The sequence below is a fragment of the Paraburkholderia lebeckiae genome (assembly GCF_050436225.1).
Classification (GTDB): domain Bacteria; phylum Pseudomonadota; class Gammaproteobacteria; order Burkholderiales; family Burkholderiaceae; genus Paraburkholderia; species Paraburkholderia tuberum.
The window spans coordinates 57,672-170,861 of record NZ_JBNDLU010000002.1; the positions used below are offsets into that span (position 1 = coordinate 57,672).

107 protein-coding genes, 1 other RNA gene and 3 pseudogenes (1 of these 111 cut by a window edge) are annotated in these 113,190 nt (G+C 65.1%); 67 read left to right on the plus strand and 44 right to left on the minus strand.

The features are described from left to right. On the plus strand, positions 1–364 hold the final stretch of the coding sequence (proB, locus tag OKW45_RS15005; RefSeq protein ID WP_026226045.1) for a glutamate 5-kinase. It extends 755 nt beyond the left edge of the window; only the last 364 of its 1,119 coding nucleotides appear in the window; its start codon lies beyond the left edge, outside the window; its stop codon occupies positions 362–364. A gap of 132 nt (positions 365–496) precedes the next feature. Here proB and OKW45_RS15010 read toward each other — a convergent pair whose 3' ends face one another. After that, positions 497–1,054 carry a CNP1-like family protein gene (locus tag OKW45_RS15010; RefSeq protein WP_429469514.1) on the minus strand — a complete coding sequence of 186 codons (558 nt, stop codon included), beginning with the start codon at positions 1,052–1,054 and terminating at the stop codon, positions 497–499. A 76-nt stretch (positions 1,055–1,130) separates the two neighbouring features. Beyond that, the gene (locus OKW45_RS15015; protein WP_018421864.1) at positions 1,131–1,880 is read right to left on the minus strand and encodes an RNA pyrophosphohydrolase; all 750 of its coding nucleotides are present in this window, start codon (positions 1,878–1,880) and stop codon (positions 1,131–1,133) included. Between the two features lie 299 nt (positions 1,881–2,179). Here OKW45_RS15015 and OKW45_RS15020 point away from each other — a divergent pair, with 299 nt between their 5' ends. Together OKW45_RS15020 and OKW45_RS15025 are read left to right on the plus strand one after the other, a co-directional pair. Further along, positions 2,180–3,916 (plus strand): proline--tRNA ligase, encoded by a 1,737-nt coding sequence (locus OKW45_RS15020; protein ID WP_429469516.1) that lies wholly within the window; start codon positions 2,180–2,182, stop codon positions 3,914–3,916. Between the two features lie 12 nt (positions 3,917–3,928). Next, complete coding sequence (locus tag OKW45_RS15025) at positions 3,929–4,528, plus strand: MarC family protein (RefSeq protein ID WP_018421862.1); 600 nt, start codon at positions 3,929–3,931, stop codon at positions 4,526–4,528. 102 nt (positions 4,529–4,630) lie between these two features. Here OKW45_RS15025 and OKW45_RS15030 read toward each other — a convergent pair whose 3' ends face one another. Beyond that, positions 4,631–5,182, minus strand: a complete 552-nt coding sequence (locus OKW45_RS15030) for a hypoxanthine-guanine phosphoribosyltransferase (protein WP_026226044.1) — start codon at positions 5,180–5,182, stop codon at positions 4,631–4,633. Positions 5,183–5,339: 157 nt separating this feature from the next. Further along, the gene (ffh, locus tag OKW45_RS15035; protein WP_429469519.1) at positions 5,340–6,707 is read right to left on the minus strand and encodes a signal recognition particle protein; all 1,368 of its coding nucleotides are present in this window, start codon (positions 6,705–6,707) and stop codon (positions 5,340–5,342) included. An 81-nt stretch (positions 6,708–6,788) separates the two neighbouring features. Between ffh and OKW45_RS15040 the strand changes: the two genes are divergently transcribed. The 7 genes from OKW45_RS15040 (at position 6,789) to OKW45_RS15070 (ending at position 15,065) form a co-directional block, all read left to right on the plus strand. Further along, positions 6,789–7,712: a cytochrome C assembly family protein gene (locus tag OKW45_RS15040; RefSeq protein ID WP_429469522.1), complete on the plus strand. Its 924-nt coding sequence runs from the start codon at positions 6,789–6,791 to the stop codon at positions 7,710–7,712. 8 nt (positions 7,713–7,720) lie between these two features. Continuing rightward, positions 7,721–8,032: a PP0621 family protein gene (locus tag OKW45_RS15045; protein ID WP_429469525.1), complete on the plus strand. Its 312-nt coding sequence runs from the start codon at positions 7,721–7,723 to the stop codon at positions 8,030–8,032. Further along, positions 8,029–8,625 (plus strand): 1,6-anhydro-N-acetylmuramyl-L-alanine amidase AmpD, encoded by a 597-nt coding sequence (gene ampD / locus OKW45_RS15050; protein ID WP_018421857.1) that lies wholly within the window; start codon positions 8,029–8,031, stop codon positions 8,623–8,625. The genes OKW45_RS15045 and ampD overlap by 4 nt, the downstream gene beginning before the upstream one ends. 533 nt (positions 8,626–9,158) lie before the next feature. Further along, positions 9,159–12,179, plus strand: a complete 3,021-nt coding sequence (locus tag OKW45_RS15055) for a ribonucleoside-diphosphate reductase subunit alpha (protein WP_429469528.1) — start codon at positions 9,159–9,161, stop codon at positions 12,177–12,179. 571 nt (positions 12,180–12,750) lie between these two features. Then, positions 12,751–13,986 carry a ribonucleotide-diphosphate reductase subunit beta gene (locus OKW45_RS15060; protein WP_018421854.1) on the plus strand — a complete coding sequence of 412 codons (1,236 nt, stop codon included), beginning with the start codon at positions 12,751–12,753 and terminating at the stop codon, positions 13,984–13,986. An 87-nt stretch (positions 13,987–14,073) separates the two neighbouring features. Further along, complete coding sequence (locus tag OKW45_RS15065) at positions 14,074–14,391, plus strand: hypothetical protein (RefSeq protein WP_084754174.1); 318 nt, start codon at positions 14,074–14,076, stop codon at positions 14,389–14,391. Positions 14,392–14,420: 29 nt separating this feature from the next. Further along, positions 14,421–15,065: a histone H1-like DNA-binding protein gene (locus tag OKW45_RS15070; RefSeq protein ID WP_429469531.1), complete on the plus strand. Its 645-nt coding sequence runs from the start codon at positions 14,421–14,423 to the stop codon at positions 15,063–15,065. Between the two features lie 224 nt (positions 15,066–15,289). Here the strand turns inward: OKW45_RS15070 and OKW45_RS15075 are convergent. From OKW45_RS15075 to OKW45_RS15120, 10 genes and pseudogenes are all read right to left on the minus strand, one after another. Beyond that, positions 15,290–15,768 (minus strand): annotated as a pseudogene (locus OKW45_RS15075) (outer membrane lipoprotein). Between the two features lie 25 nt (positions 15,769–15,793). Continuing rightward, positions 15,794–16,733: pseudogene (locus OKW45_RS15080) on the minus strand (carbohydrate kinase family protein). 93 nt (positions 16,734–16,826) lie between these two features. Then, a complete protein-coding gene (gene tpx, locus OKW45_RS15085; protein WP_018421850.1) occupies positions 16,827–17,327 on the minus strand; it encodes a thiol peroxidase in 501 nt (166 codons plus the stop codon). A gap of 72 nt (positions 17,328–17,399) precedes the next feature. After that, the gene (locus tag OKW45_RS15090; protein WP_429469534.1) at positions 17,400–18,782 is read right to left on the minus strand and encodes a zinc-ribbon and DUF3426 domain-containing protein; all 1,383 of its coding nucleotides are present in this window, start codon (positions 18,780–18,782) and stop codon (positions 17,400–17,402) included. Between the two features lie 47 nt (positions 18,783–18,829). Further along, the gene (prmA, locus tag OKW45_RS15095; RefSeq protein ID WP_429469537.1) at positions 18,830–19,732 is read right to left on the minus strand and encodes a 50S ribosomal protein L11 methyltransferase; all 903 of its coding nucleotides are present in this window, start codon (positions 19,730–19,732) and stop codon (positions 18,830–18,832) included. A 3-nt stretch (positions 19,733–19,735) separates the two neighbouring features. Continuing rightward, positions 19,736–21,100, minus strand: a complete 1,365-nt coding sequence (gene accC / locus OKW45_RS15100; protein WP_018421847.1) for an acetyl-CoA carboxylase biotin carboxylase subunit — start codon at positions 21,098–21,100, stop codon at positions 19,736–19,738. A 116-nt stretch (positions 21,101–21,216) separates the two neighbouring features. Continuing rightward, a complete protein-coding gene (accB, locus tag OKW45_RS15105) occupies positions 21,217–21,690 on the minus strand; it encodes an acetyl-CoA carboxylase biotin carboxyl carrier protein (RefSeq protein ID WP_018421846.1) in 474 nt (157 codons plus the stop codon). Between the two features lie 78 nt (positions 21,691–21,768). After that, positions 21,769–22,224: a type II 3-dehydroquinate dehydratase gene (gene aroQ / locus OKW45_RS15110; protein ID WP_018421845.1), complete on the minus strand. Its 456-nt coding sequence runs from the start codon at positions 22,222–22,224 to the stop codon at positions 21,769–21,771. 207 nt (positions 22,225–22,431) lie between these two features. Continuing rightward, positions 22,432–22,992 (minus strand): TlpA family protein disulfide reductase, encoded by a 561-nt coding sequence (locus OKW45_RS15115; protein WP_429469540.1) that lies wholly within the window; start codon positions 22,990–22,992, stop codon positions 22,432–22,434. Positions 22,993–23,011: 19 nt separating this feature from the next. Beyond that, the gene (locus OKW45_RS15120; RefSeq protein ID WP_429469543.1) at positions 23,012–23,662 is read right to left on the minus strand and encodes a UDP-N-acetylmuramate--alanine ligase; all 651 of its coding nucleotides are present in this window, start codon (positions 23,660–23,662) and stop codon (positions 23,012–23,014) included. A gap of 137 nt (positions 23,663–23,799) precedes the next feature. Here OKW45_RS15120 and mpl point away from each other — a divergent pair. From mpl to pyrF, 16 genes and pseudogenes are all read left to right on the plus strand, one after another. Beyond that, positions 23,800–25,246: pseudogene (mpl, locus tag OKW45_RS15125) on the plus strand (UDP-N-acetylmuramate:L-alanyl-gamma-D-glutamyl-meso-diaminopimelate ligase). Further along, positions 25,243–25,857 carry a YqiA/YcfP family alpha/beta fold hydrolase gene (locus OKW45_RS15130; RefSeq protein WP_018421841.1) on the plus strand — a complete coding sequence of 205 codons (615 nt, stop codon included), beginning with the start codon at positions 25,243–25,245 and terminating at the stop codon, positions 25,855–25,857. The pseudogene mpl and the gene OKW45_RS15130 overlap by 4 nt, the downstream one beginning before the upstream one ends. Positions 25,858–26,072: 215 nt before the next feature. Next, positions 26,073–28,211 carry a ribonuclease catalytic domain-containing protein gene (locus tag OKW45_RS15135; RefSeq protein ID WP_429469546.1) on the plus strand — a complete coding sequence of 713 codons (2,139 nt, stop codon included), beginning with the start codon at positions 26,073–26,075 and terminating at the stop codon, positions 28,209–28,211. Beyond that, complete coding sequence (gene aroE, locus OKW45_RS15140; protein ID WP_429469549.1) at positions 28,208–29,071, plus strand: shikimate dehydrogenase; 864 nt, start codon at positions 28,208–28,210, stop codon at positions 29,069–29,071. The genes OKW45_RS15135 and aroE overlap by 4 nt, the downstream gene beginning before the upstream one ends. Positions 29,072–29,096: 25 nt before the next feature. Continuing rightward, complete coding sequence (gene mtgA, locus OKW45_RS15145; RefSeq protein ID WP_429469552.1) at positions 29,097–29,831, plus strand: monofunctional biosynthetic peptidoglycan transglycosylase; 735 nt, start codon at positions 29,097–29,099, stop codon at positions 29,829–29,831. 363 nt (positions 29,832–30,194) lie between these two features. Continuing rightward, positions 30,195–31,223 carry an IclR family transcriptional regulator gene (locus OKW45_RS15150; RefSeq protein ID WP_018421837.1) on the plus strand — a complete coding sequence of 343 codons (1,029 nt, stop codon included), beginning with the start codon at positions 30,195–30,197 and terminating at the stop codon, positions 31,221–31,223. Then, complete coding sequence (locus tag OKW45_RS15155; RefSeq protein WP_429469555.1) at positions 31,220–32,320, plus strand: 2-dehydro-3-deoxygalactonokinase; 1,101 nt, start codon at positions 31,220–31,222, stop codon at positions 32,318–32,320. The genes OKW45_RS15150 and OKW45_RS15155 overlap by 4 nt, the downstream gene beginning before the upstream one ends. Before the next feature lie 45 nt (positions 32,321–32,365). After that, positions 32,366–33,046: a 2-dehydro-3-deoxy-6-phosphogalactonate aldolase gene (locus tag OKW45_RS15160; RefSeq protein WP_018421835.1), complete on the plus strand. Its 681-nt coding sequence runs from the start codon at positions 32,366–32,368 to the stop codon at positions 33,044–33,046. Beyond that, the gene (locus OKW45_RS15165; protein WP_429469557.1) at positions 33,043–33,825 is read left to right on the plus strand and encodes an SDR family oxidoreductase; all 783 of its coding nucleotides are present in this window, start codon (positions 33,043–33,045) and stop codon (positions 33,823–33,825) included. Before OKW45_RS15160 ends, OKW45_RS15165 begins: the two co-directional genes overlap by 4 nt. Positions 33,826–33,945: 120 nt before the next feature. Next, positions 33,946–34,944, plus strand: a complete 999-nt coding sequence (locus tag OKW45_RS15170) for an arabinose ABC transporter substrate-binding protein (RefSeq protein ID WP_018421833.1) — start codon at positions 33,946–33,948, stop codon at positions 34,942–34,944. A gap of 207 nt (positions 34,945–35,151) precedes the next feature. Further along, on the plus strand, positions 35,152–36,708 hold the full coding sequence (gene araG / locus OKW45_RS15175) for an L-arabinose ABC transporter ATP-binding protein AraG (protein WP_018421832.1): 1,557 nt from the start codon (positions 35,152–35,154) through the stop codon (positions 36,706–36,708). Positions 36,709–36,762: 54 nt separating this feature from the next. Next, the gene (gene araH / locus OKW45_RS15180) at positions 36,763–37,779 is read left to right on the plus strand and encodes an L-arabinose ABC transporter permease AraH (protein WP_429469560.1); all 1,017 of its coding nucleotides are present in this window, start codon (positions 36,763–36,765) and stop codon (positions 37,777–37,779) included. A gap of 51 nt (positions 37,780–37,830) precedes the next feature. Then, positions 37,831–38,631, plus strand: coding sequence for an SDR family NAD(P)-dependent oxidoreductase (locus OKW45_RS15185; protein ID WP_018421830.1), 801 nt, complete (start codon positions 37,831–37,833; stop codon positions 38,629–38,631). Continuing rightward, positions 38,628–39,569 carry an SMP-30/gluconolactonase/LRE family protein gene (locus tag OKW45_RS15190; protein ID WP_429469563.1) on the plus strand — a complete coding sequence of 314 codons (942 nt, stop codon included), beginning with the start codon at positions 38,628–38,630 and terminating at the stop codon, positions 39,567–39,569. The genes OKW45_RS15185 and OKW45_RS15190 overlap by 4 nt, the downstream gene beginning before the upstream one ends. Positions 39,570–39,789: 220 nt before the next feature. Next, positions 39,790–40,851 (plus strand): aldose 1-epimerase, encoded by a 1,062-nt coding sequence (locus OKW45_RS15195; protein WP_429469566.1) that lies wholly within the window; start codon positions 39,790–39,792, stop codon positions 40,849–40,851. Between the two features lie 168 nt (positions 40,852–41,019). Next, positions 41,020–41,835 carry an orotidine-5'-phosphate decarboxylase gene (pyrF, locus tag OKW45_RS15200; RefSeq protein WP_429469569.1) on the plus strand — a complete coding sequence of 272 codons (816 nt, stop codon included), beginning with the start codon at positions 41,020–41,022 and terminating at the stop codon, positions 41,833–41,835. Positions 41,836–41,901: 66 nt separating this feature from the next. On the opposite strand, the gene OKW45_RS15205 is transcribed toward pyrF, so the two are convergent. The 4 genes from OKW45_RS15205 to thiL form a co-directional block, all read right to left on the minus strand. After that, positions 41,902–42,432, minus strand: coding sequence for a cupin domain-containing protein (locus OKW45_RS15205; RefSeq protein ID WP_429469572.1), 531 nt, complete (start codon positions 42,430–42,432; stop codon positions 41,902–41,904). A gap of 32 nt (positions 42,433–42,464) precedes the next feature. Next, on the minus strand, positions 42,465–42,965 hold the full coding sequence (locus OKW45_RS15210; protein WP_429469575.1) for a CinA family protein: 501 nt from the start codon (positions 42,963–42,965) through the stop codon (positions 42,465–42,467). Positions 42,966–43,073: 108 nt separating this feature from the next. After that, the gene (locus OKW45_RS15215; RefSeq protein ID WP_429469578.1) at positions 43,074–43,649 is read right to left on the minus strand and encodes a phosphatidylglycerophosphatase A family protein; all 576 of its coding nucleotides are present in this window, start codon (positions 43,647–43,649) and stop codon (positions 43,074–43,076) included. After that, entirely contained in the window at positions 43,639–44,640 is a 1,002-nt protein-coding gene (thiL, locus tag OKW45_RS15220) for a thiamine-phosphate kinase (protein ID WP_429469581.1), read from the minus strand. The genes OKW45_RS15215 and thiL overlap by 11 nt, the downstream gene beginning before the upstream one ends. 179 nt (positions 44,641–44,819) lie before the next feature. On the opposite strand from thiL, the gene OKW45_RS15225 reads away from it, so the two are divergent. The 3 genes from OKW45_RS15225 to OKW45_RS15235 all read left to right on the plus strand — a co-directional run bounded on the left by OKW45_RS15225 (position 44,820) and on the right by OKW45_RS15235 (position 48,570). Continuing rightward, positions 44,820–47,159 (plus strand): NADP-dependent malic enzyme, encoded by a 2,340-nt coding sequence (locus tag OKW45_RS15225; RefSeq protein WP_018421821.1) that lies wholly within the window; start codon positions 44,820–44,822, stop codon positions 47,157–47,159. A 420-nt stretch (positions 47,160–47,579) separates the two neighbouring features. Continuing rightward, positions 47,580–47,993, plus strand: coding sequence for a ribonuclease (locus tag OKW45_RS15230; protein ID WP_018421820.1), 414 nt, complete (start codon positions 47,580–47,582; stop codon positions 47,991–47,993). Between the two features lie 16 nt (positions 47,994–48,009). Continuing rightward, on the plus strand, positions 48,010–48,570 hold the full coding sequence (locus OKW45_RS15235) for a barstar family protein (RefSeq protein WP_035471162.1): 561 nt from the start codon (positions 48,010–48,012) through the stop codon (positions 48,568–48,570). 129 nt (positions 48,571–48,699) lie between these two features. Here OKW45_RS15235 and OKW45_RS15240 read toward each other — a convergent pair whose 3' ends face one another. From OKW45_RS15240 to speE, 3 genes are all read right to left on the minus strand, one after another. Then, entirely contained in the window at positions 48,700–49,440 is a 741-nt protein-coding gene (locus tag OKW45_RS15240; RefSeq protein ID WP_429469584.1) for a 16S rRNA (uracil(1498)-N(3))-methyltransferase, read from the minus strand. 19 nt (positions 49,441–49,459) lie between these two features. After that, positions 49,460–49,873: a VOC family protein gene (locus OKW45_RS15245; RefSeq protein WP_018421817.1), complete on the minus strand. Its 414-nt coding sequence runs from the start codon at positions 49,871–49,873 to the stop codon at positions 49,460–49,462. Positions 49,874–49,977: 104 nt separating this feature from the next. Continuing rightward, on the minus strand, positions 49,978–50,880 hold the full coding sequence (gene speE / locus OKW45_RS15250) for a polyamine aminopropyltransferase (RefSeq protein WP_429469587.1): 903 nt from the start codon (positions 50,878–50,880) through the stop codon (positions 49,978–49,980). Positions 50,881–51,146: 266 nt separating this feature from the next. On the opposite strand from speE, the gene tkt reads away from it, so the two are divergent. Together tkt and gap are read left to right on the plus strand one after the other, a co-directional pair. After that, positions 51,147–53,168, plus strand: a complete 2,022-nt coding sequence (gene tkt / locus OKW45_RS15255) for a transketolase (protein WP_429469590.1) — start codon at positions 51,147–51,149, stop codon at positions 53,166–53,168. Between the two features lie 112 nt (positions 53,169–53,280). After that, on the plus strand, positions 53,281–54,291 hold the full coding sequence (gap, locus tag OKW45_RS15260) for a type I glyceraldehyde-3-phosphate dehydrogenase (RefSeq protein WP_008923882.1): 1,011 nt from the start codon (positions 53,281–53,283) through the stop codon (positions 54,289–54,291). Positions 54,292–54,361: 70 nt separating this feature from the next. Here the strand turns inward: gap and OKW45_RS15265 are convergent, their stop codons facing one another. Beyond that, a complete protein-coding gene (locus tag OKW45_RS15265; RefSeq protein ID WP_018421812.1) occupies positions 54,362–55,048 on the minus strand; it encodes a FadR/GntR family transcriptional regulator in 687 nt (228 codons plus the stop codon). A 234-nt stretch (positions 55,049–55,282) separates the two neighbouring features. Between OKW45_RS15265 and OKW45_RS15270 the strand changes: the two genes are divergently transcribed. The 3 genes from OKW45_RS15270 to OKW45_RS15280 all read left to right on the plus strand — a co-directional run bounded on the left by OKW45_RS15270 (position 55,283) and on the right by OKW45_RS15280 (position 58,295). Further along, positions 55,283–56,611, plus strand: coding sequence for a C4-dicarboxylate transporter DctA (locus tag OKW45_RS15270; protein ID WP_429469593.1), 1,329 nt, complete (start codon positions 55,283–55,285; stop codon positions 56,609–56,611). Positions 56,612–56,744: 133 nt separating this feature from the next. Beyond that, entirely contained in the window at positions 56,745–57,755 is a 1,011-nt protein-coding gene (gene alc / locus OKW45_RS15275; protein WP_429469596.1) for an allantoicase, read from the plus strand. 27 nt (positions 57,756–57,782) lie between these two features. Next, positions 57,783–58,295, plus strand: a complete 513-nt coding sequence (locus tag OKW45_RS15280; protein ID WP_184006537.1) for an ureidoglycolate lyase — start codon at positions 57,783–57,785, stop codon at positions 58,293–58,295. 101 nt (positions 58,296–58,396) lie between these two features. Here OKW45_RS15280 and fur read toward each other — a convergent pair whose 3' ends face one another. Next, positions 58,397–58,825 (minus strand): ferric iron uptake transcriptional regulator, encoded by a 429-nt coding sequence (gene fur, locus OKW45_RS15285; protein WP_013090534.1) that lies wholly within the window; start codon positions 58,823–58,825, stop codon positions 58,397–58,399. A 152-nt stretch (positions 58,826–58,977) separates the two neighbouring features. On the opposite strand from fur, the gene OKW45_RS15290 reads away from it, so the two are divergent. The 9 genes from OKW45_RS15290 (at position 58,978) to OKW45_RS15330 (ending at position 68,918) form a co-directional block, all read left to right on the plus strand. Continuing rightward, entirely contained in the window at positions 58,978–59,811 is an 834-nt protein-coding gene (locus OKW45_RS15290; protein ID WP_429469599.1) for an outer membrane protein assembly factor BamE, read from the plus strand. Between the two features lie 352 nt (positions 59,812–60,163). Then, positions 60,164–60,961: a 4-hydroxy-tetrahydrodipicolinate reductase gene (gene dapB / locus OKW45_RS15295; protein ID WP_026226037.1), complete on the plus strand. Its 798-nt coding sequence runs from the start codon at positions 60,164–60,166 to the stop codon at positions 60,959–60,961. A 78-nt stretch (positions 60,962–61,039) separates the two neighbouring features. Then, positions 61,040–61,759: a MotA/TolQ/ExbB proton channel family protein gene (locus tag OKW45_RS15300; protein WP_429469602.1), complete on the plus strand. Its 720-nt coding sequence runs from the start codon at positions 61,040–61,042 to the stop codon at positions 61,757–61,759. Between the two features lie 91 nt (positions 61,760–61,850). Further along, complete coding sequence (locus tag OKW45_RS15305) at positions 61,851–62,282, plus strand: ExbD/TolR family protein (RefSeq protein ID WP_429469605.1); 432 nt, start codon at positions 61,851–61,853, stop codon at positions 62,280–62,282. 184 nt (positions 62,283–62,466) lie between these two features. Then, complete coding sequence (gene leuS, locus OKW45_RS15310) at positions 62,467–65,058, plus strand: leucine--tRNA ligase (protein WP_429469608.1); 2,592 nt, start codon at positions 62,467–62,469, stop codon at positions 65,056–65,058. An 89-nt stretch (positions 65,059–65,147) separates the two neighbouring features. Beyond that, complete coding sequence (locus OKW45_RS15315; RefSeq protein WP_184006532.1) at positions 65,148–65,699, plus strand: LPS-assembly lipoprotein LptE; 552 nt, start codon at positions 65,148–65,150, stop codon at positions 65,697–65,699. 54 nt (positions 65,700–65,753) lie between these two features. After that, a complete protein-coding gene (gene holA, locus OKW45_RS15320; protein WP_429469612.1) occupies positions 65,754–66,881 on the plus strand; it encodes a DNA polymerase III subunit delta in 1,128 nt (375 codons plus the stop codon). Between the two features lie 285 nt (positions 66,882–67,166). Then, the gene (locus OKW45_RS15325; RefSeq protein WP_429469615.1) at positions 67,167–68,438 is read left to right on the plus strand and encodes a glutamate-5-semialdehyde dehydrogenase; all 1,272 of its coding nucleotides are present in this window, start codon (positions 67,167–67,169) and stop codon (positions 68,436–68,438) included. Between the two features lie 63 nt (positions 68,439–68,501). Continuing rightward, a complete protein-coding gene (locus OKW45_RS15330) occupies positions 68,502–68,918 on the plus strand; it encodes a CopD family protein (protein ID WP_018421800.1) in 417 nt (138 codons plus the stop codon). Between the two features lie 114 nt (positions 68,919–69,032). Here the strand turns inward: OKW45_RS15330 and OKW45_RS15335 are convergent, their stop codons facing one another. Then, positions 69,033–69,878 carry a MurR/RpiR family transcriptional regulator gene (locus tag OKW45_RS15335; RefSeq protein WP_018421799.1) on the minus strand — a complete coding sequence of 282 codons (846 nt, stop codon included), beginning with the start codon at positions 69,876–69,878 and terminating at the stop codon, positions 69,033–69,035. 298 nt (positions 69,879–70,176) lie between these two features. On the opposite strand from OKW45_RS15335, the gene edd reads away from it, so the two are divergent. The 4 genes from edd (at position 70,177) to OKW45_RS15355 (ending at position 74,953) form a co-directional block, all read left to right on the plus strand. Further along, positions 70,177–72,144, plus strand: coding sequence for a phosphogluconate dehydratase (gene edd, locus OKW45_RS15340; RefSeq protein ID WP_429469618.1), 1,968 nt, complete (start codon positions 70,177–70,179; stop codon positions 72,142–72,144). 2 nt (positions 72,145–72,146) lie between these two features. Further along, positions 72,147–72,788 (plus strand): bifunctional 4-hydroxy-2-oxoglutarate aldolase/2-dehydro-3-deoxy-phosphogluconate aldolase, encoded by a 642-nt coding sequence (gene eda, locus OKW45_RS15345; protein ID WP_018421796.1) that lies wholly within the window; start codon positions 72,147–72,149, stop codon positions 72,786–72,788. Positions 72,789–73,044: 256 nt separating this feature from the next. Beyond that, positions 73,045–74,448 (plus strand): GntP family permease, encoded by a 1,404-nt coding sequence (locus tag OKW45_RS15350; RefSeq protein ID WP_429469621.1) that lies wholly within the window; start codon positions 73,045–73,047, stop codon positions 74,446–74,448. 10 nt (positions 74,449–74,458) lie between these two features. Further along, positions 74,459–74,953, plus strand: coding sequence for a gluconokinase (locus OKW45_RS15355; protein ID WP_184006527.1), 495 nt, complete (start codon positions 74,459–74,461; stop codon positions 74,951–74,953). A 98-nt stretch (positions 74,954–75,051) separates the two neighbouring features. Here the strand turns inward: OKW45_RS15355 and purB are convergent, their stop codons facing one another. Further along, on the minus strand, positions 75,052–76,440 hold the full coding sequence (gene purB / locus OKW45_RS15360; protein WP_018421793.1) for an adenylosuccinate lyase: 1,389 nt from the start codon (positions 76,438–76,440) through the stop codon (positions 75,052–75,054). Between the two features lie 164 nt (positions 76,441–76,604). Here purB and OKW45_RS15365 point away from each other — a divergent pair, with 164 nt between their 5' ends. From OKW45_RS15365 to OKW45_RS15390, 6 genes are all read left to right on the plus strand, one after another. Next, positions 76,605–77,561: a LysR family transcriptional regulator gene (locus OKW45_RS15365; RefSeq protein ID WP_018421792.1), complete on the plus strand. Its 957-nt coding sequence runs from the start codon at positions 76,605–76,607 to the stop codon at positions 77,559–77,561. 162 nt (positions 77,562–77,723) lie between these two features. After that, complete coding sequence (locus tag OKW45_RS15370) at positions 77,724–79,046, plus strand: Glu/Leu/Phe/Val family dehydrogenase (protein ID WP_429469625.1); 1,323 nt, start codon at positions 77,724–77,726, stop codon at positions 79,044–79,046. A 282-nt stretch (positions 79,047–79,328) separates the two neighbouring features. Further along, positions 79,329–80,222 carry a glutamate/aspartate ABC transporter substrate-binding protein gene (locus tag OKW45_RS15375; protein WP_018421790.1) on the plus strand — a complete coding sequence of 298 codons (894 nt, stop codon included), beginning with the start codon at positions 79,329–79,331 and terminating at the stop codon, positions 80,220–80,222. Between the two features lie 91 nt (positions 80,223–80,313). After that, a complete protein-coding gene (locus OKW45_RS15380) occupies positions 80,314–81,054 on the plus strand; it encodes an amino acid ABC transporter permease (RefSeq protein ID WP_018421789.1) in 741 nt (246 codons plus the stop codon). After that, positions 81,054–81,731 (plus strand): glutamate/aspartate ABC transporter permease GltK, encoded by a 678-nt coding sequence (gltK, locus tag OKW45_RS15385; RefSeq protein WP_429469628.1) that lies wholly within the window; start codon positions 81,054–81,056, stop codon positions 81,729–81,731. The genes OKW45_RS15380 and gltK overlap by 1 nt, the downstream gene beginning before the upstream one ends. Continuing rightward, positions 81,728–82,453, plus strand: a complete 726-nt coding sequence (locus OKW45_RS15390) for an amino acid ABC transporter ATP-binding protein (RefSeq protein WP_018421787.1) — start codon at positions 81,728–81,730, stop codon at positions 82,451–82,453. Before gltK ends, OKW45_RS15390 begins: the two co-directional genes overlap by 4 nt. A gap of 100 nt (positions 82,454–82,553) precedes the next feature. On the opposite strand, the gene OKW45_RS15395 is transcribed toward OKW45_RS15390, so the two are convergent. Further along, positions 82,554–83,513 carry a class II glutamine amidotransferase gene (locus tag OKW45_RS15395; RefSeq protein ID WP_429469631.1) on the minus strand — a complete coding sequence of 320 codons (960 nt, stop codon included), beginning with the start codon at positions 83,511–83,513 and terminating at the stop codon, positions 82,554–82,556. Between the two features lie 163 nt (positions 83,514–83,676). Between OKW45_RS15395 and pyrC the strand changes: the two genes are divergently transcribed. From pyrC to rnpB, 3 genes are all read left to right on the plus strand, one after another. Further along, positions 83,677–84,738: a dihydroorotase gene (pyrC, locus tag OKW45_RS15400; RefSeq protein WP_429469634.1), complete on the plus strand. Its 1,062-nt coding sequence runs from the start codon at positions 83,677–83,679 to the stop codon at positions 84,736–84,738. 10 nt (positions 84,739–84,748) lie between these two features. Then, positions 84,749–85,678, plus strand: coding sequence for a DUF3025 domain-containing protein (locus tag OKW45_RS15405; RefSeq protein WP_429469637.1), 930 nt, complete (start codon positions 84,749–84,751; stop codon positions 85,676–85,678). 35 nt (positions 85,679–85,713) lie between these two features. Beyond that, positions 85,714–86,127, plus strand: an RNA gene (gene rnpB / locus OKW45_RS15410) — RNase P RNA component class A. A gap of 92 nt (positions 86,128–86,219) precedes the next feature. Here rnpB and OKW45_RS15415 read toward each other — a convergent pair. Beyond that, entirely contained in the window at positions 86,220–86,642 is a 423-nt protein-coding gene (locus tag OKW45_RS15415) for an OsmC family protein (RefSeq protein WP_026226035.1), read from the minus strand. Between the two features lie 632 nt (positions 86,643–87,274). Here OKW45_RS15415 and rplM point away from each other — a divergent pair. The 3 genes from rplM to erpA all read left to right on the plus strand — a co-directional run bounded on the left by rplM (position 87,275) and on the right by erpA (position 88,708). Beyond that, positions 87,275–87,703, plus strand: a complete 429-nt coding sequence (rplM, locus tag OKW45_RS15420) for a 50S ribosomal protein L13 (RefSeq protein ID WP_013090508.1) — start codon at positions 87,275–87,277, stop codon at positions 87,701–87,703. An 11-nt stretch (positions 87,704–87,714) separates the two neighbouring features. Then, entirely contained in the window at positions 87,715–88,107 is a 393-nt protein-coding gene (rpsI, locus tag OKW45_RS15425) for a 30S ribosomal protein S9 (protein ID WP_011489810.1), read from the plus strand. Between the two features lie 235 nt (positions 88,108–88,342). Continuing rightward, on the plus strand, positions 88,343–88,708 hold the full coding sequence (gene erpA, locus OKW45_RS15430; protein ID WP_013090506.1) for an iron-sulfur cluster insertion protein ErpA: 366 nt from the start codon (positions 88,343–88,345) through the stop codon (positions 88,706–88,708). Between the two features lie 121 nt (positions 88,709–88,829). Here erpA and OKW45_RS15435 read toward each other — a convergent pair whose 3' ends face one another. Then, positions 88,830–89,960 carry an anhydro-N-acetylmuramic acid kinase gene (locus tag OKW45_RS15435; RefSeq protein ID WP_429473291.1) on the minus strand — a complete coding sequence of 377 codons (1,131 nt, stop codon included), beginning with the start codon at positions 89,958–89,960 and terminating at the stop codon, positions 88,830–88,832. A gap of 179 nt (positions 89,961–90,139) precedes the next feature. Between OKW45_RS15435 and tyrS the strand changes: the two genes are divergently transcribed. The 3 genes from tyrS (at position 90,140) to OKW45_RS15450 (ending at position 92,616) form a co-directional block, all read left to right on the plus strand. Next, entirely contained in the window at positions 90,140–91,390 is a 1,251-nt protein-coding gene (gene tyrS / locus OKW45_RS15440; RefSeq protein ID WP_018421781.1) for a tyrosine--tRNA ligase, read from the plus strand. Further along, positions 91,387–91,845, plus strand: a complete 459-nt coding sequence (gene dtd, locus OKW45_RS15445; RefSeq protein ID WP_184022941.1) for a D-aminoacyl-tRNA deacylase — start codon at positions 91,387–91,389, stop codon at positions 91,843–91,845. The genes tyrS and dtd overlap by 4 nt, the downstream gene beginning before the upstream one ends. A gap of 102 nt (positions 91,846–91,947) precedes the next feature. Continuing rightward, positions 91,948–92,616 carry a histidine phosphatase family protein gene (locus OKW45_RS15450; protein WP_429469640.1) on the plus strand — a complete coding sequence of 223 codons (669 nt, stop codon included), beginning with the start codon at positions 91,948–91,950 and terminating at the stop codon, positions 92,614–92,616. A gap of 36 nt (positions 92,617–92,652) precedes the next feature. Here OKW45_RS15450 and OKW45_RS15455 read toward each other — a convergent pair whose 3' ends face one another. The 4 genes from OKW45_RS15455 to ruvC all read right to left on the minus strand — a co-directional run bounded on the left by OKW45_RS15455 (position 92,653) and on the right by ruvC (position 95,956). Next, positions 92,653–93,627 (minus strand): oxygenase MpaB family protein, encoded by a 975-nt coding sequence (locus tag OKW45_RS15455; protein WP_429469643.1) that lies wholly within the window; start codon positions 93,625–93,627, stop codon positions 92,653–92,655. 23 nt (positions 93,628–93,650) lie between these two features. Next, positions 93,651–94,712 carry a Holliday junction branch migration DNA helicase RuvB gene (ruvB, locus tag OKW45_RS15460; RefSeq protein ID WP_184022944.1) on the minus strand — a complete coding sequence of 354 codons (1,062 nt, stop codon included), beginning with the start codon at positions 94,710–94,712 and terminating at the stop codon, positions 93,651–93,653. A gap of 30 nt (positions 94,713–94,742) precedes the next feature. Beyond that, positions 94,743–95,324: a Holliday junction branch migration protein RuvA gene (gene ruvA, locus OKW45_RS15465; protein ID WP_018421776.1), complete on the minus strand. Its 582-nt coding sequence runs from the start codon at positions 95,322–95,324 to the stop codon at positions 94,743–94,745. Positions 95,325–95,413: 89 nt separating this feature from the next. Beyond that, on the minus strand, positions 95,414–95,956 hold the full coding sequence (ruvC, locus tag OKW45_RS15470; protein ID WP_018421775.1) for a crossover junction endodeoxyribonuclease RuvC: 543 nt from the start codon (positions 95,954–95,956) through the stop codon (positions 95,414–95,416). Between the two features lie 131 nt (positions 95,957–96,087). On the opposite strand from ruvC, the gene OKW45_RS15475 reads away from it, so the two are divergent. Then, complete coding sequence (locus tag OKW45_RS15475; protein WP_018421774.1) at positions 96,088–96,327, plus strand: hypothetical protein; 240 nt, start codon at positions 96,088–96,090, stop codon at positions 96,325–96,327. A 75-nt stretch (positions 96,328–96,402) separates the two neighbouring features. On the opposite strand, the gene purH is transcribed toward OKW45_RS15475, so the two are convergent. The 5 genes from purH to OKW45_RS15500 form a co-directional block, all read right to left on the minus strand. Next, complete coding sequence (gene purH / locus OKW45_RS15480; RefSeq protein ID WP_429469646.1) at positions 96,403–97,968, minus strand: bifunctional phosphoribosylaminoimidazolecarboxamide formyltransferase/IMP cyclohydrolase; 1,566 nt, start codon at positions 97,966–97,968, stop codon at positions 96,403–96,405. Positions 97,969–98,023: 55 nt separating this feature from the next. Next, complete coding sequence (locus tag OKW45_RS15485; protein ID WP_429469649.1) at positions 98,024–98,257, minus strand: Fis family transcriptional regulator; 234 nt, start codon at positions 98,255–98,257, stop codon at positions 98,024–98,026. Further along, positions 98,254–99,330 (minus strand): tRNA dihydrouridine synthase DusB, encoded by a 1,077-nt coding sequence (gene dusB / locus OKW45_RS15490; protein WP_429469652.1) that lies wholly within the window; start codon positions 99,328–99,330, stop codon positions 98,254–98,256. Before dusB ends, OKW45_RS15485 begins: the two co-directional genes overlap by 4 nt. 188 nt (positions 99,331–99,518) lie before the next feature. Then, positions 99,519–100,790, minus strand: coding sequence for a UbiH/UbiF/VisC/COQ6 family ubiquinone biosynthesis hydroxylase (locus OKW45_RS15495; protein ID WP_429469655.1), 1,272 nt, complete (start codon positions 100,788–100,790; stop codon positions 99,519–99,521). 6 nt (positions 100,791–100,796) lie between these two features. Then, a complete protein-coding gene (locus tag OKW45_RS15500) occupies positions 100,797–102,215 on the minus strand; it encodes an aminopeptidase P N-terminal domain-containing protein (protein WP_429469657.1) in 1,419 nt (472 codons plus the stop codon). Positions 102,216–102,426: 211 nt separating this feature from the next. On the opposite strand from OKW45_RS15500, the gene OKW45_RS15505 reads away from it, so the two are divergent. Then, a complete protein-coding gene (locus OKW45_RS15505; RefSeq protein WP_018421769.1) occupies positions 102,427–103,041 on the plus strand; it encodes a glutathione S-transferase C-terminal domain-containing protein in 615 nt (204 codons plus the stop codon). Between the two features lie 81 nt (positions 103,042–103,122). Here OKW45_RS15505 and lnt read toward each other — a convergent pair whose 3' ends face one another. The 7 genes from lnt to OKW45_RS15540 form a co-directional block, all read right to left on the minus strand. Next, the gene (gene lnt, locus OKW45_RS15510; protein ID WP_429469660.1) at positions 103,123–104,880 is read right to left on the minus strand and encodes an apolipoprotein N-acyltransferase; all 1,758 of its coding nucleotides are present in this window, start codon (positions 104,878–104,880) and stop codon (positions 103,123–103,125) included. 118 nt (positions 104,881–104,998) lie between these two features. Next, the gene (locus OKW45_RS15515) at positions 104,999–105,904 is read right to left on the minus strand and encodes a CorC family transporter (protein WP_018421767.1); all 906 of its coding nucleotides are present in this window, start codon (positions 105,902–105,904) and stop codon (positions 104,999–105,001) included. Positions 105,905–106,123: 219 nt separating this feature from the next. Beyond that, complete coding sequence (locus OKW45_RS15520; protein ID WP_429469663.1) at positions 106,124–106,783, minus strand: gamma-glutamylcyclotransferase; 660 nt, start codon at positions 106,781–106,783, stop codon at positions 106,124–106,126. Between the two features lie 41 nt (positions 106,784–106,824). Further along, complete coding sequence (gene ybeY, locus OKW45_RS15525; protein ID WP_429469665.1) at positions 106,825–107,286, minus strand: rRNA maturation RNase YbeY; 462 nt, start codon at positions 107,284–107,286, stop codon at positions 106,825–106,827. Positions 107,287–107,377: 91 nt separating this feature from the next. Then, the gene (locus OKW45_RS15530; RefSeq protein ID WP_018421764.1) at positions 107,378–108,454 is read right to left on the minus strand and encodes a PhoH family protein; all 1,077 of its coding nucleotides are present in this window, start codon (positions 108,452–108,454) and stop codon (positions 107,378–107,380) included. A gap of 43 nt (positions 108,455–108,497) precedes the next feature. Next, positions 108,498–109,871 carry a tRNA (N6-isopentenyl adenosine(37)-C2)-methylthiotransferase MiaB gene (miaB, locus tag OKW45_RS15535; protein WP_429469667.1) on the minus strand — a complete coding sequence of 458 codons (1,374 nt, stop codon included), beginning with the start codon at positions 109,869–109,871 and terminating at the stop codon, positions 108,498–108,500. A gap of 132 nt (positions 109,872–110,003) precedes the next feature. Continuing rightward, positions 110,004–110,969 (minus strand): LysR family transcriptional regulator, encoded by a 966-nt coding sequence (locus OKW45_RS15540; RefSeq protein ID WP_184058406.1) that lies wholly within the window; start codon positions 110,967–110,969, stop codon positions 110,004–110,006. Between OKW45_RS15540 and OKW45_RS15545 the strand changes: the two genes are divergently transcribed. From OKW45_RS15545 to OKW45_RS15555, 3 genes are all read left to right on the plus strand, one after another. Next, positions 110,950–111,192 (plus strand): hypothetical protein, encoded by a 243-nt coding sequence (locus tag OKW45_RS15545; RefSeq protein WP_429469669.1) that lies wholly within the window; start codon positions 110,950–110,952, stop codon positions 111,190–111,192. The two genes, OKW45_RS15540 and OKW45_RS15545, sit on opposite strands and share 20 nt — an antisense overlap. After that, entirely contained in the window at positions 111,161–112,327 is a 1,167-nt protein-coding gene (locus OKW45_RS15550) for an MFS transporter (protein ID WP_429469671.1), read from the plus strand. Before OKW45_RS15545 ends, OKW45_RS15550 begins: the two co-directional genes overlap by 32 nt. A gap of 130 nt (positions 112,328–112,457) precedes the next feature. Next, positions 112,458–113,165: a helix-turn-helix domain-containing protein gene (locus OKW45_RS15555; RefSeq protein ID WP_429469673.1), complete on the plus strand. Its 708-nt coding sequence runs from the start codon at positions 112,458–112,460 to the stop codon at positions 113,163–113,165. Positions 113,166–113,190 lie beyond the last annotated feature (25 nt).

Sequence of the window (113,190 nt, forward strand, 5' to 3'; positions counted from 1 at the left end):
CGAGGCGATCGGCACCGAACTGATGGCGCGCACCGCGCGCATGGCGGCGCGCAAGCAATGGATGGCCGATCACCTGCAGGTGCGCGGCCACGTCGTGATCGATGACGGCGCGGTTGAAAAACTGACCGCCGGCGGCAAGAGCTTGCTGCCGATCGGCATCGTCGGTGTGCAGGGTGCATTCGCGCGCGGCGAGGTGATCGCGTGTCTGAGCGCGTCAGGCCGCGAGGTCGCACGTGGTTTGACGAACTACAGCAGCGCGGAAACCAAACTGATCCAGCGGCGTCCGAGCGGCGAAATTGAGTCAGTGCTCGGCTATATGCTCGAGCCCGAACTGATTCATCGCGACAATCTCGTGGTGCTTTGACCTGCGAGGCGGCGCGCATATCGCGCGTATGAAGAGCCAACAATAAAGCCGTTCCAGCGCAGGCTGGAACGGCTTTTTAATCGTCACGTATAAGCAACGGCGCCTGAGCCGGGCGCGCGCCGCGCAACGGCGTCAATGAATCTGCGACGTCTGCGTGCGCTTGTAACGAATGTTCTCGACGATTTGCTGCGCGCTGCCGGTCGGAATCTTGTTTGCGCACATATAGTCCTGATACAACGCGGCCTGATACGCATTCAGCGCGCCGTTTTCGATCCGCGAAAACGGGTTCGCGACCGTCGTGTCCCAGCCGTCGTGATCGGCGTTCAGGCCCGCATACTGACGCCATTCATACGTGTCGCAGCGGATGCCCTCATAATTGACGTTGCGCGCACCGCCCGGGCTCGTGACGACCACCGTGTAACGCACGACGCCGTCGTCGCCGACGCTGACCGACTTCGGGTCGATCGCAAATTGCAGCGGCGTATTGCCGGAGACTTCGAACGGCAGCAGGTTCGCATCGGAGGGCAGCGGCGGCAATGTGTCGACCTTGTTTTCAACCCAGTTGCTCTTGCGGTCAAGCAGATAGGTGAACTCGCTGTCGTCTTTGTTGGTCGGTTTGCCGGCGCTCGAACAGCCTGCCAGCAGGGCGCCGGTGGCGACGCACGCCACGGCGAATGCAAATGCTTTCAATCTGATTCCCTCGAGAGACAGACGCGGCTCGAAAGCCGCGCCAGAGAGAGGCGGCGCGAGCCGCCGCCTGGAATGGTTAATTGCGCACGCCTCGTCGGACTAACGGGGCGACGGCCTCGTCGGCTTCGGCCGTTTCGCACTCGTGCTCCGATCTCATGTTCGCATCCGGTGAGCCGGGACCGCAATCCGGCGCGACCAGCACGTGCGTCGAAGTTTCGACGCTGACCGAAGTTACGGTAGTGACGGTGGTGACCGCCATGCTTACCGTGGAATCCGGCGGGCTTTGCATCGACGACGCTATCCGGGGATAACGCGACCCGTGATGCCCGCCTGGTTTTTCCGCACGCGGCGCAGGCCGGCGCATGAAACGGGACAGCTCCGTCAGCGCCAGCTGATACACATCCCGCTTGAACTCGATCACACAGTCGAGCGGCACCCAATACTCGTTCCAACGCCACGCATCGAACTCAGGGTGGTCGGTGGCGCGCAAACAGATGTCGCAGTCGCGTCCTACCATCCGGAGCAAAAACCAGATTTGTTTCTGGCCGCGGTAATGACCGCGTACTTCGCGCTTGATGAACTTGTCAGGCACCTCATAACGCAACCAGTCGCGCGTGCGACCGATCACCTTGACGTGCTCAGGAAGCAGCCCGGTCTCTTCGTGTAACTCCCGATACATCGCTTGCACGGGGGTCTCACCATATTTGATGCCCCCTTGCGGAAACTGCCAGGAATGTTCACGGAGCCGTTTGCCCCAAAACACCTCGTTGTGCGCGTTCAAGAGGATGATGCCGACGTTCGGGCGAAAGCCTTCACGATCCAGCATACAACCACCTTCGAATCCTTTAAAATTGCTTTGATTATAAACAGATAACGGACCCTACGCACCGAATCGCATAAGAATGGAGCGATTCGCCGCAACAGGCCCGGGTTTGCGGTAGCCTGTCAGTTTTCCGTGCCTATCCCTTATGAGAGAGGCTTTGCGCGGCGGTTTCGGCGCCGCATAGGGGCAGGGCGCCGCCAGTCGGGCGAACCCTACCGGCTTCGCCGCGGATCTGTGTCGATTTTCCCCATTTCCCCTTTTCTGGCGGTCCTACCGGAAGCCGCCGCTTTTGGACACCTTGAATGAAAGCTTCCCGTTTCTTTATCGGCACTCTCAAAGAAGCGCCCGCCGACGCCGAAATCATCAGCCACAAGCTCATGGTGCGCGCGGGTATGATCCGTCGCGTCGCGGGCGGTATCTATAACTACCTGCCGGTCGGCCTGCGTTCGATCCGCAAGGTGGAAGCGATCGTGCGTGAGGAAATGAACCGGGCAGGCGCCATCGAGCTGTTGATGCCGGCCGTGCAGCCGGCCGAACTGTGGCAGGAATCGGGGCGCTGGGAGAAGTACGGTCCCGAACTGCTGCGCTTCAAGGACCGCAAGCAGGCCGATTTCGTGATGGGCCCGACGCACGAGGAAGTGGTCACCGACATCGCGCGCAACCAGATCAAGAGCTATCGCCAACTGCCGGTCAACTTCTATCAGATCCAGACGAAGTTCCGCGACGAGATCCGTCCGCGTTTCGGCGTGATGCGTGGCCGCGAGTTCATCATGAAAGACGCGTACTCGTTCGACAAGGACGCGGAGGGTCTGCGCGAGTCGTATCGCAAGATGTACGACGCGTACGTGCGCATCTTCACGCGCCTCGGTCTGGACTTCCGCGCGGTGGCGGCCGACAACGGCTCGATTGGCGGCAGCGGCTCGCATGAGTTCCATGTGATCGCCGACACCGGCGAAGACGACATCGCGTATTGCCCGACCTCCGATTTCGCCGCGAACGTCGAGGCAGCCGAAGCGCTACCGCTGATCGCAGAGCGCGCGGCGCCGGAAGAAGAGATGAACAAGACCGCGACGCCCGGCAAGGCGAAGTGCGAGGCGGTTGCCGAACTGCTGAACATTCCGCTCGAACGCACGATCAAGTCGGTCGTGCTCGCCACCGAGAACGAAGGCGCCGAGCCGACGATCTGGCTGCTGATGCTGCGTGGCGACCATGATCTGAACGAGATCAAGGCGGCCAAGCTCCCGGGCCTCGGTAATTTCCGCATGGCGACCGAAGCCGAGATCGTCGAGACGTTCGGCACGCCGCCGGGCTATCTCGGTCCGATCAACACGAAGAAGCCGGTCAAAGTGATCGCGGACCGCACGGTCGCGAACATGAGCGACTTCGTGGTCGGCTCGAACGACGTCGACTATCACACCACCGGCGTGAACTGGGGCCGCGACCTGCCGGAGCCGCTCGTCGCCGACATCCGCAATGTGAAGAAGGGCGATCCGTCGCCGGACGGCAGGGGCGTGCTCGACATCTGCCGCGGCATCGAAGTGGGCCACGTGTTCCAGCTCGGCACCAAGTATTCCGAAGCGATGAACGCGACCTGTCTCGACGAAACCGGAAAGCCTCGGCCGATGCAAATGGGCTGCTACGGCATCGGCGTCACGCGGATTCTCGGCGCCGCGATCGAGCAGAATTTCGACGACAAGGGCATCGTCTGGCCGGAGTCGATTGCGCCGTTCGAAGTCGTGCTGTGCCCGATGGGCTATGACCGCAGCGACGCGGTGCGTGAGCAGGCCGACAAGCTGTACGCGGAACTCGTCGCGGCCGGTATCGACGTGATCCTCGACGATCGCGGCGAGCGGCCGGGCGTGATGTTCGCCGACTGGGAACTGATCGGCGTGCCGCATCGACTGGTGATCGGCGACCGTGGTCTGAAGGACGGCAAGATCGAGTATCAGGGCCGTCGCGAGGCCGAAGCGACGCTGCTGCCGGTCGCGGATGCCGCGCAGACCGTGATCGGCAAAGTGCGCGCGGCGCTGGCGAACTAAGCGGAGCGGGCAGTGGAGTACACCTTCCTGTCCGCGACGGTGCTGCTGATCCTGATCACCGATCCGCTCGGCAACATCCCGATCTTCGTCAGCTGTCTGCGCGGTGTGTCGCCGGAGCGTCGCACGGTCGTGATCCTGCGCGAGGTGGCGATCGCGTTTGCGATCCTGCTGGTGTTCATGATGCTCGGGCAGAGCTTTCTGCGCATGATGAGCCTCAGCGACCAGTCGTTGCGGATCGGCGGCGGCATCGTGCTGTTTCTGATTGCGCTTCGCATGGTGTTTCCGCATCCGGACGGTCCGTTCGGCGGCGACGCGCGCGGCGGCGAGCCGCTGATCGTGCCGCTCGCGATTCCGGCGCTAGCGGGTCCGTCGGCGTTGGCGACGGTTATGCTGCTGACCTCGCAGGCGCCGGGCAAGACGTTCGAGTGGGTCGGCGCGCTGACCGTCACGATGATCATCTGTGCGATCGTGCTGATGCTCGCCGAGCGCATTCAGGCGTGGCTCGGTGAACGGGTGATGGCGGCGTTCGAGCGGCTGATGGGGCTCGTGCTCGTCGCGATTTCAGTCGAGATGATGCTCGGTGGAATCCGCTCTTTCGTGCACAAGCTATGAAGCGCGAGCCGGTGCGCGCATTGCCACCGTCGCAGCCATAAAAAAGCAGCCAGGCAGGCTGCTTTTTTTCGCCGGTAGGGCAGGGCAGGGCGGATGCCCCGCTCACGCTCCCTCGGTCAACGCCCGAATGGTCGGCAGGTTGCGCCAGTAGCCCTTCGCATCCATCCCGCAGCCGAACACGTACCGGTCCGGCACTTCGAAGCCGCAGTAATCGGGGCGCAGCGGTTTCGCCTTCGGAATGATTTTCTCGCACAGCACCGCGGACAGGAAGCGCTTCGCGCCCATCGCGAGGATGCGGTCGCGGATTGCGGCCATCGTCTCGCCTTCGTCGAGGATGTCGTCGAGCACGAGCACCTCGCGATCCTTGACCGACTCGGCCGGCGCGACGCGCCATTGCATCTCGTTGCTGCCCTTCGTCGTATTGCGGTAGCGCGTCAGGTGGATGTAGTCGAACTCGAGCGGGAAATCTAGGTGCGGCAGCAGCATGCCTGTGAATACCGCGGCGCCGCCCATCACCGACAGCACGAGCGGGAAGTCCTCGCTCATCTCGTCGCGGATGGCAGCCGCCATGCGGGCGATCGACGCAGTGACGTCCGAGGCCGAAACTATCTCTTCGGAGTGTCGAAAAATATGGAGGGCTTCTTCGCGGTTCATGACGTCTGACGGACGGTAACTGTATACATAGTGTAGGAGGCAACATCCCGGGGGACATTCCAGCGAGGGACGGCGCAATGCGCTACAGAATAAACCCGCACGATGCCGAAGTCAGCCGCGCCGCACTCGGCGCGAGCGCGCGCCGGTCCCATCAAGCTTAGCGCATGCCGGGCATCATGCCCTTCATGCCACGCATCATCTTCTGCAGGTTGCCGCCCTTGAGCTTCTTCATCATCGAGCGCATCTGTTCGTACTGGTTAAGCATGCGGTTGACCTCCTGCACCTGCACGCCCGCGCCCGCGGCGATGCGGCGCTTGCGGGTCGCCTTGATCAGTTCGGGTTTGGCGCGCTCGGCCGGCGTCATCGAGTTGATGATGCCTTCCATGCGGCGCATCTGCTTCTCGGCCAGACTCATGTCGGCGCCGGCCGCGGCTTGCTGGAACTGCGCGGGCAGCTTGTCCATCAGCGACGACAGGCCGCCCATGCCCTTCATTTGCGTGAGCTGAGCGCGGAAATCGTTGAGGTCGAAGTCGCCGCCTTTCTTGACCTTGTCGGCGAGCTTCTGCGCGGCCTGCACGTCGACGCCGCGCTGCGCTTCCTCCACCAGCGCGAGAATGTCGCCCATGCCGAGAATCCGGCTGGCCATGCGGTCCGGGTGGAACACTTCGAGGCCGTCGAGTTTTTCGGCGACACCCACGAACTTGACCGGTTTGCCCGTCACGTGACGCACCGAAAGCGCCGCGCCACCGCGCGAATCACCGTCGAGCTTGGTCAGCACGACGCCGGTGAGCGGCAGCGCGTCGCTGAACGCCTTTGCGGTGTTGACCGCGTCCTGGCCGAGCATCGCGTCGACGACGAACAGCGTTTCCGCCGGCTTCAGCTCGGCGTGCAGCGCGGTGATTTCGTTCATCATCGCCTCGTCGATACCGAGACGGCCGGCCGTGTCGACGAGCAGCACGTCGTGATAGTGGCGCTTGGCCCAGTCGAGCGCGGCGCGGCCAATATCGACGGGCTTCTGGTTCGGCTCCGACGGGAAGAAGTCCGCGCCGACCTGCTCGGTCACCGTTTTCAACTGCGCGATGGCGGCGGGACGATAGACGTCGCACGAAACGGTCAGCACCTTCTTCTTGTACTTCTCGCGCAGCAGCTTGGCGAGCTTGCCGACCGTGGTCGTTTTACCGGCACCCTGCAGACCCGCCATCAGGATGATCGCGGGCGGCGCGACGGCGAGATTGAGCTCGGAGGCCTTGCCTTCGTAATCGCCGCCGATCACCGCGGTCAGTTCGCGCTGCACGACGCCGACGAGCGCCTGACCTGGCGACAGGCTGGAGATCACTTCCTCGCCGAGCGCCTTCTCCTTGACCTTCGCGATGAACTCGCGCACGACGGGCAGCGCCACGTCGGCCTCGAGCAGTGCGAGACGCACCTCGCGCAGCATTTCCTGGGTGTTCGCCTCGGTGAGCCGGGCTTCGCCGCGCAGCGTCTTGACGACGCGCGCCATCCGTTGAGTCAGATTGTCGAGCATGGGGAGCGATGAACGGTGGGGCCCGCGCAGCGCGCGAAGCGCAAGACGTCGCGGAGCAGGGCCCTAGTGTAAACTTCGAATATGGATATTGTACTGTATGCCCTCACCGCGCTTCTCTACGGCGGTCTTGCCGTGGCCGGCTGGCGCTCGCACCGGCACGTGGCCGTGCGTCCACTGCTCGAGAGCGTGCCGCCGCTGCCCGGTCATGCCGCCAACGCGGGCGCTCTGGTGGCCTCCGGCATGAGCGCACCCGGGCGCGCGCTGCTGTTCGTCGCGCTGCTCGCTCACGGCGTGCTGCTGCATACCACGATCTTCCCGCAGAACGCGATGGTGTTCGGCTTCGCGTTCGCGCTGTCGGCGATGTTCTGGCTCGGCGCCGGCATCTACTGGATCGAGAGTTTCTTTTTCCCGCTCGACGGACTGCGCCTGCTGGTGTTGCCACTCGCGTGCGTCGCGTCGCTGCTGCCGCTCGCGTTCGGCGGCGTGCGCGTGCTGCCGTATGCAGCCGCGCCGATGTTCAAGCTGCACTTCCTGATTGCGAATATCGCGTACGGTCTGTTCGCGATCGCGGCGCTGCACGCGGTGCTGATGCTGGCGGTCGAGCGGCGTCTGCATTCGATGCGCGGTGGTCTCGCGCAAAGGCACGCGGCGGCGGACAATGGCTGGTGGTCGAGTTGGCTCGACGCGCTGCCGCCGCTGCTGACGCTCGAGAAGCTGCTGTTCCGTCTGATCGGCGCCGGCTTCGTGCTGCTCACGCTGACGCTGCTATCGGGCATCCTGTTCAGCGAGCAACTGATCGACCGCGCGTTGCGGCTCGATCACAAGACCGTGTTCGCGATTCTTTCGTGGGTGATGTTCGGCGCGCTGCTGACCGCGCGCAAGGTGTCCGGCTGGCGCGGCCGTGCGGCATTGCGCTGGGTGCTGGCCTCGTTCGTCGCGCTGTTGCTCGCGTACGTCGGCAGCCGTTTTGTTTTCGAGGTGCTGTTGCACCGGCCCGTGGTGTGAGTGTCCCCATGCGACAAATCTTTTTGCTGATTCTGCTGTTCATCGTCGGTCAATGGCTCGTGAAGGCGCTGCGCCGCCACGACGCGCAATCCGCGCAACGCACCGGTGCCGGCGGCGCCAACGCTGCCGGCACTGCGAATGGCGGCGCGCGTTCTTCGAATGGGCAACAGCCGCAGCTTGCCGAGCCGATGATCCGCTGCGTCGAGTGCGGCGTGCACGCACCGCAGAGCGACTCGGTCAGCGTCGCGGGGCAGGCGTTCTGCTGCGCCGCGCACGCGCAGCGCCACGGCGCGCGTCCGAGCGGCCGCGACGCCCGATGAGCGGCGCGTACACCGTCGATGCCGACGGTTGGGTTCCTGCCGCACGCAAGCTCCCCTCGCCAAACTTCGAAGCGCGGCCGCAAGGCGCGCTGCCGACGCTGATCGTCGTTCACAACATCAGCCTGCCGCCGAACGAGTTCGGCGGCACCGCGATTGCCGAGCTGTTCCAGAACGCGCTCGACTGCAACACTCACCCGTACTACGACACGCATCTGCGCGGCGTGCGCGTGTCCGCGCATTTCGTGATTCATCGCGATGGCGCACTCGAGCAGTTCGTGTCTTGCAACGAGCGCGCGTGGCACGCGGGGCCGTCGAATTTTTTCGGCCGCGAGCGCTGCAATGATTTCTCGATCGGCATCGAGCTCGAAGGCAGCGACACCGCCGCCTTCGAAGCGGCGCAATACCGCACGCTCGCCGCGCTCGTCAGAGCACTGAAGGCACGCTATCCGATCGACGCGCTTGCCGGCCACTCCGACATCGCACCCGGTCGCAAGACCGATCCCGGTCCGTATTTCGAGTGGCCGCGACTGCAGCGCGACACGTTGCTCGACGGTCGGTATTTCCCCTATCTCAAGTTTTCCGAAACGCGGTAACCCTCTTCGCACGATCTTGCGTGATCCACCGAGAACGAGGCGCAGCCTGCTTCTCCGGGGAGCTTCTGCGCGCCGCGTGAAGCAAAAGTCAAGACTGCGAGCGCAAATAAAACCTTTTGACCTCTCTCGAAACTCCACTATACTTGGTGCCGACAACTGAGTTTCGCACTATATCTTGTGTTGTGCTGTGAATAACCATGTGCATAACCGAGTGAATGGGAGTGGATAAGTCTGCGGCGTCCCGCTCCCCGAGCATGGCATCGCAAGCATTCCAGACAGCGAAAAAATTCCTGGGGGCGCAGCCGGTAGGGGATCTCCGGCCGCATCCAGAAGCATTCGGAAAGGACCAGCCAGTGATCGCGACCGACCCGATGAAGACCGTCATCAAATCGAACCAGGCTTCCTCGCAGTTGCATCCCGCCAACCGGCGTAGCCGGCCTTCCTGCACCTCATCGCACGCGCACGCGGCGGCGCGGCGTTCGATTTAATCCGCGGCACTCGCCGCAATATTTCCAAGACCAGGAGCTTTGCACATGCAAACCACCGACAACGTGACGACCCGTTACGAGGGCTCACCGACTGGCCAGGCCTTCGGCCAGACCCAAGGCGCGCAGGCGCTCGCGCCGCAAGCGAATTACGCCGACTACAAGGTGATCCGCCGCAACGGCAGCGTGGTGTCGTTCGAGCCGTCGAAAATCGCGATCGCCGTGACAAAGGCGTTCCTCGCCGTCAACGGTGGTCAGGGCGCGGCGTCGGCACGGGTGCGCGAACTGGTCGAGCAACTCACGCAGAACGTGGTGCGCGCGCTGGTGCGCAGCCGTCCGAATGGCGGCACGTTCCATATCGAAGACATTCAGGACCAGGTCGAACTCGCGCTGATGCGCGGCGGCGAACACAACGTCGCGCGTGCTTACGTGCTGTATCGCGAGAAGCGCAACCAGGCGCGCGCGCATGACGCTCATGAAGGTCAGACAGCGGAAGGCGCCAGCACCCCGGGCCTGAACGTGACCGACAACGGCATCACGCGTCCGCTGGACATGGCTGCGCTGCGCGGCATCATCGAGTCCGCGTGCGCGAACCTCGGCGACGCGGTAAGCGCCGAGCCGATCGTCGCGGAAACGGTGAAGAACCTGTACGACGGCGTGCCGATGAGCCAGGTGTACGACTCGGCGATCCTCGCTGCCCGTACGATGATCGAAAAGGACCCGGCCTACAGCCAGGTCACCGCGCGCATCCTCCTGCATACGATCCGCCGCGAGATTCTCGAAGACGAAGTCACGCAAGCCGAGATGGGCGAGCGCTACGCCGAGTACTTCCCGCAGTTCATCAAGCGCGGCGTGCAAGCCGAGCTGCTCGACGACAAGCTGCTGCAGTTCGACCTGAAGCGCCTCGGGGCCGCGCTCGACGCGAACCGCGACCTGCAGTTCGGCTACCTCGGTCTGCAGACGCTGTACGACCGCTACTTCCTGCATCACGACAACGTGCGTATCGAAATGCCCCAGGCATTCTTTATGCGTGTCGCGATGGGTCTGTCGCTGAACGAGATCGACCGCGAAGCGCGCGCGATCGAGTTCTACAACGTGCTGTCGAGTTTCGACTTCATGAGTTCGACGCCGACGCTGTTCAACTCCGGCACGCGCCGCTCGCAGCTGTCGTCTTGCTACCTGACCACGGTCGACGACGACCTCGACGGCATCTACGAAGCGCTGAAGGAAAACGCGCTGCTGTCGAAGTTCGCCGGCGGCCTCGGCAACGACTGGACGCGTGTGCGCGCGCTCGGCTCGCACATCAAGGGCACCAACGGCAAGTCGCAGGGCGTGGTGCCCTTCCTGAAGGTCGTCAACGACACGGCGGTCGCCGTGAACCAGGGCGGCAAGCGCAAGGGCGCGGTGTGCGCGTACCTCGAATCGTGGCACCTCGACATCGAGGAATTCCTCGAGCTGCGCAAGAACACCGGCGACGACCGTCGTCGCACGCACGACATGAACACCGCGAACTGGATTCCCGACCTGTTCATGAAGCGCGTGATGGAAGGCGGCGACTGGACGCTGTTCTCGCCGTCCACCTGCCCGGACCTGCACGACAAGTTCGGCGCCGAGTTCGAAGCGGCTTACACGGCTTACGAAGGCAAGGTCGCGCGCGGCGAGATCAAGCTGTTCAAGAAGATCCCGGCGGCGCAACTGTGGCGCAAGATGCTGGGCATGTTGTTCGAAACCGGCCATCCATGGATCACGTTCAAGGATCCGTGCAACGTGCGCTCGCCGCAGCAGCACGTCGGCGTCGTCCACTCGTCGAACCTGTGCACGGAAATCACGCTGAACACGAGCGACGCCGAAATCGCCGTCTGTAACCTCGGCTCGGTGAACCTCGTCGCGCACCTGAAGGAACAGGCCGACGGCACGCTCGCGCTCGACCACGACAAGCTGAAGCGCACGATCAGCGTCGCGATGCGCATGCTCGACAACGTGATCGACATCAACTACTACGCGGTCGCCAAGGCGCGTAACTCGAACCTGAAGCACCGTCCGGTCGGTCTCGGCATCATGGGCTTCCAGGACTGCCTGCACGTGCTGCGCACGCCGTACGCGTCGCAGGAAGCGGTCGAATTCGCCGATCGCTCGATGGAAGCGGTTTGCTACTACGCGTACTACGCGTCGACGGAACTCGCCGAAGAGCGCGGCCGCTACTCGAGCTACCGCGGTTCGCTGTGGGATCGCGGCATCCTCCCGCAGGATTCGGTGGCGCTGCTCGCCGAAGCGCGCGGCGGTTATGTCGAGGTCGATTCGAGCGAGTCGATGGACTGGCCCGCGCTGCGCTCGCGCATCTCGACCTACGGCATGCGCAACTCGAACTGCGTGGCGATCGCGCCGACCGCGACGATCTCGAACATCATCGGCGTGTCGGCGTGCATCGAGCCGACCTATCAGAACCTGTACGTGAAGTCGAACCTGTCGGGCGAGTTCACGGTGGTCAACGACTACCTGGTGCGCGACCTGAAGGCGCGCGGCCTGTGGGACGAAGTGATGGTCGCCGACCTGAAGTACTTCGACGGCACGCTGTCGCGCATCGACCGCATCCCGGCCGACCTGCGCGCGATCTACGCGACCGCGTTCGAAGTCGATCCGGTGTGGCTCGTCGAGTCGGCCTCGCGGCGTCAGAAGTGGATCGACCAGGCGCAGTCGCTGAACATCTACATGGCGGGCGCATCGGGCAAGAAGCTCGACGAGATCTACAAGCTCGCATGGCTGCGCGGTCTGAAGACGACCTACTACCTGCGCACGATGGCGGCGACGCACGTCGAGAAGTCGACGGTCGCGCACGGCGCGCTGAACGCGGTGAGCTCGGGTCATGACGGCTCGGGTGGTGCAGGCGGCGCGGCAGGCGGCTTCGGCGTGGGCGGTGGCGCGGCTGGCGTGAGCGGTGGCTTCCAGGCAGCGGCGGCGGTTGCAGCGACTGCCGCTGTCGCCGTCGAGGCGGCACCCGAAGCAGATGGTCCGGTCTGCATGATGCGTCCGGGCGATCCTGGCTTCGACGAGTGCGAGGCTTGCCAGTAAAGATTGGCAAGCAGCGGGAGCGATGCTTGCTAACTGCACGCGAGGGTCGTAGATGGTGATCCGCAGGCGGTGAGCGACGCGCCCCGTCGATGAAGTAGAAAGCAAATCGACGAGCGGTGAGCAGTATCGGAGTCTCACCGCTCGTCGATGCAGTGAAGCAACCCAGCCGTTGGCGACACCAGACGATCGCTCGACACGGCATCGCAGCTCGACCGCCAACGCTGACGCAACATGCTCAGCGCGGCTCGTGCGGCATCGATCAATCCATCGATCAGTCCATTGATCAGTCGGCGGATGCCGTGAACGCACTGCGCAATACATATAGATAGAGCAACGAAACGTCGTGTCGAAACGTTGCTCTTCGAGTTCGCGAAGGACCTCGGCAACACATGTTCAACACGCGTTCATCGCGCGTCACTCGATGCGTCACTGGATGGGTCACACGCATCATGTCGAACAAAGTGTTGTATGAACGTAGCAACGCGAATCGAAAACAGGAATTTTCGCGAGTGAGCTCTTTTATCGCTCGTGAAAAGATGGTACAAACCGTTCTAAATTGATGGTGACATTTATGCTCAACTGGGATGACGAGATCACTGCCGTAACTCCCTCGAGCGCGACGCAACCGAACGTGTTGCGCAACGCTGCGGGGTCGGCTGTGGGTTCGCAAATCGGAACGCGTTCCGCTTCGCATGCTCCCTTCGCTCAAGAAGTCTTCGCGAACGACATCGCTGTCGCTCCCGTCGCTCATGTTGGCAATGCGGCTGGCAACGCGGCGGCCGCTTCCGAAGCGCGCGTCAATGTTGCCGACAAGCGCATCATCAACGGCCAGACCGACGTCAATCAGCTGGTGCCGTTCAAGTACAAGTGGGCCTGGGAAAAGTATCTGGCGGGTTGCGCCAACCACTGGATGCCGCAGGAAGTGAACATGTCGCGCGACATCGCCCTGTGGAAAGACCCGAACGGGCTGACCGAAGACGAGCGCCGCGTCGTCAAGCGCAACCTCGGCTTCTTCGTGACGGCAGATTCCCTCGCCGCCAACAACATCGTGCTGGGCACCTACCGCCACATCACGGCGCCCGAATGCCGCCAGTTCCTGCTGCGCCAGGCGTTCGAAGAGGCGATCCACACGCACGCTTACCAGTACATCGTCGAGTCGCTCGGTCTCGACGAGGGCGAAATCTTCAACGCGTATCACGAGGTTCCGTCGATCCGCGCGAAAGACGAATTCCTGATTCCGTACATCCACGTGCTAACCGACCCGGCCTTCAAGACCGGTACGCTCGAAGCAGACCAGACGCTGCTGCGCTCGCTGATCGTGTTCGCCTGTGTGATGGAAGGCCTGTTCTTCTACGTCGGCTTTACGCAAATCCTGGCGCTCGGCCGCCAGAACAAGATGACCGGCGCGGCGGAACAGTACCAGTACATCCTGCGCGACGAGTCGATGCACTGCAACTTCGGCATCGATCTGATCAACCAGATCAAACTGGAAAACCCGCACCTGTGGACAGCTGAGTTCCGCGCCGAAATTCGCGCGATCTTCCAGCAGGCGGTCGAGCTCGAATACCGCTACGCCGAAGATACGATGCCGCGTGGCGTGCTCGGCCTCAACGCGTCGATGTTCAAGAGCTATCTGCGCTTCATCTGCAACCGCCGTTGCCAGCAGATCGGTCTCGATCCGCTCTACCCGAACGAGGAAAACCCGTTCCCGTGGATGAGCGAGATGATCGATCTGAAGAAGGAACGCAATTTCTTCGAGACGCGAGTGATCGAATATCAGACTGGCGGTGCGCTTTCCTGGGAGTAAGCCGGGATTCGTATCGCGGATGTATTCATTGATGGGGATGCCGCCGCCTGTGGCCGCGGCGCCCCGGGTTAGGAGCAGAACGGCCTGATGCAAAGCGTGCCCGGTGCCTTGACGGCCCACAAACATGACAGGCACTTTGCGGACCCTTCAGTGGGATGGGCAAACTTCCCCCCGGAAAAAGCCGCTGGCGTCGTCGCCGGCGGCCCGATCAAGCAATTGCCGGCGTCGCCTTGCGACGCCGACCAGATTTGGCGCGCGGTGCCTTCGGGCACGGCGCGCCTTACCGCATTCATTAGCGTAAGCGCGCCGCATCTGCGTACGCCGATGAATAGCCCGCTTCGTAGCGCGCGCCCTGAGAAGCGTCCGCGGGAAGCGGGTTTTGACGAAGGGTGTAGTTTGAACTGACCTCATCTGAAAACCTGAAGGAGAAAATGATGGCAACTGCAAAGAAAGCCGCGGCCAAGAAGCCCGCAGCAAAGAAGACCGCAGCCAAGAAGGCTGCTGCTCCGGCTAAGAAGGCTGCTCCGGCCAAGAAGGTCGCCGCGAAGAAGGTCGCAGTGAAGAAGGTCGCCGCGAAGAAGGTTGCAGCGAAGAAGGTTGCGGCGAAGAAGGCCGCACCGGCGAAGAAAGCCGCAGTGAAGAAGGTCGCGGCGAAGAAGGTTGCAGCCAAGAAGGTCGCGGCGAAGAAGGCAGCACCGGCGAAGAAAGCCGCGGTGAAGAAGGTCGCAGCGAAGAAGGTCGCAGCGAAGAAGGCCGCAGCGAAGAAGGCCGCACCGGCGAAGAAGGCCGCAGCGAAGAAGGCAGCACCGGCGAAGAAGGTCGCGGCGAAGAAGGCCGCTGCCAAGAAGGCGGCGCCTGCCAAAAAGGCTGCAGCCAAGAAAGCTGCACCTGCCAAGAAGGCTGCCGCGAAGAAGGCCGCTGCGCCTGCGAAGAAGGCTGCCCCTGCGAAGAAGGCTGTCGCCAAGAAGGCCGCGCCTGCTCCCGCTGCGCCTGCTGTCTCAAGCGCACCGGCGGCGACGGTGAAGACCGCGCTGAACCCGGCAGCGGCATGGCCGTTCCCGACGGGCAGCCGTCCGTAAGCGGTAGCATTAGGTCGACACATCGTACGATGTGTCGGATGACCGGGTCGTGCTCGATGTCTTGCGAGCGCCGCCCGGTCAATGACCCGTTACCGGTGTGCCGGTGGCGGGTTTTTTTTGCCCGTCGTCCCGAAAAGAAAAAACACGCATGGACCCGTGAGGACCCATGCGTGTGAAGTCGTCGTCGCGGCGCTGAACTACGCGCCGCCGCGCGGGAGGTGCGCTTAGTGTGTGATGCGCGTCACGCCGCCGCTCGACAGCAGCCCCTCACGCGATCGCCGGCGCGGAAGATTTCGCCGGTAGCAGTTTGGGTGACGGCGCGCATGTCGCCGTTGTCGAGACGCACGGTGATTTCGATACCGTCGCGCATGGCGACGCGGTTTTCGATTGCATTGCCGGCGACCGCACCGCCGATGCCGCCGACGATACCCGTCGCGACCGAGCCACGTCCGCCGCCGATCGTGCTGCCGGCGAGCGCGCCGAGCGCCGCGCCACCGAGTGCGCCGATGCCGATCGGCTGACCGTCGTTCGTGCTGATCCGCACCGCGCGCACGCTCTCCACCGTGGCCATGCGAACCGTCTGTTCACGCTGCGCCTGCGAGGCGGTGAAAACGTCGGGAGAGCTGCTGTTGACCGCACACCCCGACATGGCCAGCGAACCGGCGATCAAGGTGACGACGATCAGGCGACTCGATGTTCTCATTCCCAAACTCCCATAGCACGCGATATCAGTGCAGGTCGTATCCGAAGGCCTGCTTGAACCGCTCGTTGATTTCCGCCCGGCTGGGCGCGTAGTTTTGCGGGCCTTGATGCTCGATCTTCAGTGCGCCCATCAGGCTGGCGAGACGGCCGGTCGTGGCCCAGCCGAGACCCTTCTCGATACCGTAGAGCAAGCCGCCGCGAAACGCGTCGCCGCAGCCGGTGGGATCGAGCACCTGCCTGGCCGTGACCGCCGGAATCTCTTCGATACCGCCGCCGTGATGGATCTGCGCACCCTTCTCGCCGAGCGTGATGATCAGCGCGTCGACCTTGCCGGCGATCTGTTCGATCGACCAGCCGGTCTTGTTGCTCACCAGCGCGGCTTCGTAGTCGTTGACCGCTACATAGGTAGCAAGTTCAATGATGCGCCGCAGCGTCTCGCCGTCGAACAGCGGCAAGCCCTGGCCCGGATCGAAGATGAACGGCACGCCTGCGGCGGCAAGCTGTTCGGAGTGCTGGACCATGCCGTCATAGCCGTCCGGCGCGACGATGCCGAGCGTCAGGCCCCTCCACTTCGTCGGCGCGGTTCTGATGCGACTGCATCATCGCGCCCGGATGGAAAGCGGTGATCTGGTTGTTCTCGAGGTCGGTCGTGATCATCGCCTGAGCCGAGTAGGTGCCGGGCACGACGAGCACGTTTTCCGTCGACAGGCCGAGCTGCGCGAGCCGGTCCAGATAGAGCTGCGCGTCGACGGCGCCGATCGCGCCCATGATGCGCGCGTCGCCGCCGAGCAGATTCAGCGCATAGGCGATGTTGCCCGCGCAGCCGCCGAACTCGCGACGCATGGTCGGCACGAGAAAGCTTATGTTCAGGATGTGGACCTGCTCCGGCAGGATGTGCTCCCGAAAGCGGCCTTCGAAGGTCATGATGTTGTCGTACGCGAGCGAGCCGCAGATGAGCGTAGCCAAGGCGAGCGTTCCTGTATGAAAGCGTTGGGAAGAGACGCGCCGCGCCGAGGGCGCCGCGCGAGGCGCGGCGCCGTCGTTCGCGCGCGAGAGGGCTTACTTCAGCGCGGCGAGCGCTGCGTCGTAGTTCGGCTCGTTCTTGATCTCGCCGACCAGCTCGGCGTGCACGACCTTGTCGTTTTCGTCGAGCACGACGACCGCGCGCGCGGTCAGGCCTGCCAGCGGACCGCTCGTCACGTCGACGCCGTACGCTTGCGCGAACTCATGGCCGCGGAACGTCGACGCGGTCACCACGTTCTCGATGCCCTCGGTCGTGCAGAAGCGCGACGCCGCGAACGGCAGGTCGCCCGACACGACGATGACGGCCGTGTTGCTGAGCTTCGCGGCGGCTTCGTTGAACTTGCGCGTCGACGTCGCGCAAGTCGGCGTGTCGAGACTCGGGACGATGTTGAGCACCTTGCGCTTGCCGGCGAAGTCGGCGAGCGTCAGCGGCTTCAGGTCTCGGCCGATCAGCGAGAATGCGGCGGCCTGCTGGCCGACCGACGGGAACGTGCCGCTTACTTCGATCGGGTTGCCACCCAGCGTGACTTGACTCATGTGTTGTGCTCCGAAAAGGGCGTCAGTGATGACAATGATGCGCCCGCTCGGGAGCGGGCGCGCGAGGGTGCGTTACGGATAAAAAATCTGTACGCGGAAATTGGAGGCGATCGCGGTGCCGGTGTCGAGGTGCACGATCATCGTCTGCGTCGCGTGCGCGGGCAGGCCGGACGCGATCACGGTGCCGGGCGGCACGTAATCCTGCGGCCACAGCACGCGCCGCACGGCGACGTTGTTCTGATCGTCGAGCAGCGTGAGTTCGATCGCGGGGTAGGCGAGCGCGATGTTCAGGCGGTTGTGCAGCGGCATCTTAAGCTCGAGCTTGTGCGGGCCGTCGATCTGCCGCAGATCGGAGGGCTCGACCAGCAGGCCTTCGAGGTCGTGCGGCGGCGTCAGCTGACAGCCGAGATGCGCGCAGGCCTGCGCGTACAGGATCTGCGAGCGCGGCAGGTTGACCATCACGGTCTCGCGTTGCCACCACGCGAGTTGCGCGAGCAGCGCAATGACGAGCAGCGCGGCAAGCACCACACCGGCGACGATCCAGCCGACGCGTCCGGCGTCCACTGGGCGGGTTTCGCGCACGACCGGGAACGGATCGTCGCCATCGCCGACGGGAGGATTGACCGAGAACGGCTCGCCGTTCGATGGGGCGGCCGACGGACCGCCCGGCGGGCGCGGGCCGCCGGGACCGCCGGCGCCCGAGGCACCTGCGGCACCCATGCCTGCGGCGGCGCCGAAGCCGGCCACGCCCCCACCGACCGGGCCGAAGCGCGGCTCGTTGTCGGGCATGCCATGCAGACTTGCTGGTTCGCGCAGCGCCGGTTCATCGAGCGTGGACGGCTCGGGGCGTTCGATCTTGTGCCAGACGCGCGGCGCTTCGTCTTCGACTCGCGGTGGTGGAGCAGGCGCGGTGGGCGGGACGATAGGCGGTTCATCGACCGCGTTGTCGGCAGGATAGGCGAAGGGTTCGAGCGGCGCGTCGGCCAGCGTCGGCTCATCGTTCGCGGGTAGCGGTGCCGTGAAAGCGCCGGCGCGCAATTCCGGTTCGGTCGCCTGGCGAGGAGTGCCCGATGTGACGGGTGCGTGCTCGTTGCCGCCAGGCGGCAGCGGCGCGAGCGGCACGCTGCTTGCGCGGTCGCGCAAACGGCTATCGAGCGTGCTGCGTGAAATGCTGGTGGAGTCTTGTTCCGAAGCCGGCGCCCATGGGTCCCACGCGTCGCCGCTGAAGTCCGGGTTGGGTTGCCGCACACCCGACAGCGCTTCGATTGCCGCCGCGGCGGCAACCGGTTTGGCCGTGGAAAAATCGCCGCCTTCGGAGACGTCGAACAGACTGCTCGACGCGTCGAAGACTTCCTGGCAATGCCCGCACCGCACGAGGCCGCGGCGCTGCGCAAGCTGCGCCGGTTGCAGACGGAAGACAGTTTCGCAGAAGGGGCAACGCGTCGCCAGGTGCATATCGAGCCGTGGAGCCTGAGGCCGTTAGGTTGACAATACGCCTTATTCTAATGGCTTTCGCGGCGCGTTCCGGCGAGGCACACCCAACCTTCATGTTCGCGCCACACGCTGATATCGATCCAGCGCGCGTAGACCTGCGCGACTTCCTCGGCCTGGCGCGCGAGAATGCCCGACAGCGCGATGTGGCCACCCGGCTTCACCTTCAACGACAGCATCGACGCCATCAGCTTGAGCGGATTGGAGAGAATGTTCGCGACTATGACGTCGAACTCGCCGGCCGGACAGGCATCGGGCAGGCCATAGGTGACTTCGGCGTGATTGCGTTCGCTATTGTGACGCGCCGATTCGACCGCCTGCGGATCGATATCGATGCCGATCACCGGATCGGCGCCGCACTTCTTCGCGAGAATCGCGAGGATGCCCGAGCCGCAGCCGTAGTCGAGCACGGACTGGCCGGGCTTGATCGACTGCTCGATCCACTCCATGCACAGACGCGTGGTGGGGTGGCTGCCGGTGCCGAAGGCGAGGCCCGGATCGAGTTCGAGCACGAGCGCGTCGGGATCCGGCGCATCGTGCCACGACGGCACGACCCAGATGCGCTCGCCGATCTGGATCGGATCGAACTGCGACTGCGTGAGCCGCACCCAGTCCTGCTCCTCGACCTCGCGCACGCTATATGCCGGCGCGGCATCGAGTCCGATCTCGTTGGCCGCGGCGGTTAGCAGCACGGCCGGATCGTGTTCCGGCGCGAGCAGCGCGATCACACGCGAATGCTGCCATGCCGTGCGATCCGGCGTGAGACCGGGCTCGCCGAACAGCGGCTGCTCGTCGGGCGTGTCGGCGTCGGCGTCTTCGACCGACACCGACAGCGCGCCCAGCTCGAGCAGCGCGTCGGACAACTCCTCCGCGTGCTCGCGCGCCAGTTCGGCAACCAGTTCCCGATAGCTCATGACTTACGCTTCTTCCGCGACCTGCTGACGCGCGGCCAGCCGGTTTTCGAGGTAGTGGATGCTGGTGCCGCCTTCGACGAACTTCGCATCGAGCATCAGCTCACGGTGCAGCGGGATGTTGGTCTGAATACCTTCGACCACCATTTCCGACAGCGCGATGCGCATCCGCATGATCGCCTGTTCGCGCGTGGCGCCGTAAGCGATCAGCTTGCCGATCATCGAGTCGTAGTTCGGCGGCACGAAATAACCATTGTAGGCGTGCGAATCGACGCGGATGCCGGGACCGCCCGGCATATGCCACGAGGTCAGGCGTCCCGGTGACGGCGTGAACTTGAACGGATCTTCGGCATTGATCCGGCATTCGATCGCATGGCCGCGGAACTGGATGTCGCGCTGACGGAACGTGAGCTTCTCGCCGGCCGCGATGCGGATCTGTTCCTGCACGATGTCGACACCGGTGATCAGTTCGGTCACCGGATGCTCGACCTGCACGCGTGTGTTCATCTCGATGAAGTAGAACTCGCCGTTTTCATACAGGAACTCGAAGGTGCCCGCGCCGAGATAGCCCATCTTCTTGCACGCGTCCGCGCAACGATCGCCGATGCGGTCGATCAGACGACGCGCGATGCCCGGCGCCGGCGCTTCCTCGATCACCTTCTGGTGACGGCGCTGCATCGAGCAGTCCCGCTCGCCGAGCCACACGGCGTTCTTGAACGAGTCGGCCAGCACCTGGATTTCGATGTGCCGCGGGTTCTCGAGGAATTTCTCCATGTAGACCTGCGGGTTGCCGAACGCGCGGCCGGCTTCCTCGCGGGTCATGTTGACCGCGTTCACGAGCGCCGCTTCCGTGTGGACTACGCGCATGCCACGGCCACCGCCGCCGCCCGCCGCCTTGATGATGACCGGATAGCCGACCTGGCGGGCGATCTTCACGATTTCTTTCGGATCGTCCGGCAACGCGCCTTCCGAACCCGGCACGCAAGGCACGCCGGCCTTGATCATGGTCTGCTTGGCCGTGACCTTGTCACCCATCATGCGGATCGTTTCCGGACGCGGGCCGATGAAGGTAAAGCCGGACTGCTCGACGCGCTCGGCGAAGTCGGCGTTCTCCGACAGGAAGCCGTAGCCGGGGTGGATCGCTTCGGCGTCGGTGACTTCGGCCGCGCTGATCAGCGCGGGCATGTTCAGATAGCTCAGATTCGACGGTGCCGGGCCGATGCAGACCGCCTCGTCGGCGAGCTTCACGTACTTGGCTTCCTTGTCGGCTTCCGAATAGACGACGACCGTCTTGACGCCGAGCTCGCGGCAGGCGCGCTGGATTCGAAGCGCGATCTCGCCACGATTGGCAATGAGGATTTTTTCAAACATAGCGGGTTTTCGACTCATCAATGGGCGCCGGGTCGGTCACGACGCCGGCTGCCGCAGAGGATCGGTCGCGCGCCTGGGGATGAGCGGCGCGCGGGCGGCGGATAGCGCGTGCCGCGTTAGCCGACCACGAAAAGCGGTTGGCCGTACTCGACCGCCTGGCCGTTTTCGACGAGGATTTCCTTGACCACGCCGGACTTGTCCGACTCGATCTCGTTGAGCAGCTTCATCGCTTCGATGATGCAGATGGTCTGGCCTTCCTTGACTGTGTCGCCGACCTGCACGAACGGATCGGCGCCCGGCGACGGCGCGCGGTAGAACGTGCCAACCATCGGCGAGGTGACAACGTGACCCTGCGGTGCTGCGGCGGCCGGCGTGGCCGGAGCGCCCGCGGGGGCTGCCGGTGCTTCGACAGCGCCGAACGGTGCCGGCTGTGCGAATTGCGGCGCGGCGTATGAGGCGGACGGCTGGACGTAAACAGGCGGCGCATTCTTGACGATGCGGACCTTGCCTTCGCCCTCGGTCACTTCGAGTTCGGAAATACCGGACTCCGAGACGAGGTCGATCAGAGTTTTGAGTTTACGTAGATCCATCAGGTTGCCCCTTTCAATGCGTAGTGTGCCGGCGTGTGCAAAGTCGCAGTAGCCGGCTCAAATTGGACGTGTTTGGATTCAGCCGCGCGACGACCCGGCCGCGAGCCGGTCGAGCGCGAATTCGAGCGCGTACAGATAGCCCTTCCAGCCGAGGCCGCAGATGACGCCCTCAGCCTGGTCGGAGAAATACGAGTGATGCCGGAACGGTTCGCGGCGATGCACGTTCGACAGATGAATCTCGACGAACGGGATGCCGACCCCCGCCAGTGCGTCGCGAATGGCCACGCTCGTGTGCGTGTACGCGGCGGGATTGATCAGGATGAAATCGGTGTTCTCGGTGCGGGCGGCCTGAATGCGGTCGACCAGCGCGCCTTCGTGATTGCTCTGGAATGACGCGAGCTCGACGCCTGTGTCGGCTGCGCGGTCCGCGAGCGCCTGATCGATCTGCGGCAGGGTCACGCGACCGTAGACCTCGGGTTCCCGGGTGCCGAGAAGATTGAGGTTGGGCCCGTGCAGTACCAGCAGTCGCGTCATGGTCGCTTCTTTTTCCGTGGAATTGCGCGCACTTTAGCGCTGATTAGAGAAACTTGTCTAGTTTCGCGCGCGTACGCGGCGACGGCCGGCGCGGGCCGCGGCGCAGCGTTGGGTCCAACTTCACTCAAATTCGGGGATTATCCGCGCATTTTTGCTCGTTCTGCACGGAATCGCATGCCAAAAAGCGCAGCGTGGGAAATGGGAGATTTACAGCGCGTCGAGCGTCTGGCGCAGCGCTGTCGGGTCGATCTGGCCCAATTTTGTCGAGCGGATGTTGCCTTTTGCGTCGATCACGACGGTAAACGGCAAACCGCCCGCATTGTTGCCGAACGCGCGCGCGAGGTCGGCGCCGCCGAAGCCGGTCACGTAGATGGGGTACGCGACCTTGACCTTCTGCAGGAAGGACTGGATGTTCTTTTCCGAGTCGACGCCGAGGCCGACGAACTGGATGCCTTTCTTCGCGTACTCGCGCTGGATCTGCGACAGCGCCGGCATTTCCTCGACGCACGGAGCGCACCACGACGCCCAGAAGTTAACGACGATCGGGTGGCCCTTGAGCAGGCTCAGCGACTGCGGCTTGCCGTCGACGTTCGTGACCGGCGCAGTCCACAGTTGCTGCACAGGACTCGCATGGGCGTCAGGCTGTGAGCCGGCCTGCGCCGCGTACGCGACGTCGGTATCGCGATTGAGCCAGTGATTGGCCACCACGCCGCCGCCCGCGGCAATCAGCGCGACGACCGCGCCCGCCAGCATACGTCTCGTGTTCATCGTGCTCCGGTCTGTCTGATCAATTGGTGAAGGACGGCACTTCGTCGCCGTCGAGCAGCGCCTGCACCGCCGGCAAATTGGCCCGCGCCGTGCGGCCGCGCGCGTCGGCGCGTACCGCTCCACGCAGGTCGTCGGTTTCGTACAGCGCGACGTGGATGCCGACCGGCTCGGCGTTGCGCTCGTTGGCGGGGCGCCACAGAAAGCTCAGCGTTTCAACGTAGCCACGGCCCGCGAAATGGCGCGTTTCCGACACGTCGTACTGGATGTTCGCGTTGAGCATGTAGATCGCGACTTCCTTCGGGTTGTCGCAAAACACCTGCAGATGCACATCCGAATGCTCGCCGGCCGTGCCGCCAAGCACCGCGCCCGTTAGGTACGGATTGAAGGGCGCGAGCCGCTCCATCCAGTCGACCGCGATCATACGCAGCCGCCGCAGCAGCGCCGGCTGGCTGTCGCCCTGGAACAGCGACTGATATTCGCGGATTTCTTCTTCGATCTGATCGTTATCCGGCAGCCATTCGCCGGCAACACGGGTTTCGCCGACGACCTGCCGGGCCGCCTTGCGCTTCGCGCTGGCGTAGTCCAGACCGTCTTCGGCAATCAGGCGTGCAGCCGCGATCGCGATTTCCTCGCGCACGCGCTGTGGATCGAAATGTGATTTGCGGACCATGCTTGCATGATACTCGATCGGGCCTGGCGACGCGGTTCGGCGGCCGGGACGGGCCGCCGCCAGGCGTGGCCCCCAGGGGCAGCGCGCGTCGCGTCGGTTACAATAGGCGTCCTTTACAGACGGTCGTTCCGACCGTCCTGTGGCTCTCTCATCCCTCGCAAGAAACGCCCCCGCGGCACGACAGGCTTATGCATATCCACATCCTCGGCATCTGCGGCACCTTCATGGGCGGACTCGCGGTGCTCGCGCGCAATGCGGGCCACACGGTGACCGGCTGCGACGCCGGCGTCTATCCGCCGATGAGCTCGCAGCTCGAGGCGCAAGGCATCGGTCTGATCGAGGGTTATGACGCGGACCAACTGAACGGCCTGAACGCGGATCTATTCGTGATCGGCAACGTGGTCACGCGCGGCAACCCGCTGATGGAAGCGATTCTGGACCGCGGCCTGCCATACGTGTCCGGTCCGCAGTGGCTCGGCGAGCACGTGCTGAACGGCAAATGGGTGCTGGCCGTGGCCGGCACGCACGGCAAGACCACCACGAGCTCGATGCTGACCTGGCTGCTCGAAGACGCGGGCCTGAACCCCGGCTTCCTGATCGGCGGTGTGCCGCTCAATTTCGGCGTGTCGGCGCGGCTCACCGATTCGAGCTTCTTCGTGATCGAAGCCGACGAATACGACACCGCATTCTTCGATAAACGCTCGAAGTTCGTCCATTACCGCCCGAAAACGGCGGTGCTGAACAATCTCGAATTCGATCACGCCGACATCTTCCCTGATCTTGCCGCGATCGAAACGCAGTTCCATCATCTGATCCGCACGGTGCCGCGCTTGGGCCGCGTCGTCACGAACGGCCGCGAGGACGCGCTCGAGCGCGTACTGACGCGCGGCTGCTGGAGCGAGGTCGAGCGCTTCGGCGTCCAGGGCGGCTGGGAGATCCAGGCGGCGGAGCAAGGCGTGCCCGTCGACGAACGCTTCGCCGTCTATCACAGCGGCGAGCGCGTCGGCGTGGTCGACTGGCAGGTGCAGGGCGAGCATAACCGCATGAACGCGCTCGCCGCGATCGCCGCCGCGCGCCATGTCGGCGTGCCGCCCGCGCAGGCCGCGAAGTCGCTGTCCGGCTTTCGCAACGTGAAGCGCCGCATGGAAGTGCGTGGCAGCGTCGACGTGTGTGACCGTGTACGACGACTTCGCGCATCACCCCACCGCGATCGAGACGACGGTGGCCGGCCTGCGCGCGCGGGTCGGCCGCGACAACACGCGAATCCTTGCGGTGCTGGAACCGCGCTCGAATACGATGAAGCTCGGCGTGATGAAAGCGCAACTGCCGGCGAGCCTCGCCGACGCCGACCTCGTGTTCGGCTACGGCGCGCCGAGCGGGCGCGACGCGCTCGGCTGGAACCTCGGCGAAGCGCTCGCGCCGCTCGACGGCAAGGCGCAGGCGTTCGACAACCTCGAGGCGCTCGTGAAAGCGGTGGTCCACGCGGCGCGCCCCGGCGACCAGATTCTGGTGATGAGCAACGGCGGCTTCGGCGGCGTGCATCAGAAGCTGCTCGACGGTCTTTCGACGCGAGGCGCGTCGTGATTCTGTATCTGCACGGTTTCCGTTCGTCGCCGAATTCGTTCAAGGCGCGCCTGCTCGCGGCGCGTCTCGCCGAGCTGGGCCGCGCCGACGAGTGGTGCTGCCCGATGCTGCCGGTTTCGCCGTTCGAAACCGTGGCGCTCGCCGAATCGCTGGTCGCCGACGCATGCGCGAAGGGCGATGCGCGGCAGGTGACCGTGATCGGCAGTTCGCTCGGCGGCTACTTCGCTACCCATCTGGCCGAGAAGCACGGCTGGCCGGCCGTGCTGCTGAACCCGGCGGTCGTGCCGCAGCGCGACCTGAGCGCGTATCTCGGCGAGCAGCCGTTGTGGCACGGTGGCGGCAGCATCGTCGTCGAGCGGCATCATCTGGATGAGTTGCGCGCGCTCGGCGTGGCGTCGATCACGCGGCCCGAACGCTATTATTTGATGGCAGCCACCGGCGACGAAGTGCTCGACTACCGCGAAATGCTCGCGCACTATCCGGGCACGCGCACCACGCTGATCGAGGGCAGCGACCATGCGATCAGCGAGTTCGCGCAGTATCTCGACGACGTGCTGGCCTTTTGTGACGCCGAACATGTCGAGCCGCCGGCGCCGCGCGCGGCGGCCTGACGGCACGCAAGGGCGGCGGCACTGAACCTTGCCAGGACGTCAATTCGAAAGACACACCGACCGCCACCGCTGGTCGCAAGATTCAACCCGCTGGCACGCGCAGTGCGCGCCGCGGATTCACTATCACGAACAGGTTGCCGTGCCGCGCATGCAGTGATCGATCGCCACAGGGCGTCGGGCGCGACGGCAGACGCAAGTCAGAACGAGAGTATTGAGTGAACGTTTTCTTCGAGGAATCGGGCAATTTCAAGGCCGGCAGCGTGCTGTCGCGCCAGGGCGATGCGTTTCAGGTCGAGTTGCCGGGCGGGCGACGCGCGAAGGTGCGCGCGAAGGATGTGCTGATCGAGTTCGAGAAGCCCACCGCGGCCGAACTGATGCAGCAGGCCGACGCGTTGGCGCAAGAGATCGATCTGGACTTCCTGTGGGAATGCGCGCCGGACGATGAATTCCCGTTCGCGACACTGGGCGCCGAGTACTTCGGCGCGAGCTTTGGCGCAATCGAGCGCGCGGCGCTGGTGCTGCGCATGCACGGCTCGCCGGTATACTTCCGCCGCAAGGGCCGCGGCATGTACCAGCGCGCGCCGCAGGAGCAACTGAAGATGGCGCTCGCGGGCCTCGAGCGCAAGCGTCAGCAGGCGCTCGTGCAGGCGCAGTACGAGGAAGAGCTGAAGGCAGGCCGTCTGCCTGAAGCGTTCGCGGGCGGCAAGGGGCTCGCGCTCTTGACGAAGCCCGACAAGAACACGATCGAGTACAAGGCGCTCGAAGGCGCCGCGGCCGCGCGCGGCATCTCGCAGGCGCGGCTGATGCTCGAATGCGGCGCGATCGCATCGCCTCGCGCGCTGCACGAAGCGAAGTTCCTGTCCGAGTTCTTCCCGCACGGCACCGGCTTCCCGTCCGTCGCGGCCGCGAACGTGCCCGACGATCTGCCGCAGGCGGACGTCGAAGCGTTCTCGATCGACGACATCACCACGACCGAAATCGACGACGCGTTCTCGGTCGAGCATCTGGCCGACGGCCGTGTGCGCATCGGCGTGCACATCGCCGCGCCGGCGCTCGGCATCCAGCGTGGCGACGACGTCGATGCGATTGCGCGCGCGCGTTTGTCGACGGTCTACATGCCCGGCGACAAGATCACGATGCTGCCCGACAGCGTCGTCGACACCTTCACGCTTGCCGAGGGTGGGTATCGGCCGGCGCTGTCGCTGTACGTGATCGTCAATCGCGAGACGCAGGAGATCGTCGCGAGCGAAACGCGAGCCGAGCGCGTGTTCGTGAAGAACAATCTGCGCCACAACACGCTCGACGAAATCGTCACCGAGGAGGCGCTCGCCGAGGGCACCGGCGAGTATCCGCACAAGGACGATATCGCCGTGCTGTGGCCGTTCGCGCAAGCGCTGTTCGAAAAGCGCCAGACCGCGCGCGCCGGCTACGGCCTGCGCCGCGAAGTGCAGCGCAATACCGACTTCAATTTCTACGTCGACGGCGAGCACATCACGATTACGCCGCGCCGGCGCGGCTCGCCGCTCGACACGATCGTCGCCGAGCTGGCGATTCTCGCGAACTCGTCGTGGGGCGGGTTCCTGCACGATCACGGCGTGCCGGGCATCTATCGCACGCAGCGCGCGTTCGGCGCGCCGAGCGGCCCGAAGCGCACGCGCATGCAGACCAACGCCGCGCCGCACGAAGGTCTCGGCGTCACGCAGTACGCGTGGAGCACGTCGCCGCTGCGCCGCTACGTCGACCTCGTGAACCAGTGGCAGCTGATCGCGTGCGTGCAGCATGGCGTGACCGCCAAGCTCGCCGCGCCGTTCAAGCCGAAGGACGCCGATCTGTTCGCGGTCGTGCAAGGCTTCGACGACACCTACACCGCGTACGCCGACTATCAGCGCCGCATGGAGTACTTCTGGTGTCTGCGCTGGCTCACCCAGGAAAACCGCAAGCAGGTGGTCGCATCGGTCGTGAAGGGCGATCTCGTGCGTCTCGAGGAAATTCCGTTGCTGCTACACGTGCCGGGCCTCGGCGTGCATGCGCGCGGCACGCGTTTGCAGATGGAAGTCATGTCGATCGATGAACTGACGATCGAAGCGTCGGTGCGTCTGTTGCACGTGCTCGATGCGCCGACCGTGACGAGCGGCGCCGAAGCCGAAGAAGGCGAGTACGAGGGCGACGAAGAGCTGCTCGACGCATCGGACGACAGCGCCGCAAGCGAAGCGGAGGCCGAGGCGGAAGCCGAAGCCGACGGCGGCAATCCCAACGACAACCCCGGCGCCGACGAATCCGCGGCGACCGGCGACGGCAGCGATGCCCCGAACACCGCCGACAAGGACCAGCACATCACGGAGCCGGGACGATGAGCGGCAACCCGACGCGCGACCGCTACGCGGTCATCGGCAACCCGATCGGGCATAGCAAGTCGCCGTTCATCCACGGCCGCTTCGCCGCGCAAACCGGCGAGCCGGTCGAGTACGGTCATCTGCTCGCGCCGGTCGATGCGTTCGTGCCGCACGTGCGCGCGTTCATCGAAGCGGGCGGACGCGGCCTGAACGTGACGGTGCCGTTCAAGCTCGACGCGCATGCATTCGCGAACACGCTGTCGCCGCGCGCGGCGGCAGCCGGCGCGGTGAACACGCTGCGGGTCGACGCCGACGGCATCTACGGCGACAACACTGATGGCGTCGGGCTCGTGCGCGACATCGAGGTGAATCTCGGCGTGTCGCTGAAGGGCGCGCGCATCCTGCTGCTCGGCGCGGGCGGGGCCGCGCGCGGTGTCGTGCTGCCGATGCTCGAGCGCGCACCGCATACGCTGACGATCGTCAATCGCACGGCGCAGAAGGCCGAAGCGCTGGTCGACCAGTTCGCGCAGGCTGCAAGCGACGCGCACTGCCGTCTGACCGGCGGCAGCGCCCGCGCGATCGAAGCGGGCCAGTACGACGTGATCGTCAACGCGACCGCGGGCAGCCTCGATGCATCGCTACCCGAGTGCGACGATCGCGCATTCGGCAACGGCATGCTCGCCTACGACATGATGTACGGCGCGCATCCGACCATCTTCATGCAGCACGCGGCGAAACTCGGCGCGCGCGGCGCCGACGGACTCGGCATGCTGGTCGAGCAGGCCGCCGAATCGTTCTATGTGTGGCGCGGCGTGCGTCCGGACAGTGCGCCGGTGCTCGCCGAATTGCGCGCGCTGCTGACGGCGCCGTCGCCCGCGTAATGTCGGCGCGCGGATAGCACGCACTATGACAGCGACGCGGCGCGCCAGCGGTTCGCGCGGTCAGCCCGGCCCGCTGCGCTGGCTCGCCTGGTTGACCGCGGTCGTGGCCATCGCCTGGATCGCGACGCAGGCGTACTACTTCGCGCAGATCGCAATCTGGAACGTCGTCAATCCGCGCTCGACCGCGTTCATGCGCTCGGATGCATGGCGTCTGTCGCAGGACCGGCCGGATCTGTCGGTGCAGCGAACATGGGTGCCGTACGATCAGATTTCGCGCAACCTGAAGCGCGCGATCATCGCGTCCGAAGACGCGAACTTCGTCAACAACAAAGGCTACGAAACCGACGCGATCCTGCAGGCGTGGGAGCGCAACAAGGCGCAAGGCCGGATCGTGCGCGGCGGCTCGACGATCTCGCAGCAGCTTGCGCGCAACCTGTTTCTGTCGCGCGAGAAAAGCTATATCCGCAAGGGCCAGGAGCTGATCATCACGTGGATGCTCGAAACGCTGATGGACAAGCAGCGCATCTTCGAGATCTATCTGAACTCGGTCGAATGGGGCAACGGCGTGTACGGCGCCGAGGCGGCCGCGCAATACTACTTCAAGACCTCGGCGAGTAAGCTCACGGCCGCGCAGTCCGCGCGGCTCGCGGTGATGCTGCCGCGCCCCAGGTATTTCGATGAACACAGGAATTCGGCGTATCTCACGCAACGCGCGCGCGTGATTGCGCGGCGGATGGGCGCGGCTGAGTTGCCGGATTGAAAGAGCCCTCGATCCCGTTGTCCTGCTTCGAAGCCCGCCTCGCGCGGGCTTTTTTGCGTCAACAGACCGCGACCGCGACAGTTCGCTAAACACTCGATCGTCCACTAAAATCTCACTATATGGACTCAACATTCACATATTGGTGATTCTCAAAAGTCGCCCTACAATCCAAGCCAACATGCATCGCGAGTCGGCGCCCCAGCGCGCCAAAACAGCGAACAGCGACAGAAAAAAACCGGAGACGAGACCGATCATGTCTGGTAGCCAACCACAGCAGCCGCGCGAGCGCGGCGCCGCACGCATTCCCGCCCTGTTCTCCGGCCCCGCGCGCTAAGCGCAGAAACCATCCGAAAGCGAATCGCCATGAACAAAGCGATGCCCACTCACGCCGCGAGCGCCGCCGAGGCCGCGCAGGGGTCGAACGGCGGACCGAACAGCGCGTCGAATCCCGCGCCCAATTCGGCGCCGCGCGAGGCTTCAGCCGTCACCGCCAATGTCGCCGCCAGTGCGTCCGCTACCGCGAGGGCGTCGCGCCCCGTGGCGCGCGCGGCGACCGTCGACGGACTCGGGCTGCCGGTCACGCTGCTGGAAATCACGCCGCAGCAGGCCGGCACGCAGACACTGTTGCGCGGCCTGGCGATTCTCGAAGCGGCCGCGGCCGGCGTGCGCGACCTGCGCAGCTTCGGCGCCGCACTCGGCACGACCCGCAGCACCACGCACCGGCTCGTCAGCAGCCTCGTGCAGGCGCGCTATCTGCGCCAGGTGCAGGGCGGCTATCTGCTCGGGCCGAAGCTGATCGAGCTCGGCACGATCGCGCTCGAACAGATGCCGCTGACGGCCGTCGCGCGTCCGCACCTCGAGTCGCTGGCCGAGCAGACGCTCGACACGATCCACCTCGGCGTGCGCGACGGCGACGACGTGCTGTACATCGACAAGATCCCCGGCACGCGCGGCCTCGAAATGCGCTCGCGCGTCGGTCATCGGATGCCACTCGCGTCGACCGGCATCGGCAAGGCGATGATGCTCGACCTCGCGCCGGACGCATGGCAGTCGCTGTTCGACGCGTCGCGCCGCGCGCTCGCGGGCGTCAGCTTCAAGCCCGACAACCGCCCCGACGCGCCGACCTTCCTGCAGCGCATGACGAACTACGCGGCCGGCGGCTACACGTTCGATCTCGAAGAGAACGAAGCGGCGATCCGTTGCGTCGCGGCGCCGGTGCGCGATGCGTCGGGCGCGATCGTCGCGGCGTTGTCGGTGGCGAGCACGATTCCCTATATGTCGCTCGAACGGATGGACGAGCTGATTCCGGTCGTGCAGCGCGAGGCGCGCGCGATATCGGAAGAACTCGGTTGGCGCGCACCGCAACCCGCCACGCGCAGGATCAAGCGATGAAACAAGCGGGCACCGCCACGCTGGCGGATCACCGGGCGGCCGCCGCGCCCGACACAGGCGTGAAGCCGGACGCGACCGCCGCCGTCGATTTCACGTACGCCGCGTTGATCGCGCTCGACTGGGGCACGACGTCGCTACGCGCCTATCTGTTCGACGCGCACGGTCGCGTGCTGGCGACGCGCGCATCGACGGCCGGCATCATGAATCTGCCGCGTAGCGCGGCCGAGGGCGGTTTCGACGCCGCGTTCGACGACGCCTGCGGCGCATGGCTCGACCATGCGCGCGACGTGCCGGTGATCGCGGCGGGGATGGTCGGCAGCGCGCAGGGCTGGCTCGAAGCGCCGTACGTCGAGACACCCGCGAACGCCGATGCGCTGGTGGCCGGTATCGTCCGCGTGCAGACCGCGCGCGGCGCGACGCTGCATATCGTGCCGGGCGTGCTGCAACGCGGCGAGCTGCCGAACGTGATGCGCGGCGAGGAGACGCAGATTTTCGGCGCGCTCAGCGCGGACGCGGACGGCGCGCACGACGCGAACCCGGGCGACAGCAACGCCCGCTCGCTGATCGGTCTGCCCGGCACGCACGCGAAATGGGCGGTCGTGCAGGCGGAGCGCATCGAGCGCTTTCATACGTTCATGACCGGCGAGGTGTTCGCCGCGCTGCGCGAGCACACCATTCTCGGCCGCACGATGATCACGCCCGATCGCCCGGATACCGAAGCATTTCTGCGCGGCGTGAACATCGCGCGCGAGAAGGGCCAGGCAGGCGTGCTCGCGACCGTGTTCAGCACGCGCACGCTCGGCTTGACCGGCGCGCTGTCGAGCGAGGCACAGCCCGACTATCTGTCGGGTCTGCTGATCGGGCACGAACTCGCCGGCCTCGAAGCGGTACTCGCGCAGCAAGACAGCTCGCTCGCGCAGCAGAGTCTGCGGCTGATCGGCAACGACGCGCTGTGCGAGCGCTACCGCCTCGCGCTCGCGCAATTCGGCTGTCTGCGCGCGGAGCCGGTCAGGCATGCAACCGAACGCGGCCTGTGGCACGTCGCCGTCGAAGCGGGGCTCGTCCGGCCGTCCGCCCAGGCGGTGCGCGCAGGCTGACCGGCCGCAGCGCCCTTTACGACGCCCACGAAACAAGGAACCGACATGCAACCACACCTCAATCTGCCCGCACCGTACATGCCGCACGCGGGTCTGATCGCCGCGTTCGAAGCCTGTCCGCTGATCGCGATCCTGCGCGGCGTCACGCCCGCCGACGCGGCCGATCACGGTCAGGCCCTGTACGAAGCCGGTTTTCGCATCGTCGAGGTACCGCTCAATTCGCCGCAGCCGTTCGACAGCATCTCGGCGATCCGCAAGGTGCTGCCGGCCGACGCGATCGTCGGCGCGGGCACGGTGCTGCATCCGCTGTTCGTGGACGACGTGAAGGCCGCAGGCGGCGAACTCATCGTGATGCCGCACAGCGATCCGGAAGTCGTGATCGCCGCGAAGGCGCGGGGCCTCGCCTGCGCGCCCGGCGTCGCGACGCCGACCGAGGCATTCATCGCGCTGAAGAACGGCGCGGACGTGCTGAAGATGTTCCCCGCCGAGCAGCTCGGCTGCCAGGTCGTCAAGGCATGGCGCGCGGTGATCGCGGCGCAGGTGCCGCTCGTGCCGGTCGGCGGCGTCACGCCGGACAACATGGGGCCGTTCCTGAGCGCCGGCGCGAACGGTTTCGGCCTCGGCTCGGCGCTGTACAAGCCGGGCCAGAGCGCGGCGGTGACCGCGTCGCATGCGAAGGCGTTCATCAACGGTCTGCGGATCGCCCGCGCGGGCGTGAAGAAATGAACCGGCTCGCCGGCAAAGCCGCTCTCGTGACCGGCGCTGGGCGTGGCATCGGCGCGGCGATCGCGCTGGCGTTCGCGCGCGAGGGCGCGGCGGTCGTGCTGGCGGAACTCGACCTCGACCTGGCGCAGCGTACGGCCGCGCAGATCGAGGCAGACGTTGGCGCCGGCGCGCGCGTGCTCGCGGTGCAGACCGACGTGACGCAACCCGCGTCGGTGCAGCACGCGGTCAGCGAAGGCGAACGCGCGTTCGGCGCGCTCGACATCCTCGTCAACAACGCGGGCATCAACGTGTTCTGCGATCCGCTGACGATGACCGACGCCGACTGGCGGCGCTGCTTCGCAGTCGATCTCGACGGCGTGTGGAACGGCTGTCGCGCGGTGCTGCCGGGCATGGTCGAGCGTGGCGCGGGCAGCATCGTGAACATCGCGTCGACGCACGCGTTCAAGATCATTCCGGGCTGCTTTCCGTACCCGGTCGCCAAGCACGGCGTGATTGGCCTGACGCGCGCGCTCGGCATCGAGTACGCGCCGCGCAACGTGCGCGTGAACGCGATCGCGCCGGGCTACATCGAGACGCAGCTGACGCAAGACTGGTGGAACGAGCAGTCCGATCCGGCCGCCGCGAAGCAGGCGACACTCGATCTGCAGCCGATGAAGCGCATCGGGCGCCCGGAGGAGGTGGCGATGACCGCGGTGTTCCTCGCGTCGGACGAGGCGCCGTTCATCAACGCGAGCTGCATTACCGTCGATGGCGGACGCTCGGCGCTGTATCACGACTGAATTCGCATCGCGAACAGATGCACAGAACACCGGACGACGCGCTGGCCGCGTGTGTCAGACCGGTACAAGAAGACGCGGCCAATTACCTTCTCGTTATCAATTAGTCAGGAGACACGCATTATGAAACGCAGAATTTTCCTCACGCTGGCAGCGGCGGCGGCGGGTGTGCTCTTCAACGCACCGGTCGTACAGGCCGCCGATTCGGTCAAGATCGGCTTCCTCGTGAAGCAGCCGGAAGAACCGTGGTTCCAGGACGAATGGAAGTTCGCCGAGATGGCCGCCAAGCAGAAGGGCTTCACGCTCGTGAAGATCGGCGCGCCGTCGGGCGAGAAGGTGATGAGCGCGATCGATAACCTCGCCGCGCAGAAGGCACAGGGCTTCGTGATCTGCACACCCGACGTCAAGCTCGGGCCGGGCATCGTCGCCAAGGCGAAGGCCGACGGCCTGAAGATGATGACGGTCGACGACCGCCTCGTCGACGGCGCGGGCAAGCCGATCGAAGCGGTGCCGCACATGGGCATCTCGGCGTATAACATCGGCAAGCAGGTCGGCGACGGTATCGCGGCTGAAATCAAGAAACGCGGCTGGGACATGAAGGACGTCGGCGCGATCGACGTGACCTACGAGCAGTTGCCGACCGCGCATGACCGCACCACGGGCGCCACCGACGCGCTGGTCGCCGCGGGCTTCCCGAAAGCGAACATCGTCACCGCGCCGCAGGCGAAGACCGACACGGAAAACGCGTTCAACGCCGCCAACATCGCGCTGACGAAGAACCCGCAGTTCAAGCACTGGGTCGCTTACGCGCTGAACGACGAAGGCGTGCTCGGCGCGGTGCGCGCGGCCGAAGGCCGCGGCTTCAAGGCCGACAACATGATCGGCATCGGCATCGGCGGTTCGGAGTCCGCGATGAACGAGTTCAAGAAGCCGCAGCCGACGGGCTTCTTCGGCACAGTGATCATCAGCCCGAAGCGCCACGGCGAGGAAACCTCGGAACTGATGTACACGTGGATCACGCAGGGCAAGGAACCGCCGCTGCTGACGCTGACGACCGGCATGCTGGCGACGCGCGACAACGTCGGCGAAGTGCGCGAGAAGATGGGCCTCGCGTCGAAGTAGTCGCAAGACTTGCGGTGGTATGAAGTACACCGCCGGCGCGTCGCTTTCCCTGCATATCGCAGCAGACGGCGCGCCGGCGGCGAGAGAAGATCTGCGGTAGACAGACGGACCGCGCGCGATACGCGTACGGTCAACATGACGCAGCAATATCTTGCATGGGACCGGAGTAAGCGCTAAAGCGCTAACTCCGGTCGACAAGGAGGCGAAGTGTCAGCGACGCTACGTTTTGACAATATCGGCAAGGTTTTTCCAGGCGTGCGTGCGCTCGACGGTGTGTCCTTCGACGTCAACGTCGGCCAGGTGCACGGCCTGATGGGCGAAAACGGCGCGGGAAAATCGACGCTGCTGAAAATTCTCGGCGGCGAGTATCAGCCCGATTCGGGCCGCATGATGATCGACGGCAACGAGGTGCGCTTTCCGAGCGCGGCCGCGTCGATCGGTGCCGGCATCGCGGTGATTCACCAGGAACTGCAGTACGTACCCGACCTCACGGTCGCGGAAAATCTGCTGCTCGGTCAGCTGCCCAATGCGCTCGGCTGGGTCAACAAGCGCGAGGCGAAGCGCTTCGTGCGCGAACGCCTCGAAGCGATGGGCGTCGCGCTCGATCCGAACGCGAAGCTGCGCAAGCTGTCGATCGCGCAGCGGCAGATGGTCGAAATCTGCAAGGCGCTGATGCGCAACGCGCGCGTGATCGCGCTCGACGAGCCGACCAGCTCGCTGTCGCACCGCGAGACCGAGGTGCTGTTCAAGCTGGTGCGCGATTTGCGCGCCGACAACCGCGCGATGATTTACATCTCGCATCGGATGGACGAGATCTACGAGCTGTGCGACGCGTGCACGATCTTCCGCGACGGCCGCAAGGTCGCGTCGCATCCCACGCTAGAAGGCGTGTCGCGCGACACGATCGTCAGCGAGATGGTCGGGCGCGAAATTTCGGACATCTATAGCTATTCGGCGCGGCCGCTCGGCGAAGTGCGTTTCGCGGCGAAGGCGATCGAAGGTCATCCGCTCGCGCAGCCGGCGAGCTTCGAGGTGCGGCGCGGCGAGATCGTCGGCTTCTTCGGACTCGTCGGCGCGGGCCGCAGCGAGCTGATGCATCTGGTGTATGGCGCCGAGCATCGCAAGGGCGGTGAACTCGTGCTCGACGGCAAGCCGATCAAGGTGCGCAGCGCGGGCGAGGCCATTAAACACGGCATCGTGCTGTGCCCCGAGGATCGCAAGGAAGAGGGCATCGTCGCGATGGCGAGTGTCGCGGAGAACATCAACATCAGCTGCCGCCGTCATTATTTGCGCGCGGGCGTGTTTCTCGATCGCAAGAAGGAGGCGCAGACGGCGGACCGTTTCATCAAGCTGCTGAAGATCAAGACGCCGCATCGGCGGCAGAAGATCCGCTTCCTGTCGGGCGGCAATCAGCAGAAGGCGATTCTGTCGCGCTGGCTCGCCGAGCCCGATCTGAAAGTCGTGATTCTCGACGAACCGACTCGCGGCATCGACGTCGGCGCGAAGCACGAGATCTACAACGTCATCTATCAGCTCGCGGAGCGCGGCTGCGCGATCGTGATGATTTCGTCGGAATTGCCCGAAGTGCTCGGCGTTTCCGACCGGATTGTCGTGATGCGCCAGGGCCGCATTTCCGGCGAGCTGGCGCGCAAGGACGCGACCGAGCAGTCGGTGTTGAGCCTCGCGCTGCCGCAAAGCTCGACCGCTCTGCCTGAAAACGCGAACGCCAACGCCGCCAACCAGAGCGCGTCGCGCGCGGCCTGAACCTTATCCGGACGCGAGTCCGCAACCCGTGGGGAACGGGGAGGAGTATTGAACATGCAAGCAAGAGAAAACCTCGCGCAGCAGGCCGCCAAGAGCGCGGCCGACGCGCTGATTCCGCAGACGGGCGACAAGGCCAAGTGGTGGCAGCAGATCACGGAGTACAGCCTGATCGTGATCTTCATCGTGATGTTCGCCACGATGTCGCTGACCGTCGATCATTTCTTCTCGATCGAGAACATGCTCGGCCTCGCGCTGTCGATCTCGCAGATCGGCATGGTCGCGTGCACGATGATGTTCTGTCTCGCGTCGCGCGACTTCGACCTGTCGGTCGGCTCGACCGTCGCGTTCGCCGGCGTGCTGTGCGCGATGGTGCTCAACGCGACCAACAGCACGGTCATCGCCATCGTCGCGGCGGTCGCGGCGGGCGCGGTGATCGGCTTCGTCAACGGCGCGGTGATCGCTTATCTGCGCATCAACGCGCTGATCACGACGCTCGCGACGATGGAAATCGTCCGTGGCCTCGGCTTCATCGTGTCGCATGGGCAGGCGGTCGGCGTGTCGTCGGATACGTTCATCGCGCTCGGCGGCCTGACGTTCTTCGGCGTGTCGCTGCCGATCTGGGTCACGCTGATCTGCTTCATCGTGTTCGGCGTGATGCTTAACCAGACCGTGTACGGCCGCAATACGCTGGCGATCGGCGGTAATCCTGAAGCGTCGCGGCTCGCCGGTATCAATGTGGAGCGCACGCGCGTCTTCATCTTCCTGATTCAGGGCGCGGTCACCGCGCTCGCCGGCGTGATTCTCGCGTCGCGTATCACGTCGGGTCAGCCGAACGCCGCCGAAGGCTTCGAGCTGAACGTGATCTCCGCGTGCGTGCTCGGCGGCGTGTCGCTGCTGGGCGGCCGCGCGACGATCTCCGGCGTCGTGATCGGCGTGCTGATCATGGGTACGGTCGAGAACGTGATGAACCTGCTGAACATCGACGCGTTCTATCAGTACCTGGTGCGCGGCGCGATCCTGCTCGCGGCCGTGTTGCTCGACCAGTTGAAGAACCGCGGCTCGCGCGATTGAGTCGCTTTCACCCCATCCCAAGCACATCCAAGCTCATAAAGGAATCGAACGATGTCGTCTCCGGCCAATGCAAACGCCAGCCTCGCTGACACCGCGTACGCGCGCTATCCGAGCCTCGTCGACCGTACGGTGCTGATCACGGGCGGCGCGACCGGCATCGGCGCATCGTTCGTCGAGCACTTCGCGGCGCAGGGCGCGCGCGTCGCGTTCTTCGATATCGACGCGAGCGCGGGCGAAGCGCTCGCCGACCAGCTCGGCGATTCGAAGCACAAGCCGCTGTTTCTGGCCTGCGATCTGACCGACGTCGACGCGCTGCAAAAAGCGATCGCCGACGTGAAGGCCGCGCTGGGTCCGATCCAGGTGCTCATCAACAACGCTGCGAACGACAAGCGCCATCAGATCGGCGACGTGACGCGCGAGTCGTTCGACGCGGGCATCGCCGTGAACATCCGCCATCAGTTCTTCGCGGCGCAGGCCGTGATGGAGGACATGAAGGCCGCGCGTAGCGGCTCGATCATCAACCTCGGCTCGATCAGTTGGATGCTGAAGAACGGCGGCTATCCGGTGTACGTGATGTCGAAGTCGGCGGTGCAGGGGTTGACGCGCGGACTCGCGCGCGACCTCGGCCACTTCAATATCCGCGTCAACACGCTGGTGCCGGGCTGGGTGATGACCGAGAAGCAGTTGCGCCTGTGGCTCGACGACAACGGCCGCCGCCAGATCAAGGAAGGCCAGTGCATCGACGCCGAGCTGATGCCGGCCGACCTCGCGCGCATGGCGCTGTTCCTCGCCGCCGACGACAGCCGCATGATCACCGCGCAGGACATCGTCGTCGACGGAGGCTGGGCGTGAGCGTCAGCCCGCGCGTGCAGCGGGCCACGCTGCTGCTCGATGCGCAGTGCGAGCTCGGCGAAAGCGCGACCTGGTGCGCGAGGAGCGGCCGCTTCTACTGGACCGACATCGAAGGCGCGCGGCTGTGGCGCTACGATCCGGCCGACGGCCGCAGCGATTCGTTCGACATGCCGGAGCGGCTCGCCACTTTCGCGCTGTGCGAAAACCCGCGCTACGTGCTGCTCGGGCTCGCATCGCACCTCGCGTTTTTCGATCTGCAGACAGGCAGCACACAGCGCATCGTCGACGTCGAGCCCGGTATGAATACACGCGTCAACGACGGCCGCTGCGATCGGCAAGGGCGCTTCGTGTTCGGCACCAAGGACGAAAGCGGGCAACGGCAGACGGTCGCCGGCTTTTACCGGTTGAATCACGATCTGTCGCTCGAACGTTTACCGTTGCCAGCGCCGGCGATTTCGAACAGCATCGCATTCAGTCCCGACGGCGCGACGATGTACTACTGCGATTCGCCGACGCGTGAGATCCGCGCGTGCGACTATCGCGCGGACGGCGGCATCGCGAACGATCGCCTGTTCACTCGCCTGACCGATGCGAACGGCATCCCCGACGGCTCGACCGTCGACAGCGACGGCGGCCTGTGGAATGCGCAATGGGGCGGCGCGCGCGTGGTGCGTTACGGTCCCGATGGCGTGGAAACCGAGCGCATCGACGTGCCGACCACGCAGCCGAGCTGCGTCGCGATCGGCGGTGCCGCGCTCGGCCAGGCCACGGGCAGCGCTAAGGGCGAGACGGCGCTCGACACGCTGTACATCACGAGCGCCTACGCCGAGCTCGATGCGACGGCGCGCGCGGCCGATACGCTCGCGGGTGACCTGTTCGTCGCGACGCTCGCGCGGCGCGGTGTTGCGGAGCCGCTGTTCCAGGGCGCGCCTATCTAGCGCAGAATGACGCAGCCCCGGCCGCACGCCGGGGCCGCGATCCTGAAGGTGAAGCAGAAGTCGATGTGGCAGTTTCGGTCCGCGAGCAATACGCCCGCGACCGGCCGGCAACGAATCGGCAGCACGCAGTTCGGACTCGAGGCGAATTGGTCACAAAAAGTCGCCCGCAACTCCCGTCAACCCTGACGGCAACGTCCCCCGCCTCTCGATGGAGCCAGATATGACTGTTGCGAATCTCGTTTCAGCCTCATCCCCAACCTCTCAAACGCGACGCTCGCGACTCGCGGCGGCGGCCAATCCCGTGCTGGCGGGCCCGAGCACGTCGGCGGTGGCGCTCGGCGAAGGCAGCGCCGGCGATGTCGCGTGCATTACGCTCGCCAACTCGCAATTGCGTCTCGATGTCGCGCCGACGCTCGGCGGCGGCGTGACCCGCTTCGACTGGCGCGACGACGGCGCGCTGACGCCGATCTTCCGGCGCTGCAGTCACGTCGGTGTCGATACGCAACCGAACCAGCTGGCCTGCTATCCGCTCTTGCCGTACTCGAACCGCATCGGCGGCGGCCATTTCAGCGTGGCCGGGCGGCGCGTCGAGGTACCGCGCAACCGCGCCGACGAGCCGCTGCCGATTCACGGCGACGGCTGGCTCGCGCAATGGCAGGTGCTCGACGCGGGCCGCGAGCACGTGCGTCTCGCGCTCGACCGCAGCGACGGCAAGCCGTACGCGTTCCGCGCGACACAAACCTACACGCTGGACGGCCCGACGCTGGTCGTCTCGCTCGAGATCGAAAACGCTGGCCGCGAGACGCTGCCGTTCGGGCTCGGCGTGCATCCGTTCTTCGTGCGCGACGCGGACACCGAGCTGTCGGCGGCGGCCGGCGGCCTGTGGCTCTCGGGCGACGACTGGCTGCCGGTGCGCCACGTGCCGGCGCCCCCCGCGTGGCAGTTCGGCGTCGCGTATCCGCTGCCGGAGACGATCGTCAATCACGCGTTCACCGGCTGGAGCGGTCAGGCGGCAGTGGTATGGCCGAAGCGCCGTCTGTCGCTGAACATCGCCGCCGACACCGACTATTACGTGCTGTACACGCCGCCCGGCGAAGACTTCTTCTGCTTCGAACCGGTCGATCATCCGATCAATGCGATGAACCTGGCGGGCGGCGCGAGCGAAAACGGCATGACGCTGCTCAAGCGCGGCGAGCAGTTGACGCGCACGTTCCGCTTCACGGTCGAGCGGACTGGACTGCGCTCGATGCCGGGCGGGCGTGGCGCGAGGCGCAGGCCGTAGCCGCAGCCGCAGCCGCAGCCGCCGGGCCGGCGAACGTCCGAACGTGCGCCTGGCGCTGCTATCGCCAATGAGGCGCGGGCCGCGCGGTAATCGCCATCGACGGATGGCGATCGTGGGACAGGTAAAATATGCGCCTCCTCCGATTACCGGCTCGCCGCGAGACTCACCATGTCCAATTTCATCCAGACACTCAACGACGCCTGGCAGCGCACGAACTCGCTGCTGTGCGTTGGCCTCGATCCCGAGCCCAGCAAGTTTCCCGGCGCGCTCGTGGGCTGCGCCGACGCGATCTTCGAGTTCTGCCGCACGATCGTCGATGCAACCGCGCCGTACGCGTCGTCGTTCAAGCCGCAGATCGCCTACTTCGCCGCGCATCGCGCCGAAGAGCAGCTCGAGCAGTTGATCGCCCACATTCACGCGAACCATCCGGGCCTGCCGGTGATTCTCGACGCCAAGCGCGGCGATATCGGCAGCACGGCCGAGCAATACGCACGCGAGGCCTTCGAGCGCTACCAGGCCGACGCGGTGACGGTCAATCCGTACATGGGTTTCGATTCGATCGAGCCGTATCTCGAGCACGCAGGCAAGGGAGTGATCGTGCTGTGTCGCACGTCGAACGCGGGGGGCTCGGATCTGCAGTTTCTCGAGACAAGCGGGCGGCCGTTATACCAGGTCGTCGCGCAACTGGCCGCGCAGAAGTGGAATGCGAGTGGCCAGCTCGGGCTCGTGGTCGGCGCGACGTTTCCGAAGGAAATCGAAGTGGTGCGGGGGATCGTCGGCGACATGCCGCTGCTGATTCCGGGTATCGGCGCGCAAGGCGGTGACGTGCAGGCCACCGTGAGCGCTGGCCGAACCGCGAACGGCACCGGCATGCTGATCAACTCTTCGCGCGCGATCATCTACGCGGGCAAGGGCGACGATTTCGCACCGGCGGCCGCGCAGGCCGCGAAGGACACGCGCGACCGGATCAACGCGTTTCGTTGAACCGGCGGGCGACCCCGCGGCGGGCGATCCCGCGGCGGGCGATCCCGCAACGGCCGGCACGGCGCGTCAGCGCGCCGGTGCGAGCCGCCCGATCAACCCCGCATGCCGCGGATGCCGCGCCTTCAGCGCGTCCACCTCCGCGAGTTCGAACTCGCTGAATTCGAAACCCGGCGCGACCGTGCAGCCGACCAGTGCGAACGAATTCGGATCGGCGCACTCGGCCGCGAACCACAAGCCGGCCGGCACGACGGCTTGACAGACCGTATCGGGATGCGTGAGCGGATTGCCGAGCCGGTGCGTGACGAGCGCACCGCCGGCATCGCTTTCATCGAGCACGTGGACCAGCAGCGGCTCGCCGGCATAGAAATGCCAGACTTCATCGGAACGGATCCGATGCCACGCCGAATGCGCGCCGTCGCACAGCAAGTAATGGATCGCAGTCGACGCCGCAAGGGTGTTCCCAACCCCGTTCGGTTCGCCGGCGCGCAGCACACGCGCGGCCGAGCGGTAGGTCTCCGCGAAAAAGCCGCCTTCAGGATGGGGCTTCAGATCGAAGCGGCGGATCAGTTCGTCTGCGATCGCGCGCGAATCCAGCATTGTCCGCCTCCTCAGCGATAGTTAGCCGCCGCTCAATGCTCGCGTTCGTCGAGTAGCGCCAGCAGGCCGCGCAGCGCGTGCGCCACGGCCTGCACGCGGATCTGGTCGCGGTCGCCCTTGAAAATCTTCGTTTCCACCGACGTATGCAGCCGGTTGCTCCAACCGAACGACACCATGCCGACCGGCTTGGTTTCCGTGCCGCCGCCGGGGCCGGCGACGCCGGTGATCGACAGCGATACCTGCGCTCGGCTGTTGCGCAACGCGCCTTCGGCCATCGCTCGTGCGACCGGCTCGCTGACCGCGCCGTGCTTTTCGATCAGGTCGGCCGGCACACCGATCATTTCGCTCTTCGCCTGGTTCGAATACGTGACGAAGCCGCGTTCGAACCAGCCGCTGCTGCCGGAGATGTCGGTGATCGCGGTCGCGACCATGCCGCCCGTGCAGGACTCGGCGGTCACGAGCATCAGGCGCTCGTCGCGCAGACGGTTGCTCACGCGGATCGCAAGCTGGTGAACGACGGAATCGGTAGGCATGGCGTCAGTCAATCCGGAAAACGAAGCCGGCCGTGAGGCGCGGCGAACGGCAAGGGCCGGGGGTGACCAAAAGAGTCGAACGGTACTCGAACGGTGAACAGGCAGCGCTCAAACCGACATCCGCCACAGCGCAATCACGAGCAACGTAAAGAATGCGGCGATCAGGTCATCGAACATGATGCCAAAGCCACCTTTCAGCCGGCGGTCGAAGTAGCCGATCGGCGGCGGCTTCACCATGTCGAAGAAGCGGAAGATCAGGAACGCCCACACCTGGCCGGTGAGCGTGGCAGGTGTGACGATCAGCAGCACGAGCCAGAACGCGACGATTTCGTCCCACACGACCGCCGACGGATCCTCGACGCCGAGCCGCTTGGCGGTAAAGCCGCACAACGCGATGCCGCCGAGAAAGCCGACGCCGATCAGCACGCCCCATTCGATAACTGTCAGATAGCGACTCAGCACCGCGAACGAGGCCCACCCGAGCAGCGTGCCGATCGTGCCCGGTGCGACGGGCGACAGCCCGCTGCCGAAGCCGAGCGACACAAGGTGGACTGGATGCGACCGCATGAAGCGCGCGGTGGCGCGGCGCGGCTGAGCAGGCTTCGGCGCGCGCGGTCCAGGCGCCTGGGGCGGCTTACCGCCGAGGAAGTCGTCGGCGGGGCCGAGCGGGGGGTCATTCTGCATGAAAGTGATCGAAACCTTGCAACGTCAGAGTGAGCGGCGCGCCGCTGGCGTTGCGCCACGCGATGGCCGGGCGGTCGGTGGTCGCCTCCAGTGCGCTTATTGTACCGATGCGGGTGACCGGCACAGCGGCCTTCTGCGCGGCGGCCTCGACCGCGGCGCGCGCGGCGGTGGGCGCGGTGAAGCACAGCTCGTAGTCGTCGCCGCCGGCGAGCGTGCAGCGCTGCTGGACGTCAGGCGGCAGGCGGCGTAGCGCGGCCGAGCGCGGCACCGCATCGACGTCGACGCTCGCGCCCACCGACGAGCGTTCGAGGATGTGCCGCAGATCGCCGGCGAGTCCGTCCGACAGGTCGAGCGCCGCGTGTGCGATGCCGCGCAGCGCGAGGCCGAGCGCGATGCGCGGCTCGGGGCGTTCGAGCGCCAGGCGGAACGTCGCGGCGTCATTCGGGGCGGCGGACCATTCGCCGCGCTGCGCGCCGAGGCCGGCGCGCGCGTCGCCGAGAGTGCCGGAGATCCAGATGTCATCGCCGGGTTGCGCGGCATCGCGGCGCAAGGCTGTTCGTGGCGGCACGCTGCCGAATACCGTAATGCACAGATTGAGCGGCCCGCTCGTCGTATCGCCGCCGATCAGCTCGCAACCGTAGCGCTCGGCGAGCGCGAACAGGCCTTCGCTGAAACCGGAAAGCCAGGCTTCGTCGGCTTTCGGCAGCGAGAAGGCCAGCGTGAACGCCCGTGGCTGCGCGCCCATTGCGGCGAGGTCCGACAGATTGACGGCAAGCGCCTTGTGACCGAGCGCCTCGGGATCGATATCGGCGAAGAAGTGACGGCCTTCGACCAGCATGTCCGTCGATATCGCCAGCATTTCGCCGGCAGGCGGCGCCAGCAACGCGCAATCGTCGCCGATGCCGAGCGTGCCGCCTTCGGCATGGGAGGGCCGCACGGCGGCGGCGCGGCAGGCAAAGAAACGGTCGATCAGCGAAAACTCGGAAAGCATGATGGCGGACGATGAGCGGAGAACGGATTGGAGAAATAGCGCGGATCAGGCCGATTGAGCGTGATGCCCCGTTGCAAGCGCCGGACCATCCGGACAACGGGCAACGCGCGCTTTCACGCTGTTTCAGTCGCGGCTGTTGTACCCGTATTGAAGGAATTGCGTAGGCGATTGGGGCTACAATGCCGTCGAACGTCTATTCTAATCTGCCCTCCGAAGCCCGCCTTATGTCGAATCCCGTCAATACCAAACTCCGCGAAGCAGCTCTCGATTACCACGAGTTCCCGACTCCCGGCAAAATCGCGATCGCCCCGACCAAACAGATGATCAACCAGCGCGACCTCGCGCTGGCGTATTCGCCTGGCGTCGCGTTCGCGTGCGAGGAAATCGTCGAGAACCCGCTGAACGCCGCGCGCTTCACCGCGCGCAGCAACCTCGTTGGCGTCGTCACGAACGGCACCGCGGTGCTGGGCCTCGGCAACATCGGGCCGCTCGCGTCGAAGCCGGTCATGGAAGGCAAGGCCGTCCTGTTCAAGAAGTTCGCCGGCATCGACGTGTTCGATATCGAGATCAACGAGACCGATCCGCACAAGCTGGTCGAGGTGATCGCCGCGCTAGAACCGACCTTCGGCGGCATCAACCTCGAAGACATCAAGGCGCCGGACTGCTTCATCGTCGAACGCGAATGCCGCAAGCGCATGAAGATTCCGGTCTTCCACGACGACCAGCACGGCACCGCGATCGTCGTCGCGGCGGCGGTCACCAACGGCCTGAAGGTCGTCGGCAAGGACATCAAGGAAGTCAAGCTGGTCTCGTCGGGCGCGGGCGCGGCGGCGCTCGCGTGTCTGGACCTGCTGGTCGACATCGGCCTGCCGCTCGAAAACATCACCGTGACCGACCTCGCGGGCGTCGTGTACAAGGGCCGTACCGAACTGATGGACCCGGACAAGGAGCGTTTCGCGCGTGAAACCGGCGCGCGCTCGCTTGCCGAGGTGATCGAAGGCGCGGACGTGTTCCTCGGGCTGTCGGCTGGCGGCGTGCTCAAGCAGGACATGGTCAAGCAGATGGCCGCCAGGCCGCTGATCCTCGCGCTTGCGAACCCGACGCCGGAAATCCTGCCGGAACTCGCGCTCGAAGTGCGCCCGGACGCTGTGCTGTGCACGGGCCGCACCGACTACCCGAACCAGGTCAACAACGTGCTCGTGTTCCCGTTCCTGTTCCGCGGCGCGCTCGACGCCGGTGCGACGACGGTCACGCGCGAAATGGAAATCGCCGCCGTCAACGCGATCGCCGAGCTGGCGCGCCAGGAGCAGAGCGACATCGTCGCGACCGCGTACGGCATCCAGGATCTATCGTTCGGACCGGAATACCTGATTCCGAAACCCTTCGATCCGCGTCTGATCGTGAAGGTCGCGCCCGCGGTGGCGAAGGCCGCGATGGAATGCGGCGTCGCCGAGCGTCCGATCGAGGACATGGACGCGTACGCGCAGCATCTGCAGCAGTTCGTTTATCACAGCGGCACGACGATGAAGCCGATCTTCCAGCTCGCACGCAGCGTCGAGCCGGAGAAGAAGCGCATCGTGTTCGCGGAAGGCGAAGAAGAGCGTGTGCTGCGCGCGATGCAGATCATCGTCGACGAAAAGCTCGCGAAGCCGATCCTGATCGGCCGGCCGGCCGTGATCGAGCAGCGGATCGCGCGTTATGGCCTGCGGCTCGTCGCAGGGCAGGACTACACGGTCGTCAACACCGATCATGACGAACGTTACCGCGAGTTCTGGCAGGAATACGCGAAGATGATGTCGCGCAAGGGCATCACCACTCAAATGGCCAAGCTCGAGATGCGCCGCCGCACCACGCTGATTGGCTCGATGATGGTCAAGAAGGGCGAGGCGGACGGCATGATCTGCGGCACGGTCAGCACCACGCACCGCCACCTGCACTTCATCGATCAGGTGATCGGCAAGAAGCCCGGCGCGAAGGTCTATGCGGCGATGAACGCGCTGGTGCTGCCGAATCGGCAGATTTTCCTCGTCGATACGCACGTGAACGTCGATCCGACACCGGCCGAGCTGGCTGAAATCACGATCATGGCAGCCGAGGAAGTGCGCCGTTTCGGCATCGAGCCGAAGGTTGCACTCGTGTCGCACTCGAACTTCGGTTCGAGCAACGCGCCGACGGCGCAGAAAATGCGCGATACCCTCGAGATCCTGCGCGAACGCGCGCCGGGGCTGCAAGTCGACGGCGAAATGCACGGCGACGTCGCGCTCGACGCCAACCTGCGCCGTGAGGTATTGCCCGATTCGACGCTCGAAGGCGACGCGAACCTGCTGGTGCTGCCGAACATCGACGCGGCCAATATCTCGTACAACCTGCTGAAGACGGCGGCCGGCAACAACATTGCGATTGGCCCAATTCTGCTCGGCGCGGCCAAGCCGGTGCACGTGCTGACGCCGTCGGCGACGGTGCGCCGGATCGTCAACATGGCGGCGCTGCTGGTCGCGGACGTCAGCGCAACCCGCTAACTGCGCATCGTGATCGGGCCGAAACAGGCCCGGCGCCGGTTTTCCCACCGGCGCACCTGAAAAAAAGGCGTGCCCGCAATGGGCACGCCCTCAGGGCAAGCGGGGGATCGCCACCCCGAAAAATGGCAATGGCACAGCCTTTCGGCTGAGTGGTTTCAGGCTCTAACAACCGCAATCGAGCGCCTCGGCCAGCGGCCGCTTGCACCGCCTGCGCTGCGTTCGATCACGGTTGAGCTCAGTTTAGCCCGATCGAGCTAAACATTCTGTCAAAAGTCGTCAAAGTCCCCGCCACCGGCTTTTCCGCGGGGGTGAGGCGGGGTGCCATCGGCCGTCGAACGTTGATTCCAAAGGCTATTAGCGATACCCTTACGACTTTCATGGTCGTCAAACTCGTGATCTGACAGCGGGGAAACCTGATACATGGCACGCAACTGGTTGCGCTTGAAAGGCGTGCTGATCGGTGCCGCCGCGCTCTGCGCGTTGTCCAGTTCCGCGCCCGAAGCGCTGGCGCGAGATTACTCGGCGCCAGCTGGGGCGGAAGCGCAGGTGGGCACCATCGCGCTGGCGCAATTGCCGCGCGAGGCGGTCGATACGTTGAACCTCATTGCCGCCGGCGGGCCTTACCCGTATCAGAAGGACGGCATCGTATTCGGCAACTACGAACGGGTGCTGCCCGCCCATCGGCGCGGCTATTACCACGAATACACCGTCCCCACGCCTCACGCGCGTAACCGCGGGGCGCGCCGCATCGTCTGCGGAGGTCCGCTACAGCGAACCGACCATTGTTATTACTCGGACGACCATTACACCAGTTTTAACCATATTGTTGAATGACATTGGGATGAACGGCATGAGCGACAACATCTACGCGCACAATTCCGGAGTCGCGACGGATCTTTTCGCGGCCGGCGACGGCAATTTGTTCCAACGCGTCATGAAGATGCGCGCCGACGAGCAGGGTCGCGACAATCAAAGCGAGGCTGGCACGGTGGTTTCATCGAACGAGGAGCCCATGAGCCTGTTCAGGACGGTGCGGCCGAACATCGTGCAGTCGATCCGCGCGTTCCGCGTGCAGGATCTCGCCGACGAGGCCAACCGGCTCGGCCAGCACTTTCTGTATGCGTACTGCGCGAACGCCGCCTCGAAGCAGGAAGTGCTCGAGACGATCGCGACGTCGTTCCTGTTTCCCAAGCATTTCGGCAAGAACTACGACGCGCTCTATGACTGCCTGACCGACCTCGTGCAAAAGGCCGGCGCGCAGCCCGGCTTCGTGATCGTGCTCGAACACCTGCCGATCGCGCAGAAATTCGACAAGGAAGGGCGCGAGACGCTGCTCGACGTGTTCCGTGAAGCGGCCGAATTCTGGGCCGAGCGCAAGGTCGCGTTCCGGGTGTTCTACTCGTTCGCTTGAGGTTCGCCGGATTTTCGCCTGTTCAGGCGTAGCTGCTTGAGTCTGACAGTGAACGTCGCGGTATAAACGGCAAAGGCCCGCTAATTGGCGGGCCTTTGCTTTTGTCGCGCTGCTTGGGCAAGCTCCCGCTCACCAGCCGCCCCAGCGCGCCGCGAGCCCCGCCAACACTGCGATTCCGGCGGTCTCGGTGCGCAGCACACGCGGTCCCAAGCCAATCGCGGTAAAGCCCTGTTCGACGGCGGCGGCTTCCTCGTCGGCGGAAAGGCCGCCTTCGGGGCCGATCAGCAGCGTAACGCCACCAGGCGGCGGCGCGTCAGGCAGCGCCGCAAAGCCGATGCTCGAGCGCGGCGATAACAGCAGGCGCAGCTCGTCAGGCGCCGGCTCGCGCGACAGCGTACCGAGCCACGCGCCAATCTCGCACACCGGCATCACGTCCGGAAGCCGATTACGTCCGCACTGTTCGCACGACGCCCGCACCACACCCTGCCAGTGCTGCTGCCGCCGCTGCGCGCGCTCGCCGGTAAGCCGCACGACGCTGCGCGCGGTCCCGAGGGGCACGAAGCCCGAGGCGCCGAGTTCGACCGCCTTCTCGATCAGCCAGTCCATCTTGTCGCCGCCGGCGATGCCTTGGGCGAGCGTCAGCCGATACGGCGGCTCGACCTCGATCGCGCGAAATTCGCCGATTTTCACGCGAGCCGCACGACGCTCGACCTCGACGAGTTCGGCGCCGTATTCGCCGCCCTGGCCGTTGAACAACGCCAGGGAATCGCCTGGCTGCAGACGCAGCACGGCCACGTGGCGCACGACGTCGTCCGGCAGTGCGACCACGTCGTCGGCGTAAAGCGGCATATCAACAAAAAAACGGGGCATCGACGGGAGACTCTTGAATTCAGGAAAGGTGGCGGGCGAGTGCCCAGCGATAGCCGTCGATATCCTCGACCTGCGCGAAGCGGTCGCCCCAGAACTGGTCCTGTGGCTCGCTCAGCGACTTCGCGCCGGCCGCGAGCGCGCGGGCATACACGGCGTCGACGTCCTCGACATAGACATAGAACGATTGGGGCGCGATTGTGCCTGCGCTTTTCGGCGTCTTCGCGGTCGAGCCGAACGCGCCTTCAGGCGCGAACATCACGATCAGCTGGTCTTGATAGGTCATCTCGACGTGCATGACGACGCCGTCGTCCTGCACGCTGTCGCGCACGTCGAAACCGAACGCCGCCGAGAAAAACGCCGTCGACGCGCGCGCGTCGCGCACCGTCAGATAGGGGGTCAGCCAGGGCACACCGGCGGGGCGGGGGGCGGTCATGGAGTTCTCCGGATCTCGTGGGGCCGCGAGGTCACGCTTGCGGGTTTCGGTCGGGCGCGGCACGCCGGCATCCCACGAACCGATTCGCGCAAGGTGTCCGCGCTTCAAAAGGACGACTTCGTCAACGGGCTCAGTTTATCGCGCGCCGATCGCGCCGCCGAGAATAGCCCCGCGTGCAGGGCTGGTTCGTAATGCCGCAGCGAATCGATGCCGCGCGCGGCGAGACGCTCGGCGAGCGTCTCGGCGGTGAGCGCGGCGGGGTCGAGCGTGTCGCTGGCGATCGCCATCAGCCATAGCGAGCCGTAGAGCGGCACGAAGGTGCCCAGCGTGCGCACCTGTGCGAACGCGGCGTGCAGATCGCCGAGCAGCGCGGCGATGCGCGGCGCGTGGTGGTACGGCGAGCCGAGATGGAGCGACAACAACGCATCAGCGCGCAGCACGCGCTTCAACTGCGCGTAGAAGGTCGGCGTGTACAGACCGGCCGCGGGCGAATCGGGTGGCGTCAGGTCGAATACGACGAGGTCGAACTGCGCGGCCGCGACATTCGTTGCACCCTGCGTCGCGCGGGCCGCCGCCGCGACGTAGTCCGCCGCATCGCCGATCACCAGTTCGACGCGCGGGTCGTCGAACGCACTGCCATGCACCTGCGGCAAATGTTCGTGCGTCAGCCGCACGACCTCAGGATCGAGCTCCGCGACGACGATCCGCTCGATGCCCGGATGCCTGAGCAATTGCCTCGCGGCCCCGCCATCGCCGCCGCCGAGCACCAGCGCCGCGCGCGGCGCCGGATGCGCGAGCGCGGCCGGATGCACCATGCATTCGTGGTAGATGAACTCGTCGCCAGCGGACGTCATCGGACGGCCGTCGAGCGTGAACAGCGCGCCGAGTTGCGGCGTGTCCCAGATCTCGATCGTCTGATAACGGGATTCGACACGCTCGACGAGGCGCGCGTGAGGAAAGCCGTAGACGGCGTCGGGACAAGGTTGGAACAATAGCGGGGCGTTCACGGCGGACGGGCTCGATCGGTAGTGTGGGCACACTGCTCGAATTGTAAATGCCGCCGCGTGGCCGTGTGCGTTGAACCACGCGGCCAGGCGGCTTTCCGGCCAGGTAGGGATTAGCCTTCTGCTAGAATGTGACGCTTTCAGCCTTGTCCGCTTGCTCTGCCCGTTTCGCGTCTCCTGGCGCCGCATCGTGCGTCGTAGCGAACTGTCCGCCGAGCTTCCGGGCCTCAAGCGCGCCCCCGCTTTCTGACTCTGTCTCCGGACTCGACATGACGACCCCGTCTCCCGCACCCACCTCCCTGATGGCCAACGCGATCCGCGCGTTGGCCATGGACGCCGTTCAAAAGGCGAACTCCGGTCACCCCGGCATGCCGATGGGCATGGCCGAAATAGGCGTCGCCCTGTGGTCGCGTCATCTGCGCCATAACCCGAAGAACCCGCAATGGGCCGATCGCGACCGCTTCGTGCTGTCGAACGGTCATGGCTCGATGCTGCTGTACTCGCTGCTGCATTTGACCGGCTACGACCTGCCGATGGAAGAGCTAAAGAACTTCCGACAGCTCCATTCGAAGACGCCGGGTCACCCCGAATACGGCATCACGCCGGGCGTCGAGACGACCACCGGCCCGCTCGGCCAGGGTCTCGCGAACGCGGTCGGCATGGCGCTCGCCGAATCGCTGCTCGCCACCGAATTCAACAAGCCCGACGCCAGGATCGTCGATCACCACACGTACGTGTTCGTCGGCGACGGCTGCCTGATGGAAGGCATCTCGCATGAAGCCTGCTCGCTCGCGGGCGTGCTGAAGCTGAACAAGCTGATCGCGTTCTACGACGACAACGGCATTTCGATCGACGGCGAAGTGGTGCACTGGTTCCACGACGACACGCCGAAGCGCTTCGAAGCGTACGGCTGGAACGTGATCCCGAACGTGGTCGGCCATGACGTCGACGCGGTCGACGCTGCGATCAAGCAGGCGAAGCTGTCGGACAAGCCGACGCTGATCTGCTGCAAGACCGTGATCGGTGAAGGCGCGCCGACCAAGGCGGGCTCGCACGATTCGCACGGCGCGCCGCTCGGCGACAAGGAAATCGCGGCGACGCGCGAAGCGATCGGCTGGAAGTGGGAGCCGTTCGTGATTCCGCAGGAAGTCTACACGGCATGGGACGCGAAGGAAGCGGGCGCGCGCTTCGAAGCGGAATGGGACGAGGCGTTCGCTGCTTACGCGGCGAAGTACCCGCAGGAAGCGGCCGAATTCAAGCGCCGCAGCGCGAAGCAACTGCCGGCCGACTGGAAAGATAAGGCGAAAGCGATCATCGCCGGCGCGAACGAGCGCGCTGAGACCGTGGCGACGCGTAAGGCATCGCAGCAGGCCATCGAAGGTCTGTCGGCCGTGTTGCCCGAACTGCTCGGCGGTTCCGCCGACCTGACCGGCTCGAACCTCACCAACTGGAAGGCCGCCAAGCCAGTGCGCGTGAATGCCGAAGGCCGTGCCGCCGGCAACTACGTGAACTACGGCGTGCGCGAGTTCGGCATGAGCGCGGCGATCAACGGCGTCGCGCTGCATGGCGGCTACAAGGCGTTCGGCGGCACGTTCCTGACGTTCTCCGACTACAGCCGCAACGCGCTGCGCGTCGCCGCGCTGATGAAGTCGCCGTCGATCTTCGTGTTCACGCACGACTCGATCGGTCTCGGCGAAGACGGCCCGACCCACCAGTCGATCGAACACGTCGCGAGCCTGCGCCTGATCCCGAATCTGCAAACGTGGCGCCCGGCCGACACGGTCGAAACCGCGGTGGCCTGGACCCATGCGATCGAGCATGAAGGTCCGTCGTGCCTGATCTTCAGCCGTCAGAATCTGCAGTTCAACGAGCGCACCGACGCGCAGATCGCCAACGTCGAGAAGGGCGGCTACGTGCTGCGCGACTGGGATGAAGAGATCGTCGCGCGTAAGATCATCCTGATCGCGACGGGCTCGGAAGTCGAACTCGCGATGAAAGCCGTCGAGCCGCTCGCGCGCGAAGGCATCGCCGCCCGCGTCGTGTCGATGCCGTCGACGACCTTGTTCGACAAGCAGGACGCCGAGTACCGCGAACGCGTGCTGCCGCATGGCGTGCGCCGCGTCGCGATCGAAGCGGGCGTGTCGGATTTCTGGCGCAAGTACGTGGGTCTGGAAGGCGGCGTGGTCGGCATCGACACGTTCGGCGAATCGGCCCCGGCGGGCGTGCTGTTCAAGCATTTCGGTTTCACCGTCGAGCACGTGGTGGCGACGGTCAAGGCCGCGCTCGGCTGATGGTTGCGTCGCGTTGCCGTCTCGCCCTCGCGGCTGCGCGCGGCAACGCACCGAACCGGATGTCCGACCAGGCGAACGGAAACGGATTTTTTTAGCCATCAGGAGATAAATCATGACGATTCGCGTCGCAATCAACGGCTACGGCCGGATCGGCCGCAATACCCTGCGCGCCTTCTATGAAAACGGCAAGAAGCACGATATCGAAATCGTTGCCATCAACGATCTGGGCGATGCGAAGACCAACGCCCACCTGACGCAGTACGACACCGCGCACGGCAAGTTCCCGGGCGACGTGTCGGTGGACGGCGACTACCTCGTCGTGAACGGCGACAAGATCCGCGTGCTGGCGAACCGTAACCCGGCCGAATTGCCGTGGGGCGAGCTGGGCGTCGACGTCGTGATGGAGTGCACGGGCTTTTTCACGACCAAGGAAAAGGCGAGCGCGCACATCAAGGGCGGCGCGAAGAAGGTCATCATCTCGGCGCCGGGCGGTAAGGACGTCGACGCGACGATTGTCTACGGCGTGAACCACAACGTGCTGAAGGCGTCGGACACGGTCATCTCGAACGCATCGTGCACGACTAACTGCCTCGCGCCGCTGGTCAAGCCGCTGAACGACAAGATCGGCCTCGTGAACGGCCTGATGACGACGATCCACGCGTACACGAACGACCAGGTTCTGACCGACGTGTACCACGAAGATCTGCGCCGCGCGCGTTCGGCCACGCACAGCCAGATCCCGACCAAGACCGGCGCGGCATCGGCGGTCGGCCTCGTGCTGCCCGAACTGAACGGCAAGCTGGACGGCTACGCAATTCGCGTCCCGACGATCAACGTGTCGGTCGTCGACCTGTCGTTCATCGCCGCGCGCGACACGACGGTCGAGGAAGTCAACGCGATCATGAAGGAAGCATCGGAAGGCGCGCTGAAGGGCGTCCTCGGTTACAACGACGCACCGCTCGTGTCGATCGACTACAACCACAACCCGGCTTCGTCAACGTTCGATTCGACGCTGACCAAGGTGTCGGGCCGTCTCGTGAAGGTGTCGAGCTGGTACGACAACGAGTGGGGCTTCTCGAACCGCATGCTGGACACGGCTGTGGCGCTCGCGAACGCGAAGTAAGTTCGGGTTTCACGCTGCATGAAAAAGCCGCTCTTCGGAGCGGTTTTTTTTCGTCTGCGGTTTTTGCCGTCTACGGCGTGGGGAAATAGACGCCGGCGCGCTGCGCGGCGTTCGCGATGTGCGTCTCGATCGCCTTGCCCGCGGCTAGCGAATCGCGGGCCTTCAACGCGTCGAGAATCGCGCGATGTTCGGTGTACGTGGACAGCACCCGCTCGCGCCGGTAGAACGGCATGCGCTGGCTTTCCTGCATGATCTCGGCGCTGCTGCGCAGTATCGACTCGATCGCCGCATTGCCCGCGATGCTGACGATGCGCATATGGAACGCGTAGTCGAGCCGAGCTGCTTCGTCGAGTTCCTCGCAGGCGAGCGCGCTTTGCATCGCGGTGATGTTTTCCTCGAGCCACGCGAGGTCGTCGTTGGTGACCGCGAGCACCGCCATGCGCGCGACGAAGCCTTCGAGCGCGTAGCGCATCTGATACGTGTCGGGCAGCGACGACTGCTCGGCGAAGCGCCACGCCTGCGCGCTTTTCGCCTGCGCGCTTTCCACGTAAACGCCCTTGCCGGGGCGGATCACCAGCAGACCAAGCGCTTCCAGCGTGGAAAGCGCTTCGCGCAGTGACGCGCGGCTGATCGACAGTTCATCGGATAGCTGGCGCTGCGCCGGCAGCAGGCTACCCACCGGATAGACGCCCGCCTCGATACGCTCGCGGATGGTCGCGATGGCCGCGTCGGTGACGGTGTGCGGGACGTTTTTCATGAGGGATCGCTCAGCGTGGTCTGACCGCAATTCTAATACTTGCGCGCGAGAAGGCGCGTCGTGCGCCGTCTGAAATCCCGAATCCGACCCGAAATCGCAAAAGAAACAATGGGGTAAACACTGCTCGATGAGTCCTTGACGTGGGTATATCGGCTTCCTACTATTCGCCATAACAGCACTGGTCGGACCAGTCTGAACAGAAGTGACCGAGACAACCATTCGCAGGAGGAAGCCGTGTTGAAATTCTTCAATTCGCTATTTGGCCGGGTCGTGATAGCGCTCGTGGTCGGCATCGTGCTCGGTGCCGTGTTTCCGCATTTCGCGCAGTCCTTGCGGCCGCTTGGCGACGGCTTTCTGAAGCTGATCAAGATGGTGATCGGGCCGATCGTGTTCTGCGTGGTGGTGAGCGGCATGGCGCACGCGGGCGATTTGCGCAAGGTCGGCCGCGTCGGCTTGAAGTCGGTGATCTACTTCGAGGCGATGACGACGATCGCGCTCGTGATCGGCGCTGTGCTCGCTTACGCGACGCGTCCTGGTGCAGGTATGAACGTGAACCTGAACTCGCTCGATGCGGGGTCGCTCGCGACCTATACCGAGCACGCGAAGAGCCTGAAGGACACTGCGGGCTTCCTGCTGAAGATCATCCCCGACACGGCGATCAACGCGTTCGCGACCGGCGACATTCTGCAGATCCTCGTGTTCTCGGTGCTGTTCGGCTCGGCGCTGTCGCTGCTCGGCAAGCGCGCGCAGCGCGTGAGCGGGTTGGTCGATGAGCTGTCGCAGGTGTTCTTCCGCGTGATGGGCTTCATCATCAAGCTCGCGCCGCTCGGTGTGCTCGGCGCGATCGCGTTCACGACCGGCACCTACGGCGTCGAGTCGCTGAAGCAGCTCGGCATGCTCGTGCTGGTGTTCTACGCGAGCTGCGTGGTGTTCGTCGTGCTCGTGCTCGGCGCGGTGATGCGGCTCGCCGGCTTCAGCATCTTCAAGCTGATCCGCTATCTGCGCGAAGAACTGTCGATCGTGCTCGGCACCGCGTCGTCCGACGCCGTGCTGCCGCAGATCATGCGCAAGCTCGAATGGATGGGCGTCAAGGATTCGACGGTCGGTCTCGTGATTCCAACCGGCTACTCGTTCAATCTCGACGGCTTCTCGATCTATCTGACACTCGCGGTGCTGTTCATCGCGCAGGCGACCAACACGCCGCTGTCTACTCATGACCTGATCGTCGTCGTGCTGGTGTCGCTGGTGACGTCGAAGGGCGCGCACGGCATTCCGGGCTCAGCGATCGTGATTCTCGCGGCGACGCTCTCCGCTATTCCCGCGATTCCGGTGCTCGGTCTCGTGCTGATTCTGCCGGTCGACTGGTTCGTCGGCATCGCCCGGGCGCTCACCAACCTGATCGGCAACTGCGTCGCGACAGTGGTGGTCGCCGTGTGGGAAAACGATATCGACAAGGCGCGCGCGCATCGCGTGTTAAATCGCGACGCGGCGCTGCGCTACGTGCCCGTCGTCGACGACACGCTCGTCGAACCCGGTGCGGCCGAACCCGCGCCAGCGGTCTGACGGCTGCGTGGGGATCTGGTCTGACCAGACGAACCGGCATCGCTTTCCAGATAGCTCCTCGACCTTTTTCGCAAAGCCGGCGGTTGCCGTGGCGCCGCCGGCTGTTTCTGACCTCTCGATACCGACCGACATCATGGCCAACCCGATCCTCGACCCGAACGCTCCCGCCTTCACACGCCGCTACATGAACCTCGCCGATCCGCGCCTCGGCGCGAAGGCGCTGTTCGCCAGCGACGAATTCTTCGCGCCGAAAGAGCGCATGCTCGACCCGCAGCCGGCGGTGTTCATCCCCGGCAAATACGACGACCACGGCAAGTGGATGGACGGTTGGGAGACGCGTCGCAAGCGCACGACCGGCCATGACCATTGCGTGATCCGGCTCGCGCGGCCGGGCGTCGTGCATGGGGTCGATCTCGATACGAGCCACTTCACCGGCAATTTCCCGCCGGCGGCGTCGATCGATGCCTGTCATAGCGACGCTGACGTGCCGCCCGAGCACGCCGACTGGCAGCCGCTCGTGCCGGCGACAACGTTACAGGGCAACCAGCATCACTACGTCGAAGTGAAAGACGTGCGCCCGGTCACCCATCTGCGCGTGAGTCTGTATCCAGACGGCGGGCTCGCGCGACTGCGCGTGTATGGCCAGCCGCAGCGCGACTGGAGCCGCGTCGAGCGCGGCACGCTGCTTGATCTCGCCGCGATCGAAAACGGCGCGTACCTCGTCGCCGCGAACAACCAGCATTTCGGGCCGGCCTCGCAGATGCTGATGCCGGGCCGTGGCGTGAACATGGGCGACGGCTGGGAAACGCGGCGGCGCCGCGAGCCGGGCAACGACTGGGCGATCGTCGCGCTCGCGCGGCCCGGCGTGATCCGCAAGATCGAAGTGGACACCGCGCACTTCAAGGGCAACTTCCCGGACCGCTGTTCGCTGCAGGCGGCATCGGTGACGGGCGGCACAGACGATTCCCTCGTCACGCAGGCGATGTTCTGGCCGGTGCTGCTCGGCGAACAGAAACTGCAGATGGATCACCTGCACGCGTTCGCGGACGACCTCGCCGTGCTCGGGCCGGTCACGCACGTGCGCTTCAACATCTTCCCGGACGGCGGCGTATCGCGCCTGCGTCTGTGGGGCGAGATCGCTTAACGCAAGCCACGTCATGGAGCGGCACGCATGAAGATCCTGCAGATGGAACGCCTGACGCGCGCAGCCTTCGCGCCGTTCGGCGACGTGATCGAACTCGACGGCGCGCGTCGTTTTCCGATCAACGGCGGTACCACCGAGCGCTATCACGACCTCGCGCGCGTCGACGTGGCGGAGCAGGGCGGCCGGCCGCTCGTCAGTCTGTTTCGCGCGCAGCCGCGCCCGCTGCCCGTCGAGATCACGATGATGGAGCGGCATCCGCTCGGCAGCCAGGCTTTCATTCCCTTACGCGCGGGCCGATATCTGATGGTGGTCGCGCCCGCCGGCGAGTTCGACGCCGCGCGTATGCGCGCGTTCTGGACCGATGCGTGGCAGGGCGTCAATTACGCGAAAGCGGTCTGGCACCATCCGCTGCTCGCGCTGGATCAGGTCAGCGACTTCATCGTCGTCGATCGCGGCGGCGATGCGCCGAATTGCGACGAATTGCAGTTGGCCGAGCCGTGGCGGCTCGCCTTCGAGCCGAGCGTGGAGTCGGTCGGATAGCGGCGATTGCCGCCGCCTGAATAAAAAGACCCGGCCGATGCCCATCGGCCGGGTCTTTTTTCTGACTTGCCAGGTCGCGTTCGCAGGCGACCCGCGACGCATCAGTGCTTACGATGCGGACAATTTTCCTTCGTGCACGCCCCATACAGCGCCAGCGCGTGTTCCTGCAGCTTGAAGCCGCGTGCTTTGGCGATGGACTGCTGACGGCTTTCGATTTCGGGGTCGAAAAATTCCTCGACCAGCCCGCAATCGAGGCACACGAGGTGGTCGTGGTGCGACCCCTCGTTCAGTTCGAACACCGCCTTGCCCGATTCGAAATTGCTGCGCGAGAGCAGGCCGGCCTGCTCGAATTGCGTCAGCACCCGATACACGGTGGCAAGACCGATATCGAGCTCCTCGTGCAGGAGGTTGCGGTACACGTCTTCGGCGGTCAGGTGACGCACCGGGCTATGCTGGAAAATCTCAAGAATTTTGAGGCGCGGAAGGGTCGCCTTGAGCCCGATATTCTTGAGATCGGTTGGATTGGTCATGACAAGGGATCCCTAGAGTACAATGCTGGGCTCTCATAGTAATGTGTTTTGGCGTTCTGGTCATTTTCGATGGAATGAGCGCGGCCCGCAAGCGGGCCCGCACAGTGAGTGAAATGATTTCTAAATCTCAATTGATCTACCGGGGGAGCCGCATGCGGGGTACCTTGATCGCTGTTGCGACTGTCGCAGTTCTTGCCGGATGTTCCACGTACGACAGCCTGACACAGCGCGTTGCCCAACGCATTACGCCGTATCGGATTACGGTGGTGCAAGGTAACTTCGTGTCACAGGAAATGGCCGATCAGATGAAGGTCGGCATGACGCGCGCGCAAGTGCGTCAGGTGCTCGGCACGCCGCTGCTGACCGACATGTTCCACGCGGATCGCTGGGATTACGTGTTCTATTTCAAGCGCGGCAACACCTCGATCGTTCAGCAGCGCGACTTCGTGGTGTTCTTCTCGGGTGACCTCGTGACCCACTGGACGGGTGGCGAGGATCTGCCGACCAATCTCGAATTGCTGGCCGAGATCGACGGCGACCGCCGTGGCCGCAGCCCGAACGCGACGCCGCCGCGCGCGGCGAGCGCGGCGGCGGCCGCCAGCGAGGCAGCCGCCGCCAGCGCGGCCGCCGCCGCGGCACCGGCGACTGTGGATACTACGCGCTCGCCTTCGGTCGAAGGCGCCCAGCAGGCCGCCACGCCGTCCATGGACGCCAACGCGGAAGCCGCCCAGGCGGCCAATCGCGCAACGAGCGCGGTGCCGACGCCGAGCCGCGCGCCGTCCGTGCGGTCGGCCGTGCCGAGAGCGGGCGCTGGCGGGATCCCCACGCAAGGCCCGACGTCCGGCGGTCAGCCGCAGTTCCAGTTCAAGCGTCCGCCGCCGCCCGCTCAGGAGAACGAGAGCAACCCGGTCGGCCCGACGGGCTCGCAAAGCAGCGGCAGCCCGACGCTGAACACTTCGCCGGCGACGCCGGGAACGAGCAACTGATTTGCTCGTCGGTGTTGTGAGGCGGGCTGCGCGCCACATGTGCGGCGCCCGCCAGATGTGTGTTTGTCCGGTACCAGGCGAGGTCGGAAATGCGCCGCTTGGGCCGCATGAATGTGTTGCCGCGGTTGCCGCGGCAACGGTCGCCGCAGCGGGCCGTATCGGTCAGTCACCTGAGCGAGCCGTCCCGATCGGCCGCCCCCATTGGCCCCAGCAGCGAGCCGGGTGATTTTGCTCCCTGCCGCCGCGTGTCCCTATATCGACCGGGCGCATTCCCCGGCACACTGGTCCTGGCATTCGCCGGGCGGCGTTTGCCGGGCTCCATACGGTTGACTCTTTTCGAATCCTCATCGTCATGAAAATTGCCATTGCAGGCGCATCGGGCCGGATGGGCCGCATGCTCATCGAAACCGTCCTCAACGATGCCGACGCGACGCTGTCCGGCGCGCTCTGCCGTACGGGCGCTGCGCAGCTTGGCCAGGACGCCGGCGCGTTCCTCGGCAAAGAGACCGGCGTGCTGCTGTCCGACGACATCGAGCGTGTGTTCGCCGAATCCGACTACCTGATCGACTTCACGCGTCCCGACGCGACGCTCGCGCATCTCGAAGCCGCGCAGCGCCACGACGTGAAAATGGTGATCGGCACGACTGGCTTCGACAACGCGCAAAAAGCGCAGCTGCGCGTGGCGGCGCAGAAGATCGGCGTCGTGTTCGCGTCGAATATGAGCGTCGGCGTGAACGTTACGCTGAAGCTGCTCGAATACGCGGCGCGGCACTTCTCGACCGGCTACGACATCGAGATCATCGAGGCGCATCATCGTCACAAGGTCGACGCGCCGTCCGGCACCGCGCTGACGATGGGCGAAGTGATCGCCAACGCGCTCGGCCGCAACCTCGATGACTGCGCGATCTACGGTCGCGAAGGCGTGACCGGCGAGCGCGATCCGTCGACGATCGGCTTCTCGGCGATTCGCGGCGGCGATATCGTGGGCGATCATACGGTGCTGTTCGCTGGCATCGGCGAGCGCATCGAGATCACGCACAAATCGGCAAGCCGCCTGTCATATGCACAAGGCGCGCTTCGTGCTGTACGCTTCCTCGAAGGCCACGACAACGGCTTCTTCGACATGCAGGACGTGCTCGGCCTGCGTTGAGCGAAGCCCGTTGCGCATAGGCGGAGTAGCGCATCCCGAGCGCGCCCTCCCGAAGTCACTTTCCCAAGGCGAGGTCAGATGGCAGGCAGCAGCGGCATCATCCATTACCTGCAAACGAGCGACGCAATCACGCATGGCGTCGCCTATGTGCTGCTGGCCATGTCGATTGCGAGCTGGTGTTTTCTGATCGTCAAGAGCTGGATTCTGACGCGCGCGAAACGCCAGGCCGACCGGGCGATCGCGCGCTTCTGGCAGGCGCCGACGCTCGCCGAAGGCGTCGCCATCCTGCGCCGCACTGATCGTGAGCGCGTGTTCGCGCCGCTCGCCGAGGCGGCGCTCAATGCGGCCGAGGTCGACATTCCGGGCGCGCTGCTCGCGCGCGTCGAGCGCAGCGAACGGGTGCTGCGCGCGCTGCGCCAGGCGCTCAATGCGTCGCAGCGGCGGCTCGAGTTCGGTCAGGTGCTGCTTGCGTCGGTTGGCAGCACCGCGCCGTTCGTGGGTCTGCTCGGCACCGTATGGGGTATCTATCACGCGCTCGGCAGCATCGCGGCGAGCGGGCAGGCGCAGATCGAGAACGTCGCGGGACCGGTGGGCGAGGCGCTCATCATGACCGCGTTCGGTCTGGTGGTGGCGATTCCGGCGGTGCTCGCGTACAACGTGCTGGGCCGCCTCGTGCGGCAATTGTCCGAGGAGTTGGACGGCTTCGCGCACGATCTGCATGCGTACGTGTGTTCCCCAACCGAGCACGCGCCGACGCCTCCGCGCGCGCAGCAGGCGGCGCGCGAGGCGCACCGCTGACTTGTCACGCGCGGCGGGCTCCGCACATCGCGAGCTTCCTCGCACGACACACCGCCCATCGCACGGGCAAGCTCAGACGCAAGGAGGCGAGATGGCATTCGGCGGACTCGAGAAGAAGCAGACGGCCGCGCCGATGGCCGAGATCAACATGACGCCGCTGATCGACGTGATGCTGGTGCTGCTGGTGATCTTCATCATCACCGCGCCGCTGTTCTCGCACGCGATCCGGCTCGATCTGCCAAAGGTCGCGGCGGCGCCCGCGCGCCAGACCCCGCAAACCATCTCCCTTTCGATCGACGGCGCCGGCAAGCTCTACTGGAACGGCAAGCCGATCACGCTCGCGCAGATGCGCGAGCAGTTTGCCGAGGCCGGCAAGCGGGCGGACCAGCCGGACATCCAGTTGCGCGCGGAGCGCTCGACGCGCTACGAAGTGATCGCGCAGGTGATGGGCGCCGCGCAGCAGGCGGGGCTCGAACGGATCGGCTTCGTGACGGACCCGCCGCCGCCCGCCGCGCAGCACTGAGCGCCACCGGGTGCGCACCGCGTTCACGAATCCGGCATACCCAGTCCCGCACCACGCCGCGCGGCGCACCCGTCCGCGAACGGTATAATCAGCCCTTTCCCCGCAGAAGGGGAAACGACGCAACGACATTCTGCAGAGCACCGGGCCGGTGCGAAAGCACCGAACCTGGCGATCCCATCACACCATGCACGAAAAATACGTTCCCTCCGACGTCGAAGCCGCCGCGCAAGGGCAATGGCGCGCGATCGACGCCTACAAGACGACGGAAACCACCGACAAGCCCAAGTTCTACTGCGTCTCGATGCTGCCGTATCCGTCGGGCAAGCTGCACATGGGGCACGTGCGCAACTACACGATCAACGACGTGATGTACCGCTATCTGCGGATGAACGGCTACAACGTGCTGATGCCGATGGGTTGGGACGCATTCGGCATGCCGGCGGAGAACGCCGCGATGGCCAACAACGTGCCGCCCGCGCAGTGGACCTACGACAACATCGCTTACATGAAGAAGCAGATGCAGTCGATGGGCCTCGCGATCGACTGGTCGCGCGAAGTCGCGACCTGCAGCCCTGACTACTACAAGTGGAACCAGTGGCTGTTCCTGAAGATGCTCGAAAGAGGCATCGCGTACAAGAAAACCGGCACCGTGAACTGGGACCCGGTCGACCAGACCGTGCTCGCGAACGAGCAGGTGATCGACGGGCGCGGCTGGCGCTCGGGCGCGCTCGTCGAAAAGCGCGAAATCCCGATGTACTACATGCGCATCACGCAGTACGCGGATGAACTGCTGAACGATCTCGAAGGCCTCGGCTGGCCCGAGCGCGTGAAGATCATGCAGCAGAACTGGATCGGCAAGAGCTTCGGCGTGAACTTCGGCTTCCCGTATGAAATCGACGGCGAACAGAAGCTGCTGCGCGTGTTCACGACGCGCGCCGACACGATCATGGGCGTCACGTTCTGCGCGATCGCCGCCGAGCATCCGCTCGCCACGCGTCTCGCACAAGACAAGCCGGAACTGCAGCCGTTCATCGACGAATGCAAACGCGGCGGCGTCGCCGAAGCCGACGTCGCGACGATGGAAAAGAAAGGCATGGCCACCGGCTTCTACGTCACGCATCCGCTGACGCGGGAGAAGGTCGAGGTGTGGATCGGCAACTACGTGCTGATGACTTACGGCGAAGGCGCGGTGATGGGCGTGCCCGCGCACGACGAGCGCGACTTCGCGTTCGTGAAGAAATACGGTCTGCCGGTAAGGCAGGTCGTCGCGGTCGAGGGCAAGGAATTCTCGACCGAAGCGTGGGCGGAGTGGTACGGCGAGAAGACCGGCACGCTGGTGAACAGCGGCAAGTACGACGGCCTCGCCTACGACGAAGCCGTAGACCGCATCGCCGCCGATCTCAAGGAACTGGGCCTCGGCGACAAGCAGATCACGTGGCGTCTGCGTGACTGGGGCGTGTCGCGCCAGCGTTACTGGGGCACACCGATCCCGATCATCCACTGCCCGAAGTGCGGCGACGTGCCGGTGCCGGAAAAAGACCTGCCGGTCGTGCTGCCGGAAGACCTCGTGCCGGACGGCACGGGCAATCCGCTCGCGAAGTCCGAAGCGTTCCTGAACTGCACGTGCCCGAGCTGCGGCGGTGCGGCAAAGCGTGAAACCGACACGATGGACACCTTCGTCGATTCGTCGTGGTACTTCTACCGCTACGCGTCGCCGAATGCGAAGACGATGGTCGACGAGCGCACCGACTACTGGGCGCCGATGGATCAATACATCGGCGGTATCGAACACGCGATCCTGCACCTGCTGTACTCGCGTTTCTGGGCGAAGGTGATGCGCGACCTCGGTCTCGTGAAGTTCGGCGAACCGGCGAAGAACCTGCTCACGCAGGGCATGGTGCTCAACGAAACCTATTACCGCGAAAACGAAGCGGGCAAGAAGACCTGGTACAACCCGGCGGAAGTGACCGTGTCGTTCGACGACAAGGGCCGCCCGGTCGGCGCGGTGCTCAACGCTGACGACCAGCCGGTCGTGCTCGGCGGCGTCGAGAAGATGTCGAAGTCGAAGAACAACGGCGTCGACCCGCAGATGCTGATCGATCAGCACGGCGCGGACACCGCGCGTCTGTTCGTGATGTTCGCGGCTCCGCCCGAGCAGCAGCTCGAGTGGTCGGGTTCGGGCGTCGAAGGCGCGAGCCGCTTCCTGCGTCGCGTGTGGAACTTCGGCTATACGAACGAAGTCGCGCTGCGCGCGGGCGGCCAGTTGGACGCCGCACGATTCAACGACACCGACAAGGCGCTGCGTCGTGAGATCTATAGCGTGCTGAAGCAGGCCGATTTCGACTATCAGCGTCTTCAGTACAACACGGTGGTATCGGCCGCGATGAAGATGCTCAACGCGCTCGACGGCGCGAAGGGCGCGCAGACCGCCGTGCTGCGTGAAACCTATGGTGTGATGCTGCGCGTGCTGTACCCGGTCGTGCCGCACCTGACGTTCCAGCTGTGGCAGGAGCTCGGCTATGCCGACGAATTCGGCCCACTGCTCGACGCGCCGTGGCCGAAGGTCGACGAGAAGGCGCTCGAACAGGCCGAGATCGAACTCGTGCTGCAGGTGAACGGTAAGGTGCGCGGCGCGATCACGGTCGCGAAGGACGCGTCGCGCGAAGCGATCGAGCAGCTCTCGGCCGAGCACGCAATGGTCGTGAAGTTCAGCGAAGGCAAGGCGCCTAAGAAGATCATCGTGGTGCCGGGCCGTCTCGTGAACGTGGTCGTTTGACGTTTCCACACCCTCATCCGGCAGACGGAGCGCCGCCCGCCCGGCGGCGTTCCTCGGCACCGCGAATCCACTGCGAACCGGGAGCGAATGTGACTCGCAGATCGTTTTTGACGCTCGCTTGCAGCGTAATGATGTTGTCGGCCTGCGGCTTTCAGTTGCGCGGCCAGCAGGACTTCGCGTTCAAGCGCCTCTATGTGGCGGGCGGCTCGCCCGCGGCCATGGCGCGCTTCACGCGCATGGTACAGGGCGGCAGCGACACCGTGGTGGTCAGCTCGCCCGCCAATGCCGATGCGCTGCTGCAGATCACGCAGAACCGCAACGTCAGCACGCTGACGCTGAATTCGCTGGGCGTCGTCGCCGAGTATCAGCTGAATCTGCAGATGACCTACACGCTGACCGGCAAGGACGGCACCGTGTTGATTCCGGGCAGCGTGATCGCGCTGAACCGCGCGATGACCTATAGCGACCAGTTCTCGCAGGCGAAGGCCGCCGAGTCCGACATCCTGTTCGCCGACATGGAAAACGACGCGGTCGATCAGCTCATCCGCCGTCTCGGCGTGGTGCGCTCGCTGCATCCGACGCCGGCCGAGGCCGTGCCGGCCATCGCGCCGCGCGCACCGCTGCCGCCGCCGCCGCTGTGAGCATCGCGCCGTTCGTGATTCGTCGAATCTCATCCATCCCGTCAACCGCCAGCCATGCAACTGCGACCTGACGCGCTCGAAGCGCATCTCGCCCGCGGCCTCGCCGGACTGTACGTCGTATACGGCGACGAGCATCTGCTCGCGCAGGAAGCGTGCGATCGCATCCGCGCGGCGGCGCGCGCGGCCGGTTTCACCGACCGCTCGGTGTTCACGGTCGAGCGCGGTTTCGACTGGAGCTCGCTGCTCGGCGCGAGCCAGTCGATGTCGCTGTTCGGCGACCGTCAGCTGGTCGAATTGCGCATTCCGTCGGGCAAACCCGGTAAGGAAGGCGCCGATGCGCTGAAGGCGCTCGCATCCACCGTCAACGACAACGTGCTGACGATGATTACGCTGCCGCGCCTCGATGCGGCCACGCAAAAGTCGGCATGGTTCACCGCGCTCGCCGACGCCGGCGTCGCGCTGAAGATCGATCCGGTCGAGCGCGCGCAGCTGCCGAACTGGGTCGGGCAGCGGCTCGCGGCCCAGGGTCAGCGCGTCGCAGCCGGCGAGGAGGGGCGGCGTGCGCTCGCGTTCATCGCCGAGCGCGTCGAGGGCAATCTGCTCGCCGCGCATCAGGAAATCCAGAAGCTCGGGCTGCTGTATCCGAACGGCTCGCTGAGCTTCGATCAGGTTCAGGACGCGGTGCTCAACGTCGCGCGCTACGACGTGTTCAAGCTCAACGAGGCGATGCTCGCGGGCGACGTCGGCCGTCTCGCGCGCATGCTCGACGGGCTGCGCGGTGAAGGCGAGGCCGCGGTGCTCGTGCTGTGGGCGGTCGTCGAAGAAGTGCGCACGCTGCTGCGGATCAAGCGCGGCGTCGCGGCCGGCAAGCCGCTCGCGATGCTCACGCGCGAGAACCGCGTGTGGGGTCCGCGCGAACGGCTGATCGGACCTGCGCTGTCGCGCGTCAGCGAAGCGGCGCTCGAGAAGGCACTCGCGCTGGCGGCGCGGCTCGACCGGCAGGTGAAGGGGTTGTCGGGCGGCACGCCGGGCAATCATCGCAACGATCCGCCGCCCGATCCGTGGGACGGCCTGTTCGAACTCGCGATGACGGTGGCGGCGCCAAAACCTTCGGCAGCGTCGACAGTGCCGCCGCCGCTACCTCGGGCGTCGACTGCGGCGCCAGCGCGGCGGCCAGTCTAAGCAGCTGGGCGCGGGCGAGCTTCGGCAGCGATCGATTTTCGCGCGTGAGTGCCGAAACATCGGCTGAGGCCAGCAGTCGCGTAGCAACCGTCAGTCGCCTCATGCAGACCATCGCGTTTCGCGCGCCCCCCGCTCGACGCAATGCATCGGCAAACCCGTGACAGCACAGCGCACTCGCCGCCCGAGCGCGAGCAAAGCCCCGGTACCCGACTTACAATCGTTTGATCTTTCGCTAATCCTGCCCGACCACCGCATGCCAACGTGCGGGGCATCACGAGAATGACCATGGATATCGACCAGTACATGACCGACCTCGGCCAACGCGCCCGTCAGGCTTCGCGCGCGATGGCGCGGGCGTCGACCGCCGCGAAGAATGCGGCGCTCGCGGCCGTTGCCGAGGCGATCGAGCGCGATGCCGATCTGCTGAAGGCCGCCAACGCGCGCGACCTCGAACGCGCCCGCGGCAAGGGCCACGATGCCGCGTTCATCGACCGGTTGACGCTGTCCGACAAGGCGCTGAAAACGATGGTCGAAGGTCTGCGCCAGGTCGCGGCGCTGGCCGACCCGATCGGCGAGATCAGCAATCTGAAGTATCGGCCGAGCGGTATCCAGGTCGGCCAGATGCGTGTGCCGCTCGGGGTGATCGGCATCATCTACGAATCGCGCCCGAACGTGACGATCGACGCGGCGGCGCTGTGCCTGAAGTCCGGCAACGCGACCATTTTGCGCGGCGGCTCCGAAGCGCTCGAATGCAATACCGCGCTCGCGAAGCTGATCGGCGAGGGCCTCGAAGCGGCCGGTCTACCGCAGGACGCGGTGCAGGTGGTCGCGACGTCGGACCGCGCGGCGGTCGGCAAGCTCATCACGATGACCGAGTACGTCGACGTGATCGTGCCGCGCGGCGGCAAGAGCCTGATCGAGCGTCTGATGAACGAAGCGCGCGTGCCGATGATCAAGCACCTCGACGGCATCTGCCACGTCTATGTCGACGATCGCGCTGACCTGGCTAAGGCGCTCAACGTCTGCGACAACGCGAAGACGCACCGCTACGGCACCTGCAACACGATGGAGACGCTGCTGGTCGCGCGCGGCATTGCGGCCGAAGTGCTGCCGCCGCTGGGCACGCTGTATCGCGGCAAGGACGTCGAGCTGCGCGTCGATGCGGCGGCGCGCGCGGTGCTGGCCGATGCGGGCGTCGGCCCGCTCGTCGACGCGACCGAGGAAGACTGGCGCACCGAATATCTCGCGCCGGTGCTCGCGATCAAGGTGGTCGACGGCATCGACGCGGCGATCGAGCACATCAACACGTACAGCTCGCGGCACACCGACGCGATCGTCACCGAAGACCACGACCGCGCGATGCGCTTCCTGCGCGAAGTCGATTCGGCGAGCGTGATGGTCAACGCGTCGACGCGTTTCGCGGACGGCTTCGAGTTCGGCCTCGGCGCCGAGATCGGCATTTCGAACGACAAGCTGCACGCGCGCGGCCCGGTCGGCCTCGAAGGGCTGACGTCGCTGAAATACGTCGTGCTCGGTCACGGCGAAGGCCGTCAATAAGCACGAATCGAAGCGCCACAACCACCGGCGCCACAACAACAAGGACCACAAGGACCCCCGCCGATGCTTTGGGTAAAGACGTTTCACATCGTATTGATTGCCTCCTGGTTTGCCGGCCTGTTCTATCTGCCGCGCATCTTCGTCAATCTGGCGATGGAAACGGAACCCGCCGCGACGGCCCGTCTTCTGCTGATGGCGCGCAAGCTATTCCGCTTCATGAGCTTCATCGCCGTGCCCGCGATCGCGTGCGGCCTGTGGTTGTGGCTCGTGATCGGCATCGGCAGCGGGCAGGGCTGGATTCACGCGAAGGTCGGCGTGGTCGTGCTGCTGGTCATCTATCACGCGTATTGCGGCGTGCTGTTGCGCAGGTTCGAGCGCGGCGAGAATCGCCGCTCGGACAAGTGGTATCGGATGTTCAACGAGCTGCCGGTGCTCGGTATGCTCGCGGCGGTCGCGCTGGTGGTGATCAAGCCGTTCTGAGCGGCCGACGCCGTTAAGCAGGGCGCTCGAATAGACCAAAAAGGGCGGTATGCCGGTTGAATGGCACACCGCCCTTTTGCGTTATCCCGTCGTTCCGCGTTCCATCGCAGCGGTTCACCCCTGCGAATCCACCCGCCGCCGGTGGATCACTTCCTTCGTCTGCGCGAGCTTCTCCACCAGTTCGGGCCCGCGGCTCAGCGCGACGCCGACTGCAAGAATGTCGCCGATCGCCAGATGTGACACGCGCGAGGTCATCGGGGAGAAGATGTCGGTGTCTTCGTCGACATTCGCAAAGAGGCCCACGGTTGCGAGCCGCGCGAGCGGCGAGTTGCCGTGCGTGATCGCGATCACCTTCGCGCCCGCGTTCAGCGCGGCCTTCGCGGCATCGATAATGTCGCGCGTGCGGCCCGTATTGGAAATCGCGACGACCACGTCCCCAGGCCCGAGCAGCGCGGCCGACATCAGAAACGTGTGCGGGTCCGAATACGCGACGCTCGGCATGCCGAGCCGAAAGAACTTGTGCTGCACATCGAGCGCGGCGATGCCTGAGCCGCCCGCCCCGTAGAACTCGATGCGCTTCGCTTGCGCGAGCATGTCGATCGCCGCCGCGACGCTATCCGACGACAGATTGTTGCGCACCTGGATCAGCGCGCCGATCGTCCGGTCGAGCACTTTCGCGGCGACGCCCGGCGTCGGCTCGTCGGGCCGCACGTCGCGATAGACGGCGGGCACTTCGCTGGCGATGCCCTGCGCGAGGCGGATCTTGAATTCGCGAAAGCCGGAAAAACCGAGCGCGTGACAGAAGCGCGCGATGGTCGGCTGACTCACGCCCGCGCGCGCGGCGACCTCGGTCATCGAGAGATCTAGCACCTCGCGCGGCGCCTCGATCACGTAATCGGCCAGCTTGCGCTCTGACGGGCGCAACTGGTCGCGCATCTCTTCCACTTGGGACAGCATCATCGGAAAACTCGCACTATGCTGAAGAACGTGTGGACTATATCCGATTGGTCGTTGGCGCACAAAAGCTAGGTACAAAAACTACATATCGGCGAATAAGTGTATTCCCTGGGTTTCTGCTGTAAAGCGCTGAAGCACCGCCAATGCGGCGATCTGGCGCTCCGCGCCATGCGGCGCCGCAACAGAGCTCGTCATTGCGATCATGTAGTTTTTCTACTAGGATGAGGTCGTTCGATTTTACAACCCCGCGATACCGCCTGGCGTCATGCGTGCGCCTGCCGCCAGCGACGAAGGAGCTCCGATGGTTTCCCCGCATTCGCAATTGTTGAAGGTCACGCAACGCGTGATCGAGCGCAGCAAGCCCACGCGCGAAGCGTATCTGGCCCGCATCCAGCATGCGCAGGGGCGCTTTCCGGCGCGCGGCGCGTTGTCGTGCGCGAACCTCGCTCACGGTTTCGCCGGCCTGGAGGGCAACGACAAGCTCGTGATCAAGCACATCCGCGAGCCGAATATCGGCATCGTGTCGTCGTACAACGAGATGCTGTCGGCGCACGCGCCGTACAAAAACTACCCGGACATCATCAAGCAGGCCGCGCGCGAAAACGGCGGCGTCGCGCAATTCGCGGGCGGCGTGCCGGCGATGTGCGACGGCGTCACGCAGGGCAACGCGGGCATGGAGCTGTCGCTGTTCTCGCGCGAAGTGATCGCGATGAGCACGGCCGTCGCGCTCACCCACAACATGTTCGACGCGGCGCTGTGCCTCGGCATCTGCGACAAGATCGTGCCGGGCCTGCTGATCGGCGCGCTGCAATTCGGCCATCTGCCGACCATCTTCGTGCCGGCCGGCCCGATGACGAGCGGCCTGTCGAACGACGACAAAGCCAAGACGCGTCAGCAGTTCGCGACCGGCCAGTGCGGCCGCGACGCGCTGCTCGAAGCGGAAGCGGCCGCCTATCACAGCCACGGCACCTGCACGTTCTACGGCACCGCGAACAGTAACCAGATGCTGATGGAAGTGATGGGCCTGCATCTGCCGGGCTCGGCCTTCGTGCATCCGCACACACCGCTGCGCGACGCGCTGACCGCGCAGGCCGCGCGCCGCGTGCTCGATCTGACGGTCGAGCGCGGCCACTACATGCCGATCGGCCATGTGGTCGACGAGAAGGCGATCGTCAACGGCATCGTCGCGCTGCTGGCGACCGGCGGCTCGACCAATCACACGCTGCACCTCGTCGCAATCGCGCGCGCGGCCGGCATCGTGATCGATTGGGACGACTTCGACACGCTGTCGCAGGCGGTACCGCTGCTTGCGAAGATCTATCCGAACGGCAAGGCCGACGTGAACCACTTCCACGCGGCGGGCGGCGTTGCGTTCCTCGTGCGCAATCTGATCGAGGGCGGTCTGCTGCATGAAGACGTGAACACGGTCGCGGGCAAGGGCCTGAAGCGCTACACCGAGGAGCCGAAGCTGCTCGACGGCAAGCTGCAATGGGTGGCCGGTGTCGAGGCGAGCGCGGACACAGCGGTGCTGCGCGGCATCAAGGAGCCGTTCCAGCCGGACGGCGGCCTGCGTCTGATGCAGGGCAAGCTCGGCCGCGGCGTAATCAAGATTTCGGCGGTCGCGGCTCAGCATCGCAAGGTGAAGGCGCCGGCAATCGTGTTCGATTCGCAGGAAGCGGTGCAGGAGGCGTTCGACAAGGGCGAGCTCAAGCGCGACTTCATCGCGGTGGTGCGCTTCCAGGGCGCACGCGCAAACGGCATGCCCGAGTTGCATCGTTTGACGCCGCTGCTCGGTGTGCTGCAGGATCAGGGTTTCCATGTCGCGCTGGTGACCGATGGCCGTATGTCGGGCGCGTCGGGCAAGGTGCCGGCGGTCATTCATCTGTCGCCGGAAGCATTGCTGCAAGGCCCGATCGGCAAAGTGCGCACGGGCGACATGCTGGTGATCGACGCCGAAGCGGGCGTGCTCGACATCGAGATCGACGCAGCCGAGTGGACCGCGCGTCCGAACGCCGAGCCGCTGCATCAGGCGGACAACGAAGTCGGCTTCGGCCGCGAGCTGTTCGGCGTGTTCCGTGCGGCGGCGGCGCCGGCGGAGCAGGGCGCGTCGGTGTTCGGCAAGCTGGTCGGCGAGGGCGGCACGGTCGACGGCCAGCACGGCCACGGCAGCCATCACAAGCACGGCCACGACGGTGACCATCAACCCAGCGACCATCATCACACGAGCACCGCGCAAGCCGGCGCGGCGCTGCAGAAACAAGGAGTCTGACTATGACGTCGAAAACAGTAAGCGATATCGTGCGCCTCGGCCCGGTGATTCCGGTGCTCGCGTTCGACACGGTCGAACAGGGCGAACACGTGTCGCGCGCGTTGCACGCGGGCGGCGTGAAGGTGCTCGAAATCACGCTGCGCACGCCGGCGGGCCTCGGCGCGATCGAGCGTGCGTGCGAACTCGCCGACGACATCGTGGTCGGTGTCGGCACGATCACGAAGCCCGAGCATTGCGCCCAGGCGAAGAAGGCCGGCGCGCAGTTCGGCGTGTCGCCGGGTCTGACCAAGGACATGCACAAGGCCGCGCAGGATGTGGGTCTGCCGCTGTTGCCCGGCGTGATGACGCCGTCGGACATCATCCTCGCGCTCGAGCTCGGCTACGAGATCGTCAAGTTCTTCCCCGCACAGCAGGCGGGCGGCGTGCCGATGCTGCAGGCGTTCCACGGCCCGTTCCCGACGCTGAAGTTCTGCCCGACCGGCGGCATCACGCCGGAAAGCGCGCCGCACTTCCTGTCGCTGCCGAACGTGGTCTGTGTCGGCGGTTCGTGGCTCACGCCGAAGGCCGCGCTCGCCGCGCAGAACTGGGACGAGGTCACGCGCCTCGCGCGCGCCGCGAGCCAGCTGGCGGCACCCGCGCACTAAGCGCTACAACCCGATAGCGCATCGATCAACTGAAGCGGGCCCAGGAGTCTCGTCGATACAGCCGCATCTGGCTGTCGCGCCGAGACTCTTTTTTTACTTGATATGCGTGCTGGATTTGCGCGCGTTTTCGGGAAACAGACAGTAAAATTCAGCGTCCGCGCGGCTAGCCGGATTGTCAGGCATCGCGCAGGTTGCCGTGAGACGAGGTGGCGGCCGCATCCGCACTCTGAAATCAATAAACCAAAGGAGGGGCTTCATGGAATCTGCCCACGGCAGCATGCTGCTGGTCTACGCGTTAATCGCGATCGCGTTGCTGATCTTCATGATCACGCGCTTAAAGGTCTATCCGTTTCTCGTCCTGATCATCGTCTCATTGCTGTTGGGCCTCGTGGCCGGCATGCCGATGCAGACCATCGTCAAATCGTTCGAAACGGGGAACGGCAACACGCTGGGGCACATTGCCATCGTCGTCGGTCTCGGCACGATGCTCGGCAAGATGATGGCCGAATCGGGCGGCGCCGAGCGCGTCGCGACCACGCTGATCAACTGGTTCGGCGAGAAACACATTCACTGGGCGATGATGGTGGTCGCGATCATCGTCGGCTTGCCGGTGTTCTTCGAAGTCGGTTTCGTGCTGTTGATTCCGATCGCGTTCAACGTCGCCAGGCGCACCAACAAATCGCTGCTGCTGGTCGGCCTGCCGATGGTCGCGGGTCTGTCCGTCGTGCACGGGCTGATTCCGCCGCACCCGGCCGCGCTGCTCGCCGTGCAGGCGTATCACGCGGACATCGGCAAGACGATCGCCTACGGTCTGATCGTCGGCGTGCCGTGCGCGATCGTCGCCGGTCCGCTGTTCGCGTTGCTGGTGAGCCGCCATATCCAGTTGCCGAAGGAAAACGCGCTTGCCGCGCAATTTCTGGGCAGCGACGTGAAGGACGCCAACGGCGTGCAAAGTGGTAACGCCGCGAAGGCCGCTGCACCGAAGCGCGAACTGCCGGGCTTCGGCATCACGCTGGCCACGATCCTGTTGCCGGTGGTCCTGATGCTGGTCGGCAGCTGGGCCGACCTGGTCTTCGAGCCGAAGACGCTGCCGAACGATCTGCTGCGCTTTTTCGGCAACACTGACGTCGCGCTGCTGACGGCCGTGCTGGTCAGCTTCTGGACCTTCGGCGCGAGCCGCGGCTTTAACCGCGAGCAGATCCAGAAGTTCTGCGGAGAATGTCTGGCGCCGATCGCGGGTATTACACTGATCGTCGGTGCGGGCGGCGGTTTTGGCCGCGTATTGATTGATAGCGGCATTTCGAAGGAAATCACCAACGTGGCGACCGCGGTGCATCTGTCGCCGCTGCTGTTCGGCTGGCTCGTCGCGGCGATGATCCGTCTCGCGACCGGCTCGGCCACCGTCGCGATGACGACCGCCTGCGGCATCGTCGCGCCGATCGCGGCGGCGGGCGCGGTGCAGGTGAAGCCGGAACTGATGGTGCTCGCGACCGGCTCGGGCTCGCTGATCTTCTCGCACGTGAACGACGGCGGCTTCTGGCTGATCAAGGAATATTTCGGCATGACGGTGGTGCAGACCTTCAAGACGTGGTCGCTCCTCGAAACCATCATTTCGGTGATGGGGCTGGGCCTGACCTTCGCACTCGCGGCGGTCCTGTAAGGAGTTTCAAATGATTCTGATCGCAATGGGCGTGTCGGGCGCCGGCAAGACGAGGATTGGCGAAATGCTGGCCGAGCGCCTGCATTGCGCGTTCACCGACGGCGACGCGTTCCATAGCGCGGCGAACAAGGAGAAGATGCACCACGGCATTCCGCTCACCGACGAAGACCGCTGGCCGTGGCTGAAGACGATCCGCGCGGCGATCGAGGAAAAGCAGAAAGCGGGCGAGACGGCGGTGTTCACGTGTTCGTCGCTGAAGCGCTCGTATCGCGACATTCTGCGTGCCGGCGACAAGGACGTGTGCTTCGTCTACCTGAAGGGTTCGCGCGAGGTGCTCGCGGAGCGTCTCGGGCATCGCACCGGGCATTTCTTCGATCCGTCGCTGCTGGAAAGCCAGCTCGATACGCTCGAGGAGCCCGGTGACGATGAAGCGATCACGGTCAGCATCGATCTGACGCCGGAACAGATCGTCGACGAGGTGCTCAAGCAGGTCGAAGCGCGCTGAGTCTTTGATCGCTTCGCGTTCCAGCTTCGAACGCGGGACGTAAAAAAGCCGCTCCTCGGAGCGGCTTTTTTACGCATTGAAGAAGCTGGGCCAGCCGATCAGCCGATCCGCTTCGCCAGTTCGACGGCCCGGCCGATGTACGAGCCGGGCGTCATCGCGAGCAGGCGGTCCTTCGCGTCCTGCGGAATCGCCAGGCCGCCAATGAAGCTCTGCAGTGCCTCGCGCGTGATGCCCTTGCCGCGCGTGAGTTCCTTCAGCTGCTCGTACGGATTCTCGATGCCGTAACGGCGCATCACGGTCTGCACCGGCTCGGCCAGCACTTCCCAGCAGTTGTCGAGGTCTTCGTTCAGACGTTGCGCGTTCACTTCGAGCTTGTCGAGGCCGCGGATCAGCGAGTCGTACGCGAGCAGCGAGTAGCCGAACGCGACGCCGATGTTGCGCAGCACCGTCGAATCGGTCAGGTCGCGCTGCCAGCGCGACACCGGCAGCTTGTCGGCGAGGTGACGCAACGTCGCGTTCGCGAGGCCGAGGTTGCCTTCCGAGTTTTCGAAGTCGATCGGGTTGACCTTGTGCGGCATGGTCGACGAACCGATTTCGCCGGCCTTCGTGCGCTGCTTGAAGTAGCCGACCGAGATGTAGCCCCACACGTCGCGGTCCAGATCCAGCAGGATCGTGTTCGCGCGCGTGATCGCGTCGAACAGCTCGGCCATGTAGTCGTGCGGCTCGATCTGGATCGTGTACGGATTGAACGTGAGCTTCAGACGGTTCTCGACGACATCCTTCGAGAACGCTTCCCAGTCGAACTCCGGATACGCGGACAGGTGCGCGTTGAAGTTGCCGACCGCGCCGTTCATCTTGCCGAGCAGTTCGACCTTCGCGATACGTTCGATCGCACGCGCGAGCCGCGCGGCGACGTTGGCGATTTCCTTGCCGAGCGTGGTCGGGCTGGCCGGCTGGCCGTGCGTGCGCGACAGCATCGGCTGGGCGGCGTGCGCGTGCGCGAGCGCAACGAGGCGTTGATGCACCGAGCGCAGCGCCGGCAGGATCACGTGTTCGCGCGCGCCGGCAAGCATCAGGCCGTGCGACGTGTTGTTGATGTCTTCCGACGTGCACGCGAAGTGGATGAACTCGCTCGCGCGCTCCAGTTCTTCATGGCCCTTCACCGATTCCTTCAGCCAGTATTCGACGGCCTTCACGTCGTGGTTCGTCACGCGCTCGATTTCCTTGATGCGCGCGGCGTCGTGCGCGGTGAAGCGCTCGGCCAGTTGCAGCAGGAACTGCTCGGACGCCTCGGAGAAGCGCGGCACTTCGGCGAAGCCGGCGCGCGACAGCGCGATCAGCCAGTGGATTTCGACCGTCACGCGATTGCGCATGAAGGCGGCTTCCGAGAGCCAGTCGCGCAGGGCTTCGGTTTTGGCGGCGTAGCGGCCGTCGAGCGGGGAAAGCGCGTTCAGCGCGAACAGGGTGTCGGGGCGGGTGTCGGACATGATGAGGACCGGGTTGAAGCGGTTGAGCGCTCAGCGAGCGGGTCGGGAACGGAGGGAACCGTGGATTTTACCACCGTGATGCGATCGGCCCGCCCGGATGCGTCGGTCGCAATCCGCGCCGCTAGAATGCAGACTTCTTCCCTCTCGACGGCAAGCGCAATCGCATGGAACTGAAATGGCTCGAAGACTTCATTTCGCTCGCGGAAACGCGTAGCTTCAGCCGCTCGGCCGAGTTGCGCCACGTCACGCAGCCGGCTTTCTCGCGCCGCATCCAGGCGCTCGAAGCGTGGCTCGGCACGGAACTGATCGACCGTTCTGTTTATCCGACGCGGCTCACGGCGGCCGGTCAGGTGTTCAACGAGCAGGCGCTCGCGATGCTGTCGCAATTCCACGAGGCGCGCGCGCTGCTGCGCGGCCACACGGCGACGCCCCAGGCGACGATCGAATTCGCGGTCCCCCACACGCTCTCGCTCACTTACTTCCCGCGCTGGCTGCAGCGCATCGAGGCGCAGATGGGCCCGATCCACACGCGGCTGCGCGCGCTGAACGTGCACGACGCGGCGCTCTCGCTGGTGGAAGGCGGCTGCGATCTGATGATGGGCTACCACCATCCGAGCCATCCGGTCGCGCTCGATCCGGCACGCTACGACATGCTGACGCTCGGCCACGAGCCGATCAGCCCGTTCTCGGCGCCGGCCCGCGCGGGGCGGCCGCGTCACACGCTGCCAGGCTCGGCCGATGCGCCCGCGCCGTATCTGTCGTACACGCCGAACGCGTACCTCGGGCGCATGACCGAGGTGATTCTCGCGAACGCGCCGGAGCGCCTGTACCTTGACCGGCTCTACGAAACCGACATGGCCGAGGGGCTCAAGGCGATGGCGCTCGCCGGTCACGGCATCGCGTTTCTGCCGCATAGCGCGGTCGAAGATGCGGTGGCCGAAGGCCGGCTGATCCGCCTCGATCGCGCGACGCGCGGCACGCCCGAAGGGCAGCTTACGCTCAGCATGGAGATTCGCCTGTATCGCGACAAGCTCGCCGCGAAAAGCGACGACGCGCGGCAGATCCTCGTGCGGCAGTTGTGGGACGTGGTGTCGGAGGAACTCCGGCAGAGCGCCGCCTGAGCCGCCGCCTAAAACTCGAACTCGAACCTGCGTCCCGACGACGCGAATTTGCGGCTTTGCGAACGTTATGCAAAAAAAACATAACGGGATAAGGAAACGGCATTGGATTTCGATACGGCGTTTTTCCACAATGCCCGTACTCGATCAAACGCCGGAGCGTTCATGTCATCCCAACAACAAGCCGCAGAATCGGTACAAGCCGCCTCAACGTTGCAGTCCGTTCCGTCCTACCTCAATCGCGAAGACCTCGGCCCCTGGGGCAACTATCTGCGCCAGGTCGACCGCGTCGCGCCGTATCTCGGTTCGCTGTCCCGCTGGCTCGAAACCCTGAAGCGCCCGAAGCGCATTCTCGTCGTCGACGTGCCCATCGAACTCGACAACGGCACGGTCGCGCACTTCGAGGGTTATCGCGTGCAACACAACGTGTCGCGCGGTCCGGGCAAGGGCGGCGTGCGTTATCACCAGGACGTTACGCTCTCCGAAGTGATGGCGCTGTCCGCGTGGATGTCGGTGAAGAATGCGGCGGTGAACGTGCCGTACGGCGGCGCGAAGGGCGGCATCCGCGTCGATCCGCGCACGCTGTCGCGTGGTGAGCTCGAGCGCGTGACGCGCCGCTACACTAGCGAGATCGGCCTCATCATCGGACCGAATACCGACATCCCCGCGCCGGACGTGAACACGAACGAGCAGATCATGGCTTGGATGATGGACACGTACTCGATGAATCAGGGCCAGACGGCCACCGGCGTCGTGACTGGCAAGCCGATCACGCTCGGCGGCTCGCTCGGCCGTCGCGAGGCGACCGGCCGCGGCGTGTTCGTGGTGGGCTGCGAAGCGGCTCGCCGCATCGGCTTCGACATCGAAGGTGCGCGTATCGCGGTGCAGGGCTTCGGCAACGTCGGCGGCATCGCCGCGCGTCTGTTCCAGGAGGCGGGCGCGAAAGTCGTCGCGGTGCAGGACCACACCGGCTCGGTGTACAAGTCCACCGGCATCGACGCGGTCGCGCTGCTCGACTACGTCGCGAAGACGGGCGGCGTCGGCGGTTTCCCCGAAGCCGACGCGATCACCGGTGATGAGTTCTGGACCGTCGAGTCGGACATCCTGATTCCGGCGGCGCTGGAAAATCAGATCACCGAAAAAAACGCCGGCAAGATCAAGACCAGGATTATCGTCGAGGGCGCGAACGGCCCGACCACCACGGCGGCGGACGACATCCTGCACGATCGCGGCATCCTCGTGATTCCGGACGTGGTCGCGAATGCCGGCGGTGTGACAGTGTCATATTTCGAATGGGTGCAGGACTTCTCGAGCTTCTTCTGGACCGAGGACGAGATCAACGAGCGCCTCGAGCGCGTGATGCGCGAAGCGTTCGCGGCGGTTTGGCAGGTGTCGAGCGAGCAGAACGTGTCGGTGCGAACGGCTGCGTTCATCGTCGCGTGTAAGCGGATTTTGCAGGCGCGCGAGATGCGCGGCTTGTATCCCTGATGGACCGTGTCCTATCTTGTTTGAAACGGCGGTGACGCGGCCCGTATCCGGGCTGGGAGGCGAAACCGCCGAAACTTTGTGCATCAACGCGGTCCATAAGACGGCGTGTTCGACCGGCGGGCGGCATCCTATCGATGCCGCCCGCCTTCTCATATGCGCGAAACGGCCGTGCGGCGGCGCTGCGGGCCCATCGCGGCGTGCGCGCAACAGAATGGTTAATAGCGATACTTTCAGAAAAATTACTTTGTTACACTGGCGCCGGTTCTTGCCAAGGAGATCAAGATGAAGATTAAAAAAGCCGCGCTGCTGCTCGCGACTCTCGGACTGTTTACGGTTGGCGTGCATGCGCAAGACTCGGGCACGCTGAAAAAGATCAAGGATACGGGCGTCATTTCGCTGGGCCATCGCGAATCGTCGATCCCGTTCTCCTATTACGACGACAAGCAGAACGTGATCGGCTACTCGCAGGATTACGCGATGAAGATCGTCGAGGCCGTCAAGCAGAAGCTGAACATGCCGAACCTGAAGGTGAAGCTCGTGCCGGTCACGTCGCAGAACCGCATTCCGCTCGTGCAGAACGGCACGGTCGACATCGAGTGCGGCTCCACCACGAATAACCTCGAGCGTCAGCAACAGGCCGCCTTCACGAACACTATCTTCGTGATCGGCACGCGCCTGATGACCAAGAAAGATTCCGGCATCAAGGACTTCCCGGACCTGAAGGGCAAGACGGTCGTGACGACCGCCGGCACCACGTCCGAGCGCCTGCTTCGCAAGATGAACCAGGAGAAGAACATGGGCATGAACATCATCAGCGCGAAGGATCACGGCGAGTCGTTCCTGACGCTGTCGACGGGTCGCGCCGCCGCGTTCATGATGGACGATGCGCTGCTCGCCGGCGAGCGCGCGAAGTCGAACAACCCGGGCGATTTCGTGATCGTCGGCACGCCGCAATCGCGGGAGGCGTACGGCTGCATGCTGCGCAAGAACGACCCCGACTTCAAGAAGGTCGCCGACGACGCCATCGCGAAGGTGCAAACGTCGGGCGAAGGCGAACAGATCTACAAGCGCTGGTTCGAATCGCCGATCCCGCCGAAGGGCCTCAATCTGAACTTCCCGATGAGCGACGATATGCGTGCGCTGTTCAAGAATCCGAACGACAAGGCAATCGACTAAACCCTAGCTGCTTTTTCGACACTTTCGAAACGCTGAACGGAACGGAAGGGGCCACGCGCTTCTTCCGTTTCTTTTTGCCGGAGTCTTGGTCATGTCATATCACTGGAACTGGGGCATTCTGCTGAGTCCCGTCTCCACGGGCGAGCCGACCACCTATCTGGGCTGGCTGTTCTCGGGGCTGCGGGTGACGGTCACCGTGTCGCTGTCGGCATGGGTGATCGCGCTGATCGTCGGCTCGCTCTTCGGTGTGCTGCGCACGGTGCCCAACAAATGGGCGTCGGGCGTCGGCACCGTCTACGTCGCGATTTTCCGTAACATTCCGCTGATCGTGCAGTTCTTCATCTGGTATCTGGTGATACCGGAGCTGCTGCCCGTGTCGATCGGCAACTGGTTCAAGCAATTGCCGCCGGGCGCGCAGTTCTTCTCGTCGTCGATCGTATGTCTCGGGCTCTTCACCGCCGCGCGCGTGTGCGAGCAGGTGCGCTCGGGCATCAACGCGTTGCCGCGCGGCCAGCGCGCGGCCGGTCTCGCGGTGGGCTTCACGCAATGGCAAACGTATCGCTACGTGCTGCTGCCGGTCGCGTACCGGATCATCGTGCCGCCGCTCACCTCCGAGTTTCTGAACATCTTCAAGAACTCCGCGGTCGCCTCGACGATCGGTCTGCTCGATCTGTCCGCGCAGGCGCGCCAGCTCGTCGACTACACGTCGCAAACTTACGAGTCGTTCATCGCGGTCACGGTCGCATACATGCTGATCAATCTGATCGTGATGCAACTGATGCGCTGGGTCGAAGTGAAGGCCCGGCTGCCCGGCTATATCGGAGGAAAGTGATGCATCATTTCGACTGGAGCGGTATTCCGGGCGCGCTGCCTACGCTATGGACCGGCGCGATCATCACTTTCAAGATCACGCTGATCGCGATCGTATTCGGCATTATCTGGGGCACCATTCTCGCGATGTTTCGACTGTCGCCGATCAAGCCGCTCGGATGGTTCGCGCAGGCTTACGTGACGGTCTTCCGTTCGATCCCGCTCGTGATGGTGCTGCTGTGGTTCTTCCTGATCGTGCCGCAGGTGCTGCAAAGCGTGCTCGGTCTGTCGGCCGACATCGACATCCGGCTCGCTTCGGCGATGGTCGCGTTCTCGCTGTTCGAGGCCGCGTATTATTCGGAGATCATCCGCGCCGGCATTCAGGCGGTGCCGCGCGGCCAGGTCAACGCGTCGTTCGCGCTCGGCATGACCTATGGGCAAGCGATGCGCCTGATCGTGCTGCCGCAGGCGTTCCGCGCGATGGTGCCGCTGCTGCTCACGCAGGGTATCGTGCTGTTTCAGGACACGTCGCTCGTCTACGTGATCAGCCTCGCCGACTTCTTCCGCACGGCTACGAATATTGGCGATCGTGACGGCACGAACGTCGAGATGGTACTGTTCGCGGGCGCGTGTTATTTCGTGATCTGCGTGATCGCGTCGAGCCTCGTCAAAGGTCTTCAGAAAAAGGTCGCAAGATGATCTCTATCAAGAATGTTTCGAAGTGGTACGGCCATTTCCAGGTGCTGACCGACTGCACGACGGAAGTCAAAAAGGGCGAAGTGGTCGTGGTGTGCGGGCCGTCCGGTTCGGGCAAGTCCACGCTGATCAAGACCGTCAACGGACTTGAGCCGTTCCAGAAGGGCGAGATCGTCATCAACGGCCAGTCACTGACCGACAAGAAAACCAATCTCTCGAAGCTGCGCTCGAAGGTCGGCATGGTGTTCCAGCATTTCGAGCTGTTTCCGCATCTGTCGATCGTGCAGAACCTGACGCTCGCGCAGGTCAAGGTGCTGGGCCGCTCGAACGACGAGGCGACCGCGAAGGGCCTGAAGCTGCTCGATCGAGTTGGGCTGCGCGAGCATGCGGACAAGTATCCGGGGCAGTTGTCCGGTGGTCAGCAGCAGCGCGTGGCGATTGCGCGCGCGCTGTCCATGGACCCGATCGCGATGCTGTTCGACGAACCGACCTCGGCGCTCGACCCGGAGATGATCAACGAAGTGCTCGACGTGATGGTCGAACTCGCGCAGGAAGGCATGACCATGATGTGCGTGACGCACGAAATGGGCTTCGCGAAGAAGGTCGCGCATCGCGTGATCTTCATGGACAAGGGTTTGATCGTCGAAGACGACCGCAAGGAAGACTTCTTCGCGAACCCGAAGTCGGATCGCGCGAAGGATTTTCTCGCGAAGATTCTGCACTGAGGGTCGGCGTGCAGGCCTCGTTTCGGGGCTCGCGCGGGAAGAAAAAAAGCCGCTCCATGGAGCGGCTTTTTGTTTCGCAGGCGTAGGGTGACGCTGCGGCTTACGACTCGAACGCTGCCGTGTCATCGGCGGCTTCGAGATCGGTTTCGCTGTCGGGTGAAAGCGTGGTTCCGCTCGTGCCCACCGCGTGCGCGCCGTTCGACGCCGCGATCGTCGTGGCCGACGCCGATGCGTCGAGCGCCGGATTGTGCAGCTTTTCGAGCACCGACTGCGGCACCGGGATATTGGCGCGGCCGATCACGTCGCCATGCTGGAACATCAGCAGATCGCCGGGCTTGAACGCGGTCCACACTTCGTTGTCGGTCAGCGGCTTGGTTGCGATCACCGCGACGCGGTCTTCGGGCGTCGTATATTTGGCGAAATCGATCGACACGTCCGCGTCGACCAGATGCGCGGTCGAAAACGGCCAGCGACGCACGAGGTAATGCAGATGCGTCGAGCAATGCGCGAACAGGGCCTGGCCGTTAGACATCAGGAAATTGAACACGCCGTACTGCGTGATTTCACGCGTGAGCGTCTCGAGCGCGGCGAACAGCTCGTGAAGCGGCGGCTGCTGAGCGCCCGGAAAAGCCTTACGCAAACCTTCCAGCAGCGCGCAGAACGAGAGTTCGCTGTCGGTCGTGCCGACCGGCTGATACACGCCGTTCAGTTCCGGCGCGTAAGCCTGCAGGTCGCCGTTATGCGCGAAGATCCAGTGACGCCCCCACAGTTCGCGCATGAACGGGTGGCAGTTTTCGAGCAGGATGTGCCCTTGCGTCGCCTTGCGGATGTGCGCGATCGTGTTTTTCGATTTGATCGGGTAGCGCTTGACCATCTCGGCGATCGGCGACGTGGCCGACGATTGATGATCGATGAACAAGCGGCAGGCCTTGTCTTCAAAGAAAGCGATGCCCCAGCCGTCGGCGTGGTGATCGGTGACGCCGCCACGCGCCGCAAAGCCGGTAAAGGAAAACGTGACGTCCGTCGGCGCGGCGCAGTTCATTCCGAGAAGTTGGCACATGTTGCAGGTGAGCCTGTGAACGGAGTGAGCCGTTACAATGATGATTTTCCAAGCATATCACCGAGCCGGAGACGCCAAATAGCAAAATTGACATGTGTTTGGGCCGCTACAACGCGGTTTGACCGGTCGATCAGCGATGCGCGCGAAGTCTCGTATTCCTGCCATGACTGCTTCCAACGTTTCCCCCGATTCCGTCACACTGGTCCGCCCGGACGACTGGCATCTGCACGTGCGCGACGGCGCGATGCTCGCGGCCGTGCTGCCTGACACCGCGCGCCAGTTCGGTCGCGCGATCATCATGCCGAACCTGAAGCCGCCGGTCACGACGACCGCGATGGCGAAGGCATATCGCGAGCGCATCATCGCCGCGATTCCCGAGGGCGCGAAATTCGAGCCGCTGATGACGCTGTACCTGACCGACAACACGCCGCCCGACGAGATCCTCCGCGCGCGCGAGAGTGGCTTCGTGCACGGCGTGAAGCTGTACCCGGCGGGCGCGACGACGAATTCCGACGCGGGCGTCACCGATCTGATGAAGTGCGCGAAGACGCTGGAAGTGATGCAGGAAGTCGGCATGCCGCTGCTCGTGCATGGCGAGGTGACCGATTCGGACATCGATCTGTTCGATCGCGAAAAGGTCTTCATCGATCGCGTGATGATGCCGCTGCGCCGCGCATTTCCGGCGCTGAAGGTCGTGTTCGAGCACATCACGACGAAGGACGCGGCCGACTACGTCCGCGAAGCGGGCGTCGCGCCGGAACTGCTTGGCGCTACGATCACCGCGCACCATCTGCTGTACAACCGCAACGCGATTTTCCAGGGCGGCATCCGTCCGCATTACTACTGCCTGCCGGTGCTCAAGCGCGAGACCCATCGCGTCGCGCTGGTCGAGGCGGCGACCTCGGGCGATCCGCGCTTCTTCCTCGGCACCGACAGCGCGCCGCATCCGAAGGGGCTGAAGGAACACGCGTGCGGTTGCGCGGGCTGTTACACCGCGCTGCACGCGCTCGAGCTCTATACCGAAGCATTCGACAAGGCCGGCGCGCTCGACAAGCTCGAAGGCTTCGCGAGCTTCCATGGTCCGGACTTCTACCGTCTGCCGCGCAATACGGAGAAGGTCACGCTGCGTCGCGAGGAATGGACGCTGCCGGCCGAGCTGCCGGCCGGCGATACGCCGGTCGTGCCGCTGCGAGGCGGAGAGTCGATTGGCTGGCGTCTCGTTTGAGCTGCAGTAGATGCGGGAGCGTGAGGCGGGGCAGCGCGCTGCCAATATTGATAGGCCGGCGAAAGCGGGCTCCGCGGTAGCGCATGAAGCCGCGGCGGCCAAAGTTGCGCGCGGCATGGCACCCGAGCCTCTGCCACTGTGCTTCGCCGCAATCGACTGGTCGAAGCCGTGGTTCGCGCAATTCGCCACACGCGGTCAGCGTTGGCAGCAAGCCGCGCTGACCGGCTACGCGGACCTTCTCGCCGCGATGAACGCCGACGCCGCCCAGATGCAACAGACCACGGGCCGCGGCCAGCCTCTTGCGTTCATCGCGCAGGACGACCTGCCACCGGGTGCCGCGTACGAGGGGCATATAGCGTCGACCGGTTGCGTGCCGACGCGCCACAATCTGCACGACTTCTTCAACGGTTCGATGTGGTTCGCGTTTCCGCGCATCAAGGCGGCGCTGAACGCGCGCCAGTCGGCGGAACTCGACGTGCTCGGCGTCGGCCCGACGCGTGGCGGCGTGCGCGACATGCTGACTCTCTTCGACGAAAACGCGCTGCTGTTCGCTTGCGCCGATTATTCGCTGAGCGCCGCGCTACGCGGCTTCGAGTGGCAGACGCTCTTTATCGCGTGGCGCGATGCGTGGGGGCGGAGCTGCGAAGTGCGGTGCTTCGGCCATGCGCTGCTCGAAAAGCTGATCGCGCCGTTCAAGGGCTGCACCGGCCATGCATGGATCGTCGACGTTCCGGCAGAGTATTTCGAATGGGACACCCCGGCGCGCGACGCATGGCTCGATGAAGCCGTCAGCGCGGCGCTGCTCGGCCCCGACGCTTTGACGAGCCGCATGTTCGCGCCGCTGCCGGTGCTGGGCATTCCGGGCTGGTGGCCCGAGAACGAATCGCCGGCGTTCTACGACGATACGTCCGTGTTCCGCACGGGGCGGCGCAAGCGCTAGGCGCTTCCGCGTTCGGTGTTAAAATTCGCGCCAGCAAAGCAGGCCAGGCAGTCGCGGCCTCGACGGCTTCGGCCAACGAGGGCGAGGAAAGTCCGGACTCCACAGGGCAGGGTGATGGCTAACGGCCATCCGTGGCGACACGCGGAATAGGGCAACAGAAAGCAAACCGCCGATGGCCCGGCGCAAGCCGGGATCAGGTAAGGGTGAAACGGTGCGGTAAGAGCGCACCGCGGCTGTCGCAAGGCAGACCGGCACGGTAACCTCCACCCGGAGCAATTCCAAGTAGGCAGGCGCGCATCTTCGCGATGCAGGACGGGGCCCCCGTCTCGTCTGCGGGTAGGAAGCTTGAGCGCGTCAGTAATGGCGCGCCTAGAGGAATGGCTGCCACGCGGGTCGAGTCTTCGGGCGCGGCCCGTGCACAGAATCCGGCTTATCGGCCTGCTTTGCCGCTGAATAAGAAAAGCCGGCGTCCGTTGGGACGCCGGCTTTTTCATTTGGGGCGGAGTGGCGGCCGTGGCCGCCATCGCTATCGCTATCGCGCTCAGAGCGCGACGATGTCGAATGAATGCGTGAGCTCGGCGGTCTTCGCGATCATGATCGACGCCGAGCAGTATTTGTCGTGCGAAAGGTTGATCGCGCGCTCGACGGTCGCCGGGTTCAGATTCTTGCCCGTCACCGTGAAGTGGAAGTGGATCTTCGTGAACACCTTCGGATCTTCGCTCGCGCGCTCGGCCTTCAGCGTCACAGAGCAGCCGGCGATCTCCTGGCGGCTCTTCTTCAGGATCATCACGACGTCGTAGGCGGTGCAGCCGCCGGTACCGAGCAGCACCATTTCCATCGGGCGCGGCGCGAGGTTGCGTCCGCCACCCTCGGGTGCGCCGTCCATCGCGACCAGATGACCGCTGCCCGTCTCGGCCGCGAACGCCATCCCGTCTTGTCCCATCCAGCTTACTTTGCATTCCATGCTGTCTCTCCCACCGCGCATCGCTTTGTCGAGACGGCATTGTAGCCCTGTGTCTGACGATTGGCGCACGCTGAGCGCATCCCGCGTTCATGCACGGCGATTGCTTTCTTCTTGCGATGCGGAATGGGCGGGTTGCAGAATTCCTCGTCCAGTTTAGGGAACTTAGTCTAGGGAATGTCTGATGCGATTCGAATTCGTTGGCCTTTAGTGCTTGATCCAAAAGGAGTTTCGTCAAACGTCCCCGCGCATCGAATCTGTCACATTATGAAAATTGATTTTACAATGCAAATCATCTTGCGTTGCACGAGGGTGCACTCTTACCATTTAGTCCATCGTTGCAGCAGTTCTGCAACCTCCGCTACCTCCTCCACCTCCTCCTTTGGTGGATTAAACCCGAACCGCTCGTTCGGGTTTTTTCGCCCGCGTTTGTCAGGCGTTTCGCCCCATTTCCTGACCGCGCGCGGCGAGCGCATCGCACGTTTTGACTTGCCAGCACAAATTCCTTTATAATTCAGGGCTTTTCCGCATCCGCGCCCGCGGAAGAAGAACCAGGGAGAGCCTGCACGCGCCTCGATGCGCACACTACAAGCAGGAAAGAAAACATTGGGCGCAGCAATTTTTTTGGATCGATCATGAAGACGTTTTCCGCAAAAGCCCATGAGGTGACGCGCGAATGGTACGTGATTGACGCGACGGATAAGGTTCTCGGGCGTGTCGCCAGCGAAGTGGCACACCGTCTTCGCGGCAAGCACAAGCCTGAATTCACTCCCCACGTCGACACCGGTGATTTCATCATCGTCATCAACGCTGGCAAGCTGAAGGTCACGGGCAACAAGGTTACCGACAAGAAGTACTACCGTCACTCGGGCTACCCGGGCGGTATCTATGAAACGACGTTCGGCAAGATGCAGGAACGCTTCCCGGGCCGCGCGCTCGAGAAAGCGGTCAAGGGCATGCTGCCGAAGGGTCCGCTCGGCTACGCGATGATCAAGAAGCTGAAGGTCTACGCTGACGCAACGCATCCGCATTCGGCACAACAGCCGAAGGCGCTCGAGATCTAAGGGGAGCCCACATGATCGGTAACTGGAATTACGGCACGGGCCGCCGCAAGAGCGCCGTCGCTCGCGTGTTCATCAAGGCAGGCAAGGGCGACATCGTTGTGAACGGCAAGCCCATCGCCGACTACTTCTCGCGCGAAACGTCGCTGATGATCGTGCGTCAACCGCTGGAACTCACGAACCACGGTGTCACGTTCGACATCAAGGTCAACGTGACGGGCGGCGGTGAAACGGGGCAAGCCGGTGCGGTTCGCCACGGCATCACCCGCGCGCTGATGGACTATGACGCGACGCTGAAGCCGGAACTGTCGAAGGCTGGCTTCGTCACGCGTGACGCTCGTGAAGTCGAACGTAAGAAGGTCGGCTTCCACAAGGCACGTCGCCGCAAGCAATTCTCGAAGCGTTAATCGTTTCGGGCGTGAACCGGCCCTCGCGCCGGTTTGCAGCAAAAGCCGCCAACGCCACGCGCGAAGGCGGCTTTTTTTATGGTTCGCCGGGGTTCGCACCCCGGTCCCGTTCGCTCAAGTGCCAACGGATCGCCTCGCATCGACCTTGCAGCAAGAGCGCATTGATTTTGTGGACTTCAGCACGATATCCGGAACAGCCCTACAATATCGGCTAAAGCTTTTTGGAGAGTTCGAAATGAACGCAGTCACCGACACCCCCGTGACCGAGATGCCGGCCCCCTTCGTCTTCACCGACGCAGCGGCTGACAAGGTCAAGCAACTGATCGATGAGGAAGGCAACCCGGAGCTCAAGCTGCGCGTGTTCGTGCAGGGCGGCGGCTGCTCGGGCTTCCAATACGGCTTCACGTTTGATGAAGCGATCAACGAAGACGACACCGTGATGAACAAGAGCGGCGTCCAGCTGCTGATCGACTCGATGAGCTACCAGTACCTGGTCGGCGCCGAAATCGACTACAAGGACGACATCAACGGCGCGCAGTTCGTTATCAAGAACCCGAACGCGACCACGACGTGCGGTTGCGGTTCGTCGTTCTCGGTCTGAGCGCAAAGGCTCGTCAAGCCAGAGCGAAGAAACGGGGCCGAGAGGCCCCGTTTTTCATTGCCTTCGTGCCGCAGAATCCGCGTGCGGCAACAAAAGGTGTTTGTTTTCAGTTCATCCCTTCTCAGCGCGGATAAATCGCCCCCAGCACCCGCTCCGCGGACGCTCCCGTCACGCTTGGCAGACTGCCCGGCAGACGCGCGATGCAGCGCATCGCGAGCCACGCGAACGCGAGCGGCTCAACCTGGCTCGGCGGCACGCCGAGCGCGTCGGTCGTCATCACGGGCACGCCGCTTACGCCGCTGTCTTCGAGCGCCTGCTGCAACGCCTTCATGATCTCCGGATTGCGCGCGCCGCCGCCGCACACGTACACGGCCCGCGCATCGGATGCATGCCGCTCAATCTCGCGCGCGACCGTCACCGCGGTCAGCGCGACGAGCGTCGCCTGTACGTCGGCTGGTGCGAGCGCGGAGAACGGCTCGAGCTTCGCATCGAGCCATGCGGTGTTGAACAGATCGCGGCCGGTGCTCTTGGGCGGCTGCTCTGCGAAGAATGGTTCGTCGAGCAAAGCGTTCAGCAGCTTGCGATCGACCTGGCCACTCGCCGCGAAATGACCGTTCTCGTCGAATGGCTTGCCGAGCTGGCGCTCGGCCCACACGTCGAGCAGCGCGTTCGCCGGGCCGCAGTCGAAGCCGCGCACGCCGCCGGCCGCGTTCAGGATTGTGATGTTGCTGATTCCGCCAAGATTGCAGACGACGCGCGTTTCGTCCTTCGCACCGAAGATCGTCGCATGAAAAGCGGGCACGAGCGGCGCGCCTTGGCCGCCTGCCGCGACGTCGCGGCTGCGGAAATCGGCGACCACGTCGATATGGAGCATTTCCGCGAGCAGCGCCGGGTTGTTGATCTGCCGCGTATACCCCTTTTCCGGCCGATGCCGCACGGTCTGCCCATGGACGCCGATTGCGCGGACGTCATCGGCCGATACGCGGCTGTCGCGCAGCAGATCGTGGCAGCACACCGTGTAGCGCGTCGCGAGCGCGTTGGCGGCGAGCGACTCGCGCTCGATCTCGTTGTCCCCCGGCTGTTGAAGCGCGAACAGCGCTTCGCGGATGCCGGCCGAAAAGCCGACGAACGCTTCGGCCAGGACCTCGGGCGGCTTCCCATTGGCAAACCGGACGGCCACGCCGTCCACACCGTCCATGCTGGTTCCGGACATCAGTCCGAAATAGATGCCGTCTGCGGGATCTTGCGCCACGTCGCTGCTCCTGTCGATGTTCATTGCGATTCGTTGTAGCAGATTATCGGCGCAAACGGCGAAGGTGATGCGAGCGGCAACGAATTGGCCGGTCGCAGGGCCGTGCGGGGCGCGTGAGTGGGCGCGGCGGCGCGCATCTATGGGACAATCCTGTTTTTTCGCGACTTCACGTTTCCAGCATGAGCACCGAGTCCACCCAGCCCAATCCCGCTTCCGCCTTCCCGATCACCGACGAAGTCCGTCACGCGCTCGCCGTGACCAAGCGCGGCGTCGACGAACTGCTGATCGAAGACGAATTCGCGCAAAAGCTTGCGCGCAGCGCGGCGACGGCCAAGCCGCTGCGCATCAAGCTCGGGCTCGATCCGACCGCACCCGACATCCACATCGGCCACACGGTCGTGCTGAACAAGATGCGCCAGCTGCAGGACCTCGGCCACACGGTGATTTTCCTGATCGGCGACTTCACGTCGCTGATCGGCGACCCGTCCGGGCGCAACGCGACCCGCCCGCCGCTCACGCGCGAGCAGATCGAATCGAACGCGAAGACCTATTTCGAGCAAGCCGCGCTCGTGCTCGATCGCGACAAGACCGAGATTCGCTACAACAGCGAATGGTCGATGCCGCTAGGCGCCGACGGCATGATCAAGCTTGCGTCGCGCTACACGGTCGCACGCATTCTCGAGCGCGAGGACTTCACGAAGCGCTTCCAGGGAGGCGTGCCGATCTCGATCCACGAATTCCTGTACCCGCTGATGCAGGGCTACGACTCGGTCGCGCTGAACGCGGACCTGGAGCTCGGCGGCACGGATCAGAAGTTCAACCTGCTGGTGGGTCGCGAGTTGCAGAAGCAGTACGGCCAGGAGCAGCAGTGCATCCTGACGATGCCGCTGCTCGAAGGGCTCGACGGCGTCGAGAAAATGTCGAAGTCGAAGAACAACTACATCGGCATCAGCGAAAAGCCGACCGACATGTTCGGCAAGCTGATGAGCGTCTCCGACACGCTGATGTGGCGGTACTTCGAACTGCTGTCGTTCCGTCCGATGGACGAAATCGCCGGCTTCAAGCGCGAGGCCGACGCGGGCCGTAATCCGCGCGATTTCAAGGTGATGCTCGGCCAGGAAATCGTCGCGCGCTTCCACTCGCAGGCGGACGCCGAACGCGCGCTCGAGGACTTCAACCATCGCGCGAAGGGCGGCGTGCCCGACGATATCCAGGCCGTGACGCTCGCGGGCGCACCGCTCGCGATCGGCCAGTTGCTGAAGCAGGCGAACCTCGTACCGTCGACTAGCGAGGCGCTGCGCAATATCGAGCAAGGCGGCGTGAAGATCGACGGCACCGCGGTGTCCGACAAGAGCCTGAAGGTCGAAGCGGGCGAGTACGTCGTGCAGGTCGGCAAGCGCCGTTTCGCGCGCGTGACGCTGACGGCGTGATCGCGCTAATCCAACGCGTGCGGCGCGCCGAAGTGCGCGTCGCCGATCGCGTGACCGGCGCAATCGACGCGGGCCTGCTTGCGCTGGTCTGCGCGGAGCGCGGCGACACCGAGGCCACGGCCGACAAGCTGCTCGCCAAGGTGCTCGGTTACCGCGTGTTCAGCGACGCGGCCGGCAAGATGAACCTGTCGGTGCAGAATCTCGACGGCGCCGGACGCGCGGGCGGGCTGCTGCTCGTGTCGCAGTTCACGCTCGCGGCCGATACCAACAGCGGCCTGCGCCCGAGCTTCACGCCGGCCGCGCCGCCCGACGAGGGCAAGCGCCTTTTCGACTACTTCGTCGCGGCCGCGCGCGCGAAGCATCCGATCGTCGAGACTGGCGAGTTCGGCGCGGATATGCAGGTGTCGCTCGTCAACGACGGGCCGGTCACGTTCTGGTTGCAGACCAACGCGTAAACGAACGCAAACGTTCGAGCCCGCCCTCGCCGCAGGCGAGCCGTGCCGCTGCACTTTGCGACAATAGTCGCTCGACACAACCGCGAACGGCACCTCTCTCTCATGACGACGCAGATCCTGTTTATCCGGCACGGCGAGACCGACTGGAACCGCATCAAGCGCATTCAAGGCCACATCGACATTCCGCTCGCGACGACCGGCGTCGCGCAGGCGCGACGTCTCGCGCAGCGCCTCGCCGACGAGGCGAAGCAGGGCGCGCGTCTCGACGCGATCTATGCGAGCGACTTGCAGCGCGCGCAGCAGACCGCGCAGCCGATCGGCGAGGCGCTCGGCCTGCCCCTGCAGTCGCGCGAGAACTTGCGCGAGCGCTCGTACGGCGCGTTCCAGGGCCATGACAGCGACGAGATCGCGCTGCGTTTCCCCGACGAATACGCGCAGTGGCAAACCCGCGATCCTGGCTTCGCGCCGCCCGAGGGCGAGTCGCACCGCGTGTTCTACCACCGCATCGTGCATGCGATCGAGCCGCTCGTCGCCGCGCATCCGGGCGGGCGCATCGCCTGTGTCACGCATGGCGGCGTGCTCGACTGCGTGCGCCGCTTTGCAACCGGCATGCGGCTCGACGCACCGCGCGACTACCCGCTGCTGAACACCAGCCTGAACGTCGTAGATTGCGGGGACGGTCGCGCGACGATCGTGTCGTGGGCGGACGTAACGCATCTCGACGCGGGCAGCGCCGACGATGATGGTTTCAGGAAGGGACCGGGGCGGTAAGCAAAGGCGGGCAATGGCCCGAGACGCGTGCCGCAATCAATCCTGCTCCCGCACCGCCGCCGCGCGCCGCCTGGCCCGCTTCGATACTCCATTGACCAGCGCCCAGCGGATCACCGGCGCGACGACCCGCACGCCAGGCCGCGCGAAGGTTCGACGCAGCGCCGCGTGGCGATTCAAGCCGAGCATCGTCTGCGCCCAGTCGGGCAACAGATCGACCCCTGCGTTGAGCATCAACGTGCCGGCGGGTCGCATCGCGAAGCTCGGTGCCGGCGCGTTCATCAGAATCCTCACGACTTCGCGCGTGCGCTCGCTCGCGACGAGCGCAGGCCGCATCGCGAGCAGGTACGCCTCGATCTCGGCGCGCGAGCGCGGAATATCGACGGCGCCGAGCATTTCCGCGATGCGCGCGGTTTCCGCGAAGTATTGATCCTGCGCCGCGACGGACAGCACCGGATTCACATAGCGCAGATGCGCGGTCATAAAGCTCGACACTTCCGCGACGTGCACCCACGTCAGCAGCGCGGGCTCGCTCGCGCGATACGACTGGCCGTCCGGTGCGACGCCGGTCACGTCGAGATGAATGCGCTTCACGCGCTCGATCAGCGCGAGCGCATCGTTCTTGCTGCCGTACGTCGTGCCGGCGATGAACGTCGCCGTGCGACGCAGCCGGCCCAGGATGTCGGTGCGAAAGCTCGAGTGATCCCAGACGCCCGCGAGCGCGAGCGGATGCAGCGCCTGAAGCAGCAGCGCGCTGATGCCGCCCGTCATCATCGACGTGAAGTCGGCGTGGACTTTCCAGCAGACGGAGTCCGGCCCGAACAGGCCGGGGTCGCCCGGTGGCGACGAGTAGTCGAGCACCGCTCCGCTGCTGGTCGTCAGATGCGTGACGCCGGCGGCGAGCTTCGAGCGCAGGCGGTGGGTCAGGCGCTGAGTGAAATTGCCGGACGGGTCGCCGGCGGGATTGACAGGTGAACGGTTGGAAGGGCCGGGTTGCTGGGTCTGGTCTGACATCCTGGTCGGCCTCGTCGCGTGACTCAGTTCGTGGAATCCCACAGACCCGGCCGCGCGCTCGCTGAATCCGGCGCGGCCAGCCCGAAATGCCGGTACGTGAGCAGCGTGGCGATGCGGCCGCGCGGCGTGCGCTGCAGGAAGCCCTGCTGGATCAGATACGGCTCGAGCACGTCTTCGATCGTGTCGCGCTCCTCGCCGATTGCCGCCGCGAGATTGTCGACACCGACCGGGCCGCCGTCGAACTTGTACAGGATCGCTTCGAGCAGCTTGCGGTCCATCAGATCGAAGCCGACCGCGTCGACGTCGAGCATGCTGAGCGCGGCGTCGGCCACCTGCGCGGTGATGTTGCCGTCGGCCTTCACTTCGGCGAAGTCGCGCACGCGCCGCAGCAGGCGGTTCGCGATACGCGGCGTGCCGCGCGCGCGACGGGCGATTTCGAACGCGCCGTCCGGATGGATCTGCGCGCCGAGCAGCGCGGCCGAACGCGTGACGATGCGCGTGAGCTCCTCGGCGTTATAGAACTCGAGTCGCGCGACGATGCCGAAGCGGTCGCGCAGCGGATTGGTCAGCATACCAGCGCGTGTGGTCGCGCCGACCAGCGTGAACGGCTGCAAATCGAGCTTCACGCTGCGCGCGGCCGGCCCTTCGCCGATCATGATGTCGATCTGATAATCCTCGAGGGCTGGATACAGGATTTCCTCGACGACCGGCGAGAGCCGGTGGATTTCGTCGATGAAAAGAACGTCGTTGGCTTCGAGATTTGTCAGCAGCGCGGCGAGGTCGCCGGCGCGTTCGAGCACCGGCCCCGACGTTTGCCGCAGATTGACGCCCATCTCGCGCGCGATGATGTGCGCGAGCGTGGTCTTGCCGAGGCCCGGCGGCCCGAACAGCAGCACGTGGTCTAGCGATTCGGAACGGCGCTTCGCGGCCTCGATGAAGATTTCGAGCTGGCCCCGCACTTTCTCCTGCCCGACATATTCGTCGAGCTGACGCGGGCGCAGCGCGCGCTCGAACGCTTCTTCGTTCGGCGACACGGGCGTGGCCGCGATGATGCGCTCGGCGGCGAGTTTGTCGGTTTCGATCATGCGGTCATTGTAACGCGCGTGGCTTGGAGCTTAGCCCTTCGACAGCGCCTTCAACGCGAGCTTGATGCCCTCGGACACGCCCGTACCGGCCGGGACGTTCTTGATTGCCGCGAGCGCTTCTTTTTCCGAGTAGCCGAGCGCGAGCAGCGCATTGAGGATGTCGGAGGCGTGGTCGGATGGCGACGCGGCGCCCGCCATCGCGCCGAGGTCGGCGCCGAGCTTGCCCTTCAGTTCGAGCAGCAGCCGCTCGGCGGTCTTCTTGCCGATGCCCGGTACGCGCGTGAGCCGCGCGGCGTCCTGCATCGTGACGGTCTGCGCGAGCTCCGCGACGCTCATGCCCGACAGCACCGCGAGCGCCATGCGCGCGCCGATGCCGGAAATCTTCAGCAGTTCGCGGAACGTCGCGCGTTCCTGCGCGGTGCCGAAGCCGTACAGCAGATGCGCGTCCTCGCGCACGATCATCTGCGTGAGCAGCACGATGCGCTCGCCGGTCGACGGCAGGTTGTAGAAGGTGCTCATCGGCACGTCCACTTCATAGCCGACGCCGTTGCAGTCGACGAGCAGATGCGGCGGATTTTTTTCCAGCAGAACGCCGGCGATGCGACCAATCATGGCGGATTAGTTTTCAGAGTCGGATGGGAAAGCGCGAGTGTAGCGCAGCGGCTCGGCGGCGCGAACGGCATGGCGGGTCATGCGTCGCGCTAGCCGACCAGACGGCCGCGCCGCACGCGCAGACCCTTCTTCGCGAGCGCCGGTGCGATGCCGCCGAGCGTGCTCAGTATCGAACCGCCGTGCGCGTGGCAGATTGCCATGCCGAGCGCGTCGGCGGCGTCTGTGCCGGGCACGCCCGACAGGCTCAGCAGCCGCACAACCATCTGCTGCATTTGCTCCTTGGTCGCGCGGCCATAGCCGACCACCGACTGCTTCAGCTGCAGCGCGGTGTATTCGGCGACCGGCACGCCGCCCGCGACGAGCCCGCAGATCGCGGCGCCGCGCGCCTGGCCGAGCAGCAGCGTCGACTGCGGATTGACGTTGACGAAGACTTTTTCGATCGCCGCCTGATCCGGCGCGTGCTCGCGGATCAGCGTCGAGATGCCCGCGAAGATGGTGCCGAGCCGCGACGGCAGATCGGCGTCGGCGGTACGGATCACGCCGCTTGCGACGTAGCTCAGTGTGTGGCCGTGTTGTTCGATCACGCCGAAGCCAGTCACTCGCAGGCCGGGGTCGATGCCGAGAATTCTCATGAGGTGCCGCACAAGCGATAAAAACCGGGTGCCTGCGATACTACAACGAACGCGGCGCGCGGCGGCCCGCTGGCAGCATGCTTAGCGGAATAAAAGCTGCTAAAGGCTTTGCTCAAGGAGGGCGATCGAGAATGGAGCGCTACCGCAATCTCAGCGGCGACTCGGGTGTCGACGCTTACGAAATCGGCGACGATTTCATCAAGGTGCGCTTTCGGCCGGGCGTCGTGTATTGGTACACAGAGGCGAGTGTCGGCGCCGAACATGTCGCAGTGCTGAAACGTCTCGCGCGGCGGGGCCGGGGTTTGGGTACGTACATCAGCCAGCATGCGCAGGTGCGGGACGGTTATGCGCGCAAAGAGCCGGACGATTGAACGCGTCGCCTCGAAACGAAAGGCCCGGCGGGACAACCCGCCGGGCCTGTCTTGCGGCTACCGAACTTCAGCCAATCAATGACGGAAGTGCCGCACGCCCGTCAGCACCATCGCGATGTTGTGCTCGTCGGCAGCGCTGACCACTTCGTCGTCGCGCACCGAGCCACCCGGCTGGATCACGCAGGTCGCGCCTGCCGCGACGACCACGTCGAGACCGTCGCGGAACGGGAAGAACGCGTCCGATGCGACCGCCGAACCGGCCAGCTTCAGACCGGCGTTCTGCGCCTTGATGCTCGCGATGCGCGCCGAGTCCACGCGGCTCATCTGGCCCGCGCCGACGCCGAGCGTCATACCGTTTGCGCAGAACACGATCGCGTTCGACTTCACGTACTTTGCGACTCGCCATGCGAACAGCAGGTCGTCCATTTCCTTCGGCGTGGGATGGCGCTTCGTGACGACGCGCAATTCGCGCGGCTGCACGTTCTTCGAGTCGAGCGACTGCACGAGCAGGCCGCCGCCGACGCGCTTCAGATCGAACGTGTTATGGCCTTCGCCCAGCGCGATTTCGAGCAGACGCACGTTCTGCTTCGCCGCGAACACCTGACGCGCTTCGGCGCTGAACGACGGCGCGATCAGCACTTCGACGAACTGCTTCGCCACCGCTTTCGCGGCCGCTTCGTCGACTTCACGGTTGAACGCGATGATGCCGCCGAACGCCGAGGTCGGATCGGTCTGGAATGCCTTCGAATACGCTTCGTGAGCGTCCGCGCCGACCGCGACGCCGCAAGGATTCGCGTGTTTGACGATGACGCAGGCCGGCACGTCGAAGGTCTTCACGCATTCCCACGCCGCGTCGGAGTCGGCGATGTTGTTGTACGACAGTTCCTTGCCCTGCAACTGGTTGTAATTGGCGAGCGCGCCGGCCGGCACCGCCAGGTCGCGGTAGAACGCCGCGCTCTGATGCGGGTTTTCGCCGTAGCGCAGGTCCTGCACCTTGTCGAACGCCATGTTGAAGGTGGCCGGGTACTCGTTGCGCGACGAATGCTGCAACTCGTCGGTCAGGCTCGTCAGGTAGTTCGTGATCGCGCCGTCGTATTGCGCGGTGTGCGCGTACACCTTGGTCGCGAGGCGGAAGTTCGTCTTGTACGACACCGTGTTGCCGTTCGAGCGCATTTCGTCGAGCACGACCGCGTAGTCGGCCGGATCGACCACTACTGTCACGTCGCGGTGATTCTTTGCGGCCGAGCGCAGCATCGTCGGGCCGCCGATGTCGATGTTCTCGATCGCGTCCTCGAGCGAGCATTCTTCCTTCGACACGGTCTGCACGAACGGGTACAGGTTCACCACGAGCAGGTCGATGGTCGGAATGTCGTGCTTCTCGAGTGCGGCCATGTGCTCGGGCAGGTCGCGGCGCGCAAGGATGCCGCCGTGCACCTTCGGATGCAGCGTTTTCACGCGCCCGTCGAGCATTTCCGGGAAGCCCGTGTAGTCGGCGACTTCGGTGACGGACAGGCCCGCGTCCGCGAGCAGTTTCGCGGTGCCGCCGGTCGACAGGATCTTGATGCCGAGGTCCGACAGCGATTTGGCGAAGTCGACGATGCCGGACTTGTCGGAAACGGAGATGAGCGCTTGCTTGATCATGATGAAGACGAAAAGCCGAAGGGAAACGTGGCAGGGCGCGAGAAACTACGACGCGCTACAGCAAACCGTGTTGTTGCAGCTTCTTGCGCAGCGTATTGCGGTTGATGCCGAGATACTCGGCGGCCAGCGACTGGTTGCCGCCGGCCTGCTCGAGCACCACTTCGAGCAAAGGTCTTTCCACGCATGAAATGACCATGTCGTAGACGTCGTGCGGATTGGAGCCGTCGAGATCCTGGAAATACACGTCCAGGCTGTCGCGGACAGATTGTTCGATGTTGTTCTTGCTCATGCTGCTAGTCGGTCGGGGTTGTCCTCGCTCTCGCTGTCGGGCCCGGGGTTGCCGGGCGCTTCGTCGACGTAGACGAGGCGGTCTGAGATCGCCTTTTGCGCGTCAAAGAACTCGTTGACGGCGAGGAGTTGTTCGCGCGTGGTGTCCAGCGTATTCATGCGATGCCGGAACAGGTTGGCGCCGGAAAGGCCGCGAGTGTACCAGCCGATGTGCTTGCGCGCAGTGCGGACACCGGTAAATTCCCCGTAAAAAGCGTAGTGATCTTCGAGATGTTCGTTCATCACCTGCTGGATTTCGTCGATGCGCGGTGGCGGCAGCAGCTCGCCCGTTTGCAGGAAATGCTCGATCTCGCGGAACAGCCACGGACGGCCCTGCGCGGCGCGCCCGATCATGATCGCGTCCGCGCCGGTCGCGGCGAGCACCTCGCGCGCCTTTTGCGGTGACGTGATGTCGCCGTTCGCGACGACCGGAATGCGCACCGCCGCCTTTACCGCGGCGATGGTTTCGTACTCGGCGTCGCCGTGGTACAGGTCCGCGCGCGTGCGGCCGTGCACGGTCAGCATCGAAATGCCCGCTGCTTGCGCGAGACGCGCGACGTTCAGCGCGTTTTTGTTCTCGCGATTCCAGCCGGTGCGGATTTTCAGCGTGACGGGCACCGCGTCGGGTCCGACGCCGACCGCGTTCACGACGGCCTCGACGATGCGCTGCACGAGCGGTTCGTTTTGCAGCAGCGCCGAGCCGGCCGCGACGTTGCAGACCTTCTTGGCGGGGCAGCCCATGTTGATGTCGATGATCTGCGCGCCGTTCGCGACGTTGTAGCGGGCGGCTTCGGCCATCATCTCCGGGTCCGCGCCGGCGATCTGCACCGCGATCGGCTCGACCTCGCCTTCGTGGTTCGCGCGGCGCATGGTCTTTTCGCTCTTCCACAGCTGCGCGTTCGACGCGACCATTTCCGACACCGCATAGCCAGCGCCGAGCCGTTTGCACAGCTGGCGGAACGGTCGGTCGGTCACGCCGGCCATCGGGGCGACGAACAGGTTGTTACGCAGATTGTGGGGGCCGAGAGGGGGCATGGCGTGAGCGTGCGCCGCCGACGGGCCAGGATTTGACAATCGTGACAGCCGGCGCAGCGCGAAATGCGAGGGAAAACGGTTATTTTAGCGTTAACGGGTTGGCGGGACTCGCGAACCGAGTCTTGTAACCCGTTAAATCTTCTATGAAAGTCGCCCGGCTCATAGAACCGCGCAGCGCTTTCTCGCGCTTAACGGCGCTGGCCAAACATCATCTGCCGGGCGAGCGCGGTTTTGACCGGCGGCACGAATTCGAGTGCGGTCAGGGCGAGGCCGCGCAGTACCGCGAGCGGCGCGAAGTCGACGGTAAAGAGACGCGCGAGCGTATCGGTCGAGCCGATCGTCAGGCGCCGGTCGAGCGCGCGGCGTTGCGCGAAGGTGGCGAGCGCGAGCGGGGTCGGGCCTTCGGCCGACAGCGCGTCGACGAGCGCGTGCGCATCGCGCAAGCCCAGATTGAGGCCCTGGCCCGCCACCGGATGCAACGTCTGCGCCGCATTGCCGATCGCGACGATGTGGCCGTTCACGAGCGTGTCGACCGTGTTGAGACCGAGCGGGAACGACGCGCGACCCTGGATGTGCGTAAAGCGACCCATGCGGTTGCCGAACGCGGCGTCGAGCTCGCGGAGGAACGCTTCGTCGGAAAGCTGCGCGCGGCGCGCGGCTTCGTCGGGCGCGCAGCACCAGACGAGCGCGTAGTCGGCACCTCGCACGCCACCCATCGGCAGTAGCGCGATCGGACCTTGCGACGTGAAGCGCTCCCATGCGACGTGCGGCTGCGGCGCGGACACGGTGACCGTGCCGACCAGCGCGGTCTGGCCGTAGTCGCGCGAGCCGGCGCTGGTTTTACCGATGTCGCGTGCGCCGGCGTATTCGTCCGTGGCGCGGCTCGGATTTTTCGCTTGCTTCTGGTCGCCGAACAGGCCGCCCTCGGCGTTGACCAGAATCCGCGTGCGCAACTGGCGCGCGACGCCCGCGGTTTCGATCGGCAGCGTGACGCCGTCGAGCTCCTGAACCGGCGCGCCGGCCGAGGTCGAGCGGAACCAGTGGACCGCCGTCGCATGCACGGCGTCCGCGAGGCCATGCACGATCGAGCCATAGCGCAGCACGTAGCCGAGCGCGGGCAGGCCGTGCTCGCGATGATCGATCAGCGTGCGGCCGAAATGACCGCGTTGCGACACGTGGATGCGCTCGATCGCGGTGGCGTCGGCGGGCCAGCGCAGCGGCTCGAGGATCATCCGGCTGCCGTGCGAGACCGCGATCGCGCGCGGATCGGCGATCGAGTCTTCCGGCTCGCGCGCGTCGACGAGCGCAATCTTCAGCTCGCGCGTCACGCTGCGGCGCGCGAGCCAGCCGGCGAGCGCGAGGCCGACCGGCCCGGCGCCGACGATCGTCACGTCGAAATCGAAACCTTGCTGGTGGGAGGCGGGCCTCAGGATCACTGCCGAGGGAGATGCGTCGTTCATCGCGGATCAGGTCCTCTGTTGATGCGACGCTTGATGGAGGGCTCGTGCTTCCTGCATCAGCGCCTCGATGTCGTCGGCGGCGACCGGCACGTCGCGCGTGATCAGCTCACAGCCGGTCGGCGTCACGATCGCGTCGTCCTCGATGCGGATGCCGATGTTCCAGTAGCGTTCTGGCACACCCTCGGCCGGGCGGACGTACAGGCCCGGCTCGATCGTCAGCGTCATCGACGCGCGCAGCGTGCGCCACGGCAGCGCGCCCGCTTCGTCGCGCGGCGCGCCGCGCTCGCGGTAGTCGCCGCAGTCGTGCACGTCCATGCCGAGCCAGTGGCCGGTGCGGTGCATGTAGTACGGCGCGTAGGCGCGCTCGGCGATCACGTCGTCGACCGAGGCGAACTTCGCGCGCGGCACGATGCCGGTGTCGAGCAGCCCCTGGGACAGCACGCGCAGCGCGGCCTGATGCGGATCGTCGAAGCTCGCGCCGGCGCGCGTCGCGTCGACGGCGGCCTGCTGCGCTGCCAGCACGATGTCGTATAGCTCGCGCTGCGCCGGCGTGAAACGCCCGCTCGCCGGAAACGTGCGCGTGATGTCGGACGCGTAGCCGTCGAGTTCGCAGGCCGCGTCGATCAGGATCAGGTCGCCGTCGCGCGCGATCGCGTTGCCGGCCGGGTAGTGCAGCACGCACGCGTTCGCGCCGGCCGCGACGATCGACGTATAGGCCGGCGCCTGCGCGCCGAGCTTGCGGAACGCGTAGAGCAGTTCGGCCTCGAGTTCGTACTCGCGGATACCGGGCCGGCACACCGCCATCGCGCGACGATGCGCGGCCGCTGAAATCTGCCCTGCGCGGCGCATGATCGCGAGCTCATGGTCGTCCTTGACGAGCCGCATTTCATCGAGCAACGGCAGCAGGTCGCGCGCGGCCGTGGGCGCGACGGTGCCGCCACGGCTTTGCGCGCGCACCGCGTCAAGCCAGCCGCGCACCTGCTCGTCGAAATGCGCCGAGGTGCCGAACGCGTAGTGCAGCGCCGGCTTGTCGGCGATGATGCGCGGCAACTGCGTGTCGATTTCGCCGATCGGGAACGCGGCGTCGAGCCCGAATGCTTCGCGCGCGCCATCGGGGCCGAAGCGGAAGCCTTCCCAGGTCTCGCGCTCGACGCTTTTCTCGCGGCAGAACAGCATCGACGCGGGCGCGCCGGGCGCGGCGCTGGCATCGAGCACCAGCAGCGCTTCGGGCTCGGTGAAGCCGGTCAGATAATAGAAGTAGCTGTCGTGGCGGTACGGGTAGTCAGTGTCGCGGTTGCGCAGCGCTTCCGGCGCGGTCGGGACGATGGCGACGCCGCCGCCCGCGGCGCGCAGCGCGGCGAGAACGCGCTCGCGGCGCGTGCGGTAGACGTCGATGGCGATGGTGGGTTCGGTCGGCTGGTTCATCGTGCGATTGTAGCGCCGCGATTCTCCTGGCCCCATTCTCCTCGCACGACATTGACTCGGTTTGTGCGGCTCCGGACGGCGCGGCGGCCGCCGTCATGTTGCAATCCGTCCACGGCAGCTCGGCGGCCAGTTCGCGAAGATGGCGCCAGCGCGCTCGCGAAAGCCTTAGACCACTTATACTTTCGCCGGATTCAGAAAAAGGCAGAAGATCATGATGAAACTCATCGGTTCGTTCGGCAGCCCGTTCGTGCGCAAAGCACGCATCGTGCTCGCCGATAAGAAGATCGACTACGAACTGGTTCCCGAGAACGTCTGGGCGCCGGATACCCGGATTCACACCTTCAATCCGCTCGGCAAGGTGCCGTGCCTCGTGATGGAAGACGGCGAGGCCGTGTTCGATTCACGCGTGATTTGCGAGTACGTCGATACGCTGTCGCCGGTCGGCAAGCTGATTCCGCCGTCGGGGCGCGAGCGCGTCGCAGTGCGCTGCTGGGAAGCGCTCGCCGACGGCATGCTCGACGCGGCCGTGCTGATCCGTCTCGAAGGCACGCAGCGCGCGCCCGAGCAGCGCGTGGACGCGTGGCTCGCGCGGCAGCAGCGCAAGATCGACGAAGCGCTGATCGCGATGTCGCAAGGGCTCGGCAGCAAGCCGTGGTGCGCGAGCAATCACTACACGCTGGCCGACATCGCGGTGGGCTGCGCGCTTGGCTATCTGGACTTCCGTATGCCGGAACTGAACTGGCGCGAATCGCATCCGAACCTGGACAAGCACTTCCAGAAGCTGTCGCTGCGGCAGTCTTTCATCGATACGGTGCCGAAGGATTGATGAAGCTCGAACGAGCATGAAAAAATGCGCCTGCATGTCAGGCGCATTTTTTTTGCGGGTGTCGTGCCTTTGACGTCGGCGTTACCGCTTGCCGTTGCGTCGCCGCGCGAGCCCCGGTCCGAACGCGAAACCGAACGCGAGCAGCAGCGCTGACACCGCGAGCACCGTGTTGTTGCCGCTCGTCACGTAAGGCGTGTTGCCCGAGGTGCCTTGCACGCTCACGTCGAGCGAACCGACCGTGTAGGGCGTCAGGCGCCCGATCACGCGGCCGTTCGCGTCGATCGCGGCGGTCATGCCGGTGTTGGTTGCGCGCAGCATCGGCCGGCCGGTTTCGAGCGAGCGCATGCGCGCGATCTGCAGATGCTGGTCGAGCGCGATCGTGTCGCCGAACCACGCGAGATTGGTCGAGTTGATCAGCACGCCAGCGGGCGTCGCATTCTCGCGCAGCGTGCGCGCGATCTCCTCGCCGAAGATGTCCTCGTAGCAGATGTTCACCGCGACCGGCTGGTTGTGCACCATGAACGGCTTTTGTACCGGCGGGCCGCGGAAGAAATCGCCGAGCGGAATGTTCATCAGGTTCACGAACCAGCGGAAGCCCCACGGCACGAATTCGCCGAACGGTACCAGATGGTGCTTGTCGTAGCGATAAATCTCGTGCGAGCCGGGCGTGACGCCGAACAGGCTGTTGGTGTAGTCGACCACCCGGCCGTCCGGCGTGATCGTGCCGCCGATCGCGCCGAACAGCAGCGCGCTGCCGGTCGAATCCGTGAAATGGCGGATCGCGGCCGCGAAGTTCGGCGGAAGCTGCTGCGCGAGCACGGGGATCGCGGTTTCCGGCGTGACGATCAGATCGGCCGGCTTCGACGTGATCATCTGCTGATACTCGTCGACCGCCGCGCGCAAGCCGGCTTCCTCGAACTTCATCTCCTGCTTCACGTTGCCTTGCAACAGCCGCACCGACAGCGGCGCGTTGGCGGGCGTGGTCCACTGCACGAGCGGCAGCAGCAGGCCGATCACGAGCAGCGCGAGCGCGACGCCAGCAGGCACCACGATGGGGGCGACGCGCGTGCCGCGGCCCCGCGCGGCGCGACCGCCGGCGTCATCAGCGGCGCAGGCGTTCGGCTCGAGCGATTCATTCGCACGCCCGGAGCGCCACGACGCCAGCAGCGCCAGCAACGCCTGCACGATCAATGCGGCCGTCAGCGCAACCATCCAACCGACGCCATATACGCCGACCACCGGCGCGAACCCCGCCAACGGGCCGTCGACCTGCGCATAACCGGTGGCGAGCCACGGAAAGCCGGTGAACACCGTGCCGCGCAGCCATTCGCCGATCGCCCACGCGCTTGCAAAGGCGAGCGCGCCGTGCCAGGTCGGCGAGAATGGCGCGCGCTCGTCGGCCGCGCCGTTGCGCGCATGGCCCGCGCAGAACGACCACACCCCCGCGGCGAGCGCCGGATAGAGCGCGAGATACAGCGAAAACAGCACGAGCGCGGTGCCGGCGAGCGGTGCCGGCATGCCGCCGTAGTAGTGCATGCTCACATACAGCCACCAGACCCCGCTCACGAAGTTGCCGAAGCCGAACGCGCCGCCCGTCAGCGCGGCGCTTTTCCAGCCGGTGCTGCGCGTGAGCCACGCGAAGAACAACACGAAGATCGCGAGTTGCAGCCAGCCGCCATGCGGCGTCGGCGCGAACGACAGCGTATTGGCCGCGCCCGCGGCCAGTGCGACGAGGTAGTGCCAGCGCGGCAGCGCGCGGCTGCGCGTGCCGTCTTCGGTGGAAGCGGGGGCGGGGGCGCTCACGCCGCGGTGCGAACGGGAAGTGATCGGGTCGGCCATTGTTGCGCGGTCGGCGTGGGTAGTTGAAAGGGCAACTCAGTAGGCAAACGAGTTGGCAAATGCGCCGGCAATGAAAGCGCGCGGGCGCTCAGGCCGTGCATCGGCCCGAGCCGCCGGCTCAGGTCTGCACGTGCTGTGACTCGCGCTCGCGCTGGCCCGCGAGCGGGTCGCGGCGCACCAGCAGCATGTGGATCTGGCGGGCGTCGCCGCGCAGGATCTCGAAGATCAGGTCGTCGAGGCGGACTTTCTCGCCCCGATGCGGCACCCGGCCGAAGTGATGCGTGACCAGCCCGCCGATCGTGTCGACTTCGTCGTCCGAATAATGCGTACCGAACGTGTCGTTGAACTGCTCGATCTCGGTCAGCGCGCGCACGCGGAAGTGTCCGTCCGGCGAAGCGATGATGTTGCCGCTCTCCTCGTCGAAATCGTATTCGTCCTCGATGTCGCCGACGATCTGCTCCAGTACGTCTTCGATCGTGATCAGGCCCGCGACGCCGCCGTACTCGTCGACGACCACCGCGAGGTGGTTGCGGTTCACTCGGAAGTCGTGCAGCAGCACGTTCAGCCGCTTCGACTCGGGGATGAACACGGCAGGGCGCAGCATGCCGCGTACGTCGAACTCTTCTTCGGCGTAGTAGCGCAGCAGATCTTTCGCGAGCAGCACGCCGATGATGTTGTCGCGATTGCCTTCGTAGACCGGATAGCGCGAATGCGCCTTGTCCAGCACGTAGGGGATGAATTCAGCGGGATTGTCCGCGATGTTGATCGCGTCCATTTGCGCGCGCGGCACCATGATGTCGCGTGCGCTCAGTTCCGACACCTGGAACACGCCTTCGATCATCGACAGCGAGTCGGCGTCGATCAGGTTGCGTTCGTGCGCGTCCTGCAGAATTTCCAGAAGTTCGGCGCGCGAGTCGGGCTCGGGCGAGATGAAGTCGGTCAGGCGCTCGAGCAGCGAGCGCTTTTCCTGCGGTTTGTCGAGTTGGCGTCCGGTATGGCGTCGACTGGGATACGTGTCGTTCATGGTAGTGCGCCCGGCGAGACTGGGCGCGCTGTTGCAGAGCGTTAAGGATACACCAGGCGCATGGCGGAACCGTGTCCCGCCGGGCCGGGCGATGAGCGAAGCCAGGGTGAAACGGCCCCGCCGCGACGGTGGAGCGTTGAATCATCCTAACCGATTACGCGGGCAAAAGCGCTCGCTGGCGAAAAAGTCGCGGGTGGGGTTTTCGCCGAGATGCCGCGGTTACACGGCCGGCTTGCAGCGCGCGAGCAGCGCTTCGAGCGCGCGGTCCGGCATGCCGCTTTCGCGCAGCGCGTGCACGGTGCGGCTCACGTAATCGAAGGTCGTGCCGTAGCGGCCGCTCGCGCAGCCCAGCACGGTCTGGATGATGTCGTCGCGCAGCTTGCCGGTGTAGCTCGGCACGTCGCGGCGCATCACGAATGTGAGCGCGTCGACGCGCCGGCCGTCCGCGAGCACGCACGGAAGCCACGCGGGACGGTACGAGCCCATCGGCATTTCGCGGCGCCACAGTGCTTCGAGATGCGGCCTCGAGCCATCGGCCGCGAGCCGGAAGGCCATGCCGGTGCACGAGCCGCCCCGATCGAGCGCGAGCACGAGGCCGGGCTGCTCTGGCGTGCCGCGATTGACTCGCGACCACAGATAGAGGCCGCGGTGATAGCCGTGCACCTTCGAGCGCATCGCCTCGACGGTCGGCAGGCCCGGGTTCCAGATCAGCGAGCCATAGCCGAACAGCCACAGATCGCTTTGGCGGTCCCAGCCGCGCAACGTGGATTCGAGCGACGCGCGTAGTTCGTCGTCCGTCAGGAGCCGCGAGTCGCCGAGCACCGGCGGGTAGTCCGGACAGCGGACGGGGATATCGGCTTCGGGGGACGGAGTGCTCACGGTGGGTTCGGTTGGGCTGGCGTCGAGGAGGGGCGGAACGCCTATTGGTAAGGGTCCGGAAAGCCGAGCTTGCCGAGTATTTCGGTTTCGATCGCTTCCATTTCCTCGGCTTCTTCTTCGACCTCGTGGTCGTAGCCCTGTGCATGCAGCGTGCCGTGCACGAGCAGGTGCGCGTAATGCGCGGCGAGCGGCTTGCCCTGCTCGGCGGCTTCCTTCTCGACCACCGGGCAGCACAGAATCAGATCGCCCGTGACCGGATCATCTTCCGATTCGGCATAGGCGAAGGTCAGCACGTTGGTCGCGTAATCCTTGCCGCGATAGGTGCGATTCAGCGTGCGGCCTTCTTCGGCGTCGACGAACCGAACCGTCAGTTCGCCGTCCGCGAACAGCGCCGCCTTGATCCAGCCGGCCACCGTCGCGCGCGGCAGCAGCGCCTTGTGTTCCCGCCAGGCTTTGGCGGCGGGGAATTGCAGGCTCAACGTCAATTTCGGGGTGCGGCTCATGCGGTTTCTATGCGTGGCATTCCTGGCTCAGTCGTTTTTTTTGCGGCGAGCGGCGAGGCGACGCGGGCCTCGCGCTGCGAAGCGCATCGCTTTAGCGCGGATCGACCGCGGCCTGCGACTTCTGCGCATGCGCATCGTACGCCTCCACAATTCGCGCGACCAGCGGATGCCGCACCACGTCCGCGCTCGTGAAACGCGTGAGCGCGATGCCGCGCACGTCAGCGAGCACCTGCTGCGCTTCGATCAGGCCGCTCTTCTGGCCGCGCGGCAGGTCGACCTGGGTCGTGTCGCCGGTGACGACCGCCTTCGAGCCGAAGCCGATTCGCGTGAGGAACATCTTCATCTGCTCGGGCGTGGTGTTCTGCGCCTCGTCGAGGATGATGAACGCGTGATTCAGCGTGCGGCCGCGCATGTACGCGAGCGGCGCGATTTCGATCATCTGCCGCTCGAACATCTTTGCGGTTTTGTCGAAGCCGAGCAGGTCGTACAGGGCGTCGTAGAGCGGGCGCAGATACGGATCGACTTTCTGCGCGAGATCGCCCGGCAAAAAGCCGAGCCGCTCGCCCGCCTCGACCGCCGGACGCGTCAGCACGATGCGCTTGACCTGGTCGCGCTCGAGCGCGTCGACCGCGCAGGCCACCGCGAGGTAGGTCTTGCCGGTGCCGGCCGGGCCGACGCCGAACGTGACGTCGTACGACACGATCTGCTTCAGGTACTCGCGCTGCGCCGGCGTGCGGCCGCGCAGATCCGCGCGTCGCGTGTACAGCTTCGGGCCGTATTCCTCGAAGTCGTCCTCGCTCGCATTGGCGTCGGCGGGCTGGTCGAACGGGTGATCGGGATTGCCGGCGAAGTGCGCGTCGACGGTGTCGCCATTGCCGTTGCCATTCGGGCGATGACGCGCCGGATGGCGCACTTCGACGAGCGCGAGCTGGATGTCGTCGACCGACAAAGGCTCGCGCGCGTTGTTGTAGAAGTTTTCGAGCGCGGTGAGCGCGAGTTTCGCGCCGCGCCCGCGGATCGCGATGCGGTGGCCGCGGCGCTGCAGGGTTACGTCGAGCGCCTGCTCGATCTGCCGCAGATTTTCGTCGAGCGGTCCGCAGAGGTTGGCGAGCCGCGCATTATCTTCGCGCGGTGCGGTGAATTCCAGATGCTGCTGAGTGGTCTTCAAGGCGGTGAGTCGATCCTGTCGGTTGCGGTACTCAGAATGTCGTTCAGTGCGTCGTCGCGGCGCTGTCGTCGTGAACCATCACGAGTTCACCACGCAGCGAGTGCGGATACGCGTGCACGATCTTCACGTCGACCATCTGACCGATCAGCCGTGCATGCGACGCGACCGGCGCCGGGAAATTGACGACGCGGTTGTTCTCGGTGCGGCCCGCGAGCTCGTTCGGGTCCTTGCGCGCCGGGCGCTCGACCAGAATGCGTTCGACCTTGCCGACCATCGCGTCGCTGATGCGCTGCACGTTCTCTTCGATCGTGGCCTGCAGATGTTGCAGGCGCTTGAGCTTCACCTCGCGCGGCGTGTCGTCGTGCAGGTTCGCGGCCGGCGTACCGGGACGCGGGCTGTAGATGAACGAGAAGCTCGTGTCGTACTTCATCTCTTTGACGAGCGCCATCGTCTTCGCGAAGTCTTCCTCGGTCTCGCCGGGGAAGCCGACGATCATGTCCGTCGACAGCGACAGGTCCGGGCGGATCGCGCGCAGCTTGCGGATCACCGATTTGTACTCGAGCACGGTGTAGCCGCGCTTCATCGCCATCAGGATGCGGTCGGAGCCGTGCTGCACCGGCAGATGCAGGTGGCTGACGAGCTTCGGCACCTTCGCATAGGTGTCGATCAGGCGCTGCGTGAACTCCTTCGGATGCGACGTCGTGTAGCGGATCCGTTCGATGCCGGGAATGTCCGCGACGTATTCGATCAGCGTCGCGAAGTCGGCGATCTCGGTCGAACCCACGGTCAGCGCTCCACGATAAGCGTTGACGTTCTGGCCAAGCAGCGTGACTTCGCGCACGCCCTGTTCGGCGAGACCGGCGATTTCGGTCAGCACGTCGTCGAGCGGACGCGACACTTCCTCGCCGCGCGTGTACGGTACGACGCAGTAGCTGCAGTACTTGCTGCAGCCCTCCATGATCGACACAAACGCGCTCGGACCTTCGACGCGCGCCGGCGGCAGGTAATCGAACTTCTCGATTTCGGGAAACGAAATGTCGACCTGCGCGCGGCCGCTTGCGCGGCGCTCGTCGATCATCTGCGGCAGGCGGTGCAGCGTTTGCGGACCGAACACGATATCGACGTACGGCGCGCGCGCGACGATCGATGCGCCTTCCTGACTCGCGACGCAGCCACCCACGCCAATGATCAGATTCGGATTCGCGTCCTTCAGCTCGCGTACGCGGCCGAGGTCGGAGAAGACTTTTTCCTGCGCCTTTTCGCGCACCGAGCAGGTATTGAACAGGATCACGTCGGCGTCTTCCGGCGTGTCGGTCTTGACGAGTCCTTCAGCGGCACCGAGCACGTCGACCATCTTGTCGGAGTCGTACTCGTTCATCTGGCAGCCAAAGGTCTTTACAAAAACTTTCTTGGTCATCGAATTTCGCCGGTCGCAGTGGTTAACCTGGGGGCGTCGTAAAAAGGTGAAGGAGGCCGCGGCGCGGGACAGCGCGGCGCGTGATGGCCGGCTTGCGCGTGTCGTTGCAGCGTAACTGCATATTATAGCCCTTCACGCAACGGGGGTTTCGGCGCTCATTGGCCGGTCCGGCGGCAGTCCCAGCAGGCTTTCCAGTTCATCCGACACCTGCGCGAAGCGCTCGGCGAGGAAATCGAGCAGCACGCGCACGCGCGGCGCCATGAAGCGGTTGCGGTGATACAGCGCGTGCAGTGGGGCATCGGGGTAGCGCCATTCCGGCAGCAGGATCTTCAGGCGACCGGCGCGCAGGTCCGCTTCCACGTCCCACATCGATTTGATCGCGATGCCGTAGCCGCGCAGCGCCCATTCGCGCGCGACCGCGCCGTCGTTGGTTTCGCGCGCCGCTTCGAACGGCACGCTGTAGTGCTGCACCTCGTCACCGCGCGTGAAGCGCCATTCGCTGGCCGGCCCCGATGCGGTGCCGAGCACGATGCAGTCGAAATTGGCGAGGTCGAGCGGGTCCTTCGGCTCGCCGCGACGCCCGACGTATTCCGGTGATGCGCACAGCACCCGCCGGTTCGGCGCGAGCCGGCGCGCGACCAGCGAGCTGTCCTGTGGCACGCCGAAGCGGATCGCCAGGTCGATGTCCTCCTGCACGAGATTGGCCAGCGCATCCGACAGCGTCAACGCGAACGTCACGTCCGGGTACAGCGCGTTGAATTCGTCGAGCCAGTGCATCAGCAGGTTGCGGCCGAAGTCCGAGGTCGCCGACACCCGCACCTTGCCGCGCACGACGCCCTGGCCCGCTTGCAGCGCGGCTTCGGCGTCGTCCAGCGATTGCAGCGCCTGGCGACAGCAGTTCAGGTAGAGGCGGCCTTCGTCGGTGAGCCGTAGCTGCCGCGTGGTGCGCTCGAACAGGCGCGCTTTGAGCCTCGCTTCCAGTTTCGCGAGCCGCGCGCTCGCCGCGGCGGGTGTCAGGCCCATCTTGCGGCCCGCCGCCGACAGGCTGCCTTGCTGCGCCGCTTCGACGAAGAGGCGGATGTCGCCGAGGTTATCCATCGCTGGCTTTCAAGCAGAATTTGAAAATGCTTCAAATGCTACGCCAATTATCAAATTGGCATCACGCCGCGACAATGCAGCCGTCGCAACTCCGCTGCTGTCCTTCGCCATGCAACTCGATCACGCGACCATCGTCACCGCGCCAGGCCTATCAACCCAAACCCTGATCCCATCATTCCCGGAGCGGAAAAATGCCCATTCCATTACTCGCGCTCGCGATTAGCGCCTTCGCCATCGGTACGACCGAATTCGTCATCATGGGCCTGTTGCCCGAAGTGGCGCGCGATCTGGCCGTGTCGATCCCGTCCGCTGGCCTGCTCGTCAGCGGCTACGCGCTCGGCGTCGCGGTCGGCGCGCCACTGCTCGCGGTAGTCACGAGCAGGATGTCGCGCAAGTTCGCGCTGCAGCTGCTGATGGGCGTGTTCATCGTCGGCAATGTGTTGTGCGCGGTGGCGCCGGGCTATTCGGTGCTGATGATCGCGCGCGTCGTGACCTCGTTCGCGCACGGCTCGTTCTTCGGCATCGGCGCGGTGGTCGCGGCCTCGCTCGTGCCGGCCGAAAAGCGCGCGAGCGCGATCGCGCTGATGTTCACGGGCCTAACGCTCGCGAACGTGCTCGGCGTGCCGTTCGGCACCTTCATCGGCCAGCAGTTCGGCTGGCGCGCGGCGTTCTGGATCGTCAGCGGCTTCGGCGTGCTGTCGCTCGCGGGCATCAGCGCGCTGGTGCCGAACCGCCACGACACCGGTCCCGCCGGCCTCGCCAACGAAGTGCGCGTGCTGAAGGACCCGCAAGTGTGGACCGCCCTCGCGATGACGGTGCTCGGCTTCGGGGGTGTGTTCGTCGTGTTCACCTATATCGCGCCGATCCTCGAGCAGGTGAGCGGTTTTTCGCCGCGCGGCGTGACGCTGATCCTCGTGCTGTTCGGCGTGGGCCTGACGGTCGGCAACATGATCGGCGGCAAGCTTGCGGACCGCGCGCTGATGCCCTCGCTGATGGGCATTCTCGCCGCGCTCGCGGTCGTGATGGCGATCTTCGCGCGCACCAGCCATTCGCAAGCGGCTGCCGCGATCACGGTGTTCGTGTGGGGCATCGCGGCGTTCGCGACGGTGCCCCCGTTGCAGATGCGCGTTGTCGCGAAGGCGGCCGCCGCGCCGAATCTCGCGTCGACGCTGAACATCGGTGCGTTCAACGTCGGCAATGCGGCGGGTGCGTGGCTCGGCGGTCTCGTGATCAATCACGGTCACGCGCTCGATACCTTGCCGTGGGTCGCGGCCGCGGTCAGCGTCGCCGCGCTGCTGCTGACGTGGTTCGCGGCGCGCATGGATGCGCCGGCGCGCACGCTCGCGCAAAGCGCGTGAGTCGTCAGTTGCTTGCCTCCGCCATGCTGATAACAGTGTGAAGATAACTTCGTTGGGTGCGACGAAAGCCGATGCTATCTTGCTTCCACTTACTGCTCTTGCGCCGCCTGGCGGCGCTCTGGAGGCCAATATGCATTCCCCGCTCGCGCTGGTCCGCGATTCGTCGGCCGATGCCGATACCGATGCGGCGGCGCGCTCCGCCGAACCCTTCGATGCGCTCGAACAGTTGGTCGGCGTGAATCTGGCGCGGCTGCGCGCCGAACGGCAGCTTTCGCTCGATGCGCTGGCGCGCGCGTCAGGCGTGTCGCGCGCGATGCTCGCGCAGATCGAGTCGGCGCGCAGCGTGCCGTCGATCAAGGTGCTGTGCAAGGTGGCGGCGGCGCTGAAGGTGTCGGTGGCGGCGTTCCTGCGGCGTCACGCGACCAACGGCTTCGAGCATCTGCCGGCCGAGCGCTCGGCCCGCGTGGTCAGCGCGAACGGTCGCTACTCTGTGCGACCGCTGCATCCCGACGACGAGTCGATCGCCGTCGAGTTTCACGAACTGCGGATCGCCCCGCTGCATACCGAAGCGGGCGTGCGCCGCGCGCCTGGCACGACGGTGAATCTGGTGGTCAGCGACGGTACGCTCGAAGTCAGCGTGCACGACCAGCGTCAACTGCTCGCGACCGGCGACGCGATCTTGTTCGACGCCGACCAGCCGCATAGCCTGCGCAATCCCGGCGACACCGAGGCGCGCGCGTTTAGCGTGACGCTGCGGGCTGAGACGCCGCCGCGCTGGGAAGTGCCGGCCGCGGGCGCCGCACGCGACGAAGCCGGGCGCGAAGGCGTGCCGGGTTGAGAATCGACGGCGTCCGAGGTTCAAG

Coding starts and splice junctions, on each gene's coding strand:
- pyrC (WP_429469634.1), top strand. CDS start 83,677: ATGACTGCTTCCAACGTTTCCCCCGATTCCGTCACACTGGTCCGCCCG.
- OKW45_RS15365 (WP_018421792.1), top strand. CDS start 76,605: ATGGAACTGAAATGGCTCGAAGACTTCATTTCGCTCGCGGAAACGCGT.
- pyrF (WP_429469569.1), top strand. CDS start 41,020: ATGTCCAATTTCATCCAGACACTCAACGACGCCTGGCAGCGCACGAAC.
- OKW45_RS15495 (WP_429469655.1), bottom strand. CDS start 100,790: ATGAACGACGCATCTCCCTCGGCAGTGATCCTGAGGCCCGCCTCCCAC.
- OKW45_RS15015 (WP_018421864.1), bottom strand. CDS start 1,880: ATGCTGGATCGTGAAGGCTTTCGCCCGAACGTCGGCATCATCCTCTTG.
- OKW45_RS15325 (WP_429469615.1), top strand. CDS start 67,167: ATGGATATCGACCAGTACATGACCGACCTCGGCCAACGCGCCCGTCAG.
- OKW45_RS15020 (WP_429469516.1), top strand. CDS start 2,180: ATGAAAGCTTCCCGTTTCTTTATCGGCACTCTCAAAGAAGCGCCCGCC.
- OKW45_RS15045 (WP_429469525.1), top strand. CDS start 7,721: ATGCGACAAATCTTTTTGCTGATTCTGCTGTTCATCGTCGGTCAATGG.
- OKW45_RS15540 (WP_184058406.1), bottom strand. CDS start 110,969: ATGGATAACCTCGGCGACATCCGCCTCTTCGTCGAAGCGGCGCAGCAA.
- purB (WP_018421793.1), bottom strand. CDS start 76,440: ATGTCCGACACCCGCCCCGACACCCTGTTCGCGCTGAACGCGCTTTCC.
- OKW45_RS15150 (WP_018421837.1), top strand. CDS start 30,195: ATGAACAAAGCGATGCCCACTCACGCCGCGAGCGCCGCCGAGGCCGCG.
- thiL (WP_429469581.1), bottom strand. CDS start 44,640: ATGCTTTCCGAGTTTTCGCTGATCGACCGTTTCTTTGCCTGCCGCGCC.
- OKW45_RS15370 (WP_429469625.1), top strand. CDS start 77,724: ATGTCATCCCAACAACAAGCCGCAGAATCGGTACAAGCCGCCTCAACG.
- araH (WP_429469560.1), top strand. CDS start 36,763: ATGCAAGCAAGAGAAAACCTCGCGCAGCAGGCCGCCAAGAGCGCGGCC.
- miaB (WP_429469667.1), bottom strand. CDS start 109,871: ATGACCAAGAAAGTTTTTGTAAAGACCTTTGGCTGCCAGATGAACGAG.
- OKW45_RS15405 (WP_429469637.1), top strand. CDS start 84,749: ATGCGGGAGCGTGAGGCGGGGCAGCGCGCTGCCAATATTGATAGGCCG.
- ybeY (WP_429469665.1), bottom strand. CDS start 107,286: ATGAGCCGCACCCCGAAATTGACGTTGAGCCTGCAATTCCCCGCCGCC.
- OKW45_RS15225 (WP_018421821.1), top strand. CDS start 44,820: ATGCCGTCGAACGTCTATTCTAATCTGCCCTCCGAAGCCCGCCTTATG.
- tpx (WP_018421850.1), bottom strand. CDS start 17,327: ATGAGTCAAGTCACGCTGGGTGGCAACCCGATCGAAGTAAGCGGCACG.
- lnt (WP_429469660.1), bottom strand. CDS start 104,880: ATGGCCGACCCGATCACTTCCCGTTCGCACCGCGGCGTGAGCGCCCCC.
- OKW45_RS15235 (WP_035471162.1), top strand. CDS start 48,010: ATGAGCGACAACATCTACGCGCACAATTCCGGAGTCGCGACGGATCTT.
- OKW45_RS15380 (WP_018421789.1), top strand. CDS start 80,314: ATGTCATATCACTGGAACTGGGGCATTCTGCTGAGTCCCGTCTCCACG.
- OKW45_RS15205 (WP_429469572.1), bottom strand. CDS start 42,432: ATGCTGGATTCGCGCGCGATCGCAGACGAACTGATCCGCCGCTTCGAT.
- gltK (WP_429469628.1), top strand. CDS start 81,054: ATGCATCATTTCGACTGGAGCGGTATTCCGGGCGCGCTGCCTACGCTA.
- OKW45_RS15120 (WP_429469543.1), bottom strand. CDS start 23,662: ATGGTCCGCAAATCACATTTCGATCCACAGCGCGTGCGCGAGGAAATC.
- OKW45_RS15060 (WP_018421854.1), top strand. CDS start 12,751: ATGCTCAACTGGGATGACGAGATCACTGCCGTAACTCCCTCGAGCGCG.
- edd (WP_429469618.1), top strand. CDS start 70,177: ATGGTTTCCCCGCATTCGCAATTGTTGAAGGTCACGCAACGCGTGATC.
- OKW45_RS15245 (WP_018421817.1), bottom strand. CDS start 49,873: ATGACCGCCCCCCGCCCCGCCGGTGTGCCCTGGCTGACCCCCTATCTG.
- OKW45_RS15455 (WP_429469643.1), bottom strand. CDS start 93,627: ATGTCAGACCAGACCCAGCAACCCGGCCCTTCCAACCGTTCACCTGTC.
- leuS (WP_429469608.1), top strand. CDS start 62,467: ATGCACGAAAAATACGTTCCCTCCGACGTCGAAGCCGCCGCGCAAGGG.
- OKW45_RS15505 (WP_018421769.1), top strand. CDS start 102,427: ATGATGAAACTCATCGGTTCGTTCGGCAGCCCGTTCGTGCGCAAAGCA.
- OKW45_RS15280 (WP_184006537.1), top strand. CDS start 57,783: ATGAAGATCCTGCAGATGGAACGCCTGACGCGCGCAGCCTTCGCGCCG.
- OKW45_RS15230 (WP_018421820.1), top strand. CDS start 47,580: ATGGCACGCAACTGGTTGCGCTTGAAAGGCGTGCTGATCGGTGCCGCC.
- OKW45_RS15555 (WP_429469673.1), top strand. CDS start 112,458: ATGCATTCCCCGCTCGCGCTGGTCCGCGATTCGTCGGCCGATGCCGAT.
- OKW45_RS15290 (WP_429469599.1), top strand. CDS start 58,978: ATGCGGGGTACCTTGATCGCTGTTGCGACTGTCGCAGTTCTTGCCGGA.
- OKW45_RS15450 (WP_429469640.1), top strand. CDS start 91,948: ATGACGACGCAGATCCTGTTTATCCGGCACGGCGAGACCGACTGGAAC.
- erpA (WP_013090506.1), top strand. CDS start 88,343: ATGAACGCAGTCACCGACACCCCCGTGACCGAGATGCCGGCCCCCTTC.
- rplM (WP_013090508.1), top strand. CDS start 87,275: ATGAAGACGTTTTCCGCAAAAGCCCATGAGGTGACGCGCGAATGGTAC.
- holA (WP_429469612.1), top strand. CDS start 65,754: ATGCAACTGCGACCTGACGCGCTCGAAGCGCATCTCGCCCGCGGCCTC.
- OKW45_RS15215 (WP_429469578.1), bottom strand. CDS start 43,649: ATGCAGAATGACCCCCCGCTCGGCCCCGCCGACGACTTCCTCGGCGGT.
- OKW45_RS15055 (WP_429469528.1), top strand. CDS start 9,159: ATGCAAACCACCGACAACGTGACGACCCGTTACGAGGGCTCACCGACT.
- ffh (WP_429469519.1), bottom strand. CDS start 6,707: ATGCTCGACAATCTGACTCAACGGATGGCGCGCGTCGTCAAGACGCTG.
- ruvC (WP_018421775.1), bottom strand. CDS start 95,956: ATGAGAATTCTCGGCATCGACCCCGGCCTGCGAGTGACTGGCTTCGGC.
- OKW45_RS15090 (WP_429469534.1), bottom strand. CDS start 18,782: ATGCACCTGGCGACGCGTTGCCCCTTCTGCGAAACTGTCTTCCGTCTG.
- OKW45_RS15065 (WP_084754174.1), top strand. CDS start 14,074: ATGCAAAGCGTGCCCGGTGCCTTGACGGCCCACAAACATGACAGGCAC.
- gap (WP_008923882.1), top strand. CDS start 53,281: ATGACGATTCGCGTCGCAATCAACGGCTACGGCCGGATCGGCCGCAAT.
- accC (WP_018421847.1), bottom strand. CDS start 21,100: ATGTTTGAAAAAATCCTCATTGCCAATCGTGGCGAGATCGCGCTTCGA.
- mtgA (WP_429469552.1), top strand. CDS start 29,097: ATGACAGCGACGCGGCGCGCCAGCGGTTCGCGCGGTCAGCCCGGCCCG.
- dapB (WP_026226037.1), top strand. CDS start 60,164: ATGAAAATTGCCATTGCAGGCGCATCGGGCCGGATGGGCCGCATGCTC.
- OKW45_RS15070 (WP_429469531.1), top strand. CDS start 14,421: ATGGCAACTGCAAAGAAAGCCGCGGCCAAGAAGCCCGCAGCAAAGAAG.
- eda (WP_018421796.1), top strand. CDS start 72,147: ATGACGTCGAAAACAGTAAGCGATATCGTGCGCCTCGGCCCGGTGATT.
- purH (WP_429469646.1), bottom strand. CDS start 97,968: ATGATCAAGCAAGCGCTCATCTCCGTTTCCGACAAGTCCGGCATCGTC.
- aroQ (WP_018421845.1), bottom strand. CDS start 22,224: ATGACGCGACTGCTGGTACTGCACGGGCCCAACCTCAATCTTCTCGGC.
- dusB (WP_429469652.1), bottom strand. CDS start 99,330: ATGCCCCCTCTCGGCCCCCACAATCTGCGTAACAACCTGTTCGTCGCC.
- prmA (WP_429469537.1), bottom strand. CDS start 19,732: ATGAGCTATCGGGAACTGGTTGCCGAACTGGCGCGCGAGCACGCGGAG.
- OKW45_RS15170 (WP_018421833.1), top strand. CDS start 33,946: ATGAAACGCAGAATTTTCCTCACGCTGGCAGCGGCGGCGGCGGGTGTG.
- tyrS (WP_018421781.1), top strand. CDS start 90,140: ATGAGCACCGAGTCCACCCAGCCCAATCCCGCTTCCGCCTTCCCGATC.
- OKW45_RS15390 (WP_018421787.1), top strand. CDS start 81,728: ATGATCTCTATCAAGAATGTTTCGAAGTGGTACGGCCATTTCCAGGTG.
- OKW45_RS15160 (WP_018421835.1), top strand. CDS start 32,366: ATGCAACCACACCTCAATCTGCCCGCACCGTACATGCCGCACGCGGGT.
- OKW45_RS15550 (WP_429469671.1), top strand. CDS start 111,161: ATGCCCATTCCATTACTCGCGCTCGCGATTAGCGCCTTCGCCATCGGT.
- tkt (WP_429469590.1), top strand. CDS start 51,147: ATGACGACCCCGTCTCCCGCACCCACCTCCCTGATGGCCAACGCGATC.
- OKW45_RS15305 (WP_429469605.1), top strand. CDS start 61,851: ATGGCATTCGGCGGACTCGAGAAGAAGCAGACGGCCGCGCCGATGGCC.
- OKW45_RS15545 (WP_429469669.1), top strand. CDS start 110,950: ATGTCGCCGAGGTTATCCATCGCTGGCTTTCAAGCAGAATTTGAAAAT.
- OKW45_RS15330 (WP_018421800.1), top strand. CDS start 68,502: ATGCTTTGGGTAAAGACGTTTCACATCGTATTGATTGCCTCCTGGTTT.
- OKW45_RS15115 (WP_429469540.1), bottom strand. CDS start 22,992: ATGAACACGAGACGTATGCTGGCGGGCGCGGTCGTCGCGCTGATTGCC.
- OKW45_RS15040 (WP_429469522.1), top strand. CDS start 6,789: ATGGATATTGTACTGTATGCCCTCACCGCGCTTCTCTACGGCGGTCTT.
- OKW45_RS15485 (WP_429469649.1), bottom strand. CDS start 98,257: ATGAGCAAGAACAACATCGAACAATCTGTCCGCGACAGCCTGGACGTG.
- OKW45_RS15195 (WP_429469566.1), top strand. CDS start 39,790: ATGACTGTTGCGAATCTCGTTTCAGCCTCATCCCCAACCTCTCAAACG.
- OKW45_RS15355 (WP_184006527.1), top strand. CDS start 74,459: ATGATTCTGATCGCAATGGGCGTGTCGGGCGCCGGCAAGACGAGGATT.
- OKW45_RS15515 (WP_018421767.1), bottom strand. CDS start 105,904: ATGAACGACACGTATCCCAGTCGACGCCATACCGGACGCCAACTCGAC.
- accB (WP_018421846.1), bottom strand. CDS start 21,690: ATGGATCTACGTAAACTCAAAACTCTGATCGACCTCGTCTCGGAGTCC.
- OKW45_RS15155 (WP_429469555.1), top strand. CDS start 31,220: ATGAAACAAGCGGGCACCGCCACGCTGGCGGATCACCGGGCGGCCGCC.
- OKW45_RS15240 (WP_429469584.1), bottom strand. CDS start 49,440: ATGCCCCGTTTTTTTGTTGATATGCCGCTTTACGCCGACGACGTGGTC.
- OKW45_RS15475 (WP_018421774.1), top strand. CDS start 96,088: ATGGAGCGCTACCGCAATCTCAGCGGCGACTCGGGTGTCGACGCTTAC.
- OKW45_RS15350 (WP_429469621.1), top strand. CDS start 73,045: ATGGAATCTGCCCACGGCAGCATGCTGCTGGTCTACGCGTTAATCGCG.
- OKW45_RS15415 (WP_026226035.1), bottom strand. CDS start 86,642: ATGGAATGCAAAGTAAGCTGGATGGGACAAGACGGGATGGCGTTCGCG.
- OKW45_RS15185 (WP_018421830.1), top strand. CDS start 37,831: ATGTCGTCTCCGGCCAATGCAAACGCCAGCCTCGCTGACACCGCGTAC.
- rpsI (WP_011489810.1), top strand. CDS start 87,715: ATGATCGGTAACTGGAATTACGGCACGGGCCGCCGCAAGAGCGCCGTC.
- ruvA (WP_018421776.1), bottom strand. CDS start 95,324: ATGATTGGTCGCATCGCCGGCGTTCTGCTGGAAAAAAATCCGCCGCAT.
- alc (WP_429469596.1), top strand. CDS start 56,745: ATGGCCAACCCGATCCTCGACCCGAACGCTCCCGCCTTCACACGCCGC.
- OKW45_RS15335 (WP_018421799.1), bottom strand. CDS start 69,878: ATGATGCTGTCCCAAGTGGAAGAGATGCGCGACCAGTTGCGCCCGTCA.
- ampD (WP_018421857.1), top strand. CDS start 8,029: ATGAGCGGCGCGTACACCGTCGATGCCGACGGTTGGGTTCCTGCCGCA.
- OKW45_RS15500 (WP_429469657.1), bottom strand. CDS start 102,215: ATGAACCAGCCGACCGAACCCACCATCGCCATCGACGTCTACCGCACG.
- aroE (WP_429469549.1), top strand. CDS start 28,208: ATGAGCGGCAACCCGACGCGCGACCGCTACGCGGTCATCGGCAACCCG.
- OKW45_RS15375 (WP_018421790.1), top strand. CDS start 79,329: ATGAAGATTAAAAAAGCCGCGCTGCTGCTCGCGACTCTCGGACTGTTT.
- OKW45_RS15395 (WP_429469631.1), bottom strand. CDS start 83,513: ATGTGCCAACTTCTCGGAATGAACTGCGCCGCGCCGACGGACGTCACG.
- fur (WP_013090534.1), bottom strand. CDS start 58,825: ATGACCAATCCAACCGATCTCAAGAATATCGGGCTCAAGGCGACCCTT.
- OKW45_RS15300 (WP_429469602.1), top strand. CDS start 61,040: ATGGCAGGCAGCAGCGGCATCATCCATTACCTGCAAACGAGCGACGCA.
- OKW45_RS15030 (WP_026226044.1), bottom strand. CDS start 5,182: ATGAACCGCGAAGAAGCCCTCCATATTTTTCGACACTCCGAAGAGATA.
- OKW45_RS15265 (WP_018421812.1), bottom strand. CDS start 55,048: ATGAAAAACGTCCCGCACACCGTCACCGACGCGGCCATCGCGACCATC.
- OKW45_RS15165 (WP_429469557.1), top strand. CDS start 33,043: ATGAACCGGCTCGCCGGCAAAGCCGCTCTCGTGACCGGCGCTGGGCGT.
- ruvB (WP_184022944.1), bottom strand. CDS start 94,712: ATGATCGAAACCGACAAACTCGCCGCCGAGCGCATCATCGCGGCCACG.
- OKW45_RS15210 (WP_429469575.1), bottom strand. CDS start 42,965: ATGCCTACCGATTCCGTCGTTCACCAGCTTGCGATCCGCGTGAGCAAC.